Annotated in this window: 61 protein-coding genes, 3 tRNA genes and 1 pseudogene; 34 read left to right on the top strand and 31 right to left on the bottom strand. The window is 66.3% G+C overall.

Annotated elements, in window-relative coordinates:
• The 5 genes from CYJ22_RS10245 to CYJ22_RS08690 form a co-directional block, all read right to left on the bottom strand.
• The coding region (locus CYJ22_RS10245) for a hypothetical protein (protein WP_207760532.1) at positions 1-217 on the bottom strand (217 nt) is incomplete at its 3' end.
• A gap of 627 nt (positions 218-844) precedes the next feature.
• Positions 845-928, bottom strand: a tRNA-Leu gene (locus tag CYJ22_RS08705).
• Positions 929-1,052: 124 nt separating this feature from the next.
• Positions 1,053-1,928 carry an energy-coupling factor transporter transmembrane component T family protein gene (locus tag CYJ22_RS08700; RefSeq protein WP_207760531.1) on the bottom strand — a complete coding sequence of 292 codons (876 nt, stop codon included), beginning with the start codon at positions 1,926-1,928 and terminating at the stop codon, positions 1,053-1,055.
• A complete protein-coding gene (locus tag CYJ22_RS08695) occupies positions 1,925-4,045 on the bottom strand; it encodes a DUF2232 domain-containing protein (RefSeq protein ID WP_101602332.1) in 2,121 nt (706 codons plus the stop codon). Before CYJ22_RS08695 ends, CYJ22_RS08700 begins: the two co-directional genes overlap by 4 nt.
• A 98-nt stretch (positions 4,046-4,143) precedes the next feature.
• A complete protein-coding gene (locus CYJ22_RS08690) occupies positions 4,144-5,076 on the bottom strand; it encodes a 5'-nucleotidase (RefSeq protein ID WP_101602331.1) in 933 nt (310 codons plus the stop codon).
• 211 nt (positions 5,077-5,287) lie between these two features.
• On the opposite strand from CYJ22_RS08690, the gene CYJ22_RS08685 reads away from it, so the two are divergent.
• From CYJ22_RS08685 to CYJ22_RS08665, 5 genes are all read left to right on the top strand, one after another.
• Positions 5,288-6,427 carry an ABC transporter substrate-binding protein gene (locus tag CYJ22_RS08685; RefSeq protein WP_101602330.1) on the top strand — a complete coding sequence of 380 codons (1,140 nt, stop codon included), beginning with the start codon at positions 5,288-5,290 and terminating at the stop codon, positions 6,425-6,427.
• 88 nt (positions 6,428-6,515) lie between these two features.
• Entirely contained in the window at positions 6,516-7,544 is a 1,029-nt protein-coding gene (locus CYJ22_RS08680) for a FecCD family ABC transporter permease (RefSeq protein WP_034496359.1), read from the top strand.
• Positions 7,541-8,341: an ABC transporter ATP-binding protein gene (locus tag CYJ22_RS08675; protein WP_048673391.1), complete on the top strand. Its 801-nt coding sequence runs from the start codon at positions 7,541-7,543 to the stop codon at positions 8,339-8,341. The genes CYJ22_RS08680 and CYJ22_RS08675 overlap by 4 nt, the downstream gene beginning before the upstream one ends.
• A 199-nt stretch (positions 8,342-8,540) precedes the next feature.
• Positions 8,541-8,750 carry a cold-shock protein gene (locus CYJ22_RS08670; RefSeq protein WP_007588281.1) on the top strand — a complete coding sequence of 70 codons (210 nt, stop codon included), beginning with the start codon at positions 8,541-8,543 and terminating at the stop codon, positions 8,748-8,750.
• A gap of 335 nt (positions 8,751-9,085) precedes the next feature.
• Positions 9,086-9,304, top strand: coding sequence for a hypothetical protein (locus CYJ22_RS08665; protein ID WP_101602329.1), 219 nt, complete (start codon positions 9,086-9,088; stop codon positions 9,302-9,304).
• Between the two features lie 249 nt (positions 9,305-9,553).
• Here the strand turns inward: CYJ22_RS08665 and hemL are convergent, their stop codons facing one another.
• Genes hemL through hemE form a run of 6 tightly spaced genes read right to left on the bottom strand, consistent with a single transcriptional unit; the run spans position 9,554 to position 16,410 of the window.
• Entirely contained in the window at positions 9,554-10,939 is a 1,386-nt protein-coding gene (hemL, locus tag CYJ22_RS08660) for a glutamate-1-semialdehyde 2,1-aminomutase (protein ID WP_101602328.1), read from the bottom strand.
• A 48-nt stretch (positions 10,940-10,987) separates the two neighbouring features.
• Complete coding sequence (gene hemB, locus CYJ22_RS08655; RefSeq protein ID WP_101602327.1) at positions 10,988-12,019, bottom strand: porphobilinogen synthase; 1,032 nt, start codon at positions 12,017-12,019, stop codon at positions 10,988-10,990.
• A complete protein-coding gene (locus tag CYJ22_RS08650) occupies positions 12,016-12,807 on the bottom strand; it encodes a uroporphyrinogen-III synthase (RefSeq protein WP_243390485.1) in 792 nt (263 codons plus the stop codon). Before CYJ22_RS08650 ends, hemB begins: the two co-directional genes overlap by 4 nt.
• 11 nt (positions 12,808-12,818) lie before the next feature.
• Positions 12,819-13,853 carry a hydroxymethylbilane synthase gene (hemC, locus tag CYJ22_RS08645; RefSeq protein WP_101602325.1) on the bottom strand — a complete coding sequence of 345 codons (1,035 nt, stop codon included), beginning with the start codon at positions 13,851-13,853 and terminating at the stop codon, positions 12,819-12,821.
• Positions 13,850-15,316, bottom strand: a complete 1,467-nt coding sequence (locus CYJ22_RS08640; protein ID WP_101602324.1) for a protoporphyrinogen/coproporphyrinogen oxidase — start codon at positions 15,314-15,316, stop codon at positions 13,850-13,852. The genes hemC and CYJ22_RS08640 overlap by 4 nt, the downstream gene beginning before the upstream one ends.
• Positions 15,313-16,410 (bottom strand): uroporphyrinogen decarboxylase, encoded by a 1,098-nt coding sequence (hemE, locus tag CYJ22_RS08635; RefSeq protein WP_101602323.1) that lies wholly within the window; start codon positions 16,408-16,410, stop codon positions 15,313-15,315. Before hemE ends, CYJ22_RS08640 begins: the two co-directional genes overlap by 4 nt.
• A gap of 241 nt (positions 16,411-16,651) precedes the next feature.
• Here hemE and CYJ22_RS08630 point away from each other — a divergent pair, with 241 nt between their 5' ends.
• Together CYJ22_RS08630 and rarD are read left to right on the top strand one after the other, a co-directional pair.
• Positions 16,652-17,974, top strand: a complete 1,323-nt coding sequence (locus CYJ22_RS08630; RefSeq protein WP_101602322.1) for a glutamyl-tRNA reductase — start codon at positions 16,652-16,654, stop codon at positions 17,972-17,974.
• Entirely contained in the window at positions 17,971-18,921 is a 951-nt protein-coding gene (gene rarD / locus CYJ22_RS08625; RefSeq protein WP_101602321.1) for an EamA family transporter RarD, read from the top strand. Before CYJ22_RS08630 ends, rarD begins: the two co-directional genes overlap by 4 nt.
• An 854-nt stretch (positions 18,922-19,775) precedes the next feature.
• On the opposite strand, the gene dnaB is transcribed toward rarD, so the two are convergent.
• Positions 19,776-21,131 carry a replicative DNA helicase gene (dnaB, locus tag CYJ22_RS08620; protein WP_007589131.1) on the bottom strand — a complete coding sequence of 452 codons (1,356 nt, stop codon included), beginning with the start codon at positions 21,129-21,131 and terminating at the stop codon, positions 19,776-19,778.
• Positions 21,132-21,470: 339 nt separating this feature from the next.
• Between dnaB and CYJ22_RS08615 the strand changes: the two genes are divergently transcribed.
• From CYJ22_RS08615 to rplI, 5 genes are all read left to right on the top strand, one after another.
• A complete protein-coding gene (locus CYJ22_RS08615; RefSeq protein ID WP_101602320.1) occupies positions 21,471-22,844 on the top strand; it encodes an MATE family efflux transporter in 1,374 nt (457 codons plus the stop codon).
• Between the two features lie 265 nt (positions 22,845-23,109).
• Positions 23,110-23,400, top strand: a complete 291-nt coding sequence (rpsF, locus tag CYJ22_RS08610) for a 30S ribosomal protein S6 (protein WP_007589137.1) — start codon at positions 23,110-23,112, stop codon at positions 23,398-23,400.
• A 35-nt stretch (positions 23,401-23,435) separates the two neighbouring features.
• Positions 23,436-24,002, top strand: coding sequence for a single-stranded DNA-binding protein (locus CYJ22_RS08605; RefSeq protein WP_003791437.1), 567 nt, complete (start codon positions 23,436-23,438; stop codon positions 24,000-24,002).
• 94 nt (positions 24,003-24,096) lie between these two features.
• Entirely contained in the window at positions 24,097-24,339 is a 243-nt protein-coding gene (gene rpsR, locus CYJ22_RS08600) for a 30S ribosomal protein S18 (RefSeq protein ID WP_007589142.1), read from the top strand.
• Between the two features lie 21 nt (positions 24,340-24,360).
• Positions 24,361-24,819 (top strand): 50S ribosomal protein L9, encoded by a 459-nt coding sequence (gene rplI / locus CYJ22_RS08595; protein ID WP_007589133.1) that lies wholly within the window; start codon positions 24,361-24,363, stop codon positions 24,817-24,819.
• A gap of 409 nt (positions 24,820-25,228) precedes the next feature.
• Here the strand turns inward: rplI and CYJ22_RS08590 are convergent, their stop codons facing one another.
• The 3 genes from CYJ22_RS08590 to CYJ22_RS08580 all read right to left on the bottom strand — a co-directional run bounded on the left by CYJ22_RS08590 (position 25,229) and on the right by CYJ22_RS08580 (position 30,814).
• Positions 25,229-27,577 carry a transglycosylase domain-containing protein gene (locus CYJ22_RS08590; RefSeq protein ID WP_007588885.1) on the bottom strand — a complete coding sequence of 783 codons (2,349 nt, stop codon included), beginning with the start codon at positions 27,575-27,577 and terminating at the stop codon, positions 25,229-25,231.
• A 137-nt stretch (positions 27,578-27,714) separates the two neighbouring features.
• Complete coding sequence (gene gndA, locus CYJ22_RS08585) at positions 27,715-29,181, bottom strand: NADP-dependent phosphogluconate dehydrogenase (protein ID WP_007588887.1); 1,467 nt, start codon at positions 29,179-29,181, stop codon at positions 27,715-27,717.
• Between the two features lie 103 nt (positions 29,182-29,284).
• Entirely contained in the window at positions 29,285-30,814 is a 1,530-nt protein-coding gene (locus CYJ22_RS08580) for a CCA tRNA nucleotidyltransferase (RefSeq protein WP_034496594.1), read from the bottom strand.
• A 210-nt stretch (positions 30,815-31,024) separates the two neighbouring features.
• Here CYJ22_RS08580 and CYJ22_RS08575 point away from each other — a divergent pair, with 210 nt between their 5' ends.
• The 6 genes from CYJ22_RS08575 to CYJ22_RS08550 are packed head-to-tail and all read left to right on the top strand — an operon-like array spanning position 31,025 to position 39,154.
• On the top strand, positions 31,025-31,495 hold the full coding sequence (locus tag CYJ22_RS08575) for an NUDIX hydrolase (protein ID WP_003791425.1): 471 nt from the start codon (positions 31,025-31,027) through the stop codon (positions 31,493-31,495).
• Positions 31,482-33,926 (top strand): DUF6049 family protein, encoded by a 2,445-nt coding sequence (locus CYJ22_RS08570; RefSeq protein ID WP_101602319.1) that lies wholly within the window; start codon positions 31,482-31,484, stop codon positions 33,924-33,926. Before CYJ22_RS08575 ends, CYJ22_RS08570 begins: the two co-directional genes overlap by 14 nt.
• The gene (locus CYJ22_RS08565; RefSeq protein ID WP_101602318.1) at positions 33,923-37,009 is read left to right on the top strand and encodes a lipid II flippase MurJ; all 3,087 of its coding nucleotides are present in this window, start codon (positions 33,923-33,925) and stop codon (positions 37,007-37,009) included. Before CYJ22_RS08570 ends, CYJ22_RS08565 begins: the two co-directional genes overlap by 4 nt.
• Positions 37,010-37,026: 17 nt before the next feature.
• Complete coding sequence (gene trxB, locus CYJ22_RS08560; protein WP_101602317.1) at positions 37,027-38,064, top strand: thioredoxin-disulfide reductase; 1,038 nt, start codon at positions 37,027-37,029, stop codon at positions 38,062-38,064.
• The gene (locus tag CYJ22_RS08555; protein WP_101602316.1) at positions 38,061-38,492 is read left to right on the top strand and encodes a YchJ family protein; all 432 of its coding nucleotides are present in this window, start codon (positions 38,061-38,063) and stop codon (positions 38,490-38,492) included. Before trxB ends, CYJ22_RS08555 begins: the two co-directional genes overlap by 4 nt.
• Before the next feature lie 20 nt (positions 38,493-38,512).
• Positions 38,513-39,154, top strand: a complete 642-nt coding sequence (locus CYJ22_RS08550; RefSeq protein WP_101602315.1) for a phosphatase PAP2 family protein — start codon at positions 38,513-38,515, stop codon at positions 39,152-39,154.
• 888 nt (positions 39,155-40,042) lie between these two features.
• Here CYJ22_RS08550 and CYJ22_RS08545 read toward each other — a convergent pair.
• A complete protein-coding gene (locus tag CYJ22_RS08545) occupies positions 40,043-46,894 on the bottom strand; it encodes an SdrD B-like domain-containing protein (RefSeq protein ID WP_101602314.1) in 6,852 nt (2,283 codons plus the stop codon).
• Between the two features lie 640 nt (positions 46,895-47,534).
• Between CYJ22_RS08545 and CYJ22_RS08540 the strand changes: the two genes are divergently transcribed.
• On the top strand, positions 47,535-48,962 hold the full coding sequence (locus CYJ22_RS08540) for a cryptochrome/photolyase family protein (RefSeq protein WP_009054335.1): 1,428 nt from the start codon (positions 47,535-47,537) through the stop codon (positions 48,960-48,962).
• A 130-nt stretch (positions 48,963-49,092) separates the two neighbouring features.
• Here CYJ22_RS08540 and CYJ22_RS08535 read toward each other — a convergent pair.
• The 3 genes from CYJ22_RS08535 to CYJ22_RS08530 all read right to left on the bottom strand — a co-directional run bounded on the left by CYJ22_RS08535 (position 49,093) and on the right by CYJ22_RS08530 (position 49,418).
• Positions 49,093-49,165 (bottom strand) — tRNA-Ala (locus tag CYJ22_RS08535).
• Positions 49,166-49,176: 11 nt separating this feature from the next.
• Positions 49,177-49,311 carry a DLW-39 family protein gene (locus tag CYJ22_RS10330; RefSeq protein ID WP_003791404.1) on the bottom strand — a complete coding sequence of 45 codons (135 nt, stop codon included), beginning with the start codon at positions 49,309-49,311 and terminating at the stop codon, positions 49,177-49,179.
• 30 nt (positions 49,312-49,341) lie between these two features.
• A tRNA-Ile gene (locus CYJ22_RS08530) sits at positions 49,342-49,418 on the bottom strand.
• 124 nt (positions 49,419-49,542) lie between these two features.
• On the opposite strand from CYJ22_RS08530, the gene CYJ22_RS08525 reads away from it, so the two are divergent.
• The gene (locus CYJ22_RS08525) at positions 49,543-50,421 is read left to right on the top strand and encodes an Mbeg1-like protein (protein ID WP_101602313.1); all 879 of its coding nucleotides are present in this window, start codon (positions 49,543-49,545) and stop codon (positions 50,419-50,421) included.
• 583 nt (positions 50,422-51,004) lie between these two features.
• Here CYJ22_RS08525 and CYJ22_RS08520 read toward each other — a convergent pair.
• From CYJ22_RS08520 to dnaA, 8 genes are all read right to left on the bottom strand, one after another.
• Positions 51,005-51,397, bottom strand: coding sequence for a DUF3566 domain-containing protein (locus tag CYJ22_RS08520; protein WP_009054296.1), 393 nt, complete (start codon positions 51,395-51,397; stop codon positions 51,005-51,007).
• Between the two features lie 127 nt (positions 51,398-51,524).
• Positions 51,525-54,143, bottom strand: coding sequence for a DNA gyrase subunit A (gyrA, locus tag CYJ22_RS08515; protein WP_101602312.1), 2,619 nt, complete (start codon positions 54,141-54,143; stop codon positions 51,525-51,527).
• A gap of 75 nt (positions 54,144-54,218) precedes the next feature.
• Positions 54,219-56,243, bottom strand: a complete 2,025-nt coding sequence (gene gyrB / locus CYJ22_RS08510) for a DNA topoisomerase (ATP-hydrolyzing) subunit B (protein WP_009054297.1) — start codon at positions 56,241-56,243, stop codon at positions 54,219-54,221.
• Between the two features lie 299 nt (positions 56,244-56,542).
• The gene (locus CYJ22_RS08505) at positions 56,543-57,583 is read right to left on the bottom strand and encodes a DUF5067 domain-containing protein (RefSeq protein WP_009054292.1); all 1,041 of its coding nucleotides are present in this window, start codon (positions 57,581-57,583) and stop codon (positions 56,543-56,545) included.
• Between the two features lie 104 nt (positions 57,584-57,687).
• Entirely contained in the window at positions 57,688-58,476 is a 789-nt protein-coding gene (locus CYJ22_RS08500; protein ID WP_101602311.1) for a DUF721 domain-containing protein, read from the bottom strand.
• A complete protein-coding gene (recF, locus tag CYJ22_RS08495) occupies positions 58,469-59,665 on the bottom strand; it encodes a DNA replication/repair protein RecF (RefSeq protein ID WP_101602310.1) in 1,197 nt (398 codons plus the stop codon). Before recF ends, CYJ22_RS08500 begins: the two co-directional genes overlap by 8 nt.
• A 1-nt stretch (position 59,666) precedes the next feature.
• The gene (gene dnaN, locus CYJ22_RS08490; RefSeq protein ID WP_009054327.1) at positions 59,667-60,803 is read right to left on the bottom strand and encodes a DNA polymerase III subunit beta; all 1,137 of its coding nucleotides are present in this window, start codon (positions 60,801-60,803) and stop codon (positions 59,667-59,669) included.
• A 409-nt stretch (positions 60,804-61,212) separates the two neighbouring features.
• Positions 61,213-62,661 carry a chromosomal replication initiator protein DnaA gene (dnaA, locus tag CYJ22_RS08485; protein ID WP_009054312.1) on the bottom strand — a complete coding sequence of 483 codons (1,449 nt, stop codon included), beginning with the start codon at positions 62,659-62,661 and terminating at the stop codon, positions 61,213-61,215.
• Between the two features lie 447 nt (positions 62,662-63,108).
• On the opposite strand from dnaA, the gene rpmH reads away from it, so the two are divergent.
• The 9 genes from rpmH (at position 63,109) to CYJ22_RS08440 (ending at position 70,029) form a co-directional block, all read left to right on the top strand.
• Positions 63,109-63,249, top strand: a complete 141-nt coding sequence (rpmH, locus tag CYJ22_RS08480) for a 50S ribosomal protein L34 (protein WP_003791379.1) — start codon at positions 63,109-63,111, stop codon at positions 63,247-63,249.
• Positions 63,250-63,258: 9 nt separating this feature from the next.
• Entirely contained in the window at positions 63,259-63,612 is a 354-nt protein-coding gene (gene rnpA, locus CYJ22_RS08475; protein WP_060566055.1) for a ribonuclease P protein component, read from the top strand.
• A complete protein-coding gene (gene yidD, locus CYJ22_RS08470) occupies positions 63,609-63,974 on the top strand; it encodes a membrane protein insertion efficiency factor YidD (protein WP_101602309.1) in 366 nt (121 codons plus the stop codon). Before rnpA ends, yidD begins: the two co-directional genes overlap by 4 nt.
• Positions 63,975-64,022: 48 nt before the next feature.
• Entirely contained in the window at positions 64,023-65,366 is a 1,344-nt protein-coding gene (yidC, locus tag CYJ22_RS08465; protein ID WP_101602308.1) for a membrane protein insertase YidC, read from the top strand.
• An 83-nt stretch (positions 65,367-65,449) separates the two neighbouring features.
• Positions 65,450-65,953 (top strand): protein jag, encoded by a 504-nt coding sequence (locus CYJ22_RS08460; protein ID WP_101602307.1) that lies wholly within the window; start codon positions 65,450-65,452, stop codon positions 65,951-65,953.
• Positions 65,946-66,629 carry a 16S rRNA (guanine(527)-N(7))-methyltransferase RsmG gene (gene rsmG / locus CYJ22_RS08455; protein WP_034465145.1) on the top strand — a complete coding sequence of 228 codons (684 nt, stop codon included), beginning with the start codon at positions 65,946-65,948 and terminating at the stop codon, positions 66,627-66,629. The genes CYJ22_RS08460 and rsmG overlap by 8 nt, the downstream gene beginning before the upstream one ends.
• Positions 66,630-66,959: 330 nt before the next feature.
• A complete protein-coding gene (locus tag CYJ22_RS08450; protein ID WP_101602334.1) occupies positions 66,960-67,796 on the top strand; it encodes a ParA family protein in 837 nt (278 codons plus the stop codon).
• 170 nt (positions 67,797-67,966) lie between these two features.
• Positions 67,967-69,253, top strand: a complete 1,287-nt coding sequence (locus tag CYJ22_RS08445) for a ParB/RepB/Spo0J family partition protein (RefSeq protein ID WP_101602306.1) — start codon at positions 67,967-67,969, stop codon at positions 69,251-69,253.
• 146 nt (positions 69,254-69,399) lie between these two features.
• Complete coding sequence (locus CYJ22_RS08440; RefSeq protein WP_101602305.1) at positions 69,400-70,029, top strand: HAD family hydrolase; 630 nt, start codon at positions 69,400-69,402, stop codon at positions 70,027-70,029.
• Positions 70,030-70,262: 233 nt separating this feature from the next.
• Here the strand turns inward: CYJ22_RS08440 and CYJ22_RS08435 are convergent, their stop codons facing one another.
• From CYJ22_RS08435 to CYJ22_RS10455, 3 genes are all read right to left on the bottom strand, one after another.
• Positions 70,263-71,291, bottom strand: a complete 1,029-nt coding sequence (locus CYJ22_RS08435) for a D-alanine--D-alanine ligase family protein (RefSeq protein ID WP_101602304.1) — start codon at positions 71,289-71,291, stop codon at positions 70,263-70,265.
• A gap of 23 nt (positions 71,292-71,314) precedes the next feature.
• Positions 71,315-72,643, bottom strand: coding sequence for a PLP-dependent aminotransferase family protein (locus CYJ22_RS08430; RefSeq protein ID WP_101602303.1), 1,329 nt, complete (start codon positions 72,641-72,643; stop codon positions 71,315-71,317).
• A gap of 113 nt (positions 72,644-72,756) precedes the next feature.
• On the bottom strand, positions 72,757-74,043 hold the full coding sequence (locus CYJ22_RS10455) for an ATP-binding protein (protein ID WP_009054329.1): 1,287 nt from the start codon (positions 74,041-74,043) through the stop codon (positions 72,757-72,759).
• A gap of 1,246 nt (positions 74,044-75,289) precedes the next feature.
• Between CYJ22_RS10455 and CYJ22_RS08415 the strand changes: the two genes are divergently transcribed.
• The 5 genes from CYJ22_RS08415 to CYJ22_RS08395 all read left to right on the top strand — a co-directional run bounded on the left by CYJ22_RS08415 (position 75,290) and on the right by CYJ22_RS08395 (position 81,921).
• Positions 75,290-77,269: a TIGR03773 family transporter-associated surface protein gene (locus CYJ22_RS08415; RefSeq protein ID WP_101602300.1), complete on the top strand. Its 1,980-nt coding sequence runs from the start codon at positions 75,290-75,292 to the stop codon at positions 77,267-77,269.
• A gap of 71 nt (positions 77,270-77,340) precedes the next feature.
• Positions 77,341-78,954: an anchored repeat ABC transporter, substrate-binding protein gene (locus CYJ22_RS08410; protein ID WP_101602299.1), complete on the top strand. Its 1,614-nt coding sequence runs from the start codon at positions 77,341-77,343 to the stop codon at positions 78,952-78,954.
• 272 nt (positions 78,955-79,226) lie between these two features.
• The gene (locus tag CYJ22_RS08405; RefSeq protein ID WP_101602298.1) at positions 79,227-80,294 is read left to right on the top strand and encodes a choice-of-anchor M domain-containing protein; all 1,068 of its coding nucleotides are present in this window, start codon (positions 79,227-79,229) and stop codon (positions 80,292-80,294) included.
• Entirely contained in the window at positions 80,291-81,010 is a 720-nt protein-coding gene (locus CYJ22_RS08400) for an anchored repeat-type ABC transporter ATP-binding subunit (protein ID WP_048777014.1), read from the top strand. The genes CYJ22_RS08405 and CYJ22_RS08400 overlap by 4 nt, the downstream gene beginning before the upstream one ends.
• Positions 81,007-81,921 carry an anchored repeat-type ABC transporter permease subunit gene (locus tag CYJ22_RS08395; protein WP_101602297.1) on the top strand — a complete coding sequence of 305 codons (915 nt, stop codon included), beginning with the start codon at positions 81,007-81,009 and terminating at the stop codon, positions 81,919-81,921. Before CYJ22_RS08400 ends, CYJ22_RS08395 begins: the two co-directional genes overlap by 4 nt.
• A gap of 255 nt (positions 81,922-82,176) precedes the next feature.
• Here CYJ22_RS08395 and CYJ22_RS10240 read toward each other — a convergent pair.
• Positions 82,177-82,517 (bottom strand): annotated as a pseudogene (locus tag CYJ22_RS10240) (hypothetical protein); the annotation flags it as partial.

Here is an 82,517-nt window from a genome sequence, read left to right as displayed (position 1 = left end):
CCCAACCCACCCAACAGGAGGACACCACACTCAAACTCACCGCATAACCCACTCCGAAGGACACAAAACGATTACACCACTCCACAGGACTTGACCCCGGCATCACCTCTGCACCCGAAAACTGCACCAAAAACACCCATTTCGCACCCACAAAGGCGATGACGGTTTCAATCCCACACGAGCACGAGCGAGCAAAGGCGATGGCGGTTTCAGACAACCGGCCAACCTGGCTCGCGGGTTCCAGCTGCGCGACCAGCAGGTATCAATGTGCCCGCTACCCCAAAAACTCGCATGCAATTCCCCCGCGCACACTTCATGCTTTGAAATATAATCGTTGAAATTCCGGGCTTTTCACTCAGTGACGAACTGCAGGTGTCAGGGAATTGCATGCGAAACTGAGGACAGGGAACGCTTCGAGGCACGGGGCCTGGCTGTGGTGCCCACGGGAGCAAGAACATCACCGCCACCCATATTTCGCACGTAATTTATCGCGGTCATTTTTCGAGACACCCCAAAAACGTTGCAATTCCAACGACGCAAATTCAATGTTTGAACAAGCCGCAGGGGAATTACGTGCGAAATTGATGGGCGGTGGCGGGGCCTGGCCGCGGTGCCGGTGGGCGGTGGCAGGGCCAGGGCGGGCCTCGAGATCGACCACTCCGAGCGCAGCTCGCGTGTGGCGATCTCGCGGGCGGGCCGCCACCCACCGGCACACACAGCGGCCAGGCCCAGCAAGCAGCCCGGCCTCACAAAGCACACGCGGCGCCCGGAACACCCATGGGGCCGCAAGCAACAACCAGGGAAAACAAAAACCGCAGACCCCGAAGGATCTGCGGTTTCATCGTGCGCGAGGGGGGAGTTGAACCCCCACTCCATCACTGGAACACGGACCTGAACCGTGCGCGTCTGCCTATTCCGCCACTCGCGCGTACCCAGAAAGAATAGGGGCATCACACCCCCCGCGTCAAATCAGCACCATATGACCCAGGGCACAAGACCCCGTACAACCTGGATTAAACAGCACTATTTCAACGAAAAATACAACCGGCACACTAGAGCATCAACCTGCACGCAACGATGCCAGCGACACCCAACAGGCTCACAGCGATCACAGCAGCATCGACCCATCCGAGCCGCACGCGCGCCCCACGAGTCGCACCATCCTGGGACTCGATGGCTCCACGCATAGACATGGCGCGCCCGGTTTCAGCCGCACCGCGCGAGGTGGCCGACAGGATCGCAGTAATGACGTCGACGCTCAGCCGCGCATACCCGCGCAGCGACAGCGTGGCCATGTCCTGACCGAGGCGCAGCTTGGCGGTGTCGAGCACCGCCTGCGCCTGGTCTCGCAGCATCGGCAGGCCTCGCAGGGCGGAGGCCATGACGAGCGACCACTGATCGACCGGAGCACCCAGGAGCCGCAGGGGCCGCAGGAAAAATCGCAGTGCGCCCGCGAGCGCGGCGGTCGGCGTCACCCAGGCGATGAGTCCGGACCCCCACAGGACGACAAGCGCCAGGGTGGAGACGCGCAGGAAGAGCTCCAGGCCATCCCCCAGCCACGCGCCAATACAGCCGCCGATGAAGCCGGAGACGAACCACATGGGCGGACGCGGGGCGACGCTGAGGGGGAGACGGACGACCAGCGAGGCAACGAGGAGGAGGCCTCCCACGATCGCGAGCGTCGACCACCGCGGCGACAGGATCACGCAGGTGGTGAGCACCGTCCAGCAGGCGATAAGGGTGCCGGGCCAGGCGCGCGACAGTGGCGTCGACCAGGGCAGGGGACGAGGCAGGGGGAAGCCCGCGCTTCGCCGGGGCTTCGGGCGCGGGGGCCCTTCGCCGAGGCCGGGTGGGGTCCTCGAGAATCGGCCCTCGCTGGCGCCGCCGCCGGGGCCGGTCGCCCCGCAGGCGGAATGGGGTTCCATCATGAGAGCACCCCCTCTGCGAGGCGTCCATGGGTGTCGCACAGGGAGTCCATGCCTTCGAGGTCGTGGGAGATGACGAGGATGGACAGGCCGGCGCGCCGGCGCTCGTCCAGGACGGAGATGAGCAGGTCGCGCGAGGTTGCGTCGAGGCCAGCCATGGGCTCGTCGAGGATGAGGACGCTCGGGTGGGAGGCGAGCAGCCCAGCGAGGGCGACGCGGCGCATCTGCCCGCCGGAGAGGTCGTCGATGCCGCGCGAGGCGAGGGCGGGGTCGAGGCCGACGAGTTCCATAGCCTCGGCGACGATGCGGTCGCCTTCCTCACGGCTGATGGCACCCTTGCGATGCACAGATCCGGTGCCGATGCGCGGCCCATGACCGGCGGCGGCGAGAATGTCGGAGCGCACGGAGGGGCGCTGGAGCTGGAGGCGCGCGAATTGCATGGAGAGGGCGACGTCGCCGACGCAGCGCTCCATGGGACGCCCGCCGAGGGTGACCCGCCCCCAGGTGGGGACGAGCAGGCCGGTGAGGACGCGCGAGAGCGTCGTCTTACCCGAACCATTGTCCCCGGTGATGAGCATGGCCTGCCCGGGGTCGAGGATGAGGCTGACGTCGCGTAGGACCGGCTTCTCCCAGGGGGTGCCGAGGTCGTAGGTGTGGGCGACACGGTCAGCCCACAGGTGGGCGGCCTTAATGAGGGCGGGCGCGCCCGCCACAGACGACACAGTCGACACACCGGTGGCGGGGGAAGCGGAAGGATCCCCGGCCTCGTCGATGAGGGGAGCGCCCTCCCCCGCGCGTCGATCGGAGACGATGCGCCCGCTACGAATCGTGACGACGCGGTCGGCGCGCGCGCTTTCGGCGGGGTCGTGGGTGATGTGGACGACGGCGATGCCGCGCGCGGGCAGGGATGCGAGGAGGTCGAGCATCTCAGCGCGGCCCGCGCGGTCGATCATGGCGGTGGATTCGTCGGAGATGAGCAGGCGCGGGGAGCGCGCGAGGGCGCCTGCGAGCGCGAGGCGCTGAAGCTGCCCACCGGAGAGCGAGCGCGGGTCGGCATCGGCGAGGCCTGCGAGGCCGACACGCTCGAGCAGCTCCTCGAGGTCGAGGCCGGCAATATGCTCGGCGTTCATGCCCCAGGTGACATCTTCGGCGACACTCTGTCCGAGAACAAGGAGTTCAGAGCGCTGTCCCACGAGCGCGGTCCCGCCGACAGCCCCGAGAACGCCACCGCCCTGGCGCGTGCCAGAGCCGGGTTCAGCACCCGCGAGGAGGAGGGCCAGGGTGGACTTGCCCGAGCCGTTATGCCCGACGATGACCGTGAATTCAGGCTGATCGAAGCTGAGGGTGACGCCGCGCAGGGCGGGGTGGTCGGCGCCCGGGTAGGTGAAGTCGACGTCGGTGAGGGTGAGGGGCAGGGGGGACGAGGCCTCGGCCCCTTCACGCGTGTCCGCCGAGCGGGCGGCTGCATCCAGGAGCGGGTCCCAGCCCGCATCGAGGGAGATGCGGCTGAGGATCGCACCGAGGAGCCACCGGGCGGCGAGGACCAGGAAGGCCACGCCAATGAAGCGGGTGACGGGGATCCAGATCCACCACCAGTCGACGAACCATTGGCCGAGCTGATGCCCTGCGTCGACGAAGCCGCCGGAGTGGGGGATGTGGCCGACCAGCTTGAGGAAGCCGTCGAGTGTCTTTCGGATACTTTCGAGGCCGAGGGTGCGCAGGTCGGACAGGATCCAGAACGCGATGCCGGTGCCGACGCCCCAGATGACGCCAAGGCCGGCGGCGACGCCGCAGACGGGCAGCCAGGAGGCGCGCTTCTTATGGAGGAAGCCGATGATGAGGCCGACGAGGGCCGCCTGGAAGGAACGGCCGGCGGTGGCGACGCCGCCGACGGCGATGGCGAGGAGGATCGTCGAGGCGAAGGCTGCGACCGCTGCTCGTGGCCGCAGTTTGAGGGAGACCATCGCGAGGGGGACGGCCGTGGCGACCTGGAAGAAAAGCTGGAAGACGGGGGTGACCGCGGCGATGAGCCCGAAGGTGACGGCCAAGCCCGAGAGCGCGCCAGCGGTCGCCACCTCGACGGGAGTGAGGCGGCGGGCATCGCGCGCGGATGTGCTCATGTGCCTAGTCTCCCAGGCCCCGCCCACATCTGCGACCGCCGGGCCGGGATCGCAGCACAGCAGGATGAGCTATGAGCGACCAAAACACACCCCACCACCTACTCCCGGTTGATTTCTCCGAAGGGGATGTGGACGCTCGGGGTGGAGAGCGACGCGCCTTCCACGTGGCGGCGCTGATCGTCGAAGAAGATGTGCGGCTGCAGCACCTCCAGCATGGGCCCCTTCGGGAGGCCTCCCAGGAAGAACGCATCGTTAACGCTCAGCCCCCACTGGCGGATCGAGTTGATCGCACGCTCGTGAGCGGGGGCGCTACGCGCCGTCACGACGGCGACACGGACCCGGCGCCGATATCCCTGCGGATCATCCACACTTTTCAAGTCCTCGATCCCCTGAATTCTGTTGATTTTCTCCAGAAAATCGGCCATCGGACCACGATCGAGAGGCACCTCTGCCAGGGCGCTCTCATTCTCCTGATACTCCTCCAGACCCCCGCTCTGGAACACTCGCTCGGCCGAATCGTCGGCCAGGACGCCGTCGAAGTCGAAAGCGATGCGCAGATCCGTGTCCCCATCATCCGGCACGGCGCGCCCCACGACGTGGCCCGCCGCGAAACCCAGGCTGGTCGCCTCGCGCACGTCGGCCTCGTTCGCGGAGAGGAAGAGGGACATGCGCAGCGGCCTCATGAAGCGATACGGGGCTCGCCCCTGCATGAAGATCGCGCGCGTAATGTCCAAGCCGTGACTCGCGACAGAACGCATCACCCGCATCCCGGTCTCCGGGTCGTTGCGCGAGAGGATGACGACCTCCACCAGGCGCTCCCGATCCGACAGGTCGTTCAGGTCGAGGAGGCGCCGAATGAAGGGGAACGCGACGCCAGGTTCGAGGACGTCATCGAGATGGTCGCGCTGATACTCCCGATACCGCTCCTCCCCCTGCTCGCGGAACACCGCGTCGGACTCTTCCAGGTCAAACAGGGCACTCGAGGCGACCCCAATGACGAGGGCGCGCTCCAGATCGAGCTCCGCAGCCATGATGCTCCTTCCATGCGCATCTACCTATCGACGTCAGGATAAAAACGAGCATGCTCATCTGCGTCCAAGAAACACACACATCGACACCGCGAAAACCTCTACACGACCCCAAGGAAAAAACACCGTGTCATAATGCCGCACTCAACCTTGTGAGGAACACCTAATTTTGTGTAGCATCTCCCTCGTAATCCCAAAAACACGAGAGGACCCAATGAAAACCCGCCTCGCCACCCTGACCGCAATCCTGGCCACCGCCACCATAGCCCTCACCGCCTGCTCGGGCGGCAGCGCCGGAGGAAACGCCGCCCAGTCGGAACAGACCACCCAGGAAACCACGGCTTCGTCGACGCGCACGATCACCGACCACGCGGGCAACGAGGTCGTCCTGCCCGAAAAGATCACCCGCGTCGCCATCGACCAGATCCCGATCGAATCCACCTACCTGGCCTACTTCGACGGCAAGGCCCCCTACCTGGTGGGCATGAGCGCCGCACGCGTCAAGGCCATGAGCCAGACGATCGCTGCCGAGATGGCGCCCGAAATGATGCAGGTGGACACCAGCTACTACGACAAGGGCGAACTCAACGCCGAGGCCCTGCTCAACCTGAACGTCGACGTCGTCTTCTACAACGCCTTCAACAAGGAACACGGCGAAATGTTCCGCAAGGCCGGCATCCCGGCCGTCGGCTTCACGACGCTGGGCAATCCCTCGGAGACCTACGCGGAGTGGATGGAGCTCCTTGAGGACGTCTTCAACGAGGACGGCCACATGGCCGACAAGATCGCGCTCGGCAAGGACCTCGTCGCTGACGCCCGCGCGCGCACCGCGAAGGTTCCCGAGGACCAGAAGGTCTCGACGATGGTGCTCATGGGCGCGGCCGACGGCCAGCTCGCGGTTGCGGGCGGCAAGGACGGCTGGTTCACCAACGAATGGGCCGACTCGCTGAACTACACGAACGTCACGCGCGATACCGACACCTCGCACACGCCCGTCACCTTCGAGCAGGTCCTCACGTGGGACCCCCAGGTCCTCCTCGTCACCGGCAAGGGCATGTCGAACATGACGGCGAACACCGTCCTGACGAACTCGGTCGAGGGCGTGGACCTGTCCACCCTCAGCTCCGTGAAGTCCGGCCGCGTCTACTCCACCGGCCTGGGCATGTGGAACTGGTTCACCCCCAACCCGGATTCCCCGATCGTGGCGAACTGGATCGGCGCCTCCCTGTACCCGGAGCAGTTCTCCGACGTTGACCTCGTGTCGATGACGAAGGACTACTACCAGAAGATGTACAACTTCACGCTCACGGACGAGCAGGCCCGCACCATCATCAACCCGGACTCCGCGTCCTGATACCTGACCCCGGTCTCGTCTCCCCTATCGACGAGGCCGGGGTCCCTTGTGCGCCATACGTCCGGCTACGCGTCGGGGAGAGGACATCATGAAGTCTGTGCTGACCAGGAACGGGCGACTGCGCGTGTGGGTGATCCCCACGCTGGTCGCTCTCATCGTCGTGTGCGCGGTAGCAGCCATGCTCATCGGCCGTTTCTCCGTATCCCTGGAGGACGTGGTCGCGGCGCTGCGCGCGCGGTTCTGGGGTGGCCCGGCGGTGCCCCCACGCGTCAACTCCGTCGTTTTTGACCTGCGTGCGCCCCGCATCATCGTGGCCATCCTGATCGGCGGGGGCCTGTCGGTTGCCGGCGCCTCGTTCCAGTCGCTCTTCTCCAATCCCCTGGCCACGCCGGACACCCTGGGCGTCGCGGCGGGCACGTGCGTCGGCGCGGTCATCGCCCTGTTGCTGGACTGGAACCTGATCGGCGTGCAGGCCGCGGCGCTCGTCGCGGGCCTGGCGACGATGGCTTTCACGACGGCGATTTCACGCACGCGCACGGGTTCTTTCAATGTCATCACGCTCGTGCTCGGCGGCGTCATCGTCTCCGCCCTGGCGAACGCGGTCCTCTCGCTCCTCAAACTGACGGCCGATCCGACGAGCCAGCTCCCGGAGATCACCTACTGGCTCATGGGCTCACTCGCCGCGGTCACCTACCACCAGATCGCGCTGGGAGCCCCCTTCATCATCGCGGGCGTCGTCGTCATCGTGGCGCTGCGCTGGCAGCTCAACATCCTCTCCCTCTCGGAGGACGAGGCCCGCTCAGCCGGTGTCAACGTCTCCCTCATGCGCGCGATCCTCATCGTCGCCTCGACGGTCATCACGGCCTCGGTCATTTCGATGTGCGGCCAGGTCGGCTGGGTCGGCCTGCTCGTGCCGCACTGCGCGCGCATGCTGTGCGGACAGAACAACCGCGCGGTTATCCCCGTGTCGCTGCTGCTCGGGTCGGCGCTCATGATCGTCATCGACACGCTCGCGCGCTCCCTGTCGGCCTCGGAAATTCCCATTTCGATCCTGACGGCCATCATCGGCGCCCCCTTCTTTATCGTGCTGCTACGCCGGACGGGAGGAGCGCGATGATCAGCGTCGAAAACGCGACCTTCACATACCCGGGAGCCCCCTCCCCAATCCTGACGAACGTGTCCTTCGAGGTACCCGAGCGCTCGCTCCTGGCGATCCTGGGTCCCAACGGCGCCGGCAAGACGACGCTGCTGCGCACCATGATCGGCCTGCAGAAGTGGGACAGCGGGCGCACGCTCATCGACGGCACCCCCATTTCGTCGATGTCGACCCGGGCGCTGGGCCGCGTCCTGTCCTACGTGCCGCAGGCCCGCAACGCATCCAACGTGGCGCTCACCGGCCTCGAGATGGTCATGGTCGGGCGCGCCCCGCACATGCGCACCCTCGCCCAACCAGGTGCGCGCGAGGAGCGCATGGCCCGCGACGTTCTCGACGAGGTGGGCGCCTCCCACCTGGCTGAGATGCCCTGCGCGACCATGTCGGGCGGCCAGTTCCAGATGATCCTCATCGCCCGCGCCCTCGTCGCCGACCCTCGAGTCCTCGTGCTCGACGAGCCGGAGACCGGCCTCGACTTCCGCAACCAGCTGATCGTCCTGGGGCTCCTCGAGCGCCTTGTGAGGGATCGAGGCCTCGCCGTCATCATGAACACGCACTATCCGGCGCACGCCCTGCGCGTCGCGGACCAGGTCGCGCTCTTCTCCTCCACGCACGAGGCCGTGGTCGGCCCGGCGTCCTCCGTCATGAACGCGGACACCCTCGCGAGCGTCTTCGGGGTGGACGTGGCAATCGGGAGCGTGGCCTTCGAGGGAGAGGATGTGCAGGCGATCGTTCCGGTTCGTCTAAGTGGGGACAAGTAGCGCCATCACGCCAAAAACTTCTTCGTCACGATTACGCAGGTCAGCCACATTTTCGCCGCGAGTGCGGTACCGTATAAGTGTGATTCCGCACGCCCAGTCCGGGGGACAACGATGCCGGGCCGGGCCGTCGGGACCATGTCGGCTCCACAGGCGGAGCCGAACGGTGCCCCAGCGTTGGGGCGAACACGAAGGAGGGCCCATGGCTACCGGGACCATCAAATGGTTCAACGACGCCAAAGGCTTCGGATTCATTACTCCTGATGACGAATCCGGCGACGTCTTCGTGCACTATTCAAACATCGTCGGCCAATCTGGGCGCCGCACTCTTCTAGAGGGCGAGAAGGTCGAATATGAGGCGATTGAAGGACCAAAGGGCCTCCAAGCCATGAATGTGGCACGAGCCGAGTGACGCTGTGTGCCCGGGTGGAGTTCCCACTCGGGCACACTTGCACGAACTGGCATGTTCTCCACTAATCTTCACGCATGTCTTTTTCCATGGCAAAACAGCTCTTTAACAGGCTTTTACAATGCTTGTGCCATGCCTTACAAGCGCTTGCGCGGTATAGACCGAGCGGTGGAATCCGCGTAGAATTGGAGCTGCACCAAGGGGGGGCGACCACGAGTCAGCCCCCTTTTTTGATGCCGTCGCCCACCCGGGCGGCACGGACCAACAGGTTCACAAACACGCTGGCGTGCGGGGCGCGCTTCGTGCTTCCGCGCGAAGACACTCATAAGGAGAACCCCATGAACCAGATCGTCAAGGCTGAAACCGCCCCCACCATGTCCCAGGCCACCGCCTCGGCTTCCGTGCTCGTGGCCCTCATCGTCGCCCTCGCGGCCCTCGGCGTTTTCGCCGCCCTGCAGGTCGCTTCCGTCGCCTCGGTCGTCTTCGCGGTCGTCATCGCTCTGACCGCCCTGATCGTCTCCCCCGCGATCCTCTCGATCGCTCGCACGCGCGCCTGAGCCTATGCGGGGCGCGTGAACGACACGCGCCCCTCCCCCGCCAGCGTGACACCACGAAGGTGTCGCGCTTTTTCTTTGCCCGCACCCACCTCAGCCCCCACCTCGTCTTCGATACGCGTCACGAGCACCGTCGCTCCGCGTTCAAGGAACCGCACCCCCGGCTATCACACACTCCACGAACGAGGGGTGGGGACCCAGCAGATCCCCACCCCTCAACCGGTCACGGCACAGGCGCCGCGAGGCAGTCGATTACTCGGGCTGAGCCGCAGCGGCAGCCCGCGCGGCCGCCGGAGCCGCGGCGGCGATGGCTTCCAGCTCCGCCTCGCCGTGAGCGCCGGACACGAACCACACCTCGTACACCGAGGGCGGCAGGGCCACGCCCGAGGAGAGGAACGAGTGGAAGAAGGGGGCGTAGCGCCACGCCTCCTGGGCGCGCGCCTGGTCGTAGTCGTACACGCCCGAGGTGGCCGCGGCCTCGCCGAACATGACGGAGAAGAGGGATCCCGTGCGCTGGACGCGGTGCGCGACGCCGGCAGCGCTGAGCGCGTCCGACACGATCGTGCTGATCTCCTGCGCGGAGGCGTTCACGCGGTCGTACACGCCCTGATCAGCGAGTTCGAGGGTGCGCAGGCCGGCGACCGTCGCCAGTGGGTTGCCCGAGAGCGTGCCCGCCTGGTAGACGGGGCCCAGGGGAGCCAGCAGGTCCATGACGTCCGCGCGCCCGGCGACGGCCGCCAGGGGCATGCCGCCGCCCACGACCTTGCCGAAGGTCACCAGGTCGGGCACCCAGTCGGCGCCCTCCACGCAGGACGCGTCAACGAAGCCGGCGCCGTAGCGGCCCGAGGGCGCGCCGTCGACCCACCCGGCCACGGCCTCGAGGCCCCACCAGCCGGCGGGGTCGACACGGAAGCCGGTGAGGACCTCGTCGAGGATCATGAGCGCGCCGTGCGCGGTGCACAGGCGGCGGATCTCGCGGTTCCACCCGGGGTGGGGCGGGACCGTGCCCATGTTGGCGGGGGCGCCCTCGAAGATGACGGCGGCGATGGCACTGCCCGCCTGCTCGAAGCACGCGCGCAGGGCGTCGACGTCGTTGTAGGGCAGGACGATCGTCTGGGCGGTAATGGCCTCGGGGACGCCGGCCGACCCGGGCAGGCCGCCCGTGGCGACACCCGAACCGGCGGCTGCGAGCAGGCCGTCGGAATGGCCGTGGTAATTGCCAGCGAATTTCACGATGAGGTCACGCCCGGTGGCGCCGCGCGCCAGGCGGATCGCCGTCATCGTCGCCTCGGTGCCCGTCGACACGAAGCGGACGCGCTGCGCAAAGGGCACGCGCTCGCGCACGGCGCTGGCCAGCAGAGTCTCAGTTTCGGTGGGAGCGCCAAAGGACAGGCCGCGCGAGGCCGCCTCCTGGACGGCTGCCACCACCTCAGGGTGTGCGTGGCCGAGCAGCGCCGGGCCCCACGACCCGACCAGGTCCACGTAGGAGCGTCCCTCGACGTCGGTGACGCGCGCGCCGCTCGCGCTCGCGATGAAGCGCGGGGTGCCGCCGACGCCGCCGAAGGCGCGCACGGGCGAGTCGACGCCGCCGGGGATGACGGCTTTTGCTTGGGAGAATGCGGTTTCGTTAGTGGTCATAGCTACCTTCATCAGGGGTAAGAGGGATAGCGGCACGAGGATGCGCGCTCAGCGGGCCCGGCGGGCGACTTCGAGGGCCCAGTAGGTGAGGACGGAGTCGGCTCCCGCACGGAAGATACCGGTGAGGGATTCGTCGATGACGCGGGTGCGGTCGATCCACCCGTTGGCAGCAGCGGCCTCGACCATCGCGTACTCACCGGACACCTGGTAGGCGGCGACGGGAATATCGGAGGCGGCGGCCACGTCGGCCAGCACATCGAGGTAGGGGCCGGCGGGCTTAACCATGAGCATGTCGGCGCCCTCGGCCGCGTCGAGCAGCGCCTCGAAAAGGCCTTCGCGTCGGTTCGCGGGGTCCTGCTGGTAGGTGCGACGGTCGCCCTTGAGCGTGGAACCGACGGCCTCGCGGAAGGGCCCGAAGTAGGCGGACGCGTACTTCGCGGAGTAGGCGAGGATAGCGACGTCCGCATATCCCGCCTGGTCGAGGGCCACGCGGATCGCGGCGACCTGGCCATCCATCATGCCCGAGGGCGACACCATGTGCGCGCCCGCGCGCGCCTGGGAAATCGCCATCGCCTGGTAGAGCGGCAGGGTCGCGTCGTTGTCGACACCACCTTCGGAATCGAGGAGGCCGCAGTGCCCGTGGTCGGTGAACTCGTCCAGGCAGGTGTCCGCGCACACGACGAGGGCGTCCCCAACCTCGGCACGCACGGCGGCGAGGCCACGGTTGAGGATCCCGTCCTCCGCCCACGCCTGGGAGCCGATCACGTCGCGGCGGGCGGGCACGCCGAACAGGTCGATGGCACCCACGCCCGCTTCGGCGGCCTCGGCTGCGGCTCGGCGCAGCGAGTCGATCGTGTGCTGGTACTGGCCCGGCATTGCCGCGATTTCGCGGGGTTCGTCGATGTCGTCGCGCACGAAGACGGGCCAGATGAGTTTGGCGGGGTCGACGTGGGTTTCGCGCACGAGCGCGCGCATCGCGGGCGTCGAGCGCAGGCGGCGCGGGCGAATCGTCGGGATCGGGGCGCTGTCCACCCCGGCCTCGGCGAGGTAGGAGGTAACGGATTCGGGGACGGTGGTCATGAGTCTCTTTCTTCAGGTGCGTCAGCTTGGGCGGGGCGGTCGAGGGCGTCAATGAGGGCGCGGACGATGGCATCGGGCGTGGGGGACGAGGCCTGGGCCGCGACCGCGATCCCCTGCCCCCTGGCGGTGGCTGCGGTGGGTGCGCCGATGGTCACGACCCGAGTTGAGGGGGGCGGCGGCCCGAGGAGCGGAGGGAGGGCGCGCGCCTGGGAGGAGGCGGTGAGGACCACCGCGTCGTAGCACCCCGCGCGGAAATTCCCCGCGATATCCGCGTCAATATCGCCGACGTCCGCGGGGGTGGTCGTGTAGGCATCGATGGCCTCGACGCTCCAGCCGAGGGCGCGCAGCCCGTCCGGCAGCGTGTCGGGCGCTGCCGCCGAGCGGGGGATGAGGACCGGGCGCGCACCGGAGGCCGCGGCAGGGAAGCACTCGAGCAGCGCGACGGCGGATCCGGCCCCGGTCAGGTCGGCGCTGACCCCCGCGTGGTCGCTGATCCATCGGGCCGTGGTCTCACCGACAGCGGCGATGCGCGTGCCGCGCGAGCGCGCTCGTGGCAGGGTGTCCGCAACCGCCCGCGCGGACCTCCAGGATGAGAACACGACCCAAGCGTATCCGCCGTCAGCGAGCCGGCCGCGCGCCGCGTCGAGCTGCGCGGAATCCAGCGGCGTCGAGACGGTGAGGGCGAGAGCATCCACCTGAGCCCCGGCCGTCCGCAGGGCGCGTGCGATGGCGTCATCGGGCTTGGCGCGGGTCAGGAGGATCCGCCGCCCGTTCAGGGGTGCGCTCACGTGGGGCTCGTTCACGAGGATTGCCTCGGCGCTTTCGTCGCGCCCAGGTCGGTGACCTCGGCGGCGCCACCATCGAGCAGCTGGCGCGCCACGTCCTCGCCGAGGCGGGCGGCCTCGCCGCGACCAACCGAGTCCGTGAGCGCGAGCACGCCACTCGCCTCGACCCGCTCGCGCCCGTCGACGCTCATCACGCGCGTGTCGAGCAAGAGGGCCGAGGAGGCCTCGTCCACGCGGGCGAACGCACCCACGGGCGCCGCACACCCCGCACCCAGGGCGGAGAGGACGGCGCGCTCGGCGCTGGCCGCGAGCGCGGTCGGCCGATGGTTGAGGGTGCCCAGGAGGGCGCGTAGGAGGGGGTCCAACTCATCGCGCGTTTCGATGGCGAGGGCGCCCTGCGAGGGGGCGGGCATCATGATGGTGGGGTCGAGTACGTCGGTGGCGTGGGCGTCGAGGCCGATGCGGCGCAGCCCGGCGAGGGCGAGGACAACCGCGTCGAGGCGCTCACCCGTGCCGAGGGCGGAGGGCGCGGTGCCCGCGTCGGTGCCCAGGTCGATGCCGCGCACGCGCGAGAGCCGCGTGGGGACGTTGCCGCGCAGGTCGCAGACGTGCAGGTCGGGGCGCGCGGCGAGCACCTGGGCGGCGCGCCTGGGCGAGCCCGTGCCGACGAGCGCGCCCGCGGGCAGCGACGACAGCGTCGCCCCGTCGGCCGCGCACAGGGCGTCGCGGGGGTCTTCGCGCTGCGGGACGGCCGCGATGCGCAGGCCCGGCGTGGGGGCGGTGGGCAGGTCCTTGAAGGAGTGGACGGCCAGGTCGCACTCTCCTCCGAGGAGGGCGAGCCGCAGCTGCGCGGCGAACACGCCGACGCCGCCGAGCGCGGCCAGTGGTGCTGCGGACACGTCACCGTGGGTGCGCACGACCTCAAGCTCGACACGCACGTCCTCGCCGAGGCGAGCCCCGGCCTCTTCGATCGCCCGCGCGACGGTGGTGGATTGGGCGAGCGCCAGGCGCGATCCCCTGGTTCCCAGAACGAATGTCCGCGTGGTCATAGCAGTCCTTTCGCGCCCGCGCGGGCATGTGTGACAACGGAGGCGATGCCGGTTCCTGCGACCCAGGCGCCCGTGAGCGCCACACCCCCCAGGGGACGCACCTGGTCCTCGAGCGCTCTCACGCGGCCGCGATACTCGGGCGGCAGGGGCGGGAGCGTGCCGTTCCAGCGGGCGAGCAGGTGGTCGGTGACGGCCTCGGCGGCGATGGTGACGCCGGTGAGCGTGCGGATGTCGCGCAGGGCCCCCTCGACGGTGACGGCGGGTTCGGCCTCGCCGAGGCGCCCGTAGGACAGGCGCAGCAGGTGCGTGTGGGGCGCAAGCCGGTCGGCGAGCCAGGGCCACTTAACGTTGAGGTGGGACAGGGCCTTGGCCGCGACGGGCCGCTCGTCGGCGGGCGCGGGGGCGACCAGGAGGCCCTGGGAGACGGGCGCGTCGTCCAGCTCGGGGGCGCGCACGGCCAGGGTGAGGCGCGCGATGGGCGCTCCCTCGGGAACGCTCACGTCTGGCACGAGGCCGGGGATGCGCGCCTCGGTCAGCAGGCGCAGGGCGGCGCTGGCACTGCAGGCGAGGACAAGGCGCTCCGTCGTGACGCTCACGCCCGGCCCGCTCGGCACGGGTTCAGCTCCGGGGGTGGGCCCGGGCTTGGTCGGCCCGCACTCGAGGGTCCATCCCGAGGCCTCACGCCTCAGTGAGAACGCGCCCGTGCGGGTCAGGACGGTCCCCCCGGCCTCTTCAATGGCAGCCCGCAGCGCGTCGACGAGGACGAACATGCCGCCCTCGACACAGGCTTCGGGCGTGCGGCGCGATCCGGCGGCGGCCAGACGCGCCGCGACCGCAGCAGCCAAGGATCCGTGACGGGCAGTCTCAGCACGCAGGCCGGGGGCGACCGCGTCGGTCGCCAGCATGGAAGGATCGGCAGTGTAGATGCCCGCGATAATCGGCCGCACCGAGCGCTCCAGCACGGCCTCCCCCATGCGCGCGGTCACGAAACCGGCCAGAGTCTCCCCGGCCTCGTCCATGCCGACGCCGCCACCCATCGAGCGATCCTCGAGGGCGCGGCGCACCCCGGCCTCGCCGAGGACGTGAGCGCAGTCGGGCGCGTCCGGGTGGGCCGGGATTCCCAGGAACGAGTCGCGCAGGAATGGGTGTAGCTCCCAGCCCCCGCGCAGGGAGGGTGCGTAGAGGCGGGCGCCCGATCCGGCGGGCTCGACCGAGGTCAGCCCCAGGGCCTCCACGATCGACGAGGTGTCGGTGCCGCGCACGACGTATGTCTCCGCACCCAGGTCCACGCTCGCCCCGCCGACCGTGCCCCGGGCGATGAGGCCGCCCAGGTAGCCGCGCGCCTCAATCAGGAGGGGACGCACGCCCGCGCGGGCCAGTTCCCACGCGCTCACGAGGCCAGCGATGCCACCGCCGACGACGACCGCGCCGGGGTGGGTGGGGATGGCCTCCAGGGGGTTCATCGTTCGTCACCCAGCTCGTGCACCAGCTCGACGATGCGCGTCAGCACGTCCGGGTTGGTCGTGGGTGGCACGCCGTGCCCAAGGTTGAAGACGTGGCCTGGGGCGGAGCGCCCAGCGTCGAGAATATCTCGAACAACCTGTTCGATAACGTGCCACGGGGCCTGAAGTAGTGCGGGGTCCAAATTCCCCTGCACGGCCTTCCCGGGCACCTGCGCGATGGCCCACGACAGGTCCGTCTTCCAGTCCACGCCCACGCAGTCGGCACCGACCTCGGCCATATCGGACAGGATCGGCGCGCTGCCCGTCCCGAAGTGGATGAGCGGAGCGCACTCACCGGTCACCGGACTGACGACGCCGGCGACGCGCTGCGCAACCATGCGCGAATACGGCGCGACAGATTCCCTATAGGTACGAGGCGAGAGGGACCCTACCCACGAGTCGAAGAGCTGCGCGGCGCTGGCGCCGGCCTCGATCTGATCGGTGATGAAGTCGGCACTGACCCGCGCACACCAGGTCATGAGAGCATCCCACGCGCCCGGGTCCGACGCCGCGAGCGAGCGCGCAGCCATGTGGTCGCGGGAGGGGCGTCCCTCGACCATGTACGCGGCCAGGGTGAAGGGGGCGCCGCCGAATCCAATGAGCGGCGTGGAGCCCAGCTCGCGCACCGCCGTTGCGACGCCGTCGCGCACGGACTGGGCTCCCTCGGCACAGTCGCGCGTACGCCCGGTGGAATCGGTCCACGACCCCTCCCCATACCGATGACTCAGGAGCTCGTCGATACTCTCGCGCGTGCGATAGGGATGATCGAGGACGGGGCCGACGCCCGACTCAATCTCGACACCCACCCCGGCCAGGCGCAGGGGGACCATGATGTCCGAAAAGAAGATGCCCGCATCCACGCCGTGGCGCCGCACGGGCTGCACCGTTGCCTCGGCGGCCACGTCGGGGCGCAGGCAGGCCTCGAGCATGGGCAGGCCGACGTCGGCGCGCAGCTCGCGGTACTCAGGCAGGGAGCGTCCGGCCTGACGCATGAACCACACGGGGATGGGCCCGCGTTGCCCGGTCAGGGCGGCAATCAGCGGGGGCGTCGTCATGTGTCTCCCTTAATTTAATGATGTTTTCATGCGTTAATTCGCGCATTTCCGTCGTTTTCCAGTTTAGTTCAAGACAATTTCTCACACGCCGCAAAAGCTTGATTTTGCGTGCCTTTATATCCATTTATCCGCGGGAGAGAGCCATTTATTTCACCGACATTCCAAAATGACACGGCGTCACCAACATAAATAGCTTCGCTACTCTGCTCGCGCTACCCGCGTGCCCTTAAATGGACGCGTTGTGACTATTCATGTGCTCTCCGCGGACCACCGCTACACCCCCCTCGATGACATCGCCCGGCTCTCCAGCGCGGACGATCTGGGTCCCACCCTCACGCGCTCGCTGCCGAACGCGCGCGGAGTCATGGTCCTGCGCACCTGCAATCGCGTCACCATCTACGTCGACGCCCCGGCCTCGGCCGACCCCCACGCGCTCAAGGACGCGGTCGAGCGCGAGCTCGCCCAGGCCTCGCACGCACAGCGCGAGGACGTGCACCTGCGTCACCTGTGGGGTCGCGACGGCCTCGTCGATCTGTTTTCGACTGCGGCGGGACTGGAATCCATGGTCATCGGCGAGCGCGAAATCGCGGGGCAGATGCGACGCGCCGCGCGCACGGCCTGGGAGGACGGGACCCTCAGCTGCGACCTGGGGCGCGCCGCCGAACGGGCCTCGGCGACCTCCCGCCGCGTCGCAACCGAGACCGGACTGGCCGGGGCTGGACGATCCGTCGTCGCCGTCGGCCTCGACATGGCTGCGGCTCACCTGGGACCGTGGGTGGACACGCGCGTGCTCATCGTCGGCACGGGCGCCTACGCGGGCGCGACCGTCAGCGCCCTGCACGCGCTCGGCGCATCGGACGTGTCCGTCTACTCGACGTCTGGGCGCGCACGCGAATTCGCCGAAGGGCGAGGCATCGGCTGGGTTGATGCCGCAGACCTGCCCTCTGCTCTGAAGCGCGCCGACCTCGTGGTGACATGCCGAGGGCTGGGAAGCCCCGTCCTGACGCGCGACATGGCCGCCCAGGCCGGGCACACCGTGGTCCTGGACCTCGCCCTCATGCGCGACACCGAAAGCTCCGTCGCCTCACTCCCGAACGTCACGCTCATCGACCTGCCGACCATCCAGGCCTCGGTCCCGGCAGCCGATGCTGACGCGCTGACGCGCGCCCGCGCCATCATCGACGAGGAGGTCTCCTCCTTCGAGCGCGGCCTCGGCGCCCGATCCATGGACCCGGTCGTGCGGCACCTGCGCTCACGCGTTTTCCGCATCGTTGAGGAGGAGATCGATCGCCTCGGCGAGGATCCCCTCTCGACGGACGACGCAGCCCGAGCACTGCGTCACCTGGCCGCGCGCCTCATCCACAACCCGACCGTCATGGCGCGCCGGGCCGGCGAGGAGAGCCAGCAGGAACGCTACCTGGAGGCCCTCGGCGTGGTCCTCGGCATCGACGAGACCGCCCTGATCTCGGGGGACGACGCGACCCCTCACGCTTTCTCGCCAGGTGATCACAGCCGTTCCCGCGGCGGCGTCTGCCCACACAATGTTCATACACTGGGTGCATGAGCACCCAGAAGAACGAACCACGCGCACTCGCCCTCGGCGTTTCCTGCTACGTGATCTGGGGTTTCTTCCCCCTGTACTTCTCGCTGCTCTCCCCCGCCGGCGCCGTCGAGGTGATCGTCCACCGCGCGGTGTGGGGCCTGTTCTTCTGCCTGGTCGCACTCGCTGTGACGGGTTCGCTGGGGAAGATCCGCGCGCTGATCGCCGACCGGGGAGCCCTGTGGCGCCTCGCGGTCGCGGGCGCGCTCGTCGTCGTCAACTGGTCGGTGTACGTGTACGCGGTCCTCGCCGGCCACACAACTGATGCGGCGGTCGGCTACTTCATCAATCCCCTCGTGACGATCGCGCTGGGCCTCATCGTGCTGCGCGAGCGCGTCACCCCAATCCAGAAAGTGGCCCTGGCCCTCGGCGTCGTCGCCGTCGTCATCCTCGTGATCGGCCAGCGTTCGGTACCTATCGTCTCGCTCACGCTCGCTCTGACGTTCGGCCTGTATTCCCTCGTGAAGAAGGACGTGGCCGCACGCGTCGACCCGCTGGCGGGCATGGCGATCGAGACGGCCGCGGTCTCGCCCGTCCTGCTCGGCTACTACGCCTACCTGGCGGCCACATCCTCGACGTCTTTCCACACGATCGCCTCATCCGACGACTCTGGGGTGTCCTGGGTAATTCACCTGGCGCTCCTGGTGGGCGCGGGTGCGTTGACGATGATCCCCCTCATCATGTTCGCCTCGGCAGCAAGGGGCCTGACCCTGGGGACGATGGGCTTCCTGCAGTACCTGGGGCCCACCCTGCAGCTCCTCGTCGCAGTGTTCATCTTCCACGAGACCGTACCCACGTTCCGCTGGATCGCAATGGGCGTCGTGTGGGTGGCGCTGAGCTGCCTGAGCGCCGACTGGCTACTTTCCTCCGTGCGCGCCAAGCGCCTGGCGCGCACGGGGCACCAGGACTGAGGCCGGGGACGCGAGCAACAACGGGCAGCGAGGACGGTACCGCGCACAGTTTTGTGTCGCCCTCTCGGTGAGGTCCGCACCGTACACTGAGGCTCGCACCGCGCGGCGCATAGTGGGCGTCAGTGCTGCCTCACAGAACCAAGAAGCGAAAGAAAAACCACCCCCGCACGGGGATCCGGCACCCCAGATGAAACATTTTCCACCCCTGCACGCGGATCCGGCACCCCAGATGAAACATTTTCCACCCCTGCACGGCATAGATCGGGCCATCATGAAATTTTCATCGCCCACACACACCCAAAATGCCCAATTTCCGACCATTTTCACCGTGCTGGGGCGATATTTCTTTCACAGAGACACCCCACACGACCATACAGTGCTACGCAGGGGCGATATTTCTTTCATACAACCCCTCGAAGCACCCCCAGCGTGGCGGACACCGGAGGAACCAAGCACACCTCGAGACGCAGAGCCTAACCGCGGAGCCGGAAGGTCACAGCAGGACCAGGCCTCAGAAAACTCGCATGCAATTCGATTGAAAGAAGTTTCAACAACGTCTGAAAACGTTGGAATACCAACAATCAAAATTCATGGTTTGAAAGAACTGTGAGGGAATTGCATGCGAAATTGATTGTGGACTCAGCAATGAGGGTGCAATGGCCCGGATATGAAGTGAGCCAGGCTGCGGTGCCCGTGGGCGGCGGCGGGGCCTGGCCGGGCTTCGAGACGACGCGCCGAGCGAAGCTCGCGGCGCGGACGGCTCGCGGGCGGGCCGCCGCCCACGGGCACAACCAGCAGCCCGGCCCCACAAAGCACAAGCGGCGCCCAGAACACCGGGCCCGGGCAAAGCGCCTTTACTCTCCGCCGCCGCCGGGTTCCGGGCGTCCCGTGTAGTTGACAAAGCGCGCCATGTCGCCCTGGAAGAGGGCGGTGACGGTCGCGGTCGCGCCGGCGCGGTGCTTGGCGACGATGATGTCAGCCTCGCCGGGGCGGTCTTCCTTGTCGTAGTAGTCGGGGCGGTGCAGCAGGATAATGATGTCGGCGTCCTGCTCGAGCGAGCCGGATTCGCGCAGGTCGCTCATCATGGGCTTGCGGTCGGTGCGGCCCTCAGAGTTACGGTTCAGCTGCGCGACGGCGATGACCGGAATGTCGAGGTCCTTGGCCAGGAGCTTGAGGTTTCGCGACATCGCGGAGACTTCCTGCTGACGCGACTCGACCTGGCGGCCGCTCGTCATGAGCTGGAGGTAGTCGATGACGACGAGGCCCAGGTTTTCCTGCTGCTTGAGGCGGCGGCACTTCGAGCGGATCTCGGAGATGGTGATGTTCGCGGAGTCGTCGACGTACAGGGGTGCCTCGCTCATGCGCGAGGTGGTTTCGGCGACCTTGCGCCAGTCGACGTCGCTCATTTTGCCGGCCTGCATCTTGGACAGGCGCACGCCGGACTCGGCGGAGAGCATACGCATCGCGATTTCCTGCGAGCTCATTTCCAGGGAGAAGATCAGCGACGTGATGCCGTGCTTCATGGACGCCGATCGGCAGAAATCCAGGGCGAGCGTGGACTTACCCATGGCGGGTCGGGCGGCGACGATGATCATCTGGCCGCCGTGCAGGCCCTGGGTGAGTTCGTCGAGGTCGGTGAAGCCGGTGGGCACGCCGTTGAGCTTGCCCTGGTTCTTCTCGATGTCTTCGAGCGCGTTGAGGATGTCCGAGCTCATCTGCGTCATGGAGACGTAGTCTGTGGTTTCGCGCCCGTCGGAGACGGCGTAGACCTCGGCCTGGGCTTGGTCGACGATCTCGTCGACGTCGCCGCCCGCGTCCGCGTAGCCGAGCTGGACGACGCGCGTTCCCGCGGTGACGAGGCGGCGCATGATGGCGCGTTCGCGCACGATGCGCGCGTAGTAGGCGGCGTTCGCGGCGGTGGGCACGGAGGCGATGAGGGTGTGCAGGTAGGCTGCGCCGCCCACCTTCGACAGGACGCCCGCGCGCTTGAGTTCGCCGGCGACGGTGATCGCGTCGGCGGGTTCTGCGCGGCCGTTGAGTTCGACGATGGTGTCGAAGATCGTCTCGTGGCTGGGCTGGTAGAAGTCCTGCCCGCGCAGCATCTCGGAGACGACGTTGGCGGCCTCGGTCGTCAGCATCATCGATCCGAGGACGCTCATCTCCGCGTCGATGTCCTGCGGGGGGACGCGGTCGAACTGGTCGTCGGACATCGTGATCCTCTCGGGTGCGCGGTCGTATAGGGACGAGGCCGGGGCCGGGCTGAGTGCCGCGAGCGCGGCCTGAAGCCCTGTGGATAGAGAGCCTTCAGGCGAAGACTAACGCGTTGTAGGCGATCGCGCGACCGGCGCTGTGCACGGGCATGTGCACATATTGTGGATAACCTGTGCACAACGCCGACGACGCCTGTGTACAACGCGAAATGACCGATCTGTCAGGGCAGATATCCTCATCACAGTCACATCATTGTCATTCATTGAGCCATCTAGAATTTCCCAATGTACGGCTTTCCACAGGCCTGTGCACACATTGTGGAAAAGAATCGGAGTGTCATGACGAGCACACAGGGACCCAGCGACCCGACCTCACCCGCGAAGCGTGAGGGGGACCCGGCCTCGTCGGCCCCGACGATCACCACGCGGATGATCCTGGCGCTCGCGCTGCCCTCTCTGGGGGCCCTCATTGCGGAGCCTCTGTTCACCGTCATCGACTCCACGATGGTGGGCCATCTGGGAACCCCGCAGCTGGCGGGCCTGGGCATCGCGTCAACCGTGCTGAACACGGCGGTCGGGCTCTTCATCTTCCTCGCCTACTCGACGACCTCCCTGGCGGGCCGGCACCTGGGGGCCGGGCGACGCGACCGTGCGATCCGCTCGGGGGTCGAGGCCATGTGGCTGGCGGGAGGCCTTGGCGCCCTCGCCGCGATCCTCCTGGCCGTCTTCGCTTCTCCCCTGCTCACCTGGCTAGGGGCCGACGCGGCCACCATGCCGCACGCCCTGGCCTACCTGCGCGCCTCCGCGCCCGGCCTCGTCGGCATGTTCGTCGTCCTGGCGGCCACGGGCACCCTGCGCGGGCTGCAGGACACGCGCACTCCCTTGGTCGCAGCGTCCGTGGGCGCGGCCTTCAACGCGGTGGCCAACTGGGTGCTCATGTATCCCCTCGGCCTGGGGGTGGCGGGTTCAGGCCTGGGCACCGCGATCACCCAGACGCTGATGGCGGCGTTCCTCGGGTGGATGATCGTGCGAGCGGCCCGGCGCGAGGGCGTGAGCCTGCGCCCCTCCACGCACGGCCTGTTCGGCGCGGCACTCGAGGGAGCGCCTCTGCTCGTGCGCACCCTCGCACTGCGCGTCGCCCTCCTCGCGACCCTGAGCGCGGTCACCGCGATCTCCACCCAGGCCCTGGCCGCTCACCAGATCGTGTGGACCCTGTGGTCCTTCGCCGCGTACGTGCTCGACGCCCTCGCGATCGCCGCCCAGGCGCTCGCCGGATTCACAACCGGCACCGGAGAGCGCGGCGCCATGCGCCCCCTCCTGCGCACCCTCTCACGCTGGGGCATCGGCTTCGGCGTCGCCGTCGGCGTCGCTCTGGCGATCACCGCGCCCTGGATTACCCGCATCTTCACGACCGACCAGACCGTCATCGACTACGCGACCGTCGCCATCATCGTCGGCGCACTCTTCCAGCCCATCGCAGGCTACGTCTTCCTCCTCGACGGCGTCCTCATCGGCGCGGGCCGAGGCCGCTACCTGGCCGTCGCCGGCATCGTCAACCTTGTCGTCTACGCGCCCCTCCTGTGGGTCATCGCCCACTCCGCCACGCTCACGGCACGCCCCTCCCTCGCCCTCGCGATGGTCTGGCTCGCCTACTCGGCCGTCTACACGGGCATGCGGGCCCTCACCAACGGGCTCGGTGCCCGCTCTCTGTAGCCGATCGACGAGGCCGGGGCCGGCCTCGTCCCCACCCGCGGTTTCGCGCGGGGGTCGGCGTCCCGGCGGGGCGAGCCCACGCCTCGTTCCGAGGAGCCCAATCGTGACCGGAAACGCCCTAGCGAAGACGCTGCCACCCGTGTAAAGTGGGTAGCTGGACTATCCGCACCCGCGGCCGGTCCAGCAGGCCCTCACGGGCCATACGCAACGCCCTCCTGTCACGGACCGTCCGTGACCGTAAAGACCATAGGAGGTGGGAACCAACGTGCGTAACTACGAACTGATGGTGATCCTCGATCCTTCGATCGACGAGCGCACCGTCGCCCCCATGATGGAGAAGTACCTGGCACCCGTGGCTGCCAACGGCGGATCCGTCGAGAACGTTGACGTCTGGGGCAAGCGCCGCCTTGCTTACGACATCCTCAAGCGTTCTGAGGGCATCTACGTCGTCATCGACATGACCACGACCCCCGAGGTCGCTCTCGAGATCAACCGCCGCATGGGCATCGACGAGACCATTCTCCGTACGAAGCTCCTGCGCCCCGACGCTCACTGAGCCGACACCACACCCTCTAAGCCCGAGGAGCCGACATGGCCGGAGATACCGTCATCACTGTCATCGGTAACCTGACCGCTGACCCCGAACTGCGTTGGACGCAGTCCGGTGCCGCGGTCGCCGATTTCACGGTGGCCTCCACCCCCCGAACCTACGACCGTAACGCCGGTGAGTGGCGCGACGGCGACACCCTCTTCATGCGCTGCTCCGTGTGGCGCGAGACCGCTGAGAACGTCGCCGAGTCGCTGCGTAAGGGCATGCGCGTCATCGTTCAGGGTCGCCTCACCCAGCGCTCGTACGACACCCAGCAGGGTGAACGTCGCACGGTCGTTGAGCTGCAGGTCGACGAGGTCGGCCCCTCCCTGCGCCGCGCACGCGCGCAGGTCACCCGCACCGCCCCCTCCGGTGGCGGCGGCTACCAGTCCGACAACCGCGGCCAGCAGGGCGCGCCCCAGCAGGGCGGCGGTTACGGCGGCGGCCAGGGTGGATACGGCCAGGGTGGCGCCAACTACGGCGCACCGACCGGCGGCTCCCCCGAGGACCCGTGGCGTTCCGCCCCCGCTGGCGGCGCCACCTCCTTCGGCGACGAGCCCCCGTTCTAAAGTCGCGCGCCCCGGCACCTACGCCGGATAGCGCCACGTCGAAGACAACACGCTTGGGGCGGCACAGTCCGCCCGGATTCACTAGGAGACCATCATGGCGAAGCCCCAACTTCGCAACAAGCCCATCAAGAAGAAGGCCAACCCGCTGAAGTCGGCCAAGATCGACAAGATCGACTACAAGGACACCGCTCTGCTGCGTAAGTTCATCTCGGACCGCGGCAAGATCCGCGCCCGTCGCGTGACCGGTGTTTCCACGCAGGAGCAGCGCAAGATCGCTCGCGCCGTCAAGAACGCGCGTGAGATGGCTCTGCTGCCCTACTCCACGACCGGCCGCTGATAAGGGAAGGACACAGCTGATATGGCTACCACGAAACTGATCCTCACCCACGACGTCCCCAACCTCGGCCACGCCGGCGAGGTCGTCGAGGTCAAGGCTGGCTACGCCCGCAACTACCTGGTCCCCCGCGGCTTCGCCGCCAAGTGGACCGCCGGCGCGCAGAAGCAGATCGACCAGATCGCCGCTGCTCGTCGCCGCCACGAGATCGCCACGATCGACGACGCTCGCGCCGTGCGCGACGCCCTCCAGGGTGCCGTTGTCGAGATCTCCGGCAAGGTTGGCAACTCCGGCCGCCTGTTCGGCGCCGTCTCCGCTGCTGCGATCGCTGACGCGGTCAAGGAGCAGCTGGGCCAGACCATCGATCGTCGTCGCGTCATCATCGCCTCGCCCATCAAGGCCGTTGGCGACTACACGGTGACCGTCGGCCTGCACCCCGAGGTGTCCGCGAACCTCAAGGTCCGCGTTTCCGCCGCGAAGTGAAGGCTTCACGCATCGGTTGAATGCTGAAGGGGTGGCCCCCGCTCATTCGAGCGGGGGCCACCCCTTTTGCTGTGCATGCAAGATCTGACGTTCGTCTACGACACGTCACTGCTTGTCCCCTCAGGAGCGCGGCAACGGAGGGCACATGGTGGGAGCGCAGACGCTCACACGCGGATAGGTTGTGCGCATCCGGATAGGTTGTGCGCATCCGGATAGGTTATTCGCTTGTGGATAGGTTATTAACCTATCCAGATGTTCGTAACCTATCCAGATGTTCGTAACCTATCCAGATGTTCGTAACCTATCCGCATCGTCGTTTCCTATCCGCATACGCATACTCCCGCAGTGAACGCACTGCGGGCCCCGAGGATGCTCCTCGGGGCCCGCAGCTCGGCGCTAGGACGCGCGGCTAGTTTCTTCGACCGCCATTGTTGTTGCCGCCATTGTTGTTGCCGCCGTTATTGTTCCCGCCATTGCCGTTGTTGGAACCGTTGCCGTTGTTCCCGTTGTTGGAACCGTTGCCACCGTTCCCGTTGCCGTTGTTCCCGTTATTGGAACCGTTGCCACCATTCTGAGAATTCTCGGTGGGTTCGGCGGAGGGCGTCTCGGTGGGGGTAGGTGTCTCGGTGGGCTCGGCAGCGGACTGCGGGGCCTCGGTGGTCGCGCTCGGCGCGGGCGTGGGCGCGTTATTGTGCACCTTGCGGTTAGACTCGACCTTCCACGGGAAGTCGTCGCCCGGGAGGTTCGCGGTTGCCGGCTTCATGTAGTCGATCCACACGTCGACCGGCCAGTCGCCGCCGTGGAACTGTCCAAGTCCGCCGATGTCGTCGAGAGGCACGGAGTTGCCCGCGTCGTCGGACTGGTACATCGACACGGCGGTGACCATGCCGGGCACGAAGCCCACGAACTGCGCAGAAAGCTGGTCCGAGGAGGTACCGGTCTTGCCGGCTGTCGTCAGTCGCGCGATCGAGGCATCCACGCGGTTGGCCGTACCCTCGCCCGTCGTGACGGCCTCGAGGGCCGGCATGATCGAGGAGACTTCCTCGACCTCGAAGACGCGCTTAGGAGCCACGTCGCCGCTGTAGAGCAGCTTGTTATTCGAGTCTTCGACCTTCTTGACGATGTGGGCGGTGACGCGCTCGCCACCGTTCGCGATCGTCGAGTAGGCGGTCGTCAGGTCGATGTTGTGCGGCGAGGAGGGGCCCAGGACGTTGAGGAGCTCATCGTTCAGGCCGACCGTATCCTCGGGGATACCCGCGTCGATGGCGGCCTTGAGCGTGTTCTCCGGCTCGACATCGTCGTTGAGGCCCACAAACACCGTGTTCATCGAGTAGGCGGTCGCCTTCACGAGGGTGACGTTACCGAAGGAGTAGCCGCCGTCGTTGTAGACGGGGGTGCCCATGCCTCGGAAATACTGCGGGGACTTGCCCGAGTACGTGTCGTAGACCGTGCCACCCAGGCGCGCGTTCGCCAGCAGGGCGAAGGGCTTGAAGGACGAGCCGGCCATCGCGATATCCTGCGTGACAGCGTTCTGCTGGCGCTTCTCGTAATCCGCGCCCGCGTACTCGGCGAGGATCTCGCCAGTGGCCGGATCCATGGAGGACAGGGCGACGTGCTGGTGCGTCGGATCCCAGCCCTCGACCTCATTCATGCCCTCAGCGGCCGCGACGGCCTGGTCCTGGTGTTCCTTGACAATCGTCGAGGTAATGCGCAGACCACCCTGGCTGATCTTGTCCTCGTCGAACTGGCCGGAGGCGAGCAACTCCGACTTCACCTGAGCCATCAGGTAGCCGGTCGTTCCGGTCATCGACGCGCTGTTGAGCGTGTCGGGGTCGATCGTCTCGGGGAAGACCGCGGCGTCCTTCTCGGCCTGCGTGATCCACCCGTCCTCGACCATGAGGTTCAGGTCGCGCTCCCAGCGCTCCTTCGCCTTATCGGGGTTGACGGCGGGGTCCCACGCGGAAGGCGCGGGGATGACGGCGGCGAGGAGGGCCGACTCGGACAGCGTCAGCTGATTGGCGCCGTGCCCGAAGTAGGCCTGGGCGGCAGCGTCGATGCCGTAGGCGCCACGACCAAAGTAGATCGTGTTCATGTAGGCACCGATAACCTCGTCCTTGGACTTCTCACGGTTGATCTTGATCGCCAGGACGGCTTCCTTGAGCTTGCCCGTGTAGGACGTGGTCTCGCCGATGTAGTAGCGCTCCACGTACTGCTGGGTCAGCGTCGAGCCACCCTGGCGAGCACCGCCGCGCAGGTTGTTCACGAGGGCGCGGAAGATGCCCTTCAGGTCAACACCCGAGTTCGTGTAGAACGTGCGGTCCTCGGAAGCCACGATCGTCTTCGACACGTAGTCGGGCAACGTCGTCGTATCGATGATCTGACGGTTGATGTCGCCCAGCGTGCCCATCTCGGTCGTGCCGTCGGCGTAGTAGACGGTGGTCTTCTGCGCGAGCGCCAGGTCATCCGGCGCGGGCACGGTCAGCGTGTTGTAAAGGTAGAGGAACACGGCCATACCGGCGATAAAAGCACCCAGGAAGATGGTCAGAATTCCGAAGCCGATGCGCTTGGCCCACCGGAACCTCTTCTTCGCGGGGCCCTTCTTTCCGGCCGACGATGCCTTGGCAGCCTTCCGCGATGCATGCGATCCGGCCGCGGCGCGCACCGCGCGCCGCGAGGGCAGCGAGTCCCGCCCTGACGTGCCGGAGCCGCCAGGCTCGATGATGTCGTTCCAGTCAGACTGTCCGTTGTTAGTAGCCACGTATTCGCCCTTTCAGCGGATTGGTGTACCCCTAGATTAACCGGGTTTCCTGAAAGAACCCCAAAGTATGGGCTGCAACACAAAGGGGTGGGTGCCACGCACCCACCCCCTCGTGCAGCTTCCGCCGCAGTCTCAGATCAGGACCACTGCTCCTCGGGACGACCATCGACAGCCCACAGGGTGTGGAAGACACCCTCCTTGTCTACCCGGTGGTAGGTGTGGGAGCCGAAGAAGTCACGCTGACCCTGGATGAGGGCCGCCGGCAGGCGCGTCGCGCGGATCTGGTCAAAGTAGGCCAGGGACGAGGCGAACACCGGAATCGGAACGCCGGCGAGGGCCGCCTGGGCCACGACGCGACGCAGCGCGGGCGTGCACTCCTGGAAGCGCGTCGCGAACGGCTCGGCGGCCAGCAGCAGCGGCAGGTCGGGGTCGGCCTCGTAGGCGCGGGTAATGTCGTCGAGGAAGGCCGCGCGGATAATGCAGCCCGCGCGCCAGATGCGAGCCAGGGCGCCCTTGTCGATGCCCCACTCGTATTCCTTCGCGCCGGCCTCGATCTCGTCGAAGCCCTGCGAGTAGGCGACGATCTTGGAGGCGAACAGCGCCTGGCGCACGTCCTCGATGAACGCGGCCCGGGCCTCGTCCGACTCGATGACGAGGGAACTGGCGTTTCCCGCGAGCGCCTGGCCGGCCGCGCGCTGGGCGGGCTCGGAGGACGCGCCGCGCGCGAAGGTCGCCTCGCCGATCGCGGTGACGGGGACGGCCAGGTCGAGGGCGGTCTGGACCGTCCACTTGCCGGTGCCCTTCTGCGAGGCGGCGTCCACGATGAGGTCGACGAGGGGCTTGCCGGTCTCGGCGTCCACCTGGCGCAGGACCTCGGCGGTGATCTCCATGAGGTAGGAGTTGAGCTCGCCCTCGTTCCAAGCGGCGAAGATGTCCGCGATCTCGGCTGGGGTGGCGCCCAGGCCCTCACGCAGGAGGGTGTAGGCCTCGGCGATGACCTGCATGTCGGCGTACTCGATGCCGTTGTGCACCATCTTCACGAAGTGGCCGGCACCGTTCGCGCCGATGTACGTGCAGCAGGGGACGCCGTCGTAGGTGGCGGCGATGGACTCGAACATAGGGCCGAGGCGGTCGTACGAGGCCGGGGTGCCGCCGGGCATGATGGAGGGACCCCACAGGGCGCCCTCCTCGCCGCCGGAGACGCCCGCGCCCACGAAGTGCAGGCCGCGCTCGGCGGCCCACTTCTCGCGGCGGATCGTGTCGGTGAACAGGGAGTTACCGCAGTCGACGATGATGTCGCCCTCGTCCATGAGGTCGGCGAGCTGCTCCATGACGGCGTCCGTCGAAGGGCCGGCCTGGACCATCATGATGGCGACGCGGGGTGCGCGCAGGGATGCGATGAAGTCTTCCAGCGTGGACGCGGGAACGAAGGTTGCTTCGTCGCCGTGCTCCGCCATGAGCTTCTCGGTGCGAGCCGGGGTCCTGTTGAAGACGGCGGTCGCGTAGCCGTTGCGGGCCAGGTTGCGGGCGAGGTTTGCGCCCATGACTCCCAGGCCGTACACGCCGATGTCGGCCGATGCCTTCTCGGGGGTGAACGTGCTCATGCGATAACTCTCCTAACAAAAAGTTGAATTATTCCCAGAGTACGGCGGCATGAGCGGGGGTGCACCATGCGCGGGCGTGACGATTGTCGCCCCGCGCCCCGTCTCACTGCCCCTGGACCTCGCGGGCGGCCTTCGCGGCGGCCTTGCGGGCCTTCTTTTCCGCGACCTTGGCCTCCCAGTGGGCCTGCTGGGCCTGGTACTCCTCGGCGAGGGCGCGCACGTCGTCCGATGCCCACCAGTCGAGAAGCGCCTGACGGGCAGCCTCCTCGCCCAGCGGCCCGCGCTCCATGCGCAGCTCGAGCAGGTAGTCGCGGGCGATCTTCACGGCGCGCGAGGGGCGCAGCCCGAGGATCTCCATGATCTGGTCGCCGTCGAGGTCGGGGCGGATCGCGTCCAACTCCTCCTGCTCGCGCAGGGCGGCGATGCGCGCCTCGAGATCGTCGTAGGCGGCGGACAGGTAGTTGGCCTTACGGCGGTTGCGGGTCGTGCAGTCCGCGCGCGTGAGGCGGTGGAGGCGTTCGAGGAGGTCGCCCGCGTCGGCCACGTAGCGGCGCACTGCAGAGTCGGACCAGGCGGCCTCGCCGTAGCCGTGGAAGCGCAGGTGCAGCGCGACCAGGGTGGTGACGGCCTCGATCGTCGCCTTGTCGAAGTGCAGGGCCTTCATGCGCTTGCGCGTCATCTTCGCGCCCACGATCTCGTGGTGGTGGAAGGACACGGTGCCGTTGGGCTCGAAGCGGCGGGTCGCCGGCTTGCCGACGTCGTGCATGAGGGCGGCGAAACGCAGGATGAAGTCAGGGGCGGGCACGGGACCGTCCGGGCCGGTCTCCAGGTCCATCGCCTGCTCGACGACGGTGAGGGTGTGCTCGTAGACGTCCTTGTGGCGCTTGTGCTCGTCCACCGTGGAGACGAGGCCGGCGACCTCGGGCAGGACGATGTCGGCGACGCCCGTGTGCACCATCAGCTCGATGCCGCGGCGCGGATAGGGCGAGATGATGAGGCGCTCGAGCTCGGCGCGGATGCGCTCTGCGGAGACGATCTCCAGGCGCGAGGCCATGGTCTCCATCGCGTTCATGACGTCCATGTCGACGTCGAGGCCCAGCTGCGCGGAGAAACGCGCCGCGCGCATGATGCGCAGCGGGTCGTCGTCGAAGGACTGCTCGGCGGACACGGGGGTTCGCAGGTTGCCGTCCGCGAGGTCAGCGAGGCCGCCGCACGGGTCGACGAGGGCCATCTGCGGCAGGCGCATCGCCATCGCGTTGACCGTGAAGTCGCGCCGCGTCAGGTCACCCTCGAGCGTGTCGCCGAAGGTCACCTCGGGCTTGCGCGAGCCGATCTCATACTCATCGGTGCGGTAGGTCGTCACCTCGACGACCAGGTCGCCGCGGCGACCGCCGATCGTGCCGAACTCCTTGCCGATGTCCCAGGTCGCGTTGCCCCACTTCGCCAGGAGCTCCTCGGTGCGCTCGGGGCGCGCGGAGGTCGTCATATCGAAGTCGTGCGGAGTCACTCCCAGGAACGCGTCGCGCACGGGCCCGCCGACGAGCGCGAGCTCCTCCCCGGCCTCGTGAAAAATCGTGCCGAGTTCCATAATCGCGGGCGGGAGCGCCGCAAAGGTCCTCGTGGCGTTCGCCATGAGGGTAGGAATGTCCGTCGTTCCGGCGTTTTGCGCGGTCACGGGGCCGTTATTCGGGGAAGTTGACTGGGTACTCATCGCCCTTAAGCATGCCAGGAAAGCGCCCTGGCCGACTACCGGGGGCCGCGCACCGGCTAAAGTGGAGTCATGCCTGCACGTCCAGTTGACCGCCGAGGCGGGGTGCCACGACCCCCGCGTCGGTCCGCTTCTGTGCGCGCTGGCCGCTCTCACCTGCCGATTTCCGCGGAAACCAGCGCGGGCGGCATCGTCGTCGACGTGCGTGACGGAATTCCCTATGCGGCGTTGATCGCGCGACGCAATCGAGCGGGTCGCATCGAGTGGTGCCTGCCCAAGGGCCACCTCGAGGGTTCCGAGACCCCCCAGCAGGCCGCGCTGCGCGAGGTCGCCGAAGAAACCGGCATCCACGGGCGCATCATCCGCCACCTCGCATCGATCGACTACTGGTTCTCCGGCAACGACCGCCGCGTTCACAAGGTCGTCCACCACTACCTGATGGGGTATGAGTCCGGCACGATCTCCGTCGACGGGGATCCGGATCACGAGGCCGAGGAGGCCGCGTGGGTGCCGCTGCGCGACGTGTCACGCCAGCTGGCATACCCCAACGAGCGTCGCATCGTGCGCATCGCCCTTGACCTGTTGTATCGGGATGGCCGTGACTAGGCGCGCGCTCGCGGCTGGCGTCCTGTGCGCGGCGATGGCTCTTCCCTTCGGCCTCGGTCTGAACGAGGCCGGGGCCGCTCCGCTGCCCGCCGTGACCTCGCAGGCCGACGCGTCACGTCCCGCGGTCATGGGCGCGGCGGCCGAGGCATCCGGCCTCGTCATCTCGATCAACTCACTGTCGCCACGCATCATCACCAGTGAGAACGAAGTGATTGTTTCCGGTACTGTCCGAAACGACTCACCCACGACACTCGCAAATATTTCCCTCCAGGTGTTCGTCGCCAACGAGACGCCAATCTCGGTGGCCGCACTGACGACGGCGCTCACCGAGGACGAACCGGACGCCACGCACGCCGCGACCTCCTCCCTCACCGACGTTGCCCGCGGGGCCACCGTCTCCTTCGAGATTCGTATCCCCACGTCCTCCCTTCCCTTGACCGACGCGACCGAGTGGGGCCCACGCGTCGTCACCGTGGCCGCCAACTCTGGCGAGTACTCCGGCAAGGACCGCTCAATCCTCGTATGGGACTCCGGCTCCCAGGTCTCCGCCTCGCGCGTAAGCGCCGTAGTTCCCTGGACCTCCTCGAACGCCACCCAGGACCAGGCCGAACGCTCCGCGGTCCTCAACCTGGCGGCCTCCTCCGGCGTCACGCTCGCCGTCGACCCGCTACTCATCCCGCGCGGACCGCAGCCCACGGCCTCGCCGAGCCCCACACCCGATTCCGACACCTCCGACGCCGAATCCGGACAGTCAGATCAGTCCGACGCCGAATCCGGGCAGTCCGGCACACCCACGGCCGCACCGAGCACGTCCTCCTCCCCCACCCCGACCCCCGCGCCCACGGCGACAGACCCCGCGCAACGCTCGCGCGACCTGCAGTCGGAGGCCTTCGTGTCCGCTCTCATGGGAGCCGCGAACGAGCTCATTGCCCTGCCCGAGGGCGACGCCGACCTCGGCGCCCTCGCCCTGTCGGGCAACGCAGGCTTCTGGGACCGCGCATCCGACTCCATCGCGGGCTTCCCCTCCTCCCTGCGCGAGGCCGGATGGGTGGCCCCCACGCCCTCGACCGCGTCGCCGAGCCCCTCACCGTCCGCGAGCGCCACAGAAACGCCGAGCCCCTCGCCGTCCGCGAGCGCCTCCGGACAGAGCGGCACCACGACGACATCACCCGACACGGGTCCCACAATCCTGCGCAACGTCGCATGGCCGGCAGACACGACCTTTGGCACGGCGTTCCTGTCGAACTACGCCTCTGCCGACCAGATCACGATCGCCCCAACCTCGGCGCTCACCCCCGCCGAAGAGGTCACCTTCACCTCGTACGCGCGCGTGAACGTCAACCCTTCGACGGGCGAGACGGCAACCGACGGAACCGGGGCGCGCACAATCGCCCAGCAGGCCGACCTGGCCTCGATCCTGTCGTGGAACGCATCCGGCGGTGATGAGCTCGACGCCGAGCAGGCCCTGACGGCGATCACGGCGATCATCGTGCGGGAGCGTCCCTCCTCGTCGCGCACTATTTTCGCAGCGGCTGCGCGCGGAACGACTGTCAACGAGTCACTCACCAAGCGGGTCAACGCCCTCTTCTCCCCGCGGTGGGTCTCACCCCTGTCCTTTACGGACATGGCCGCCAGTGAACCGACCGACGTCGACCGGCAGACCGTCGACACGGGCACGCTCGACGCCGACACGTCCACCGCGATCACGGCCATGGCCTCGTCCCTGACCATGCTGGAGCCGCTCGCCAACGCGACCGATGACCCCAAGGCCGTGTACGACTCGGTCACGCCCCGGATTCTGCCCGCTCTGTCCGCGCAGCTGACGCCCTCCGAGCAGCTCGACTCGGCCACGGCGATGACCTCCCAGATCACGGGCATGCTTTCAGCCGTGACCGTCGAGCCCTCCTCGGCCGTCAACCTCATCAACAAGTCCGCGAACTTCCCGGTCCTCGTGCGCAACAACCTGCCCTGGCCGGTGCGCGTCGACGTCACCCTCGTTCCCGACGACCCACGACTGCGCGCCACCCCCGCGCTCTCCCAGACGCTGGCCGCGCAGGGTGCCACGACCGTCGAGGTCCCCGTCGGGGCGATCGGCAGCGGCGACATCGAGGTCACCTACAAGGTGACGACCCCGGACGGCACCGTTCTCGATGACTCCCGTACCGTCACCGTGCGCATGCGCGCCGGGTGGGAGGATGCGATCACCGCGGTCATCGCCTCCCTCTTCGGCCTGCTCTTCCTCGTCGGCATCAGGCGATCACTGCGCAAGAGAGCAGCGCGCAAGGCGCAGGCATCCTCCGACGGATCCGCGCAGGAGACGACACAAGCAGACACCGAGGCCGAGCCCGCCACCGATGGCATCGACGAGGCATCGGCCCGAGCGAACGACACCACCGAAACAGAGACAGCAACGACGAAGGAGACCCCATGAGCTCGAACACGCCTCGCCGATCGATCCTGAGAGCATCGGCGCTCATGGCGTCGGGCACCATGGTGTCGCGCATCCTCGGCTTTATCCGTAACGCGATGCTGATCGCCGCGGTCGGCGCGACCGCCGGCGGCGTGGGCGCGGCCTTCCAGACGGCGAACACGCTGCCCAACACCGTGTTCAACCTGCTGGCCTCCGGCATCTTTGACGCGGTCCTGGTCCCGCAGATCGTGGGCGCTATCAAGCGTCGCCACGACGGTGACACCTATGTCAACCGTCTGTTGACCCTCGCGGGGACGCTCCTCTTCCTCGTCACCTTCGTGACGATGGTACTGGCACCCGTGCTCGTCATGATCACGGCGGCTGGCTACACCGAAGACATTCGCAACCTCGCGATCCTCTTCGCGCTGCTGTGCCTGCCGCAGCTCTTCTTCTACGGGCTGTACAACCTACTGGGCGAGCTCCTCAATGCTCGTGAGATCTTCGGACCCTACATGTGGGCACCGGTCGTTAATAACGTCGTCGGCATTGCTGGCCTCGGTGTATTCCTCGCGATTTGGGGCGGCGCACCCGACGGCGGTATTCCCGCGGGCGACCTGACGGGCGCACAGTTCTGGGTCCTCGCAGGATCGGCGACCCTCGGCGTCATCTGCCAGGCCCTGTGCCTGCTGTGGCCAATGCGCAAGGCGGGCGTGTCCTTCAAGCCCGACTTCCACTTCCGAGGTACCTCTTTCGGCTCGATGCCCCGAGTCGCAGGATGGACGTTTGCGACCCTTGGCGTCTCCCAGGTCGGCGTCCTGTCGACCAACAACCTGGCCGCGATGGCTGACGGCTTCATCGGCCGCAACGGCGCGCAGGGCGGCGTCGTCGGCATCCTCGCCTACTCGACGGCGTTCATGATCTTCATGGTGCCCCAGTCGCTCATCACCGTGTCGCTGACGACCGCGATCTTCACGCGCATGGCAGGTGCCGTGGCCGACGGCGATGACCGTGCGGTGGCCGACAGCTACCACCTGGGCGTGCGCACAATCACCTCGCTGACCCTCGTCGCAGCGGCCATGCTGATGGCCGGCTCCGTTCCGATGATGGAGATCGCGATGGCGGCCAAGGGCGGGGATCCCGAGGCCGTCACCGGCTACGCCCTCGTCCTGACCTCTCTCATGCCCGGCGTCGCATCCACCGGCATGGTCCTCATGAGTCAGCGCGTCTTCTTCGCCTACGAGAACGTCAAGCCCGTGTTCCTCATGGGTATCGGCCCCACGATCATCCAGGTCATCGTCGGCTGGTCGATGTACGCCCTGACCGGTGCGCGCTGGTGGGTCGTCGCCGCCGCCCTCGGCGAAACGGCCTGCCGCTTGACGCAGGGCATCATCGCCGTCGTGTGGGTCTCGCGCGAGAATAGCTTCGTTGATCGCGCCGGACTGCTGCGCTCCTACGTCGCCTACCTGGGCGCAGCGATCGTCGCAGGCTTCGTCGGATTCGGCGTCCTGTGGCTCATGGGCATCCACACGGACATCTCCTCGACGCTGGGACGCATGCTGCTGGCGGGCGTCAAGCTCTCCATCGTTTCGGCGGTGACCGGCCTCATCTACCTCATCGTGCTTCGCTTCGCTGCGCCCCGTGAGTCCGCGGTGATGATGCGCCCGCTGCTGACACGTCTGCGTGTCCCGGGTGCTGTGGTGAACATCCTGGCAGCGTCTTCCACTCCGACCACCGAACCAACTGCGATAATGGCGGGACACACACCCGACGAGACGGAGGAACCGATGGCTCCCACGCCCGAACGCACCGGCGACGAGAAGAAACTGCCGTCGTTCGACGAGGTGGTCGCTGCCTCGCCGATTCCCGCTCCCCCGGCGCCTCCCGCCCCGTCGAGCGATGAATCGCTTGATGTTCCGCCGATTCCCGCTCCCACCGACGTCCCTGCGTTCGGTCCCGCGACGCAGGCTCCCGTCGAGAATCCTCTCGTCGCTGAGGCCATTGCTGGCCCCACAGTCGACGCCATTGCCGATGCGCAGGCGATCCCGGCGCCCGACGAGGACCCGATCCCCGCGCCCGACGAGGATCCCATCCCGGCGCCCAATGGAACGTCGATGGCGGAGTCCCTCGCCGCCCTGGGCGTCGAGCCCGTCACCGATGCCACGGACAGCGCCGAGGTTGCATCCGCGTCCTTCCCGTTGGCTCCCCCGCCGCCGGCCCCCGCGACCAACAGCTACGAGCGCGACGGCGAGGTTAACCCCGCGGACTACCCGCACCCCGAACCTCTCGCTGACGCTCCCGTGACGCACCAGATTCCCCGCGTGCATGCAGCAGTCGATTCGGCGATCCCCGCCCCTCCCGCCGAGGATCCGACCGAGGTCATGGACTCCATTCCCCCGATCCCCGCGGCACCCGCACAGCCCGCCCCGGCCTCGTCCGAGGAGGAGGAAGCCAAGCCCGAGCGTTCCGCCAAGCTGATCGATCCGACGCGACCCGCACTCATCTTCGGCGTCGTTCTGTTCCTCTTCGGCGCGATCTGGGGTCCGTGGATGGCGACGCGACCGGTCACCGACCTGGATCTCGGCCAGTCCCTGCGTAACGGCGTGGCCGCGCAGGAGTCCGGCGAAGAGCCCGCCCCCGCGCTCACCACAACGCCTCCCCCGGCGGAATCCGTGACGCCCGTGATCTCCTCGGTTCAGGTCCTGTCGTGGAACAACGACGACGGCGACCACCCGGACCGCGCGATCAACATGATCGATTCGAACCCGTCGACGTCCTGGTCGTCGCGCTGGTTCGACAACAACCAGTTCCGCGACGAGACCTCCGTGACGATCGTTGTCAAGCTCCAGCAGAAGGCCACCATCTCCTCGGTCACGCTCACCATGGACCCGGCCACCTCCGGCGGCGAGATTGTCGTGCGTAACGTCACGGATCCCTCGAACCCGCGCGGTGGAACAGAGCTGGCCACTTCTGCGTTGTCTCCGACGACCACAATTCAGCTCCCGACACCTGTCGAAACCGACTCGATTGCGCTGCAGTTCCGTTCGATGCCCAAGGGCCAGGACGGCCGCAACTGGGCGTGGATCTCCGAACTCACCGTTCAGTAACCCTAAGGAGGGTACGCATGTCTTTCGTGACGATTCCAGGCCTTGTGACGGCCGAAAACACCGATTCGACCCCCGAGGCCGTCGAGGTCCAGGTCCCGTCGGCTGATGTTCCCGAGGGCGCCACCGTCCACGATGTCGTCATCGTCGGCTCGGGCCCCGCCGGCTACACGGCTGCGGTCTACACGGCCCGCGCCGGCCTCGCCCCCATCGTGCTGGCCGGTCAGCTGGCCGCGGGTGGCGCGCTCATGAACACGACCGAGGTCGAGAACTTCCCCGGTTTCCCGGAGGGCATTCAGGGCCCCGAGCTCATGGACAACATGCGCGAGCAGGCCGAGAAGTTCGGCGCGGACATTCGCTACGAGGACGTCATCGCCGTCAACCTCGAGGGTGACGTGAAGGCCGTGGCGACCGAGGACGAGGTCTTCTACGCGCGTGCCGTCATCCTGGCCACCGGCTCGGAGTACCGTCACATGAACGTGCCCGGCGAGGACGAGTTCTCCGGCCGCGGCGTCTCCTACTGCGCGACCTGCGACGGCTTCTTCTTCAAGGATCGTCGCCTGGCCGTCATCGGCGGCGGCGACTCCGCGATGGAGGAGGCCACCTTCCTGACGAACTTCGCGTCCGAGGTCGTCGTCGTGCACCGCCGCGACGCCCTGCGCGCCTCGCGCGTCATGGCCGAGCGCGCCCTGAACAACCCGAAGATCTCCTTCGAGTGGAACGCGACCGTCGAGGAGGTCCTGGGCGACGAGGCCGTCACCGGCCTGCGCCTTACCTCCACGGTGGATGGCTCCACGCGTGAGATCGCCGTGGACGGCGTGTTCGTCGCGATCGGACACCTGCCCCGCACGGGCTTCCTGCGCGGCCAGGTTGCCCTCGACGAGGCCGGCTACATCACGGTCGACGAACCGTCGACGCGCACGTCCGTCGCGGGCGTCTTCGCGTGCGGTGACGCCGTGGACCACACGTACCGTCAGGCCATCACGGCGGCCGGCTCCGGCTGCCGTGCGGCCCTGGATGCGGAGCGCTGGCTGGCGTCCCTGGGCGACCAGGCGTGACCTCCTCCCCCGCTGCTCCCGGCGCTGCGAGCGCTGGCGCGCCCCGGCCTCGTACCTGCCCGTGCGGGTCGGGAGCGATGCTGGCGCAGTGCTGCGGGCGCTACCTGGACGGCGAGGTGGCTCCGACCGCCGAGGCGCTCATGCGTTCGCGCTACACGGCGTTCGCGCTGCGCGACGAGGACTACCTGTTCCGCACATGGCACCCGCGCACGCGCCCCGCTCCCCCCTACTGGGTGGAGGGGACGCAGTGGACGGGTTTGCAGATCCTGGGGGCCGAGGCCGGGGGTCCTTCCGACGAGGAGGGCACCGTGACGTTCGTGGCCTCGTGGCGGGACGTATCGACTGGCGAATCCGGGCAGATGCGGGAGCATTCACGCTTCTCACGCCGAGCCGGGCGCTGGGTCTACGAGTACGGCGCCAACGACTGACACTACGGTAGGATTTCACTATGATTGCTCGTCGCCTTCTGACTCCCCCCGTGATCATCGGGTTTCTCCTCGTCGCGGCTGTCGCCGTCGCGGGCGGATTCATCACGAGTCCCCTGCCAATCGACACCACGGTGTGGTCTGACTTCGTCGCGTCGCGCACGCCGGCGATGAACTCGTTCATGACGGGTGCGTCGTGGCTCTTCGACCCCAAGCGCGCGGTCGTCGTGGCGCTGGTCGTGGCGGGCGCCGTGTGGTGGTTCATCAAGAAGGTCATGAATGCCCTGTACATCCTGTGTTCCGTGGTGTTTTCGGCCGCAAACAGCTTCATCATCAAGCACCTGTACGAGCGTCCCCGTCCCGAGGAGGCGCTACGCCTGATCACCGAGGACGGCTACTCGTTCCCATCGGGTCACGCGACGGCCGTGACCGCGCTGTTCGTGTCCCTGGTGCTGGTCCTGACGACGACGCGCCTCGGCCGCCGTCTGCGCTACCTGCTGTGGGCCGCGGCGCTGACGCTCATCGTGTTCATCTGCGTGACGCGCCTGTACCTGGGCGTCCACTGGGTCACCGACGTGCTCGCCGGCTTCAGCGTGGGTCTCGGCTCGTCGATGATCTTGGAGCCGTTCATGATTGGGCCCAACGCCCTGAAGTTGTTCCGCTAGTTATCGGAGCTCAATTGTTGCGGGGGCGCCCGGGACCGACTGGTCCCGGGCGCTTCTGCGTGCGCTGTTCAAGGTGTTAACGCGCATGTTTAGGGGCCCACATGCGCGCAACACACCACGCCAAAACGCCGTTGTGCCCAAATCGCAGACCACTTCGCCAATAACAGCCCATTTTCAGCGTTTTTCACCGAGGTGGTCTGTAGTTTGGGCGTTACATCAGCATCAGATGCAGATCCAGCTCCACCGATCGGGGAGAATTGCGCCATCCAAGCCTCCGACACGCCGACGACACACCGCCAGAGGGCTTCGCATGGCGCAAAACCCCCATCGCCACCGGCGTGGAGGGCACCGAGAAAACGCAGGACCGGGATGCTGCGCTCGCGTTGGTGCCAGGGCCAGGGCCAGCGCCAGACAATTTCGCATGCAATTCAAAAACACAAGTGACGCAGCATCGCAGATCGATACGGACTAGCACGATGCCGGAGGGGAATTGCATGCGAAATTACTATGGCGTGGGCGGGGTGAGGCCTGGCTGCGGTGGCGGGGCCTGGCCGCGGTGCCCGTGGGCGGTGGCGGGGCCTGGCCGGGCTTCGAGACGACGCGCCGCGCCCATCAGCACACCAGGCACCACTGGTGTGGAGGGCGCCGGAGGGTCCGGAGGGCCTGGCTGCGGTGCCGGTGGGTGGCGGCGGGGCCTGGCCGGGCTTCGAGACGACGCACCGAGCGAAGCTCGCGGCGCGGACGGCTCGCGGGCGGGCCGCCGCCCACTGGCACACCAAGCAGCCCGGCCCAGCAGGCACCCGGGTACGCCAAAGGGGCGGGTACCGAAGTACCCGCCCCTCACTCAGCCACTGCCTCGTCGAGGCTCAGGCCGAATGATCCTCAGTCCTAGCGACGGCGACGCATCCACAGGAACATGCCGCCAACGACGGCCGCTCCCAGGCCAGCACCGCCGATCAGGCCGTCGAAGCCGGTGCGGGCGAGGCCCTTCTTCGGCTTGGTGGCCGGGACGTCGGGCGCGACGTAACCGAAGTTCACGCCGGTGACCTTCTGGTTGTCGAAGCCGATCGTGATCTCACCGGACATGGAGTCGGCGATGCCGTCCGGGTCCTCGGTCTGGTCGAGGCCGGCGAGGTCGCCGTCCGGGTGGACCTTGACGCGGTAGGTGCCGGCGGGCAGCTTCTCGAAGGAGTAGTTGCCGTCCTTGTCGGTCGTCGTGGTGGCCACGACGTTGCCGTCCTTGTCGAGCAGGTCGACCGTCACGCCGGAGAAGGTCTCTTCACCGTCGGTGTAGGAGCCGGACTTGTCGGAGTCGCGGTAGACGCGACCGGCGATCGAGTAGTCCGGGACGTAGCCGAAGTTGACCTTTTCCTGCAGGGAGTTCTCCGGGCCCATCGTGTACACCGCGGAGGTGTCGTCGATGGTGGCGTCGGGGTCCTCGGTCTGGTCGTAGTCCTTGATGGACGAGGAGCGCACAACCTTGACGGTGTACTTGCCGTCGGGCAGGTGCTGGAAGGCGTAGTTGCCGTCCGCGTCGGTGTCGAGGGTCTGGATGACCTTGCCGTCCTCGTCGAGGAGCTGGACGCTCACACGCTCGAGGCCGGGCTCGTCACCGTCGATCGTCTTGTCGCGGTTGTCGTCGCGGTAGACGGTGCCCTTAATGGTGTTGTTCGGGACGTAGCCGAAGTCGACGTCACCCTTGGTGGGGTTCTTCTCGTCGAGGGTGATCGGCTCGGACGCGTTGTCCAGCTTGTTGTCGGGGTCGCCGGTCTGGTCGGTGTCGGTGAGGGCACCGTCCTTGACGACCTTGACGGAGTAGGTGCCGTCGGGCAGGTGCTCGAAGGAGTACTTGCCGTCCTTGTCGGTCGTCGTGGTGGCGATGACCTTGCCGTCCTTGTCGAGGAGCTGGACCGTCACGCCGGAGTAGCGTCCTTCGGTGTCGCCCTTCTTTCCGTCGCGGTCGCCGTCGCGGTAGATGGTGCCGTTGATGGAGTTGTTGGCGATGTAGCCGAAGTTGACGTCCGTCTGGGTGCGGTGGTCGTTGCTCAGCGAGATGACGCCGGAGGTGGAGTCCTTGGTGGAGTCCGGGTCCTCCGTCTGGTCGAGGTCGGTGAGGGCACCGTCCTTGACGACCTTCACGGTGTAGTCGCCGGCGGGCAGCTTCTCGAAGGAGTAGGCACCGTTCTCATCCGTCGTGGTGGTCGCGACGACCTTGCCGTCCTTGTCGCGCAGCTCGACGGTCTGGTTGGCGTAGCCCTTCTCGCCCGCGCCGTGCGACTCGGAGCGGTCACCGTCTCGGTAGACGAGGCCGTGGATCGAGTAGTCGGGAACGTATCCGAAGTCGATGTTGTCCTTGGAGGGGTTGTCCTCGCCCAGGGTCACCGGTTCGGAGGCGTTGTCCTTGTTCGCGTCCGGGTCCTCGGTCTGCTCGGTGTCGGCGAGCTCGCCGTCCTTGACGACCTTGACGGAGTAGGTGCCGTCGGGCAGCTTGGAGAAGGAGTACTTGCCGTCCTTGTCGGTCGTCGTGGTACCCACGACGTTGCCGTCCTTGTCGAGGAGCTGGACCGTCACACCGGAGTATCCGGGTTCGGTGCCGTCCTGGTCGCCGTTGCGCGAGTCATCGCGGTAGACGGTGCCCGACAGGGAGTTGTTGTTCACGTAGCCGAAGTTGACGTCCGTCTTGGACGGGTTGTCGTTGTTCAGCGTGATGGGCTCGGAGGCGTTGTCCTTCGTGGCGTCCGGGTCACCGGTCTGCTCGAGGCCGGCGATGGGGCCATCCTTGACGACCTTGACGGAGTAGGTGCCGGCGGGGAGCTTGTCGAAGGAGTAGTTGCCCTTCTCGTCGGTCGTGGTGGTGGCGACGACGTTGCCGTCGGCGTCGACCAGGTTGACCGTCACGCCCTCGTAGAGCTTCTCATCCGTGTCTAGCGCGCCGGAGCGGTTGCCATCACGGTAGATGGTGCCCTTGATGAAGTAGTCGGGCACGTAGCCGAAGTTGACGTTCTTCTTCGTCGGGTTGTCCTCGTTCAGGACGATGGGCTCGGAGGCGCTGTCCTTGGTGCCGTCCGGGTCCTCAGTCTGCTCGAGGTCGGTGTGGGCTCCGTCCTTGACGACCTTGACGGAGTAGGTGCCGTCGGGCAGGTTGTCGAAGGAGTAGTTGCCGTTGGCGTCGGTCGTGGTGGTCGCGATGACCTGTCCGTCCTTATCGAGGAGCTGGACCGTCTGCTCGGGGTAGCCGGCCTCTCCCCCGTTGAGGGAGTTGGAGCGGTTGTCGTCGCGGTAGACCGTGCCGGAGATCGAGTTGTTCGAGATGTACCCGAAGTTGACGTTCTCCTTGATCGGGTCGTTCAGCTCGAGGGTGATGTCACCGGAGGTGTTGTCCTTGGTGGCGTCGGGGTCCTCGGTCTGGACGAGGTCGGCGATGGGGCCTTCCTTGTGGACGCGGACCTTGTAGGTGCCTTCCTCGAGGTTGGTGAACGCGTAGGCGCCCTTGGCGTCGGTGGTCGTGGTGGCCACGACGTTACCGTCCGAGTCGAGGAGGTCGACGGTCACACCCTGGTAGAGCTTCTCGCCGTCCTCGAGGGACTCGGAGCGGTCGGCGTCACGGTAGACGGTGCCCTTGATCGTGTAGTTCGTGGCGTAACCAAAGTTCACGTTCTTCACGGAGGGGTTGTCGTGGTTCACCTGGACGACGCCGGAGGTGTGGTCCTTGGTGCCGTCCGGGTCCTCGGTCTGCTCGAGCTTCTTGAGGAGGTCGGAGGGCTCCACCTTGACGGTGTACTTGCCGGCGGGCAGCTTGGAGAAGGAGTACGTGCCGTCTGCCTTCGTCGTGGTCGTCGCGACGACCGAGCCGTCCTCGCCGAGCAGGTTCACGGTGATGCCGTCGAAGCCGGGCTCGGAGTTGTTGAGGGTCTCGGAGCGGTCCTTGTCGTAGTAGACGGTGCCGGAGACGGTGTAGTCCTCGGCGTAGCCGAAGTTGACGTTGATGACATCCGGGTCGGTGCGTGTGAAGGTGATCGCCTGCGAGCGCGAGTCGGCCTTACCCGAGGGATCCTCGGTCTGCTCCTTGTCCGCCAGCGGGCCGGTCTTGTCGACCTGGACGGTGTAGGTACCGTCGTTCAGGCCGGTGAAGGAGTAGTTGCCATTCGCGTCGGTCGTCGTAGTAGCCACGACGTTGCCGTCCTTGTCGAGCAGCTTCACGGTGACGCCGGACAGGTCGATATCGCCCGTGTTCTTCGTCTTGTCGCGGTTCTGGTCGAGGTAGACGGTGCCGGAGATCGCGTGCTTCTTAATGTATCCGAAGTTGACGTTCTCGCGGACCGGGTTGTCGGTGTTGAGGGTGATCGCGCCGGAGGCGTTGTCCTTCGTGCCATCCGGATCCTCGGTCTGGGTCAGCTCGGCGAGCTCGCCAGCCTTGGTGACCTTGACCGTGTAGGTTCCGGCGTCGAGGCCGGTGAAGGAGTAGTTGCCGTCCGCGTCGGTCTTGGTGGTGGCGACGACGTTACCGTCGGCGCCGACCAGCTCGACCGTGATGTCCTTGAAGGGGTCCTCACCATTGTCGAACGAGGAGGACTCGTTCGCGTCGTAGTACACCTTGCCGGAGAGGCGGTGCTTGACGGTGATGGACGCCGAAGAGGAGTTGTTGCCGGGCACGAGGTCGTACTCGGGCGGGTTCACGAAGGCGGCCGTGTTGTTGAGTGTCTTGCCGTCGGTGTCGGCGTTCAGCGTGACGGTCACGAAGAGCGAGGCGTATTCGCCGGCGAGCATGTCGCCGATCGTCCACGTGGTGCCGTCGAAGGTGCCGGCCTCGTCGGTGCCCTTACATTCCTGCGGCAGGCCCGTGGTGTAGCCCGAGGTGCACTTGTGCGTCTCGGCGGACACGAAGGTGGTGCCTGCGGGGAAGGCTTCCTTGACCTTGAGGTCGGGGGCCTTGCCCTGGCCGATGTTGCCGGCGTCGATGCGGTAGGTGACCTGGTCTCCGGGCTTCAGGTTGGAGGCATCGGAGACGACGGTCTTGTTGAGGGCGACGTCGAGCGCGAGGGCCATGGCGACCTTGATCGGCTCGGCGGGCAGGATGGCGCGGTTGTTCGAGGCCTGGGTGGCCGCGATCGCGACGGACTCGTAGGCGATGCCGGTCGCGTTATCGGGGGCCTTGATGGGCGCGATGATCGGGATCGATGCGCCGGCCTTGATCGGGGTGGTCTTGCCGTTGATGTAGATGCGGTAGGACTTCACGTCGGCCCACGAGGCCGGGGTGGTGGTCCAGTTGTTGTCGCATCCGGCGGGGCCTGCTGCCATGGCGTCGCCCTGGTTCATGACTTCGCCGCGGCAGGGGTTGTAGGAGGTGGAGTACTCGATGGTGACCTGCGAGGGGTCGATGCCCGTGCCTGCGCCGACCTGGAGGGGGCCAGTGAGGATGGGTGCCCACTCGGAGCCACGGGAGTCACCGCCCTGGATGGCGGTGTCACCAACATGGGGCAGGATGCCGTACACGGTCATGTCGGACAGGTCCGCGTTACCGGAGTTGGTGGGGGTGATGCGGTACTGGCCGTCTTCACCCTGGCGGATCATGGACACGCCGTCGGTGTACTTCTTGTAGGTCGAGCCTTCCACGGAGCCGAGGCTCTCGAGGACGACGTCGGCGCCAGCCTGCTCGGAGACCGTGAAGGTCGAGGAGACGGGGCAAACCTGGTCGGCCGTATTGCCATCACCGTTGACGTCGTAGGTGTCGTCGGTGGAGCCGTAGAAGCAGATCGTGGTCTTCTTGGAGGTCAGCGCGTACTCGGGTTCGGCCGCGGAGATGTAGGCCTCGTTCTTGTGCGTGCCGGCGCTCATCGAGGGGCCGACCTTGCCGCGCAGCTGGATGGTGGTGCCACCCTTGGTCTGGTAGCCGGGCCAGGTGACCTGGACGAGCTGGCGGGTGCAGCCGGTGGCGTCGGTGACGTCGCGGACCGTGACGGTCTTTTCCTTACCTGCGGGACCGCCGGTGACGGAGTCCTCGACGAAGGTCATGCCGCAGGGCAGCAGGTCGGAGATGACGGGCTGGGAGTCAACGACGGTCGAGGTGTTGTTCGCGGTGACGCTGAAGGTAACCTCGGAGCCGGGGGACGCCAGGTTGCCCTTGATGGTGGACTTGGCGTTGTAGTACTTGGGCAGCGCGGTGCCCAGGGTGAGGATGTCGCAGTAGTCGTCGGCGGGGATCTGGATAGATCGGGAGCCGTCGAGGGACTTCATGGACCAGTCGGTGACACAGTTCTGGACGCGCACGTACTGGTCGGACTTGCCGGCCTTCCATGCGGCGGAGTTGGTGTCGGCCTCGACGTAGGTCGTGCCGTCCTCGGTCGTGGGGGTGCCTGCACCGACGGGGCCGGCGACGTTGAGGATCGAGGACTCACCGGCGGGGATCGTCTGCTTGTAGTGGAAGACGGTCAGGTACTCGTCGGCGGCGAAGGAGGAGAAGTCGAATGCCTTGCCGCGGTAGACGGTCTGAGTGCCGGTGTTGCCCTTGTTGGTCCAGTAGGTGATCTCGATGGGCGTCGTCGTCTGGGTGTCGATCGTCTTGACGCGCATGAGGGGCTTGTCGCAGTCCTTGGAGCCATCGGTCGGCGACACGAGGCCACAGGTCAGGTAGTCGGTGTACTCCATGACGACCGGGACGTTGGAGTTGTTGGAGTAGCTGTACAGCCAGTTACCCTGCTTGCCACGCTCGAACTGGCTCATGGCGCGCTTGTTGAAGCCGCCGCCGTAGCGGATCTCGCTGTCGAAGCGGTGCGTGAAGGAGGCGTCGGCGGTGACAACGTTGGTCTCGTTGTGCATCTCCTTGCCGGTGAGCTTCGCGGTGTTGGTGACGGTCTCATCCGTGCAGGTGTCGTCGTAGTGGACGGTGACGGACAGGACGATGTTCATGAACGCGGGGTTGACGTCGCCGACGTTCCAGGTGACGGTGTGGGTCGCGGCGTCGTAGGAGCTCTCGACGGTCGCGGCCGTGTTCGTCTTGGTGTTACCCGAGGCCGAGGAGGACACGTACTTCGCGCACGCCGGCAGCGGGTCGGTGATGACGACATCGGTCATGTTGGACTTGCCGTTGAGGCCGTCCACGTTAGTGTCGTACTTCGGCGTGATCTGGTAGGTCACGTCGACGTTCTTGGGGGTCGCGACCGGGCCGGTCTTGCTCAGGAGAGGCGTCGGCTCGGACTTGATCGTGACGGTCGCCTGGGAGGTTTCCTTGCTGTCCCCCGAGGTGAAGGTCGCGACCGGGGTGACGGTGGAGCCGCCGGGGGTCACGCCGCGCGGGGCGGTGAAGGTCAGGACCGTCTGGAACGACGAGCCTGCGGCGACTGTTCCGAGGTTGTAGGTGACGAGGCCGTCGGCGCCCGCGGTCGGAGCCTTGATCGTGGGGGTGACGACCTTCTTGCCGGCGGTGGCCGTGGCGTTGACGCCGTCGGGCGCCGAATCGGGGTTCGGGTCACCCGCGGGGGTCACCGTGTGGGGCAGCGTGATGGTCACGACCGAGTCGAGACAGTCCTCCGTGGTGGAGGCGCAGGCGAACTCGACAACGTAGCGCTGCTCAACACCGGAGAGGTACGAGGTCTCGTCGGGTGTGATGGCGAGTTTGAGCGTCGGGGCCGCCGCATATGTGGGCAGCGTCGTGACGCCGAGCATAACGAGGGCGGTCGTGACCAGCATGGCAAGCAGCTGGGCCGGCTTGGAAGCCTTCGACCACGTGTGGTTGATGTGCACAGCCTTCTCCTGAATGTGCGAAAACAGTATATTTCACGCCAATTTTACGAGTTTCGCGACAAGTGTGAAGAAGCTGTTTTCCGAGATGAGAAGCCTTCCAACTTCACTTATGTAGGTCAGTTTTCAAACAATGGTGGAGCGCCGACAAACAACCGTCCACACGGTTTATACACAACTGTGCATAGCACTGTGGATAAATACGGGCTTTCAGTGCAGCTGATGGGCCACTTTGCATGTTTTTTGTGACGTGGCACCCTGATTCTCCACCGGTAACCAGGTGGTCGGACAAGTTTTATCCGAGCGCACAATATGGCCTCAGCAGCGACGATGACCTATTCAAGTTGTCGAAGCTCACAAATACCCGTAACCATCAGGTTGCGGGTGACACGTGGCCCTACGCACAATGGCTGAGAATTGTGGCTCGGCCACGCGCCGTCCCCAGACCTCCTGGCGTATCTCGTGGCACCGCTCGCCTGTCAAGTACGATGAGCACCGACGATAACGTGCATGAACACAACACTCTGCGCCCGGGTTTGGGTGGAGACCTTCCGTGATCGAGAGCAGCAGCCGATGACCCTCCCACCCTTCGCCAACATGATCGCCGGCCAACTCCTGCGCTGAACACTCTCAAGGACCATCCATGACCACACTGATCTGGCTTCGCGACGATCTCCGTCTGGCTGACCATCCGGCCCTGACGGCCGCATGCTCGGCAGCACGTGGACCCGTGGTGGCACTGTGGATCCACGAAACCCGCAGGACCGATGACGACAACAACCGGCACGGCCCACGCCCGCTCGGTGCAGCCACCCGGTGGTGGTACCACCGCAGCTTGCAGCAGCTGACACCGCGGCTTGCTGACCTTGGCATTCCACTCGTCTTCGCCCGGGGTGATGCCGCGAACGTCATGCGCCGAGTCGTGGACGCCTTGCAACCTACCGTCGTGCACTGGACACGACGCTACGCCCCGGCAGCCTGCCGACTGGACGCCGCCATCAAGCAAGAGTTGAAATCCCGCACCGAGGTGCACAGTCACCCCGGCAGCCTGCTCGCCGAGCCCTGGCTCATGCAGACGACCAACGGCTCCCACTACCAAGTTTTCACACCGTTCAGCCACGCCGTCGCCGACCTGCCCCTCGGTCCCCTCCTGCCCGAGCCCTCACCGGTCAACAAGCCAGACGGCGCGGCCACAGCCCTCGCCTCGTTGCGGGAGAACGGTGTCCTGCAGAACTTGGAGGACATTGGCTTGCTCGACGATGGCCCCACCTGGTGGGAAGACACCCTCGCACAGCACTGGGAGCCCGGTGAATTGGCAGCCCAACAGCAACTGGACACCATCGACAGCTGGCTGCCCGGCTATGCCACACGCCGTGACCTGCCCGGGGAGGAAACATCCACCAGCAGAATCTCGCCGAGGTTGCGGTGCGGGGAACTATCGCCGCGCCAAGCCGTGGCCGCAGCCCGTCGCAGCACGGCCTCGGGCGAGGATATCGCCGCGTGGACCAGGCAACTCTACTGGCGCGAGTTCAGCTGGCATCTGCTCCACCACCGCGAGCATCTAGAGGACACGCCCATGCGTCCAGCTTTCGCGGAATTCCCCTACGATCCCGACGACCACCTGGCGCTGGCCTGGCGACAGGGCCGCACCGGTATCGACCTCGTCGACGCTGGAATGCGGCAGCTATGGCAGACAGGCTGGATGCACAACCGGGTGCGCATGGTCGCTGCATCGCTGTTCACCAAGAACATGCTCCAGCCCTGGCAAGACGGCGAGCAGTGGTTTTGGGAGACTCTCGTGGACGCAGACGAGGCCAACAATCCTGTCTCGTGGCAGTGGGTGGCCGGCTGCGGCGCGGACGCTGCGCCCTACTTCCGCATCTTCAACCCTGAACTCCAGCGAACCCGGTTCGACCCGCGCAGCCGCTACGTCAAACGCTGGATCCCAGAGGGATCCGATCGGCCTATCGTACCTGTCGTCGACCTGGCTGAGTCGCGACGCGAGGCGCTCGCCGCTTACGAGCATGTACGTGCGGCATCTGCAGCCCATGCCAGGCCTCACCGTGGTTGAGGTGAGTGTCCACGGGATGACGCCGGCGCCAGAATCCACCTCACCAACGCCCGTGGCTGGGTCCAAGACAGCAAAAAGGCCCGAACCGAAACCATCCATGATGGCAAGGGTTCGAACCTTGTACGTCGAGTGGAGCTAACGGGACTCGAACCCGTAACCCCCTGCTTGCAAAGCAGGTGCGCTACCAATTGCGCCATAGCCCCGTTGGAGGAACTCAGTCCTCCACGGCGTCCGTGACGGACGTCCACAGGTCAGCATTATCGGAAAGATCAACAAGAATTTGTCGGACGGCGATGCCGACGGCCACGACGGATCCGACAGCCACACAACAGGTGACCCATTTCTTCATGATGATCCTCCGCTTTCGCTCGCCTGCGGATGGTGGGCCTAGGTGGGCTCGAACCACCGACCTCAGTCTTATCAGGACTGCGCTCTAACCTACTGAGCTATAGGCCCAACCGGCACCCTTGCGGGCACTCGGATATAGTACACAGCACAGGGCCATCCGGCAAAATCGAGCGTTGGTGACGTCCAACACGACCGTGATCGTCCGGCCCTCGACGGAGAGGAGGGGGGCCTCGTGACCACCGTCATCGAGCACGTCCGAGACTCGCGCACACCGCTACGAGCGGACCTCTCCCCCGCTGACGCCCTCGCTCTCTCCTGCCTGGTCTACGTGGATTTTCACGCGCTGCCCGGGCCTCGTTCCCCGCGCGGATGCCTGCTCCGAGAGGCCGCCCAAGCCTCGTCCATCCCGTCTCTGTATCGCTATTCATTGGCGTCCCACGCCGATCGTCCCCTCTTGGAGGCCGCCGGTGCGAGCGCGCGCTTCGGGAGCCTGCGCGTGCGCGACGCGGTCACTCGACTGACGTCTCGCCCGCTTGCTCAGTTTGGTGCCGTCACCTTCATCGACGAGGCCGGGGCGACCTACGTGGTCTTGCGCGGGACGGATGCAAGCGCGGTCGGGTGGGCGGAGGATGCCCGCTTCGGCCTTGAATTTCCGACTGATTCGCAGCGGTGGGCCGCCAACTACCTGGCGTATGCGGCGGCACGGGCCGATGGGCCACTCACCGTGGTCGGCCATTCAAAGGGCGCGAATCACGCGCTATACGCGGCGGCGGCCACCACTCCCCCAGTGCTCGAGAGCGTCTATGCGTTTGATCCCGTGGGTTTTCCAGCGCCGGTTGTTAACGGTGGATTTTTCGCGAGCATCGACGGGCTGATGCACATCTACGTGACGGCGGGTTCCTGGGTGAGCCCGCTGCTCCCCCTGCCCGCACCACCCACCGTCGTCGCGTCTTCATGGCCGGGGCCGCTCAGCCACAACCCGTATGCGTGGAGCTGTCGGGGGTCTTCGCTGGCTCCCGATCACTGCCCACCGTCGCGGTCGGGTAGGTTTCTGCGTGCTGTTGTTAGCCCGCTGTTGCCGGCTCGCCTGACGCGGATTGGCATCAACTAGCGAACCGGCCACGCAGGTGGACACCTGGGCCCAGCCACCAGGCGCTCAGCAAGCACACGCACCATCCCAGACACCACTGCGCCCAAAACGCAGACCACCTCGCCCGCAACACCCCATTTTCAGCGTTTTTCACTGAGGTGGTCTGTGTTTTGGGCGCCACACCACCCCAAGCTGCCACCTCACAGCCTCAAAACGGGGGGAATGACGCCATCCAAGCCTCCGACACGCCGGTGACACGCCGTCAGTCAGCTCCTAATGCTGCAAAACCCCCACTACCACCGACGAAGCAACCACATGAGGGACCACAGGGCCTGGCCACGCTGCCCGTGGGCGGCGGCGGGGCACACGTACCAAGCACCGCCCGATTGGAGGCCGCCGCGTGGCCTGCGGGGCCTGGCCGGGCTTCGAGACGACGCGCCGAGCGAAGCTCGCAGCGCGGACGGCGAGCGGGCGGGCAGGCCACGCGGCGGCCGGAGATCAGGCGGGGCTACAAGGAGATTAGGCGGGGCTACAAGCAGCGCGATAACCGTCGCCAGGCATAGCAAAAGGGGCCGGCATCAGCCGACCCCTTGCGCGAGTGCCCTCACTCATCCATGAGGGACACCTTGACGCCGCCCACCAGCGAGGCGACGACGTTGTAGAGCATGGCTCCCAGCGTCGACAGGGCGGTGAGCAGGATGACGTTGATGACGGCGACGATCGTCGCGTAGGAGATGACGCGAGGCAGTCGAGCGTAGTCGAGCAGGTCCACGAAGCGGCCGGCACCGACGGTCTGCAGGAAGTCCTCGATCTGGCTGAACACGTGCATGGCGTCGACCATCAGCCACAGGATGATCGTGGCGACGACCATCGCGATGCCCAGGGCGACCGACAGGAGGAAGGAGACCTTCATGACGGTCCACGCGTCGATACGCGCGATTGCCAGGTCAACTCGGCGGGGAGCGTCGCTGCGGGCGCTCGAGACGTGGTCGCTCATGGGTTTCCTTCCAGGTCGCACTTCCTACCTGCCAGGCTACCGCATCGCCTGGCACCGGCGCTGGTTCCGCGCCGCTTTGGCAGATTGATCACGGGACGACGCGAGGGCCTCGTCCCGTGATCATCCGTCAGTTCTGCGCGTCCGCGGTGTCGGCGCCCTCAGAGGCCGTGGCCTCGTTAGCGGGGGCGTCGGTCCCCTCGGCGGCATCCGGGGCCTGGGTGGCCTCGGTGTTCTCGGACTCGTCGGTCTCGTCCTCGTCACCCGAGTCGGAGTTGCGGGTGATCGCGATGATGCGGTCGCCGTCGTCCGGGCGGGCGAAGATGACACCCATGGTGTTGCGGGCGGTGGGTCGCACGTCGGAGGCGTTGACCTGGACGAGCTTGCCGGACTCGGTAATGACCATGACGTCCTCATCGGGTCGCACGACGAGGGCGCCGACGAGGCCGCCGCGTTCGTCGACGAGCTTGCCGACGCGCACGCCGAGGGTGCCGCGCGACTTGGTCGGGTATTCCTCGACAGGGGTGCGCTTGGCGTAGCCGGACTCGGTGACGATCAGCAGGTCGGTGTTCTCGCGCGGGACCTCCATGCTGAGCAGCTCGTCGTCGCCACGGAACTTCATGCCGCGCACGCCGGACGTGGAGCGGCCCATGGAGCGCAGCTGGTCGTCGGTGGCGGTGAAGCGTACGGCCTGGCCGTCGCGGGAGACGAGGATGAGGTCTTCGTCGGCCATGATGGTCTGTGCGGAGACGAGCTCGTCGGGCTTGCCGTCCTCGTCCTCGCGCAGGTTGATGGCGATGATGCCGCCGGAGCGGGGCGAGTTGTACAGGCTCAGCGGGGTCTTCTTGACGAGGCCACGCTTGGTGGCCAGGACCAGGAAGTCAGCGTCTTCGTAGGTGCGGATCGCGAGGACCTGTGCGATGTGCTCGTCGGGCTGGAAGGCCAGCAGGTTGGCGACGTGCTGGCCCTTGGCGTCGCGACCGCCTTCGGGGATCTCGTAGGCCTTGGCGCGGTAGACGCGGCCGAGGTTGGTGAAGAAGAGCAGCCAGTTGTGCGTGGTGGTGACGAAGAAGTGTTCGACCACGTCGTCGCCGCGCAGCTGGGTGCCGCGCACGCCCTTGCCGCCGCGCTTCTGCGAGCGGTAGTTGTCCGTGCGGGTGCGCTTGGCGAAGCCGTCGCGGGTGATGGTGACGACGACGTCCTCTTCGGGGATGAGGTCTTCCATCGACATTTCCCCATCGAAGGGGAGGATGCGGGTGCGGCGCTCGTCGCCGAATTTGTCGACGATTTCGCCGAGTTCGGCGGAGATGATGGCGCGCTGACGCTCGGGCTTGGCGAGGATGTCGTTGAGGTCGTCGACGCGGGCCTTGAGTTCGGCGTGCTCGTCCATGATCTTCTGGCGCTCGAGGGCGGCCAGGCGGCGCAGCTGGAGGGCCAGGATGGCGTCGGCCTGAATGGCGTCCACGTCGAGCAGCTCGATGAGGCCGGCGCGGGCCTCGTCGACCGTGGGGGAGCGGCGAATGAGGGCGATGACCTCGTCGAGGGCGTCGAGGGCCTTCAGGTAGCCTTCGAGGATGTGCAGGCGCTCGAGGGCCTTGCGCAGGCGGAACTTCGTGCGGCGCACGATGACGTCGATCTGGTGGTTGATCCAGTGGCGGATGAAGCCGTCGATCGACAGGGTGCGGGGCACGCCGTCGACGAGCGCGAGCATGTTGGCGGAGAAGTTCTCCTGCAGGCTGGTGCGCTTGTAGAGGTTGTTGAGGACGACCTTGGCGACGGCGTCGCGCTTGAGGACGATGACGAGGCGCTGGCCGGTGCGACCGGAGGTCTCGTCGCGGATGTCGGCGATGCCGCTGATCGCTCCGTCGCGCACGAGCTGGGCGATCTTGTCGGCCAGGTTGTCGGGGTTGACCTGGTAGGGCAGCTCGGTGACGACGAGGCACTGGCGGCCCTGGATTTCCTCGACGTTGACGACGGCGCGCTGCGTGATGGAGCCGCGGCCGGTGCGGTAGGCGTCTTCGATGCCCTTGTGGCCCAGGATGGTGGCGCCGGTCGGGAAGTCGGGTCCGGGGATCAGCTTGATGAGCGCTTCGAGGAGCTCTTCGCGTGACGCATCGGGGTGCTCGAGGGCCCACTCGACGCCGCGTGCGAGTTCGCGCAGGTTGTGCGGCGGGATGCGGGTGGCCATGCCGACGGCGATGCCTTCGGAGCCGTTGGCCAGCAGGTTGGGGAAGCGCGCGGGCAGGATGGTGGGTTCCTGGTTGCGGCCGTCGTAGTTGTCCTGGAAATCGACGCATTCTTCGTCGATGTCGCGGACCATTTCCATGGCCAGGGGCGCCATCTTGCACTCGGTGTAACGGGGTGCGGCGGGGCCCAGGTTGCCGGGGGTACCGAAGTTACCCTGGCCGGCGACGAGGGGGTAGCGCAGCGACCAGGGCTGCACGAGGCGCGCGAGGGCGTCGTAGATCGCGGCGTCGCCGTGGGGGTGATAGTTACCCATGACCTCGCCGACGACGCGGGAGGACTTGGAGAACGAGGAGGTGGGGCGGTATCCGCCGTCGTACATGGCGTACAGGACGCGACGGTGGACGGGCTTGAGGCCGTCGCGCACGTCGGGCAGGGCGCGCCCGACGATGACGCTCATGGCGTAGTCGAGGTAGGAGCGCTGCATCTCCTTTTGCAGGTCGACCTGGCGGATGCGCTCGGTGTCCGAGATGTGCCGCGCGTCAGTAGTCTGCTCGTCGCTCACGTTTTTCCTTACGTTGTTTCTGCTCGATCAGGCCCGCCCGGTACGAGGCCGGGGCTGGGCTGGTCGTGGGTGATGTCAGATGTCGAGGAAGCGCACGTCGGTGGCGTTGCGCTGGATGAACGTGCGGCGTCGGTCGACGTCGTCGCCCATGAGGATCGTGAAGGTCTCGTCGGCGTCTGCGGCCTCGTCGAGGGTGACCTGCTTGAGGATTCGGCTGGCCGGATCCATGGTGGTCTCCCACAGTTCGTGGTCGTTCATTTCGCCCAGACCCTTGTAGCGCTGGATGCCACCTTCCTTGGGCAGGCGGCGGTTCGCGGCGGCGCCGGCGGCGAGCAGTTCGTCGCGCTCCTTGTCGGAGTATGCGAATTCGTGCTCCGCGTTGGTCCACTTGATGCGGTACAGCGGGGGCATGGCGATGAAGGTGTGGCCACCCTCGATGAGGGGTCGCATGTAGCGGAAGAGGAGGGTCAGCAGCAGCGTGGCGATGTGCTGGCCGTCGACGTCGGCATCCGCCATGATGACGATCTTGCCGTAGCGCAGCTTCGAGATGTCGAAGTCTTCGCCGATGCCGGTGCCGAAGGCGGTGATGAGGGAGCGGATGGTGTCCGAGGACAGGGCTCGGTCCAGGCGCGCCTTTTCGACGTTGAGGATCTTGCCGCGGATCGGCAGGATCGCCTGACGCTCGGGGTCGCGGCCGCCGACGGCGGAGCCGCCTGCGGAGTCGCCCTCGACGATGAAGATTTCGCACTCGGAGGGCGTGCGCGAGGAGCAGTCGCGCAGCTTGCCGGGCATGGAGGCGGATTCGAGGACGCCCTTGCGGCGCGTAGCCTCACGGGCCTTGCGAGCGGCGACGCGGGCGGCCTGGGCGGCCTGGCCCTTAGCAATGATGGCCTTGGCGTCGGCGGGGTGGGCGTCGAACCAGTCGGTGAGCTTGGAGTAGACCTGCTGGGCGACGAAGGTGCGAGCCTCGGTGTTGCCGAGCTTGGTCTTCGTCTGGCCCTCGAACTGGGGCTCGGTGAGCTTGATCGAGATGACGGCGGTCAGGCCTTCGCGGACGTCGTCACCGGTGAGGTTGTCGTCCTTGTCGCGGATGATGCCCTTGTCGCGGCCGTAGCGGTTGACGAGGGAGGTCAGCGCGGTGCGGAAGCCCTCCTCGTGCATGCCGCCCTCGGTCGTGTTAATGGTGTTGGCGAAGGTGTGGACGGACGAGGAGTAAGCGGTGGTCCACTGCATGGCGATTTCCACGCTCATGGTGCCTTCGTCGTTTTCGGCTTCGAAGTCGATGATCTCGTTGTTGATCGTGTCGGACTTCTTGGCGGAGTCGAGGTATTCGACGTAGTCGCGCAGGCCGTGCTCGTAGCAGTAGGTGACGGTGCGGTGGCCCTTGGTCTTCTTGTCCGAGGCCTCCTCGCCGCCGGCGATCTCATCGCCTTCGTCGGTGGCGAACTCGCGCTCGTCGGTCAGGGTGATGCGCAGGCCCTTGTTGAGGAAGGCCATCTGCTGGAAGCGCTGGCGCAGGGTCTCGAAGTCGAATTCGACGGTTTCGAAGATCTCCGGGTCGGGGTAGAAGACCTGGGTGGTGCCGGTCTCGTTGGTTTCTTCGCCGCGTTCGAGGGGGGTGATGGGGGTGCCGCCGTTTGCAAACGACATGCGCCAGACGTAGCCCTGGCGGCGGATCTCGGTGTTCACGCGGGTGGACAGGGCGTTGACGACGGAGATGCCGACGCCGTGCAGGCCGCCCGAGACGGCGTAACCGCCGCCACCGAACTTGCCGCCGGCGTGGAGGATCGTCATGACGACCTCGACGGTGGGCTTGTGCTCGGTGGGGTGCTCGTCGACGGGGATGCCTCGGCCGTTGTCGACGACCTTGATGCCGCCGTCTGCCTGGATCGTGACCTCGATGTGGTCGGCGTAGCCGGCCAGGGCCTCGTCGACGGAGTTGTCGACGACCTCGTACACCAGGTGGTGCAGGCCGCGTTCGCCGGTGGATCCGATGTACATGCCCGGGCGCTTGCGGACGGCTTCCAGGCCCTCGAGGACGGTGATGTCCGATGCGCCGTAGGACTGTTCGCCTTCGGCGGTCTTCTCGTTGTCAGCCACGTGGCTCCCCTCGCATTGCGCGAAAATAGATGTTTAACCTTGTAGATTCTACCAAAAGTGACGCTTGTACCCGGGATTGACAGGCTCGGAGGGTTACTTTACAAACTGTGTGATTGCAACGAAAACTCGACTGTGATGAGTCACATGCCGATTGTGGCTGCAGCTGGGACACACGGGGCCGCCCTCCCGGCTGGGAGGGCGGCCCCGTTGCGCGCGTTCAGGCGGCTCGACCGCGTGCGTTACGGTCACCGCCGCAGCGCGACATGTGCCTGTCGATGCAGGCCGCGCACGGCGTCAGATCACTTCGGATCCCAGAAGATGGGCTCAATTTCATTGCTGTTGTCGAACAAGTCAAGACCTAGGATGGTGACGGTCTCCGTGGTGCTCTTGAGCTTGTAAGCGATCACGACCGTCCTGGTCTCACCCACGTTCATCTTCCTTAACAGATCCATAGGTGAATAGCCTGGAAGATCTTTCTTGAGGAATGTCGCGGCATCCAAATGCTCATCATTTTGATACATCAGCGGCAGGGCGGCGAGGGGGCTCACATCCTCGTTCTTGTTGTTGTTGGTGATCGTGTACGTTGCGACCACGGTCGGATCGTTGTCGTCGTCGCTCGGACCCAACTCAATCTTGGTGCTCTCAACGTGGACAGTTCCGCCAGCAAGATCGGCGACATAGCGGTCTTTCGATCCGCTGTTTCCCTTCGATGACCCGGAACCAGAACCCTTGTTTCCGTTGGACGAACCGGAGCCAGAGCCGCTGCCCTGGTCGCCGTTAGACGTTCCGGAGCCACTCGACGTACCGGAACCAGAACCGGAATCTGAGCCGCCCGACGAGGACGAGGTACGGTCCGAGGACGGACCCGACGCGCTCCTCGAGCTGGAGCCGAGCATGCCCCACACGACGAGGCCGCCGATCATCAGGAGGACGACGATGCCCGCAACGATGCCAATCAGAAGGGGAGCCTTGGACTTCTCGCCCTGCGGGGGAGTGCCCATCGGAGACATTCCGGGCTGTCCGTAACCCTGCGGGTAGCCGCCCTGGTTCTGCGCGCCGTAGGCGTTGCCACCCTGGCTGCCGTAGGGATTTGGCGTGTTCGAAGCGCCGTAGGGATCCGATGAGCTCTGCCCGCCGTAAGGATTCTGCGTGTTCGAAGCGCCGTACGGGTTGGACGCGTCCTGCCCGTAGCTCTGCTGCTGGGGCTGGGCACCATACTGGCCCGCCCCGTACCCCTGCTGCTGAGGCTGCGCCCCGTAGGGACCTTGGCCGTAGCCCTGCTGCCCCTGAGGGTTGTTTCCCCAACCGTTACCGCCCTGCTGCGCGTACGGATTGCTCATCGTTACTCCTCGTCAAATTCGCACTGGTGTGCGGGATTCAATCTGAAGACTAACAAAATCCGACCACGTGGGGGAGTCCCTCACCTATTTTCTCGAGTGTTGACCTACCCGTAGTCCGCGCGAGGGCCTCGGCCACGCACGACGTAGGGGCCTTTCTTCCACGAGGGGGCGACGGGTCCTCGGATGATGACCTGCTCGACGACGCCGGACCCGACTTCCTCGGCGATTCGCCGCTCGATGGTGGGCAGGAGAAGCTGGAGCTGTTTGGCCCAGGCTGTGGAGTCGGTGCGCACGACCAGGCGGTGCCCCTCGAAGGTCTCTATGCGGGCGTGTTCGGCGACCTGGGGGCCCACGATGTCGCGCCATTTCGCCATGATCGACCCCATCTTGGTGGGGGTGTCCCATTCTCGGGTTTTGATCGTGCGGGCCAGGATCGCGCCCAGGGAATTAGCCCTCCGGTAGCGCGGGCGCATGGCTGCCATGCCGGGGGCGCGGCTCCACGAGGCGCCGGTTCCCTCCAGGGCCTGGCGCAGGGCCGCGAGATCGCCCTCGGGGTCTTCCTCCGTCGACGAGGCCGGGGCTTCGATCCCGTTGGCGTGGCGGTAGGCGGCGGCTCGGGCTGCGGCGCGCGCGGAGACGTTCTCCTCGTCGGCGAGGCGGCCGAATCCGTCGGTTTCGATGGCGGCATATTCGCTGGATCCGTCGAGGCTGCGTCGGGGACGTGTTTCGTCGAGGCCCCACGAGGGCAGGGTGGACCTCGTGTAGCCGTGCGTGCGGGCGACGCTCTGGGCTCGTTCGAGGGCGCGGACGACGAACTCGTCGGCGTCGACTTCGTCGCCGGGGGCCTCAGATCCGCTCAGCTCGTCGGCGGCCACGTCCTCGCGCTCACTCATCGTCGGCCTCGTCGATGACAGTGCCGCGCTCGGGGTCGAGGCGCACGCGCAGGGCGTGGTGGTCGAGCGAGGCGGGCAGGTCGCCGGCGACCGCGCAGGTGACGATGATCTGCTCGGCCTTCGAGGCAAGGGCGGCCAGGCCCTCGCGGCGCGAGGAGTCGAGCTCGGCGAACACGTCGTCGAGGATGAGGATCGGTGTGTCGCCGTCGTCGCTGAGCAGTTCGAATGCGCCGAGGCGCAGCGCGAGGGCAACCGACCATGATTCGCCGTGCGAGGCGTAGCCCTTGACGGGCATCGCGCCGAGGCTGAGGGTCAGGTCGTCGCGGTGTGCGCCGACGAGATTGACGCCTCGCTCGGTTTCCTTCTCGCGTACCGACGCGAGGGCCGAGAGCATGCGCTCGGTCTGGGCCTCCACGTCGGTGAGATCAGCGCTGGCCGGGTTGTCGGGGTCGGTGCCGATGACGCGGTCGACCGAGGCATCGAAGGCGAGGCGCAGGTGGCGCGGGGAGTCGGCGACGTCGTCGTAGGAGCGCGCGGCCGGCTCTTCCAGGCGCGATGCGATGGATGCGCGCGTGGCGGTGATGCGCGCAGACAGGGCGGCAAACTGCTGGTCCCAGATCTCGAGGGTCGACAGGTCGGGGGACTGGCCGCGGCGGAGCGAGGCCTGGGCGGCCTTCATGAGCGCCGCGCGCTGGCGTGCGACCCGGTCGAAGTCGGAGCGCACGGAGGCGTGTATGGGGGAGAGCTGCGTGGCCAGGTCGTCCAAGAAAGATCGGCGCACAGACGGGTCGCCGCGCACGAGCGAGAGGTCCTCGGGTGCGAACACGACCGTGCGCACGATGCCCAGAATCTCGCGGGGCTTGACCTGCGCGCGGTTGATGCGCGCGCGATTGGCCTTGCCGCGAACGATTTCGAGCTCGATGACCTGCTCGCGGCCCGAGGCCACAACACGCGCGCGGATGACGGCACCACCCGGGGCGGCCTCGGCCTCGTCGATGGGGATGCGCACGAGGGCACCCTCCGCGCCGACCCTGTGCGACGAAAACGTGGACAGGTAGGCAAGCGCCTCGACGAGGTTTGTCTTTCCCTGGCCGTTCGCGCCCACGAGGACCGTGGGGCCCTCGGGCAGCTCGACGACCCCGTGCTTCCAGGAGCGGAAGTCGTCGAGGGCCAGGTGGGAGACGCGCACGTCAGATGCCGAAGCGGATGGGCATCAGCAGGTAGCGGAACTGCGTGACCTCGCCCTCGTCGGCCTTCTTCTGGCCCGTGATGACGGCCGGCTTCGTGGGGTGCGTGAAGCCGAAGCGCACGTAGTCGGTGTCCAGGACCTGCAGGCCATCGATGAGGAACTGCGGGTTGAACGCGGTCGAAATATCGTCACCGTTCAGGGTCGCCTCGATGGCCTCGGAGGCCTGGGCGTTGTCGCCCTGTCCGGCCTCGAGGACCAGCTGGCCCTCGGTGAATGCCAGGCGCACGGAAGTCTTGCGCTCGGCGACCAGCGACATACGCTTGACGGCCTCGAGCAGGGCGTGGCGATCGACGACGGCCTGGATCGGCGTCGTGTCAGGGAAGAGGCGGCGCACGGCGGGGTAGTCGCCATCCATGAGCGTCGACGTGGTGCGGCGTCCCTGGGCGGTGAAGCCAATGAGGGACGAGGCACCGGGCTGGGATTCGCCGGACAGGCCGACCTCGACCTTGGCGCCCGAGGTCATCGACTTGGCGACGTCCTGGAGGATGCGGGCCTTGACCAGGGCGACCTCTTCGATGGAGGTGTTGGTGGGCTCCCAATCCAGCTCGCGCATGGCGAGACGGTAGCGGTCGGTGGCCAGCAGCGTGATCGCCGGGCCGTTGATCTCGATGCGCACGCCCGTCAGCAGGGGCAGCGTGTCGTCGCGCGACGCGGCGATCGACACCTGGGAGACGGCCTGCGACAGCGTCGAGGAATCGATCGCACCGATGCCCGTGGGCTGCGCAGGCAGCAGCGGGTACTCGTCGAGGGGCATAACCGCAAGTGTGAAGTGCGAGGAGCCGCAGACCAGGTTTACCTTCTGGCCGTCGAGCTCGACGGAGACGGGCTTGGAGGGCAGCGACTTGGAGATGTCGGCGAGCAGACGACCGGAGACCAGGACCTCGCCGGCCTCGTCGACGGTTGCGGGGATGTGCGAGTTCGCGGAGACCTCGTAGTCGAAGGAGGACAGGGTCAGCTCGTCGCCTTCAGCCTTGATGCGCACGCCGGCCAGGATCGGCGAGGCCGGACGCACGGGGAGCGCGCGGGCGGTCCACGACACGGCTTCGGCCAGAACATCGCGGGCGACGGTGAACTTCATAGCTGCCTCCAAAACACAAAACGGATCGGACACTACTTTACCCACAAGTGTGCCCACGTGGGGCAGGAAATTTGCCTCGCGCGTGCCATCGCGTAGCGTCGGCGGCGACGTTGTTGTGCGGAGGCCTGTGAAAAAATGTTTGTCATGTGACTGTCCTTCCATCATAAGGGCTGTGAGTTCTGTGGATAACTCCCTTATGCGGCGGAATTTCAATCAAATGACTGTGCTGTCATTATGGGACGAGGCTGTGGATTCGTCACGTGGTCCTGTGCACGAAGCAAATGACAACTTTTTGAGATCCACAGGCATGCCCTCTTTCTACACAGCTTGAGCTCGCTCATGCACCAGATGTGCACAACTCCTGTGAATGGGGCGCGGGCGCCAACTTTCGTCAGCGCCCGCGCCGTTTTCACGACTCCCTGGCCTTCTGCTTGATGCGGTTTGTAAGCTCCGACACGTGATTGAAGGTCTCGCGCTTTTCCTTCATAAGCTTCGAGATCTTCTTGTTCGCGTGCATAACCGTCGTGTGGTCGCGTCCGAAAGCCTGTCCGATCTTGGGCAGGGACAGGTCGGTGAGCTCGCGGCACAGATACATGGCGATCTGGCGGGCTTCGACGACGTTGTGGCTGCGCTCCGAGGAACCCATTTGTTCAATGGTGACGCCGAAGTAGACGGCACACTGGCTCATGATGAGGCTGACGGTGATCTCGTTGTCGTCCGGGTTGGACACGAAGTCCTTGAGCATCATCTGCGCGAGGTTCAAGTCAATGCGCTCCTGGTACAGCGACGCCCACGCGCCGATGCGCACGAGCGCGCCCTCGAGCTCACGGATGTTGGAGGAGATGCGCGAGGCCACGTATTCAAACACCTCAGGGGTGACCTCGAGGCCCTCGGCATCCGCCTTCTTATGGAGGATCGCGATGCGGGTCTCCAGGTCCGGCGGCTGAACATCCACGAGCAGACCCGAGGAGAAGCGCGACCGCATGCGGTCCTCGAATCCCTTGAGCTGGGCCGGGGGCAGGTCCGAGGTCAGGACGATCTGCTTGTTGGCGCTGTGCAGCGCATTAAAGGTATGGAAGAAACCTTCGACCGTCTGTTCCTTGTCGCCGATGAACTGGATGTCGTCGATGAGGAGGATGTCGAGTTCGCGGTAGCGGCGGTGGAAGGCCTCGACCTGGGAGTTGTCCGTCTTATTGAGGCGAATCGCGTTGATGAACTCGTTCGTGAATTCTTCGGAGTTGACGTAGCGGACCTTGAGGTGAGGCATCATCGACAGCGCGTTGTGGCCGATGGCCTGGAGCAGGTGTGTCTTACCTAGTCCGGAATCGCCGTAGATAAAGAGGGGATTGAAGGCAGTACCAGGGGTTTCCGAGGCCGCCAGCGCGGCCGCGTGCGCGAAGCGGTTCGACGGGCCGATGACGAAGGTGTCGAAGGTGAACTTGGGGTTCAGGTGCGTGGGACCGGAGTCGGTAGGAGCCGTCACGAGGGCGGGGGAGTGGTGCTCTTCCGGTGCTTCAATCGACGAGGCCGGGGTGGCCGCATGCGTGGTGGGTGCGACAGAGGTCGGCTCCTCCTCTTCCTCCTCTTCGGTGACGACCTCGAGCGTGGGATCGACGGTGATGGCGATGCGCACGGTGCGGCCCAGGTGCACGGACAGGGCGGTCGTCAGCTTTGACTGCGCCTTGTCTTCAATCCACTGCTTGGTGAAATCGTTGGGGACGGCGAGGAGGATCGTGCCTTCGATGTCGCCGAGGGGGCGGGCGGAGCGCAGCATCGACGTGGCGACGGGCCCCAGCTCGTCGGTGGGGACTGCGTCCAGGGCCGCAGCCCATGCGCGTGTGAGGGAATCCGACTCCACGGCAACCTCCGGTCACAAATACGGGTGAGTTCGGTCACGACTTCTTGGTGATGTGCGTGACGCTCGTACATTGTCGCAGTGTAGTCCGCGCACATGTTATGCACAGACTGGGGATGGAGCTGTGGAGAACTATCACAGAATCACAGCTCGGTAGTTACAACTTTGGGTCCGCAGCAGCGTGCGGAAAGCAAAAATACGAACAGCCTGTGGATAACTCCCTTCATCCACCCTCTGTGGATGGATGAGATCCACAGTGATTTACACAGCTGTGGATACTGTGTGTGACGCGGTGGGTAACGTTGCCGCGTTGACGTGTGGCCCCAATCCGCTTAGGCTTGATCTTTGTTTGCGCCCATTTCGGGCGTGCGTCCCCGCTATCGCGCCCCCGTGTGTCGATAGCCCAACCGATACCGAGTGGGAAACCACTCCCCGCCGAGGAGAATTGCCGTGACCACCAAGCGGACCTTCCAGCCCAACAACCGTCGTCGCTCCAAGACGCACGGCTTCCGTCTGCGCATGTCGACCCGCGCCGGCCGCGCCATTCTGGCTGCCCGCCGTCGCAAGGGCCGCGCCAAGCTGTCCGCCTGAGACACACCGGTGCTGCCGCGCGCGCACCGCATGGTTGACCCAGCGGATTTCACCGCCGCGATCCGACAAGGAACGCGTGCAGGAGATCCGCTGGTCGTCGTCCACGTCCGAGCCGACGAGGAACGCAACAGTCGCCTCGTCGGTTTCGTCGTACCCAAGCGGGAAATCAAGCGCGCCAACGGACGCAACCGCGTCAAGCGGCAGCTGCGCCACCTCATGCGCGAGCGAATCGCTGACCTACCCGAAGGATCCAGGGTCGTCGTGCGGGCCTCCTCCAAAGCCCTCGGCGTTCCCTCCAAGGAACTCGGCGAACACCTCGACCGCGTGATGGCGCGAGCGTGGCGTAAGTGGGACGCACGATGAATATGGCGGGCAGGTCGCTTCGCGCTCTCGTGTCCGCACCCATCGTCGTCTATCAGCGCTACATCTCCCCGGCCCTCGGCCCCCGGTGTCGATACGCACCCAGCTGCTCGACCTACGCTCTCCAGGCCATTCGCGTCCACGGACCCATCAAGGGACTCATCCTCGCGGCTTGGCGGTTGCTGAGATGCAACCCCTGGAGCCACGGGGGAGTGGACCACGTACCAGAGCGTGGACGCTGGAAGCCCGACCCCTGGATCCCACCCGAGGATTGGGCTGGACACGATAACTGGGAACGTCCCGCCCCCATGGGACTCGACCCGGAGCACGACCTGACCGAGCCGGACACGGCCTCGGGACTCTAAGGAACAACGAAACAGCGGCGCTTCGGCGCCACGGCGAAAGCGAAAACTATGTTCGACGCAATCCTCCACCCCTTCGCGTGGGCCCTCGCGTGGCTCTGGGTGTGGATCCACGATTTCCTCGTGCTGGTCGGAATGTCCTCCGGCTCCGGCATGGCGTGGGTCCTGTCCATCGTGCTGCTCACCATCCTGGTGCGTATTGCCATCATCCCGCTGTTCCTCAAGCAGATCCGCTCCTCGCGCGCCATGCAGGCCATCCAACCTGAGATGCGCAAGATCCAGGAGAAGTACAAGGGCAAGAAGGACCAGGTCAGCCGTCAGAAGATGATGGAAGAGACCCAGGCCCTCCAGCGCAAGCACAAGGTCTCGCCCTTCGCCTCCTGCCTGCCCATGCTCGTGCAGATGCCCGTCCTGTTCGGCATGTACCGCGCCATCATCGCGGTCTCCTCCATCTCCGCCGGCACCTACACCTACCGCGGCGATTCCACCGATCACCTCGGCCCGCTGACCGAGTCCGTGTCCACCGAGATCGTCAACTCCACCGTCTTCGGCGTTCCGCTGTCCCACACCCTGCGCGACTCCTGGGGCCAGCCCGCGATCGTCACTGTCTTCATCGCCGCTATCGTCCTCATGGTCGTCCTGCAGTTCGTCTCGATGCGCCTGTCCTTCTCGCGCAACATGCCCGACATGGGCGACAACCCGATGGCTCAGTCGCAGCGCTCCATGATGTACGTGATGCCGCTGATGTTCATCTTCTCCGGCGCGTTCTTCCAGATGGGCGTCGTCATCTACACCGTGACCGCCTCCTTCTGGGCGCTCGCCCAGTCCTTCTGGACCATCAAGGTCATGCCGACCCCCGGCTCCCCGGCCTACGCCGACCTGCTTGAGTCGCGCGAGTCCGCCTACCAGGAATGGGCCAAGCCCTTCTTCCAGAACTACGACCGTGAGCGCGCCGCCCTGGGCGTTGCCGGCTCCGATCCTCGCATCGACGAGCTCAACGAGCGCACCCTCGCTGAGCTTCGTTCCAAGGCTAAGAAGCAGCACGTTGCCTCCGACTTCCCCGCCGAGATGAGCGCGGGCGAGATCATCACCGTCTACCGCAACCTGGCCACTCAGAAGTGGACGACCCTGCCAGACGAGCAGTGGATGCACGGCCTCACCCTCGCCGTCGAGAAGCGCCTCGCCAAGCAGGAAGCCTCCGCCCAGCGCGCTGAGCTCCAGAAGCAGGTCCGCGACCGCCGCACCCTCGAGCGCGAGGGAGCCAAGGCCTCGTCGAAGGACGAGTCCGAGGCCAACGACTCCGCCTCCGGCCACGGCTCGCTCAGCGCCGAGGAGATCGAGCGTCGCCGCATCGAGCGCCGCAAGGCCCGTCGCCGCTCCGGCAACAAGCGCTGACCACCATAGATTCACGGTTCCAGGCCCCCAGCCGGTAACCTGGACACCAGCAAGACCCCATTCCCCACTACGGAGGACACGTCATGAGTGACGACAACGCAGACAAGCTGACCCGCCTCGAAGAAGAAGGCGAAATCGCCGCCGACTACCTGGAAGAGCTGCTTGACATCGCCGACCTCGACGGCGACATCGAGATCGACGTCGAAAACGGCCGCGCCTCGGTCGAGATCGTCGCCGACGACCCCGACGCCCTCGACCGCCTTGTGGGCGACGACGGCGAGGTCCTGGACGCCCTCCAGGAGCTGACCCGTCTGGCCGTCCAGACCGAGACCGGCGAGCGCTCGCGTCTCATGCTCGACATCGCCGGCTTCCGCGCCGAGCGCAAGGAAGAGCTGCAGGACATCACCCGCGAGGCCATCGCCCGCGTGCGCGCCACCGGCGAGGCCGTCAAGCTCGACGCCATGAACCCCTTCGAGCGCAAGGTGTGCCACGACGTGGTCGCCGAGGAGGGCCTGACCTCCGAGTCCGAGGGCGCCGAGCCGCACCGCCGCGTGGTCATCCTCCCCGAGGACACCGACGGTGAGTGAGAACCCGAACGGGACAGGAAGGGGTCGCCAGGTCGGCGACCCCTTCGTCCCAGAAGAGCCCACGCAGGCCGTCCGCGACTTCTTCGGGCCGGCTTTCGCCGAGGTTGCCGAATACGCGCGCATGCTCGAGGAGGAAGGCGAGATTCGCGGCCTCCTGGGCCCGCGCGACATGGAGCGCATCTGGTCGCGCCACATCGTGAACTCCGCCGCCGTCCTGGACTTCATGCCCCGCAAGGACGGCCGTCAGGTCCTCGACGTGGGCTCCGGATCGGGGCTGCCGGGCATCGTGATCGCCGCCTGCCGCCCCGAGCTCGACGTGCATCTCGCCGAGCCCATGGCGCGCCGCGTTGAGTGGCTCATGGACGTCGTGGAGGACCTGGGCCTCGACAACGTCACCATTCACCAGGCGCGCGCTGAGGAGCTGCGCGGCAAGGGTAAGGCCGACGTGGTCACCGCTCGCGCCGTGGCCAACATGAGCAAGCTCGTGCGCATGACGTCGAAGCTGATCGCCCCCGGGGGCTCGCTCGTGGCCCTTAAGGGCCGCCGCGCGCCCATCGAGGTGGACGAGGCCTCGGCGGAGCTGCGTCGTCACCACCTGCGCGCTGAGATCCACGAGGTGCCGTCCATCATGGAGGACGAGTCCACGTACGTGGTGGTCTGCACGCGCATTAAGTAATGCGTCCCCAGTGGGGGAGAGGAGCGTCGTGGCGGTTGCTGCGGCGCTCCTCTTATTTAGTGATGCACAACACATTAGTGTTGTGTTGTGTCAGATTGATTCCCTCGATTGACGGTTTGTCACGTTGTGTGTTTTCGCTGGGAGAATCGATCCTACAGAACGAAATTTTCGTCGTTGTACGGCGGTGTGCGGAGATTGTGTGCGCCTGGATGCATCCTGGGCCTTTCGTGCTGGAAGTGAGTGCGTGTGCCCGTAAACTAGGGGCAGTATCTAGGAAGGTGTCTCGTGAGTACCAACAACACCCCTTTGTCGAATCAGATCGAGCGCAACATGCGCGATCTGGCCATGCTCGAACGCGCGACGTTCCCGCGCCCCGAGCACACGCGCATCATTGCCGTCGCGAACCAGAAGGGGGGTGTCGGTAAGACGACGTCGGCCGTTAACCTCGCGGCCGGCCTCGCGATGGGTGGCTTGTCTGTCCTCGTTGTCGACGCGGACGCCCAGGGAAATGCCTCGAGCGCGCTCGGCGTTCCCCACCCCGCCGGAACCCCGTCAACCTACGACGTCATTATCGGTGGGGCCAGCGTTGCCGACGTCGTGCAGCCGTGCCCCGACATCGACGGTATTGTCGTGTGCCCGGCCACGATCGACCTGTCCGGAGCCGAAATCGAGCTCGTCGACGTCGAGCGCCGCGAGTATCGACTGCGTGAGGCCCTGCGTGAGTACGTTTCTGAGCATGCCGAAATCGACATCGTGCTCATTGACTGCCCGCCTTCCCTCGGCCTCGTGACGCTGAATGTCATGGTCGCCGCCGATGAGGTCATGATCCCGATTCAGGCCGAGTATTACGCCCTGGAGGGCCTCAGCCAGCTGTGGAACACCGTCGAACGGATCGGTGTGGATCTCAACCCCGGCCTGCGTGTCTCCGGCATGTTGCTGACCATGGCAGATAAGCGCACGAAGCTCTCCGAAGAGGTCGAGAGCGAAGTGCGTTCGCACTTCCCGGACCACACTTTTGAGACTGTCATCCCGCGTTCTGTGCGCATTTCCGAGGCGCCGAGTTACGGTCAGACTGTCGTCACCTACGATCCTCGTAACGTGGGTGCAATCGCGTATCGGAAGGCCGCGTTGGAGCTGTGCCAGCGCGTCGCAGCCTCTGAAGAGTGATTGTTTCACGTGAAACATTCGGAGTTTTCCGCATGTTTCCGCAGATCGGCACGTATTAGTCACCGTGTGTGAGCATTGGTGCAACAAAGTGATCAAAGACGCTTACTAGCTGAGCGCATGCCATTGTTTCACGTGAAACAATGAACCGACGCAATTGAAGGAGTATTGCAATGGCGGATGCAGCACCGAAGTCTGAGGGCCGTAAGGGCGCTCGCAAGCACACTGGCCTCGGCCGTGGTCTTGGAGCTCTCATTCCTCAGGCTAGTGAGCAGACGCCGAATAACGCACCCTCCGCGCCTTCCCGTCCCCTGGATGTGTTCTTCCCCGAAGGTAGCTCCGGCGGCAAGCGTGGAGGTTCCGCTAAGGACCTTTTGCAGCCTAAGCGTGGCACTGCCTCGTCGAAGAAGAAGCGTCCGGCGATGCCGTCCGTTGATGCGGCCGGTGGACGGCGCGGCGCCGGCTCTCGCGGCGGTCTCGGCGGCGGAATCAATGGCTCAGATTCCCGCCAGAAGGCTGCTCGTGTGCCCGCAACAGGCTCTTCCGCGAACGAAGCAGACAAGCGCGAAGAACAGAATGTTTCACGTGAAACATCCGTTGATCACGAGCTTCTTCCGGTGCCAGGAGCATCCTTCGCTGAAATTGCGATCGATCAGATTGTTCCCAACACGAAGCAGCCTCGAGAGGTCTTTGATGAGGACGATCTGAAGGAACTGTCGGCCTCGATCAAGGAGGTCGGCGTTCTCCAGCCCGTCGTCGTTCGTAGTATCCCCGCGAAGGGCCGTTCCGAGAAACTCCAGGAGTTCCTCGCCGAGAAGCCCGAAGCACGCTACGAACTGATCATGGGTGAGCGCCGCCTGCGCGCCTCCGAGCTCGCGGGCGAAACCACGATTCCGGCAATCATCCGGGAAACCGAAGACGGGGATCTGCTCCGCGACGCGCTCCTGGAAAACCTCCACCGGGCCCAGCTCAACCCGTTGGAAGAAGCGAGCGCATATCAGCAGCTCATGGCGGATTTCGGTGCGACTCAGGAAGAGCTCGCCAAGCGAATCGCCCGCTCGCGCCCGCAGATTGCTAACACCTTGCGCCTCCTCAAGCTCCCGCCGTCCGTCCAGAAGAAGGTCGCCGCTCAGGTCATCACCGCCGGCCACGCCCGTGCACTGCTGTCGCTGTCGACGCCCGAGGAAATGGAGCGACTGGCTGAGCGTATCTTCGCCGAGGGTCTCTCTGTGCGTACTACCGAAGAGATCGTTCGTCTCGGCAAGTCGAAGGCGACGCCACGTCCTCGCGCCCGCCAGCCGCGTCCTCTGTCGCAGCTGGGGGAGAGCGTCGTATCGGCGCTGTCCGACGCGTACGACACGCGCGTGACCATCACCGAGGGACGTAAGAAGGGCCGGATCGTCATCGAATTCGCGGGATCCGAGGATCTCCAGCGAATTGCTGACCTTATTCTTCACTGATCTAACTTCATAGTTCTTTTCGCAGATCACGCGCAGTATGTTCCGTACGCGACATTTCCTGAGCTAATCTTCGGATGAATTAACGCTTAAACTACCTCTAAAGGGTCCGTCGTCGGGCCCTCGCAGTACCAGAAGGAGCGAAAGGCATGAACGCCCAAGGCAGTTCGCGCACCGTGCTTTTCGATGTCGGTGGTGTCCTCGTGGACGCTCACCCGGACCCGCGCGCTATCGCTGAGTTGTTCGGTGATGGTTCGCGAGGTCTCACGACGCTCGTTGATCAGGCGATGTGGACCCATCGCGGTGAGTATGACGCCGGCATGTCCGACCGTGAGTTTTGGGACCGTATCGCTGGAGATTGCGGTCAGCCCGAGCCTTCCAGTGCCCTTCTGAAAGAACTTGTTGCGCTTGATGCGTCACGCATGGCTACGGCTAACGAAGAGGCACTGGGTCTTGTGCGTCGATTGCGGCGCCAGGCAGTGCGCCTCGGTATTCTGTCCAACGCACCGTATCCCATTGCTAAGGCGATTCGTCGTTCCGAGTGGGGGAGCCTCTTCGACTTCTTTGCCTTCTCGTGCGACTACGGTATCTGCAAGCCGTCACGCGGTATCTACCGTGACGTGCTCGTACGTCTCGACGTTCCCCACGAGGATGTCGTGTTCATCGATGACCGTCGCGAGAACGTCCGCGCGGCGGAGCTCCTCGGCGTGAAGGGCATCGTCTGGCAGGGTGTCGATGACACAGAAACGCGCCTGAAGGAGTTCGGAGTCCTTTTCTGAGAGGCTCTCTATCAGCGAATTTGCGTTTCCATCGGAAACGTAAAAACGACACAGAGGCGTACAGAGAACGGAATTTTCCCCGATTGAGTGATGCTGTCGCATCGCCAGCACCTTTCATCGCGTGTCACTGTCGCCAATCTAAGCTCGTGCATTCATCATGAACGATGTTTCACGTGAAACATGTGGGCCCGGGAGGATCATCCTCCCGGGCCCACACCGCGTTGAATGAGCGATTACTCCTCGGTCGCCTCGGCCTCCTCGGAGATGATGACGCCAACGCCTTCCTCGTCGATGACGTAGTCGACGCTGTGCACGTCACGGCCGCCGGCCACGAAGTCGACAATGTCGGCGCACAGCTGCGCGAACGACGAGTCCTCAAGCGCGTCAGCGGCCTGAGGGAGGAGCGACGTGTCCGTCATGCCGGGCGCCACGTTCGCGTCGATGAACCAGCAGGTGCCCTCGTCGTCGACCACGAAGTCCATGCGCGACAGGTCGCGCAGACCCAGCGTCGTGTGGGCCTCAACGGCCGCGGCCTGCAGGTCCGCGAGAAGCTCGTCGGAAAGGCGAGCGGGAACGAAGTACTCAGTCTCGTCCGTGGTGTAGCGGGCGTCGTAGTCGTAGCGGCCACGGTCCGTGGACACCTCGACCGGAGGCAGGGCTACGGGGCCGTCCCACAGATCGACGACGGAAACGGCCACGTCGCGGCCGTTAATGCGCTGCTCGACCATCAGGCGCTGGCCGTACGCGAAGGCGTCCACCATCGCGCGGCGCAGGGCCTTGGCGTCCTGAGCGGTCGAAATACCAAGCGCGGAGCCGCCGTCCGTCGGCTTGATGACGACGGGGAAGGAGACCGAACCCTCGAGCGCAGACAGCACGTGAGAGGCGCCTAGCTGGCGGAAAATCGCCTGCGGAAGCGTCACCCAGCCGGGCGTCGCGAGGCCCGCAGAGCCCAGCAGAGCCTTCGCTGTGGGCTTGTTGGAGGCGAGCATCGCCTGCACCGACGACGAGCCCACGAATGGGATTCCCACCGATTCGAGGAAGGACTGCAGGGACCCGTCTTCGCCGATCGAGCCGTGTACGAGCGGCCACACGACGTCGGGGGAGAAGGACGAGATCGCGTCCGCAAGAGACGCGTCGACGTCGGAAATACGCACCTCATAGCCGAACTGCGTCAGGATATTAGCAACGCGACGGCCCGAACGAACCGAGACATCACGCTCGTGCGTGAGACCGCCAGCGATGATCAGAACTTTGGTAGCCATGGGGGTGTCTCCTCAGGTAACTCTTAGCGGTCGGACCCGGCCCCGGCCTCGTTGCCCGAAGCCGTACCGAACATGTCGACGATTTCCTTCTCCGCGTTGACGACCGTCGAGAGACGGCGAACGCCCTCGCGGATCTCCTCGGGAGTGGGGTAGCAGAACGACAGGCGCAGGTGGTTGGAGCCCGACCCGTCGTAGAAGAACGCCGTGCCCGACACGTACGCGACCTGGGCGCGCACTGCGCGCGGCAGCATGGCCTTCGCATCGAGGCCCTCGGGCAGCGTCACCCACGTGTAGAAGCCACCGTCGGGGACCGTCCACGTGCACGAAGGCATATACTCCTCGAGCGAGGTCAGCATCGCGCGGCAGCGCTCCGCGTACATCGAGCGGAAGGACTTCACCTGGCCGTACCAGTCGTAGTTGCTCAGGTAGTCGGCGATCGCCATCTGGCCCACCATCGACGGGCACAGGATCGCGGACTCGAGGGCCAGGACCAGCTTCGCGCGGATCGCGTGCGGCGCGTACGCCCAGCCGATGCGGAAGCCGGGAGCAAACATCTTCGAGAAGGAACCCAGGTAGACCACGCCCTCGGGGCTGTACGAGGCGATGGCCGGCAGGGGATCGTTGTGGAAGCCGAGCAGGCCGTAGGGGTTGTCCTCGACGATCAGGACGTGCTCGCGCAGGCAGATCTCGGCGATGATCGGGCGGCGCTCGGCGGACAGCGTGACGCCCGCGGGGTTGTGGTAGTTCGGGATGATGTAGATGAACTTGATCGTGCGACCCGAGGCTCGCACGTCGCGGATCGTCTCCACCAGGGCCTCGGGAATGATGCCGTTCTCGTCCATGGGAACGTGCACGATATCCGCCTGGCGCGCGCGGAACACGCCCAGCGCACCCACGTAGGAGGGGGCCTCGGCGAGGATCACGTCGCCCGGGTTCACGAAGAGCTCGGTGACGAGGTCGAGGGCCTGCTGGCTACCCGTCGTGACCACGACGTCGTCCGGGTCGGCGCCGACGATGCCGTCGTAGCTCATAACCTCGGTGATGCGCTCGCGCAGCACCTCCCAGCCCTGGCCGCTGCCGTACTGCATGGCCTGCGCGCCGTGGTTGCGGATCAGCTTCTCCGCGGATGCCGCGAGCTTATCGAGGGGCAGATCCTTGAGGTTCGGCATGCCACCAGCGAGGGAGACGACCTCGGGGCGCGACACGACGGAGAACAGAGCTCGAATCTCGGATGCGCGCAGGTTGTGTGCGCGGTCCGCGTAGACGTCGTACCAGGGGTCGAGGCGGTTTCCCTGTGCGGGCGTGCGCCCGGACGAGGCCGGGGTGCCGCCGTTGGTCGAAGGCTGAGTCAAGGCATGCCATCCTTTGCATGAAGTTACATAGAACCGTATAGGTCAAGTGTGCCACTTTCCTGGCCATACGGGGTAACGGGGCCGGTGGTTGGGCAGATGTTTCACGTGAAACATCAGGGTTCGATGCACGCGTAGGGGAGGACGAGTAGACCGTCGTCGCGCTGGTAGGCGAACTCCCCTTGGCCCACGATGAAACCAAGGAAGGAAGGCTCGGAAGTTTGGGTCATAGGGTTGCCGGTCATGAGCTCACGGAACTTGTGAAGGCGTTCCACGGCACGATCAGTAATTCCCATCGACGATAGTTTGACCTCGAACGCACCCCAGCGCCCGTCAGCGAGTTCGATGATGAAGTCGACCTCGAGACCTTTGTCGTCACGGTAATAAGCGAGGGAGTTTCCGACACCAGGAAGTGTGTCGATGAACGTGAGGAGGTCGCGGCAGACAAGAGTCTCAAACAAGCCGCCGAGAGTTTGAGTATCACGTAGCAATTTGCTGGGAGATAGACCAAGCATGGCAGCTGGCAGCGAGGGATCGACGAAGTAGCGCTTGGGTTTGATGCGCACACGTTTCTTTCCTCGAGCTGCGGGCTCCCAACCAGACACATCTTCAAGGAGGTACATGGCGCGGAGATCGTCGAGGTATGCCTTGATTGTGTGGCGTGACTTGTCTTCTCCTTCACTGCCCATATCCTTCGACAGCGTGCTCATTGTCGGAGCTTGTGCAAGATTCATACTGAGAGCGCGTAAGAGCGACCGTGTAGTGTCTGGGGATCGGCGTAGTTGAGGCATATTTACCTCAATGAGGTTGCGTAGGTACTGTGCCGGAGTTTCTAACGCGTCTTCGTCATCAAGATCAAGAATCGACGGCCATCCTCCTCGGCAGCACCAACGTGCAATGCTTTCGATCGAGCTGTCGCATCGTTGCGACGTGATCCCCTTGTCATCAAAAAGACCGTGAAGGCTCACGCCACCGGGAGTTGCTCCGGCCTCGTATGAGGTCATAGGCCGCATGTGAACGCGCGCAATGCGCCCCGCACCGCTGTGCCTGATCATTTCGATATCGTGAGGAGCGGAGGACCCTGTAAGGATAAACTGCCCTCGTGTTCCAGCTGAGGAATCAATACGAGAACGAACCATATCCCAGATCTGAGGCACCTCTTGCCACTCATCAATGAGGTGTGGATGTTTGCCAGAGAGTACGAGATCGGGAGACGTCTGAGCTGCTCGAAGAGTTGCTGGGTCAGTCAGAGAGTCGGCGCTGTCGGCATGTGCAAGTGAGGTCCAGGTCTTTCCACACCATTTAGGCCCCGCGATTTCAACGGCGCCGAAGGATCGCAGTAGTTGGTCGATACGCCGGTCGATTGCTCGAGGGCGGTAGTTCTCCGGACGTACAGCCTGCACCTGAATCTCCTATGATCAGCGAATATGTAGATCATTATACATTTTCCACCGATTTCATTATACATTTTCCACCGATTTCATTATACATTTTCCACCCATATCAGTGTCACGCCCACTGGCAGCACAGCTGGGCCCAGGGCGCTGGCAGGCCTCGTCGTGCCCTCTGGAAAACGTCGCCGATCGCTGCCCATGGGCTCCACGGCCTGGCCCACCTAACATGGCATGCCCCGCGACGACGCGTTGGTTGAGCGCGACGTAGGGGAGTCGTGCCGCGTGTGCGCGACAGTATGCAAAAAGTCCGCAGCCCCTGCGGGTCTGCGGACTTGCGTGGAACTCCGGCGTGGCCGGAATTCGCTCAGTGGCGGTCGGCCTTCACGATGTGCTTGGTGTCGGCGAGCTCGTTGAGCTGATCGATGTGGGCCTGGGCAACCATGACGTCGATGGTCGAGAACATGAGTGAACTCCTTGTGGGATCGTATTGTGTGTTGATTCCCTGCTTGACGAGGCCGAGGATCACCCGGTCTGTAACGAGGAGTGTGCCAACGCGGGTAGCGTCAGCGCGACCCTGCGTTTCAAACAAGAAAAGCGCCAGACCAGCTTGGCAGCTCTGTCAGGCGCTTGATGGTTATAGTTTATCCCTCCCAAAACGCCCAATCAACCGTTCGGCCAGTAATTTAGATCGCATCAAAAACCAAGCAATTGCAAAGCAAAGTGGCTACGTGCACACCACCTGCACAAACGTGCGCACGCCGTCACAATTCGTCTGTTGGATAGACTGCGCTCGTCTGCAGATCACGAAATTTCAGAAATTTTTATGTTGGTTCGTGCAGGTTCATAAAACGCCAGTGTGTGCGGCCCTGGCCTGCCAGGGGCATGGGGACAGGTAATGAGGTGGGGGAGTGGGAGCGTGGGCTTCGGGATCTGCGTGATTCCTGGCGAGGCTCTGGGATCGCCCCTTCAGCCCTTCATTACCAATTTCGCATGCAATTCGGTGGTCAGACAAATCGACAATGGGGAGAAAACCTCGGAATTCCAACGATATGAATTCAAAGTTTGAAAGAGGTGCGGGGGAATTGCATGCGAAATTTAGGGGAGGGGTATTGCCCTGGGGGAGCGGTGCTCCATGAGTATTTGGGTCGCTATCGAATGTTTCGGGTCGTAGAACTTTGCGCGGCTGGGGCCACGGGCATAGAATGATAACGATTCTCATTCATATTCACGTGCGAAGCACCTAGAGGACCCCCTCATGAACCCCACGAAGTACCGGAACCCGGGCCGCGCAGCTGCCCGGGCTTTCGCCGCCATGGCCCTCGCGGCCACCTCCTTCCTCGTGCCCGGAGCGGCACACGCCGCCGACGAGGCCACCGCCGACACCGCGGACGCGGTAACGACAGAGGAGGCCACCACCGCCGAGGCCGACACCGCGAACGCAGCCACGGCCTCGTCCGAGGCCGACGCGACCGCCTGCGCCGTGATGCGCACCGCCCCCGCCGGCACCACGGCCACCCTGGATCGCGGCCACGCCGACATCTTCGACCTCACTTCCGACGCGTCCGGCAACCTGACCCTCCGTATTAAAGAGGACGCCACCGGCTCCGGTGTCATGCGCGAGCCCGAGCAGACGCTTCTCGCCGTCAACAAGTCCACCCTGACCCAGATCCCTGGCTCCGTCAGCCAGGCGACCGGCGCTCCCGCCACCGCGTACCTGCTCGGCCAGTCGGGCGATAACCAGGCCACCGTGCTGTGGCCCGGCTGGGACACCCTGGGCATCACGGCCGGCGGCTACAATGCCGCGCGCTTCCACATCTCCTACACGGGCCCGGAGAACGGCCGCATCTACGCCTTCACCTCCAGCTTCACCGAGGGCACCAAGGCCGTCACCAATGACGGCAGCTTCGACCTGGCCCCCGAGGGCGACGACATCGACCAGCCCTACGCCGCCCACAAGCACGTCAACTGGCTCTTCACGCGCGCCGGCCGCTACACGCTGACCGTCCAGGCCAGCGCGTGGACCCCCGGGAACACCGGCGCCGCCAACGCCCAGTCCGCGGCCCACACCTACACGATCGACGTCGCCGACGAGGCCTCGTGCCTCGCCGAGTCCGGATCGGCCCCCTCGACCGACCAGGCCCAGCCCGCCCCCGCCCCCGGCGTGGGCCCCGGCTCCGTGAGCTCCACGAACAACCAGCCCGCCCAGGACCAGGCCGACAACGGCACCACGGGTGCGCCCAGCGCCCCGGCCCCCGCCCCTTCCTCGGGAACGACCGGCACCACCGGCACGACGACCGGCGCGAATCCCGCCCCCGCCTCGGGCACGCACACCACCTCGGGCACGACCGGCGGTGAGCGCTGCGTCGCCACCCGCATCACCCGCGAGGCCACCGAGGCCGAGGCCGCCACCCTGGCCTCGAACAGCGCCCCCGCGAACACCGCGCGCACGACCCTGACCGTGAGCGTCGGCGACGGCGCCTCCGGCAACGCCACCGACGGCCACTTCGACCTGGGCCCCGCCATCGAAAACGGCACCCTCGTCGCCCGCGTCAAGGACGACCGCAGCCAGCCCGCCCAGTGGGTTGACCCCTCGTCCCTGACCTTCGCCCTCGGTGACGCCGCGCGCATCACCGCGCCCGCCGACCTTGGCTTCGTCGCCACCCCCGGCTCCAGCGTCTGGCTGATCCCCTCCACCCAGATCGCGGGCGTGCCGTGGCTGGGCCTGAACTCCCAGCGCGAAGAGATCGTCACCGGCACCACTGGCCCCGTCCAGTTCACCCTCGACGCCGTCGAAGGCCCCGGACGCGTCGCCGTCTTTAACGCGGGCGCGCTCGGCTCCGGTGTCGGCGAGCACGTCTTCGACGGCCCCGGCACCGGCTACACGCTCGGCGCCAACACGCACGCCCACCAGAACTGGGTGTTCACCGCCCCCGGCACCTACACGCTGACCATCACCATGCGTGTTACCCCCAACGGCGCGGCGCTCGCGGGCAGCGGTTTCGGCTCGGGCGGCGACCTCACCGCCACCGGTGCGACCGGCCCGAGCGGGCGACCCATGGTCTCCCAGGTCGTCGGCCGCACCGCCTCCGGCAAGGAGTGCGACCTCTCCCTGGCCACCACCGGCGCCGACACCATCCCCCTGACCGTCGTCTCCCTCACGTGGGCGCTCACGGGCGCGGCCTGCGTGTGGGTGGGTGCGATCGGACGTCGCCGCAACCTGCGCCGGGCGCTGTGACCCCTCATTCACGAGGCCGACTCTCCTTCATCCCCCGCCTCCCCTTTCGTGGGTGGCGGGGGAGTGGGTGTGTGCTCGCTGCCTCGACGTTAGCGCTCACGGCGACCCTGGCCGGCTGCGCGCCCGCGGCCGACCCCGCGAGCGACGGTGAACTGCGCGTCGTCGCCACGACCGGCATCCTCGCCGACCTCGTACGTAACGTCGCCGGAGACCGCGTCCACGTCACACAGATGGTGCCCGACGGGGCGGACCCGCACTCGTGGGAGCCCTCCCTGCGCACCGTGCGCGACGTCGCCTACGCGGACGTTGCCTTCTCCAACTACCTCATGCTCGAGGAGCACGCCCTCATCCGCGCCCTCGACTCCAACCTGCCCGTCGGCTCGCGCTCCGTCTCCGTCGCCGAGGAGGCCGCCAAGAACGGTGCGACCATCCTCCCCCTCGTCGAAGACCGCGCGCTCGACACCCCGTGGCTCGGCATGCGCGTGTGGGGCGACGGCGCCGACATGGGGGCCACCCGCGCCTCGCAGATCGACCTGACGACCACGGGCGTCGACGGGCCCGGCCAGGCCGCCGCCTACCTCACCACGTCGTTCGGGCAACCCGAGATCGCCTTCGCGACCTCGGACGGCTTCAACGCCGCAGGCGGATACGACACCGACACCGCGCAGCTGCCCGCCGACGCCCACCAGCACATGAGCTGGGCGTTCACCGCCCCCGGCGTGTACCGCGTCCACTTCCGCGCCAACCTGCGCACCACCCCCGGCGCGACACCGGTCAGCGTCGGGGAAGGCACCGCCGTCTTCGCCGTCGGCACCCCGCCCGAGGACATCGCCGCCGCAGAAGGCCGCCGCGTCCTCTCGGCCGGCCACGCCGACATCACCGTCAACCTCACCACCAAGCGCGTCGAGCTCGCCTCCGACGCCGGAGCACTCAGCGGGGACGAGGCCTCGGCCCCCTGCGTGGGCGCATCCAGCGCGGCGGCGGCCGTCGCCTCGACCATGGAATGCACCGACCTCGACCAGGTCGTCATCGAAGTGCCCACCCGCGCACTCACGACGATCCCCGGGGAGGCCTCGTTCCGCTTCATCGGCGAGCCCGGCGCGAACGTCTACATGCTGCCCCAGGCCGTCCTCGGCAAGCACGTCCACGGCGACATCGACCCCCACCTGTGGCACGACGTCCACAACGCCCAGGCGTACGTGCGCGTCATTCGTGACTCGCTGATCTCCGTTGACCCCGACGGCGAGGCCACTTACCGGGCCAACGCGGCCGCCTACCTGACGCGCCTCGACGAGCTCGACGCCACCGTCGCCTCGACCATCGCGTCCATCCCCGAGGAGCGCCGCAAACTCGTCACCACCAACGACGCGTACGCGTACCTGGCGAACGCCTACGGGCTCACCGTCGCCGGATTCGTCGCGCCCAACCCCAGCGTCGAACCCTCCATCGCCGACCGCATCAAACTCCAGGCCACCCTGTCCGACTCCTCGATCCCCGCGGTGTTCCTCGAACCCAACCTGGCGCGCACCCGCTCCACCCTGCGCACCGCCGCAACCGACGCGGGCGTGGACATCTGCCCCCTGTACGGCGACACCCTCGACGACCAAGCACCCACCTACATCGACATGATGGAACACAACGCCCGCTCACTGGCACGCTGCCTGGGCGGCAAGGAGATGCCATGAAATCCTTCTCTTCTCGCCCGACTGCCGACCGCCGTGCGGCCTGCTTGCCTGGCCGTCGGCTCTTTGCCTGCCAGGGCGGCCGCCGGCTCTTCGCCCCGGTGGCGGCGGCCCGCCCGCGAGATCGCCACACGCGAGCTTCGCTCGGAGTGGTCGATCTCGAAGCCCGGCCAGGCCTTGCCGCCGCCCCCGGGGGGAATGGCAGCATTAGAAGCATCCCTACGGCGTGTCGTCGGCGTGTCGCGGCTCTAATGGTGCAAATCCCCCGTCTCGGCATGTCGCTGTGCGCTCTGCTTGTGTCGGTTTTCCTCGTCATCGTGGGTGCGCCCTCTTCCTTTGCTGACCCGAGTCCCGACCCCGACCTCGCGCAGAGCGTCGCCGCGCACGAGGAGTGGTCGAATGAGGCCAGCGAGATCAGCGTCGGGCATGTCGACCTCGGCCCCCGACTGATCGACGGACAGTGGCGGGCAGGACTGCGCCACGACGCCGAGACCGGCGCCGTGTGGCGCGACCCCAACCAGACCGTCCTGCGGGTCAATGATGCGGCCATCATGACCGCGCCCGACTCCGCCGACTACCCCTTCCTGGCCGATGTCGCCGGCAAGCCCGTGTACGTCGTTCCCCAGACGCAGAACCCGGGCGTCGTGTGGCTCGGCTGGAACACGCAGGACCCCGCCGTCACGGCCACCATCGACCGTGGCCTCACCATGCGCGTCGGCCCCGTGAGCGGCCCCGGCCGCGCGTGGCTGTTCCTGCAGTCCGGCACCTTCGGCAAGCCCCTCCTGCTCGCCGACTCCGGCGCGGCGCCCGGCGACGTGTGGATCGACTCGGGCACGCACGTGCACGCCAACTGGGCGTTCTCCGCGCCCGGCACCTACACGGCGACCGTGACCTTCCTGGGCACGACCACCGCCGGCGAGGCCGTGAGCGCCTCCACGACCCTGCGCTTCGCCGTCGGTGACGCCGCCTCCGCGTCCGAGGCCCTGGCCATGGCCGCGCCCGCCGCGGCGTCTGCTGATGGCGCTTCCGCCCCTTCCTCTGCTTCTTCCTCTGGTGCTGCGCCCGCTGCTTCCGGGTCCGCTAACCCCGCCGGTTCGTCCTCTGCTTCGGGTGCCGCGTCGGGCGGGCTGCCCGACTGGGCCTTCCTCGCGATCATCGCCGTCGCCGCGGCGTCGCTCCTCGTGATCGGCGCCCTCGTCGTCGCGCGCTCGCGCCGCAGCCGAGCCGAACAGGCCGCCGCCATCGCCGAGGCTGACTCCATCCTCGCGCCCCTGCCCACCGCCCGCGGTGAGGGCTCGGGCGAGCGCGGCCCCGGCCTCGTCGATCGGGGAGGGGAGCAGTGAGCCAGCTGCGCGTCACCGGACTGGGCGCGTCCCTGGGCGGGCGCAGCGTCCTTGAGGGCGTCGACCTGGAGGTCGAGGCTGGGGAGCTCGTCGGCCTCATCGGACCCAACGGCGCCGGAAAGACCACGCTGATCCGCTCGATCCTGGGACTCATCCCCTCCAGCGGGCGCGTCGAGACCGACGGCGCGATCGGCTACGTGCCGCAGCGCCACGAGTTCGCGTGGGACTTCCCGATCAGCGTGCGCGACGCAGTCCTGCAGGCCGTCACCGTGCGGCGCGGGCTGCTCGGGCGCGCGCGGACCCCGCACTTCCGTGCGGTCGAGGAGGCCCTGTCCCTCGTGGGCATGCGCGACCTCGCCAAGCGTCCCATCGGCGAGCTGTCCGGCGGCCAGCGCCAGCGCGTCCTCGTCGCCCGGGCCCTCGCGATCCGGCCCGCCGTGCTGCTCCTCGACGAGCCCTTCACCGGCCTCGACATGCCGACGCAGGAGATGCTCATGGACCTGTTCCGTAGCCTCGCGGACGGCGGGCGGGCCCTCCTCATGACCACGCACGACCTCATCGGCGCCCGCGCCGGGTGCGACCGCCTGTACCTGCTGCGGCGCACGATCGTCGCCTCCGGGCGACCCGAGGAGCTGGCGGACGCCGACCCGTGGATCCGCGCCTTCGACGTGCGACCCGACAACCCGATCCTCGACGCCCTAGGAGTGCGCGCATGAGCACCGTGATCCACGCGGCCGGACGTGCCCTCGCCCCGGCGGCGGACTTCCTGAGCCCCTACGACTTCTTCCGTGACCTGACGAATCCCGCGCTGGCCTTCCTGCCGCGCGCGCTGCTGATCGCGGTCGTCGCCGCGCTCGTGTGCGGCAGCGTCGGTGTGCACGTCGTCCTGCGCGGCATGGCGTTCATTGGCGACGCGGTCGCGCACTCCGTGTTCCCCGGCCTGGCGATCGCCTTCGTGTGCGGCGGGTCCCTGGTGCTGGGCGGCGCCCTCGCGGGCGTCGTGACCGCCGTGCTCGTGGCGCTGTTGGCGCAGAACCGCAGGCTTAAGGAGGACTCCGTCATCGGCGTGCTCTTCGTGGGTGCGTTTGCGCTCGGCGTCGCGATTATCGCGCGGGCGCCCGGGTACGCGGGGAGCCTGCAGGACTTCCTGTTCGGGTCGATCACCGGTATTCCGGCGTCGGATGTGCCCGTGGTGCTGGCTGGCGCGTTGTTTGTGCTGCTCATGCTGTTCCTGGCGCACCGACCCATCGTCGCAGTGACTCTGGACCGCGAGAGTGCCCGTGCGGCGGGCGTGCACGTGCTGCTGGCTGACTTGTCTCTTTATGTCGCCGTGGCCCTGGCCGTCGTGATCTCCGTGCAGACGATCGGCAACGTCCTGGTGCTTGCTTTGTTGGTGACCCCCGCGGCCACCGCGCGGCTCCTGTGCGACCGCCTGGGCACCATGATGATCCTGTCGCCCGTGCTCGGCGCTTCGGGAGGCCTGGTGGGCCTGTACCTGTCGTGGGCGCTGGACGTGCCCACGGGCGCCACGATTGTCCTGGTGCTCACCGCGTGCTTCGTGCTCGCCTGGGTTTTCGCGCCGAGGCACGGCCTCCTCGCGCGCACATTGCGCGAGAGGCGGGGGTGAGGTCCTGGCGGGCCCGTCTATACGAGCACCGTTTCGCTTCTGATCGCGCCGATTGTCCGCGATTGTTTCACGTGAAACATCTGTGCTGAGGCCCCAGCCCACGATGGTGGGCTGGGGCCTCAGTGTGTTGAACCTGGTCGTGTGTGAGCGCTGCATGATGCCTCGTGGGTCGTCCTCGCCGAGGGCAAAGTGAGTTATTGGAACTATCGTCGTCGGAGAGAACCTTCGGGGGAGATGTCCGCATCTGGCGGATTTCTATTCCTTATGTGACCAGAAGTGTTTGACGACCCATGTATCTCCGTCAGCTACAAGCAGCATGGTGCCTTCGTAATGGTCGACAGCTTCATCACTCTTCGAAGAAAAGGAGATCGTGGAGTAGTCAGGTTTAGTCGCGTCATTGTCTTTGCGAATAGCTGACCCACTCTGTTCGGAAAAGTCGAATGTAATGCACGTTCCGCTAATTTGATCTGGCGTAGAGGTGCAGTCCCATATCTGGCTCTTCATAATTGAGGGTGTGGGGGTGGTATGCGGGGTTGGGCGTGTCGTGGCCGGGTAGAGGTCGAGGTCTTCCGATGATGGGGGTTGCGACACCGTCC

The sequence above is a fragment of the Schaalia odontolytica genome (assembly GCF_002847525.1).
Taxonomy (GTDB): domain Bacteria; phylum Actinomycetota; class Actinomycetes; order Actinomycetales; family Actinomycetaceae; genus Pauljensenia; species Pauljensenia odontolytica_B.
The sequence above is the reverse complement of the archived record's forward strand: the minus strand, read 5'-3'. Positions and strand labels throughout refer to the sequence as shown.

Excerpts from the sequence above, each read along its gene's own strand:
- CYJ22_RS08700 (WP_207760531.1), bottom strand. The coding sequence starts at position 1,928 with ATGATGGAACCCCATTCCGCCTGCGGGGCGACCGGCCCCGGCGGCGGC.
- CYJ22_RS08695 (WP_101602332.1), bottom strand. The coding sequence starts at position 4,045 with ATGAGCACATCCGCGCGCGATGCCCGCCGCCTCACTCCCGTCGAGGTG.
- CYJ22_RS08690 (WP_101602331.1), bottom strand. The coding sequence starts at position 5,076 with ATGGCTGCGGAGCTCGATCTGGAGCGCGCCCTCGTCATTGGGGTCGCC.
- CYJ22_RS08685 (WP_101602330.1), top strand. The coding sequence starts at position 5,288 with ATGAAAACCCGCCTCGCCACCCTGACCGCAATCCTGGCCACCGCCACC.
- CYJ22_RS08680 (WP_034496359.1), top strand. The coding sequence starts at position 6,516 with ATGAAGTCTGTGCTGACCAGGAACGGGCGACTGCGCGTGTGGGTGATC.
- CYJ22_RS08675 (WP_048673391.1), top strand. The coding sequence starts at position 7,541 with ATGATCAGCGTCGAAAACGCGACCTTCACATACCCGGGAGCCCCCTCC.
- CYJ22_RS08670 (WP_007588281.1), top strand. The coding sequence starts at position 8,541 with ATGGCTACCGGGACCATCAAATGGTTCAACGACGCCAAAGGCTTCGGA.
- CYJ22_RS08665 (WP_101602329.1), top strand. The coding sequence starts at position 9,086 with ATGAACCAGATCGTCAAGGCTGAAACCGCCCCCACCATGTCCCAGGCC.
- hemL (WP_101602328.1), bottom strand. The coding sequence starts at position 10,939 with ATGACCACTAACGAAACCGCATTCTCCCAAGCAAAAGCCGTCATCCCC.
- hemB (WP_101602327.1), bottom strand. The coding sequence starts at position 12,019 with ATGACCACCGTCCCCGAATCCGTTACCTCCTACCTCGCCGAGGCCGGG.
- hemC (WP_101602325.1), bottom strand. The coding sequence starts at position 13,853 with ATGACCACGCGGACATTCGTTCTGGGAACCAGGGGATCGCGCCTGGCG.
- CYJ22_RS08640 (WP_101602324.1), bottom strand. The coding sequence starts at position 15,316 with ATGAACCCCCTGGAGGCCATCCCCACCCACCCCGGCGCGGTCGTCGTC.
- hemE (WP_101602323.1), bottom strand. The coding sequence starts at position 16,410 with ATGACGACGCCCCCGCTGATTGCCGCCCTGACCGGGCAACGCGGGCCC.
- rarD (WP_101602321.1), top strand. The coding sequence starts at position 17,971 with ATGAGCACCCAGAAGAACGAACCACGCGCACTCGCCCTCGGCGTTTCC.
- dnaB (WP_007589131.1), bottom strand. The coding sequence starts at position 21,131 with ATGTCCGACGACCAGTTCGACCGCGTCCCCCCGCAGGACATCGACGCG.
- CYJ22_RS08615 (WP_101602320.1), top strand. The coding sequence starts at position 21,471 with ATGACGAGCACACAGGGACCCAGCGACCCGACCTCACCCGCGAAGCGT.
- CYJ22_RS08605 (WP_003791437.1), top strand. The coding sequence starts at position 23,436 with ATGGCCGGAGATACCGTCATCACTGTCATCGGTAACCTGACCGCTGAC.
- rpsR (WP_007589142.1), top strand. The coding sequence starts at position 24,097 with ATGGCGAAGCCCCAACTTCGCAACAAGCCCATCAAGAAGAAGGCCAAC.
- rplI (WP_007589133.1), top strand. The coding sequence starts at position 24,361 with ATGGCTACCACGAAACTGATCCTCACCCACGACGTCCCCAACCTCGGC.
- gndA (WP_007588887.1), bottom strand. The coding sequence starts at position 29,181 with ATGAGCACGTTCACCCCCGAGAAGGCATCGGCCGACATCGGCGTGTAC.
- CYJ22_RS08580 (WP_034496594.1), bottom strand. The coding sequence starts at position 30,814 with ATGGCGAACGCCACGAGGACCTTTGCGGCGCTCCCGCCCGCGATTATG.
- CYJ22_RS08570 (WP_101602319.1), top strand. The coding sequence starts at position 31,482 with ATGGCCGTGACTAGGCGCGCGCTCGCGGCTGGCGTCCTGTGCGCGGCG.
- CYJ22_RS08565 (WP_101602318.1), top strand. The coding sequence starts at position 33,923 with ATGAGCTCGAACACGCCTCGCCGATCGATCCTGAGAGCATCGGCGCTC.
- trxB (WP_101602317.1), top strand. The coding sequence starts at position 37,027 with ATGTCTTTCGTGACGATTCCAGGCCTTGTGACGGCCGAAAACACCGAT.
- CYJ22_RS08550 (WP_101602315.1), top strand. The coding sequence starts at position 38,513 with ATGATTGCTCGTCGCCTTCTGACTCCCCCCGTGATCATCGGGTTTCTC.
- CYJ22_RS08540 (WP_009054335.1), top strand. The coding sequence starts at position 47,535 with ATGACCACACTGATCTGGCTTCGCGACGATCTCCGTCTGGCTGACCAT.
- CYJ22_RS10330 (WP_003791404.1), bottom strand. The coding sequence starts at position 49,311 with ATGAAGAAATGGGTCACCTGTTGTGTGGCTGTCGGATCCGTCGTGGCC.
- CYJ22_RS08520 (WP_009054296.1), bottom strand. The coding sequence starts at position 51,397 with ATGAGCGACCACGTCTCGAGCGCCCGCAGCGACGCTCCCCGCCGAGTT.
- CYJ22_RS08505 (WP_009054292.1), bottom strand. The coding sequence starts at position 57,583 with ATGAGCAATCCGTACGCGCAGCAGGGCGGTAACGGTTGGGGAAACAAC.
- CYJ22_RS08500 (WP_101602311.1), bottom strand. The coding sequence starts at position 58,476 with ATGAGTGAGCGCGAGGACGTGGCCGCCGACGAGCTGAGCGGATCTGAG.
- dnaN (WP_009054327.1), bottom strand. The coding sequence starts at position 60,803 with ATGAAGTTCACCGTCGCCCGCGATGTTCTGGCCGAAGCCGTGTCGTGG.
- yidD (WP_101602309.1), top strand. The coding sequence starts at position 63,609 with ATGAATATGGCGGGCAGGTCGCTTCGCGCTCTCGTGTCCGCACCCATC.
- yidC (WP_101602308.1), top strand. The coding sequence starts at position 64,023 with ATGTTCGACGCAATCCTCCACCCCTTCGCGTGGGCCCTCGCGTGGCTC.
- CYJ22_RS08460 (WP_101602307.1), top strand. The coding sequence starts at position 65,450 with ATGAGTGACGACAACGCAGACAAGCTGACCCGCCTCGAAGAAGAAGGC.
- CYJ22_RS08450 (WP_101602334.1), top strand. The coding sequence starts at position 66,960 with ATGCGCGATCTGGCCATGCTCGAACGCGCGACGTTCCCGCGCCCCGAG.
- CYJ22_RS08445 (WP_101602306.1), top strand. The coding sequence starts at position 67,967 with ATGGCGGATGCAGCACCGAAGTCTGAGGGCCGTAAGGGCGCTCGCAAG.
- CYJ22_RS08440 (WP_101602305.1), top strand. The coding sequence starts at position 69,400 with ATGAACGCCCAAGGCAGTTCGCGCACCGTGCTTTTCGATGTCGGTGGT.
- CYJ22_RS08435 (WP_101602304.1), bottom strand. The coding sequence starts at position 71,291 with ATGGCTACCAAAGTTCTGATCATCGCTGGCGGTCTCACGCACGAGCGT.
- CYJ22_RS08415 (WP_101602300.1), top strand. The coding sequence starts at position 75,290 with ATGAACCCCACGAAGTACCGGAACCCGGGCCGCGCAGCTGCCCGGGCT.
- CYJ22_RS08405 (WP_101602298.1), top strand. The coding sequence starts at position 79,227 with ATGTCGCTGTGCGCTCTGCTTGTGTCGGTTTTCCTCGTCATCGTGGGT.
- CYJ22_RS08395 (WP_101602297.1), top strand. The coding sequence starts at position 81,007 with ATGAGCACCGTGATCCACGCGGCCGGACGTGCCCTCGCCCCGGCGGCG.